Raw genomic sequence first — 114,653 nt, forward strand, 5'->3', positions numbered from 1 at the left:
TTTATAACAATGATCCGAAGCCCTTTGTGTGGCAAAAAACTGCTGACCAGATCATCGAGTCCATTGCTCGATTATCAGATAAGATAAATACCAAGTGAACTTTTGTTAAGGGACACTAGAGCCGCAAATAGCGGATTCCATGCCGACTTTATTTTTTTAAGGTATGAAAGTGCTGACTTTATTCTTTGGTCGTTTTCATTTAATCCTGATCTTATTCTAATTATTTCCCTTAATATTAGATCTTGATCTTTTGTTACTCCTAAAGGCATTGGTTCCACATGAAAGAATATTGATCTATTTAGCTCGTAGGATCTCTTACTATCAATCAGCCCCCACCTTTGGTCATCGAATAAAGGAGATTCAAACACATGGTCTAAAACAAGTACTCTGATCTTATGAGTTAAAGTATTTTTAGCTCTACCCGAAAACCGAGAAGTTAGGGTTTTAATAACTTCATCATGCGTATACATGTAGTCAACTACAATAACTGTTGGCCTATCAGGCAACCATTCGTTCCAGTGTGATGGATTTGCACGATCATGCTTTTCTAAGATATGAAAATTCCAGCCATTTAGTTTTTCTGAATGAAGAGCCCAATGGGCCATTAGCCGAGTTTTTCCTGAACCAGATGGGGCACAGATACCCCAGACACTAAAAATTTGCTCGGATGCAACGAAATCATTTAATTGATTAAGCTCGAATTCTCTTCCAATGAAAGGTATCGATTCATCATTGTAGGGGCTGAGCCAAGAATCTTCAGTGGATACTGTTGATATTCTTTCGTCATTATTTTCAATGTTTTTCAGGATGTCCTTGTTTTTTATAAGTTCAAATTCAGACTGTATGCTATCAATGTTATTGGTAATCTCAGAAAAATCGAAACTAGAAGGTCTTTTGTTGCTGTAGGAAAAGAATTCAAGTATGAATTCTTGGGTCGTTTTTTTGAGGTACTTATGGCTTATATATGCAGAGAAACAGAACGCCACTCTTGCATTTTTTTCGCCAAGTCCTTGCTTGCTAACCGCGTTAATTGTTTCGTAATTGCATTTTGTATATTGGTCAATTTCATTTCTAAATGCAGCGTTTTCATTACTACTTTTTCCATAGCTAGAAATGTAATCCCAATAGATTCGTCCGCCCCATTGTTTATCTGACGGACGGGATTTGTCTGAAAATTCTTTATGCGTTACGGATCGTGATATTTGTTTGATGACGGCTTGGCAATCAGCTGAAAGAGACTGCCAATAATCATCATATGAAAATTCATCCAATTTTATTCCCTAGGCATTTAGAAAATGCCAGTAATTTGGGGATATTTCATCATTTAGGTTTTAAGTCAGGAGCTTCTTCTATTGTTGGGACTTCATCGATGCTTTGATTCAAGATCTTTCGTATCTCTTTAGGCCCTATCCATCGCTCTGCCTCTTGCCATATCAGCTTGGAAAGAAACTCTCCCCCTGTTTCTCCCTCGCCGCGTGCCATGAGCTTACATAGCTCTCTGGCTCCGCGCTGCATCCTAGTTGTTGAGTAGTCAACTGGATCGTCTACTCGGGTTGCCTTTTCATTAAATTCCTCTTTCGCCATTCCATAATGCCTTTCCTTATCTGTTTTTCATAACAAATTCCTATCTCAAAGTGTCTCCTCATGTCAACAAAATAAAATCTGCCGACTCTGGCAGATTTATCTGCTGATCTCGGTACAGAGGAAAAATCTTCATAAAGGCTTAATCATTAATAGAGACAGGGTATGCACTGTCTCTCCAGATAATTGGGGAACTAAAAATGGTTAAGCCACGAATTCAAACACTAATGATAAGCCTTTTATCTTTCTGCGTAATGACAACTTCTATGCTAGGAGTCGTTCTATCCGTTGATACTGGAGATATTCCTTTTGCAATCGCATTTGGTGTCACGTTGTTTCAGACGCCACTTATGCTCCTTCTATCCAACAACCTAGAAGGAGGCCAGTAATGGCCTCTTTTCAGCATATCGCCCTTTGGCCAGCCGAATGGATCGTTCGGCTTGTCCTCATGCTCTTTGGCACAGAACTGGAGCAGCTGCCACATATCTGGCAAATCGTATCAGTTGGCGTGGTTGCCTTCATGTTCTGGGCGCACATCGCCAAATTGGTCATTGGCGCTATACAGCGCCGAATCTTCGGCCACTATGGGAATGGTGGCTGATATGACCACGTCATCATCTCTTATTCAGTCTATCCCTGAGTTGGCCGAACTCGTTGCGACATTGCGGTCAATGTCGCCTGAGGAGATTGTCGGCTTAGCCGCCATCGTGGTGCTAACCTACGTTTTTACCTGTTTTGCTGCGAAGGCAATGCTGCTGCGGCTGCTTCGCGCCTTTGGCCTCTACAGTCCCCCTGTCTATGCAGCACTGCCCAGTGCTTTGCCTTACTGGCGGTCTGTTTATCGCCTAAAAATGCAGGTTGCTCGCTGGAAAGAGACTGTTTTCCGGTTTGGTAAATATGCCACCGCCGGTTTTGCAGGCACGCTGGCCACCATGACTCAGCTTTATACGCCCTCGACGGTCTTGATTGGGCGTGTGTATTGGGCAGGATTTGGGCTGATACAGCCAGTAGGCGCGCGCATTCAGCGCCATATCATGGTGTACGCCATGACCGGCGCGGGTAAAACGACATGGATCATCACCATGCTGGCGCTCTGGCGTGGCAGTGCCTGCATTGTTGATCCTAAAGGGCAGATCACGAATGCCTTGGCGCAGGCTGATAAGCGTGAGTGGATTGTGTTTCGTCCGCACGAGCCTGAGCGTTCTGCTCAATGGAACCCACTGGATGACATCAAGGCCGCTATGCAGCGTGAAGGCCACGACAGCGCTGTTAAGTGGGCGCAACGCCTGTCTGAAAGCCTGATTGTGACGCCAGCTCAAACTAAAACTCCCTTCTTCGCGGATACAGCCCGCGGCTATCTGACAGGCTTAATTCTGCACGTGCTCTCTGCCCATGAAGACGATTGCCACTCGCTGCTGTTTGTTTACGAGCTGGCCGTACATGGCTATCGCGTCTTTAACAATGACGGAACCATAGAAAGCACGCCCAAAGAGGCGAGGCAGATTCTGGACAAAGAACTGCTGGAGAACCCTGCCTTTCAGGGGGCGGTAAGTTCCTCGACCAGCGCTTTTATCAATGCCAGTGGTGACACCAAAGGCTCTCTGGTTGCGACCTTGCTGGAGCAACTTAAATGGATGGCGCTGCCATCGGTGAAGTTTTTGCTGTCTGCGACCACAAGGCCTCTAAGTGATGCGAAATCACGAGATGATGTGGTGTTTGCGTTTGTCACGCCGGTACTATCATTGCGGGAAGAGCTGAAGCCACTGTTTCGCGTCTATACCAACTTTGTTTCTTATACCTTTGAATCCGTCCCTAAAAAGAAAGGCCAGTGCCTGTTTGTCATTGATGAAGTTCAGGCGATGGGTCACAACGCCACATTGGAAGTGGCGCTACCTGTAGCACGCTCATACGGCTTGTCTGTGGTGGCCATTGCACAGGATCGTGAAGGTATGAAGGCTGCTTACCCGAAAACCTACGGCAGCTTTGAGGGTAACGCCGATGTGGTGCTCTTCATGGCCACCAACCACCCCGACAATTACAACTATGTCAGCCAAGCATTAGGTAAGCGCACTCATATCGACATTGATCCCCGCTCAGGCAAGAAGTCATACCGCGAAAGTGATGTGATGACGCCGGATCAAGTGAAGCGTTTCTTATCACCGGATACAGGCAATCTTATTGCTATACGCGCGGGCGCACGCGCCTTGCGCTTAAAGATCGCGCCTTACTTCAGTGAGCTGCCCGTCACGTCCTATGCCCCAGACCCCGATCATCGTGAACCCATTTTCCGGCGTATTAGCCGCCTGATCTTCAATCCCAAATCACTTTTCAAGAGGTAGTCGCGAGGCATCTACGAGGCTTTAGCAACCGGATTTCAGGAAATAATGAATCCATACATGAATGAGGAGAACAGACTAATGCAAACCACTGATAACCCAAACACCAGCCAAGCACTGACGCATATTAAACAGGCCGTAGCCGCGCACCAGATTCCAGACCTGTCGCTGCTAAAGAGTCTGTATTTGGAGCGGCAGCGGGAAAAGAAAGAGCAGATCAACGCGCTGCTTGCCCAGCAAAAGCAATGCATCGCGCGCGGCGAAGCGGCGGCCAGCGCTATGTATCAGCGCCACCAGTATCAAGCCAATGCCAGCAGCAAGGCATTTGATATGTACGCCTATCAACACACCCTGCAACATCATGAGGAATAAGACTATGACCCATACCATCTTTAATCAGCCAGTGCAGACGACATTAGAAGCGCTGCGCCAACCGAGCATGGCCGAGGCGCAACAACTAACCTCGATCAAAGTAGGGCTGGCTGTCTGTGCCTTAATTGCACTGCTCGTGATCGCTTTTGAAGCCAAGATTGTCTACGCCACGTTTGATATGACCTTTGGCTCCAGCGATAGCGTGTGGAAGCCTTGGATCATGGCGTTTGCCAGTTTAATTCTGGTGCTGGCGGTGCATTTTATCGGCCATAAAAACGCTCAGCATCCGGTAATCCGCTTCGTAAACCGAGCCGCCGCCATTCTGATTCCAGTCTACCTGCTGGGCATTGGCGTTCTGATTGTCGTGACGCTTTACAACAACGGCTTGGGCGAAATGCTGATGTCTGCCAGTACAGAGATGTCGCTAGAGGCCATGCTCAACCCTGAACCGGACAGTGCATTGGATGAGGTCATGACCACGACCTTAACACCACTGGCAGGCATTCTGTTCTCCGTAGGCATTGGCTCGCTTGCCATCGTCTCTGTCTTTGTCGCGCATTTTGCATTGTCCAAAGTAGAAATTCTGGCTGAAAAATACCTGCGTATTTCTCAGGCGGCTAAGCTGGATAATCGTGATATGCAAGCCTATCAGCAAGCTTATGCAGACTACGATGCCCTACAAGAGCACATTGACAATCTGATTACTCAAGACGACGAAGAAATCCGCGAAGCCTTGGCTGATGAAGTGCTGATCAGCATTCAGGATGGCCTAGCCCCCACCGTTCAGCTCATCAATCAAAGCAAATACCAGCAACGGCCTGAAGGCCTATTGCCACCAAATCAGATCAACGTCACGGCGCTGGAGAGAGCCATCAAACCCATTCAATCCATTAAACGCAAAGATATTTTGAAGCACTTGGTTTAACAGGAGAATCCTTATGAATTACTTTCAGAAAGCAATAACTTTATTCATTTTAACTATGTCGGTCTGCACGCCCGTCGCGGCGAAAGACCTGCATATCTTAATCGATGCCAGTCTATCCAACCCCATGTTGATTGATACCGCCTTTAATAAACGTGCTGCGACCTTCGCGGTGCAGTTGATCAGTCAGTTAAAGCAACACGACACAGTAAAACTGCAAACCTTTGGCTCATTACAAAGCACCGATAACTTTGACGTGAAGGCGCTGCAAGTGAGCCGACACAACCAAAAAAAAGTTGCAGGGGCTGTTGCAGGTTATCTCATGTCTTTGCCTAAAACACTGAAACCCCAAGGCAGTACCAATGCGCTGGCGTGGTTTAACCGCAATTCCGTGGATTGCAGCAAAGACCAACACACCATCTTGATTGTTACCGATGGTATTGAGGCTTCCGAATACGTGAACCCCAATCACTTGCTGTCAGGTAAGCAGGCACTGCCTGCGCCCAGTGAGTTTGTGAACATCCGTGGCTGTGAGGTCTTTATGTTCGGCGTGGGAGCTGGCCGTTTGGATCAAGAAACGAGCCTCTTGCGCAAAGCATGGGGGCAATATTTTAAGCAGGCCGGAGCTAGCTTCTTAGCTGTGCCGCTATAGGAGTTGCCTTATGACAGTGACACGAGCCGAGCTGGACGCACTGCGAGCCAGCTTAGCCAAGCCAGAGCTGCAACTGACGTTCACGCCTGATAACGGCATAGCAACACAAGTGCATACGGAGCTGTTTCAAAAACAGCAGTCACACCTCAAACAAGGAGAACACTCACTGCGACAAGCACAGGAAAGCTTGCGAAATGAGCTTAAAAAACTGCGCAGTAACGCTCCAAACCGCGATGAGTTGAAGGCGGCAGACCATACGCACGTATTCAATCATAAATTGTAATTAGTGAATTTTTAACAATGCCTCCTTAGACAAGGAGGCCGCCAGTCAAGCTATTGATTATTAACACTTAATTTACAATTTCCACCCTCAAATAGAAGGGTAAACAACAACTTTTAGGAGAAATAAAGCATGTTTAATGATGACTACGAATTGCTCAAACCAAGAAAAGGCGATGACGAATACGGCGTGTATGAGCCGATTGATGTTGATGGTCAAACCATCGAGATTCCGGCAGGCCGTGTTCATATCGAGGGCATTCTGAAAGGGATTGTCTATCTCGAAATCGCCGACGGCAGCTATATCGTTCGCCGAAAGAGAAAGGATGATGCTGTGCCACTGCAAGCGTTTGCGAGCATGGCTAAGCCCGCTAATGGTAATGCACTGCACTGATAACGGAGATAGCACGTCAGGTTTTCGGGCTGGTGATGCCAGCCCGATACCGCCTCGAATAACGATTAAGGTAAAGGCGACAGTATGAATTTCGATTCAATTATGTCACTCCGGCTTACTGCATGGCAGCGTGCATTTGTTAAACAACAATCGCAGGCGGCAAAGATGAGTGAGTCTGATTGGGTACGTTACATATTATTTAACGATGCTGCGCTCATCACACCAAAACAAAAAGCAGCGGTTAAACGTGTCAGTGACCGCGACCTTAGTCAGATGATTTCTGTTCTGGGGGAATCTCGGATACCCAATAACCTGAACCAGCTTACCAAAAGCGTCAATATGGGAACGCTGATTGTTACTCCCGATACCGCGCACCGTATTAATGACACATATCACATGGTGCTGTGGATACGTCAGACATTGATACACCAGTTAGGGCTGAAAGCATGATTTTAAAGGCATCACAACGCAGCGGCGCAACCCAGCTTGCCTATCACTTGCTCAACGATGAAAACGAGCATGTGACCGTGCATGAGTTAAAGGGCTTTATCAGTGATGACGTGGTGGATGCCTTCAAAGAAATGCAGGCCATTGCCAAAGGCACACAGTGTAAAAAGTTCATGTTTTCACTGTCGCTCAATCCTCCGCAGCATGAAAGTGCCAGCATAGATGACTTTGAAGATGCGATTAGCCGCATTGAAGAAGAGCTGAACATCAAAGGCCAGCCGCGCTGCATAGTTTTTCATGAAAAAGAAGGGAGACGCCATTGCCATGCGGTCTGGTCACGGATTGATGGCCAAAAAATGAAGGCCATCAAACTGCCGTATTTTAAACAGCGCTTAAACGGCATCGCCAAAGAGCTTTACATCGAACATGGCTGGGATTTACCCAAAGGCTTTATCTCAAAAGAGCTGAGTGATCCGCGCAACTTCACGCTGGCTGAGTGGCAGCAAGCCAAGCGCCACAAGATTGATCCGCGTGAGATCAAAAACGCTATGCAGCAATGCTGGAAAGCATCAGACAACAAAGCCAGCTTTGAACACGCAATGATAGAAAAAGGGTTCTTCATCGCCAAGGGTGACAGGCGCGGCTATGTTGCACTGGATTGGCGCGGTGAAGTTTATTCACTGTCACGCTCGCTCAGCATCAAAACCAAGGAGTTAAAAGCAAAACTTGGCGATACCGAAGTTTTGCCATCGGTGGAGACCGTCAAAACCAAGATTGCCTCCAACCATATTGAACTACACCGTCAGTTTTCTGAGGAATTGCAGCTTACACATGAATTTGCTCGCAAGCCTTTATCCGATAAGCGTAAGGCTATGCAGCAAACTCACCGCGAAGCCAGACAAGCGCTAAAACAACAGCAAGAGGTTCGATCACAACAGGAACAACAGGCAAGACAAAGCAAAATTCGTAAAGGTCTATTGGGGCTGTGGGATTTTCTGAGTGGACGATCCAAAAAACAACATCAGCAAAACGAGCAGGAGGCGTACGCCGCAGAGTTGCGAAACAGGCAAGAAAAAGAAAAGCTCATCAAGGCGCAACTGGAGAGACGGCAAGCCTTACAAGCAGAACTTCAGGCGCTGCGCGAACAGCAACGGCAAGAACGGCAATCACTGGATGACAGCTTTACCGAGACCTTAGAAACACTGAATTACGAACCGTAAAGGAGGAAAACATGTTACCTGAGGAGCAAAAGAGACTTTTGCCTTATACCGAGCATATGGGGCTCACCATGAGTGAGCGAATTGAAGTGATCAACTTTGTGTGGCAGGCGATGGAATCTATAGCAGACCAAGAATGGGGCATCAATCCTACTCGGCATGGGCGCGGACAAGTCCAATTTTACGATTTACAGGATCAAAACTTACCCTTAGATTCAGAACTAACCCAGTTAACAAAAGAGTTTCGATTGCATTGAGAACGAATGAAGGGAGATTTTCATGACTCATATCCGTAATGCGGTTATTTATTGCCGTGTTTCTAGCGCCAGACAATTGAAGGAAGGTCATGGACTATCTTCACAAGAGAGTCGATGTCGGGAATATGCCAAGCACAAAAACTATTGTGTCGAGGCTGTCTTCTACGATGAAGGCGTGTCTGGTGGAATGGTTGAGCGTCCTGCAATGCTTGAGTTACTTGATTTCATTGCAGACAGAAAACCTGAAGAAACCATCGTTCTTATTGATGACATTAGCCGCTTAGCGAGAGGGCTGGAGGCGCATTTACAACTTCGAACTACTATTCAACAAGCTGGGGGTAAGCTTGAGTCCCCTAGCATTGAATTTGGCACAGACTCCGACTCTATGCTGGTCGAGAACCTTTTGGCATCCGTGTCCCAGCATCAGCGTGAAAAAAACAAGGAACAGGTGTTCAATCGCATGCAGGCTAGGGTAAAGAGTGGCTATTGGTGCTTCTGTCCCGTTCCGGGCTACAAGTACGACAAGCTTCCAGAACATGGGAAGATACTGGTCAAACAGGAACCCGTGGCCTCTATCATTCGAGAGGGGCTTGAGGGGTTCGCGTCTAATCGCTTCGAGACGCAGACCGACATTAAACGCTTCTTTGAGTCTTTCGAAGCGTTCCCGACAGATAAGAAAGGTCGGGTATCGCACCAGCGAGTCGCCGATATCTTAACCAAGCCTTTGTATGCCGGATATTTGAGTGTTCCTAAGTGGAATATCTACATGCACCCAGCTAAGCATGAGGCTCTGATTAGCTTTGAAACTCATCAAGCCATCATAGACAAGATCGAAAAGGCCGCTCGTAAACCACAGCAATCCTTTATCAGTGATGAGTTCACTCTGAGAGGCCATATCTCTTGCTCTTGCTGCAATCAGCCTATGACGGCGGGAATGGTGAAGGGACGCAGCAAAAAGTACCCGTACTATTGGTGTTCTCAGAAAGGCTGTGAGAAATACGGCAAAGTCATCAAAAGAGAGGCTATTGATCGCGATTTCAATGAACTGTTGCAATCTCTGAGAATGCCCAAGGACATTTTCTTCCTCGCTCAAGAGGCACTCAAGATGCTCTGGGAGAAGAAGCGCTCAAATAGCAGTATGGATCTGGGAATAGTTAATCAGGAAAAAACAAAGATTGATCAAAAACTGAACAGGTTGGTGGATCGGTTACTGGATACAGACAGTCCCACGCTCATCAAAACCTATGAAAAATCCATAAAACAGCTTGAGAAACAGAAAATTTTGCTCGATGAAAAACTCAAGATTGGTCGCAAAAGGCAACCTAGCTTTGAACGTGCATTTAAAACCGCTCTCGTCTGGTTAACAAACCCAGCTGTACTGTGGGATACAGGGTGTTTAGCAGACCGCAAATCGCTGCTAAAAGTGATGTTTACTGACAACTTAAGGTATGACAAAGAGAGTGGGTTTTTGAACCGCCCAATCGCCCAGCCCATAAGGCTTTGCGGGCTAGTGGGCGATGGTGGTACAAAAATGGTGGAGATGGCGGGATTTGAACCCGCGTCCGCCAATCCTCCACTAGGAGATCTACATGCTTAGCCGCCTCTATTAATTTAGTTCGTCACGGCCCGAGGGGCAGGGCGTTCAGAACGAGCTCGATTCGGTTTAGCTCTTCAACTCCGAGCGAAGCATCCAAGCGATCCTATAGGGCTTAGCCCTCGTCCCCCTGTTATAGGCACCGGGGTTCAGAGGTAAGCTGCAATTAAGCAGCTAGTGCGTAGTTTTCGTCGTTTGCGACTATATAAATGTAAAACGTTGATTTACGAGATCGTCTTACCCTCTCGGCATGCACCACTAGCTTTGTAATCAACGTCGAATCCAGATCATCCCCGAAATCGGTGTTGCTCAGGCTGTGAGCCCAGGGCTAATGCCCCTTCAGTCTGGAGATTGGATGCCGTTGTACCGGCTTGGTTCCCTTAACTTACCGGGGTTCCTCTTCAGACTGTTTTTTTACGGCGCGGTGTTCCGCGCAGCAAGAGCGGGACTATACGTCCTATGGGTCGATTTGCCAAGTCCGGATTTTTAACGGTTAGCGCACCGAGTGTTTCATGATGCGTTCTTTTTGTTTGGCCCAGTCTCGGTCTTTGCTGGTGGCGCGCTTGTCGTGGGATTGTTTGCCTTTGGCCAGGGCAATTTCTGCCTTGACCCGATGGCCTTTCCAGTAGAGGGCGGTGCATACGCAGGTGTAACCTTTGGCCAGCACTTTTTGCTCCAGTCTTTCGATTTCTCGAGCGTGGAGCAGCAGTTTGCGTTCGCGCCGGGGTTCCGCAACGACATGGGTGGATGCCTGATGCAAAGGGGTGATCAGGGCACCGGTGAGCCACACTTCGCCTTTATGAAAGGTGACGTATGAATCCAGCAGTTGGCACTTGCCTTCCCGTAGTGCTTTTATTTCCCAGCCACTAAGCACAAGGCCTGCTTCCTGTTTGTCTTCAAGAAAGTAGTCGTGGCGAGCCCGTTTGTTCAGGGCGATGGTTGGGCTGGAGGCTTTTGGCTTTTTTTTGGTACTCATACTGTCAACAAGGATGTCTCTGGGCGGTGTGGGGCTTGTCCGGTCGGACACTGTGGCGAAAGGGCCTGGCTCTTGCGGTTCTGCAACTTGAGGCAGGCGAATAAATCTTTAACAATACAGCCACGGATCAAGCAGAGAAGAATAACATGAATTCAGATAAAACCGGTATGCATGGCGTTTGGAGCAACCGCTGGACGTTTATTCTGGCGGCTACTGGCTCAGCAGTTGGTCTCGGTAACATCTGGAAGTTTCCCTATATCACGGGGGAAAATGGCGGTGGAGCGTTTGTTCTGGTGTACCTGGTGTGTATTCTTGCCGCCGGTATTCCGGTGATGATGGCGGAGGTACTACTGGGGCGTAAAGGACGGATGAGCCCTATCAATACCATGCGGCAGATGACTGATGAGCAAAATGCCCCGCGTTTTTTTCGCAGTATTGGTTGGATGGGAGCGGTTTCCGGTTTTTTTATTCTGTCGTTTTACAGCGTGATTGCGGGTTGGACGTTGGCCTACGTGGTGAAAATGGCAAGCGGTATCTTTGACGGTGCGGATGCTGAGCTGGCAGGTAATGAATTTGGCGGCATGCTGGGTAGCCCCGGACTGTTGCTGTTACTGCATACCCTGTTCATGATTCTGACGGGGATTGTGATTTCTCGCGGGGTACACAAGGGGCTGGAAAACGGTGTGCGATTGATGATGCCGCTGTTGTTCATGATGCTGATACTGCTGTTTGGCTACGCTTTAACAACACCGGGTTTTGGGGCGGCAATAGCTTTTCTGTTTACCCTGGATTTCAGCAAGTTAAGTACTACCAGTGTGGTGGTGGCATTGGGCCATTCGTTTTTTACCCTGAGCCTGGGGATGGGGGCGATCATGGCCTATGGTGCCTATATGCCGAAGCAGGCATCACTGGGGAGGACGGTACTGGCGGTTGGGTTCCTCGATACCCTGGTGGCTCTGGTTGCCGGTGTGGTGGTGTTTTCCGTGGTGTTTTCGAACGGTCTTGAACCTGGTGCCGGGCCGGGCTTGATGTTTCAGACGTTGCCGGTTGCGTTTGCTGCGTTACCTGCCGGGGACCTGATTGGTACGGTATTTTTTGTGCTGGTGGCGGTTGCGGCCTGGAGTTCGGCTATTTCCATTGCTGAGCCAGCGGTTGCCTGGTCGGTGGAAAAGGGGATTTCCCGTTTCAAGGGGACGCTGGTGGTGTGTGGTTTGTCCTGGCTGTTGGGGCTCGGTACGGTACTTTCTTTTAATGAATGGTCTGAGGTTACCCTGTTTGGCAAAACCTTCTTTGGCACGCTGGATTTTCTCACCTCTAACATTTTGCTGCCGCTCGGTGGTATCCTCATCGCCGTTTTTGTTGGCTGGTTTATGAGTCGCGAAGCGATTGGTACCGAGGCACGCATACAATCTCCCGTCCTGTTTGGTTTGTGGATGTTTATGTTGCGCTACGTGTCGCCGGTTGCTGTCGGGCTGATTTTTATCAATGGCTTGCTACCGTAGTCTCTGCGTGGTGGTCGTTGGGCCAGCCGTCCTGTTAATTCGTTTCAAGAGGTATCATGACCACCATTACGCGCAGTGCGCTGGTGATGTTCAGTGCAGAGCAAATGTTCGACCTGGTGAATGATGTCCGTCGTTATCCCGAGTTTCTGGATGGCTGTCGTCAGACCGAGGTGATTGACGAGGGTGAGGATTACATCAAGGCTCGCCTGACTATTGCCAAAGCCGGAATCAATCAGAGTTTCAGTACCCATAATCGTCTGGTAAAACCGGAACGCATGGAAATGGAGCTGCTGGATGGCCCTTTTACCCGTTTTCATGGTATTTGGCACTTTCAGAAGCTGTCCGAGGAGGCGTGTAAAGTGTCTTTGGATATGGAATTTGAAGTTGCCAACAAGCTGACCGGAGTGGCGTTAGGGGCCGTGTTCAAACAGGTGGCCAATATGATGGTCGATTCGTTCGTAAAACGGGCTCAGGTAGTTTATGGCTGAAACAATCGCAGTGGAAGTGGCGTACGCGTTGCCTGAAAAACAGCGCATTCTGGCAGTTGCTGTGCAGTCTGGAACCAGTGTGCTGGAGGCTGCACGGTTGTCTGGTATTACCCGTGAATTTCCGCAGCTGGAGCTGGAATCTGCCAAAATGGGCATTTTTGGCAAGACAGTAAGAAATCTGTCAGACCCTGTACAGGAGGGTGACCGTATCGAAATTTATCGACCGTTGATCATCGATCCGAAACAGGCGCGGGCCAATCGGGCTGCCAAAACACAAAAATAACTGCTCCGGCCCGCTGTGCTCGGGTCGATGTTGTACCTTCGTCGAGCTACTCCAACGGGATGGTGTTGATTGCAGGTTCTTCCTGCGGCAACGAGTCCAGTTGGCTTTGCTCTGAAAATTCTGCCTCTGGCAGGGTGCCTGTGTAGTTCAGGTAGTTGCCCTGATCATCAAAAAACACCTGTATGCGGTATTGTTTGGTGATTTTGTCGCGTTCTTCCAACGTGTACACGTAATCCCAGCGTTGGCTTTCAAACGGATTTTTCAGCACAGGCGTTCCCATCACGAACTCGACCTGATGTTCTGTCATGCCTGTATGTAGCTGATTTAGCATATCCTGGGTGACGATATTGCCCTGCTGAATGTTCAGCTTGTGCACACCAGGGAAAACGCAGCCGGAAAGGGTTGCAAAACCAAGTAAAAAAGTCAGAATTGTCGCTCGCATCATTCAGCTGTTGTCTCGTCCGGTGGTTTGCGTTTTTGCATTAGCGGACGATGATACCTGATGAACCAAGTCGCTGTGAAATATTCGAGGGTTGCAATGTCCGATCAAAATATGGAGTTGCGTAAAGCAGGTCTGAAAGTCACTCTGCCAAGAATTAAAATTCTGAGTATTCTGGAAAGTAACCCAGAGGCTCACCTGAGTGCTGAGGATGTCTATAAATCATTGATTGAGGCAGGTGAAGACGTTGGGCTGGCAACTGTATATCGGGTGCTGACCCAGTTTGAGAGTGCTGGACTGGTGACTCGTCATAACTTTGATGGTGGTCATTCGGTGTTTGAGCTGGATAAGGGCGACCACCATGATCATATGGTGGATGTCGACTCCGGCACCGTGATTGAATTTACCAATGAGGAAATTGAGCGGTTACAGCATGAAATTGCGGCGCAGCATGGTTATGATCTGGTTGATCACAGCCTGGTGCTCTATATCCGCAAAAAGAAGTAATGGCCAGGTTCTCGACGAGGCTCCCGGGCTTGGCGGGAACACGGTGAACAGATAACTGTTTTTTGCATCCATGATCCAGTTGCGGCCACTGGTTGCTGCAGGTTTGATGCGCACCATACTGATGTAACGCTTGGAGGGATGGTATCCCTGTCGGTTTTGCAATTTCCCCCATAGCTGCGGACGACCATCCTGCGTCGTCCCTGGCATTCCCGCATTGAAGCCAGCCAGTATCAGCTTGAAGCGCTGGTGCGGTTCCTTATATGGCTGTCTGCTTAACCAGTGCCAGCATTTCTTCGGCATGATTCATGGTGCTGAGGGTAATGTCGACGCCTCCCAGCATTCGCGCAACTTCCCGAGTACGTTGAGTATCTCCGAGCTCCTGAATCCGGGTATGGGTATACTCATCACCGGAAATCTTGCTGACCAGAAAGTGTTGATGGGCTTGCGCTGCCACCTGAGGTTGGTGAGTGACACACATAACTTGTCCTCGTTCACCCAGGGATCGCATCAGGCGGCCAACCCGTTCTGCCGTGCCGCCACCGATGCCGACGTCCACTTCGTCAAAAATCATACAAGATATATCACTGGTTGCGGCAGTAACCACTTGGATAGCCAGGCTGATACGTGACAGTTCCCCCCCTGATGCCACCTTTGCCAGTGGCCCCGCTGGCATGCCTGGGTTGGTCTGCACCATAAACTGGATCTGGTCGAGACCCTGTTTGCCGGATTCTGCAGCTGACAAGGGTTCTATACGGGTTTCGAAATGTGTCCGTCCCAACGCCATTGCATCAAATTGGCTACATACATCAGCATCCAGCCTGGTTGCTGCGTTGATTCGGGCCTTGCTGAGCGTTTGCGCTTCGGTGATGTAGCGGTTTTCAAAGGTAATTACTCGTGCTTGCAATTCCGCGAGATCTTCGTCTGACAGGCTTAATTCCGCGAGAGTGGCTTCCTGCTGCTGCCAGTGATCGTACAGGTGGATGGGTTGAATCTGGTGTTTGCGTGCCATGCTGAAAATATCGCTGAGACGCTGTTCAACTTGCTGCAGGCGGTGAGGGTTAATATCAACCTGATCCAGATAGTGGCGTAAGGAGTTGCCCGCTTCTTCCAGTAGTATTTGGGCCTGCTGCATCAGATCGCGTGCTTCAACCAGACTGCTGTGCTGATCGTCAATACGCGCCAGTTGCTGATAGGCGATCCAGGCCATTTGAGCCGCACCCTGACCATCGCTGTCATCTCCGGTACTGGCTGCCAGTGCTTGTTGTCCGCCTAATAACATCGATTCAGCATTGGCCAGGCGTTTGTGTTCCAGCTCAAGGTCGGCCAGTTCGGTCGCGCCGATGGCCAGTTCTCGCAGCTCTTCAACCTGATAGCTGAGCAGTTGTCGCTGGGCTTGGATTTCACTGCTTTCTTCCTGCAATTGGCGCAGTCGTTTATGCAGTTGCTGCCATTGCTGGAAATAGTCAGCCACGGTTGTCGCCAGGGGTTTTAGATTGCCGAAGGCGTCGAGAATCTGGCGCGGAGCGTCTTTTTCCAGTAAGCGCTGGTGCGCATGCTGGGAGTGAACTTCAATCAGGTGCTGCGACAATTCGCGTAAATCATTGGCGGAAGCCGGGCGGCCATTGATATAGCCACGGGAACGACCCTCAGCAGAGACCACCCGGCGCAGCAATATGAGATCTTCCTCGTCAGGTATATCCCGGCAAGTCAGCCAGTTGCGGGCATTGGGTGTGGGGCAGAAGCTGGCGCAGATTTCCGCTCGTTCAGCTCCATGTCTGACCATGCCTGCATCGGCCCGTTGGCCCAGTGCAAGGCCGAGCGCATCCAGTAGAATTGACTTGCCTGCACCGGTTTCACCAGTGATGACTGCCATGCCTCGCTGGAATTCCAGTTCGAGGTGATCGACCAGTGCAAACTGGTGAATAGACAGATGGGTGAGCATGGAATAACTCCTTTATCTGAACGTATAACCAGTGTTTTTATATACAGTAGTAATTACTGTCAAGTGACAGTTTGAATTCTCTGCAAGTTATGCCCTTGAATCCGACGAGCGGAACCCCATATAGCTGCGAGCGCCATTTTTCGACGAGAGGAATATTTCATGTCAGACGAGCAAAAGATTCAGGACGAAGCCCTGCAAAACGAAGATCTTCAGCCTGAAGTAGCGATCGAAACCGAAGCGAGTGCAGAACCTGCCGCTGCTGGCATTGCCGATACAGAAATGCAGTTGGCAGCTGCCCAGCAAGAAATCGCTGATCTGAAAGAGCAGGTATTGCGCATTCAGGCAGAGATGCAAAACGTGCGTCGTCGTGCGGAGCTGGATGTAGAAAAAGCTCATAAGTTTGGGTTGGAAAAATTTGCCAATGAAATGGTTGCCGTTGTGGATAACCTCGAACGAGGTCTGGCAGCAGCACCAGAGGAAGAAGCCACCAAGGCTATTCGTGAAGGTATCGAGATGACCCTGAGCGGGTTTTTGTCGGCACTGGCCAAGTTTAATGTTGATGTGGTGGATCCGGTTGGGCATCCGTTTAATCCCGAGCACCATCAAGCCATGACGATGATCGAAAGTGCCGACGCCGAACCCAATTCTGTGCTCGCGGTGATGCAGAAGGGTTACGTATTGAACGGTCGTTTACTGCGTCCGGCGATGGTTGTGGTCAGCAAGGCTGCTCCTGCTATTGATGAAAATGCCTGATTGCATTGACTGCAAAAAATTAACGCCATGCCTTGAAAGCGCCAGCTTCGGACACATATACAGGTCATAGGCAAATACATGGCAACGGTCTTCGTTGCAATTGGTTTAAAGACAAGCAAGCAGTGATCACTGCTCGAGTTTTGGAGAGATTTATCATGGGTAAGATTATTGGTATTGACCTGGGAACCACCAACTCCTGTGTGGCGATCCTGGATGGTGGCAAGACCAGAGTGATTGAAAACGCTGAAGGTGATCGTACCACGCCTTCCGTCGTCGCTTATGCCGACGACGAAGTGCTGGTTGGCCAGTCAGCCAAACGTCAGGCGGTCACCAACCCGCACAACACCCTGTTCGCGGTCAAGCGTTTGATCGGCCGTCGTTTCAAGGATGATGTGGTTCAGAAAGACATCAAAATGGTGCCGTACAAGATCGTTGAAGCCAGCAATGGTGATGCTTGGGTAGAAGTGCGTGGCGAACAGTTTGCACCGCCACAGGTTTCTGCTGAAATCCTCAAGAAAATGAAGAAAACCGCAGAGGATTACCTCGGCGAAAGCGTGACTGAAGCCGTTATTACCGTACCGGCTTACTTTAACGATTCCCAGCGTCAGGCGACCAAAGATGCCGGCAAAATTGCTGGTCTGGAAGTCAAACGTATCATCAACGAGCCAACCGCTGCGGCATTGGCTTACGGAATCGATAAAGAAAGTGGTGATCGTACCATCGCGGTTTACGACCTGGGTGGTGGTACGTTCGATATCTCCATTATTGAAGTCGCTGACGTTGATGGTGAAAAGCAGTTTGAAGTTTTGGCCACTAATGGTGACACCTTCCTCGGTGGTGAAGATTTCGACATGCGCCTGATTGAATATCTGGCAGCCGAGTTCAAGAAAGACAGCGGTATCGATCTGCACAATGACCCACTGGCACTGCAGCGTCTGAAAGAAGGTGCTGAAAAAGCCAAGGTTGAATTGTCCAGCAGCCAGCAGACGGATGTGAACCTGCCTTATATTACGGCGGATGCAAGTGGTCCCAAGCACCTTAACGTCAAGGTTACCCGTGCCAAGTTGGAAAGCCTGGTGGAAGAGCTGGTCAAGCGCTCCCTGGAACCTTGTAAAATGGCGCTGAAAGACTCTGGTCTGTCTACCTCCGAGATTGATGAAGTGATCCTGGTGGGCGGTCAGACTCGTATGCCACTGGTACAGAAGAGTGTTGCCGATTTCTTCGGTAAGGAACCACGTAAAGACGTGAATCCTGATGAAGCGGTAGCGGTTGGCGCAGCGATTCAGGGTGCCGTGCTGTCTGGTGATGTAAAAGACGTGCTGCTGCTGGATGTTACCCCGCTGACCCTGGGGATCGAAACCATGGGTGGTGTTGCGACGCCAGTGATTGACAAGAACACCACCATTCCGACCAAAAAATCGCAAGTGTTCTCAACCGCTGATGACAACCAGACGGCGGTCACCATTCACGTGGTACAGGGCGAGCGCAAGCAAGCGACGCAGAACAAGTCACTGGGTCGGTTTGACCTTGCGGACATTCCGCCAGCACCTCGTGGTATGCCACAGATTGAAGTAACCTTTGATATCGACGCTAACGGTATTCTGAATGTCAGCGCGAAAGACAAGGCAACCGGTAAAGAACAGTCCATCATCATCAAGGCCTCTTCTGGTCTGAGTGATGCTGAGATCGAGCAAATGGTTGCAGATGCTGAAGCCAATGCTGAAGCAGACAAGCATTTTGAAGAACTGATTCAGGCTCGGAATACTGCCGATGGCATGATCCACGCGACTAAAAAGACGCTGGAAGAAGCGGGTGACAAGGCGAGTGCAGAAGAGAAGGAAGCGATTGAAAAAGCAATTGCTGATCTTGAAGTGGCACTCAAGGGCGATGACAAGGCTGAAATTGAAGCCAAAACCAACGCACTGACAGAAGCCTCTGGCAAGCTGGCACAAAAACTGTATGCCGAGCAGGCTCAGCCAGCCGGTGCGGATGCGGATTCTTCTTCTGCGGATGACGATGTTGTCGACGCAGAGTTTGAAGAAGTAAAAGACAAGTAAGACGACAGATGGGAGACGGGAGTCAGCTTACCTCTGGTAGGCTGACTCCCGTCTTGCGTCTCACATGGCTGGATCAATAGCTCCCATCTGAGGCAAGAAAGACAATGTCCAAACGAGATTATTACGAGATCCTTGGCGTTTCCAAAGACGTTGATGGCAAGGAACTTAAAAAGGCCTATCGCAAGCTGGCCATGAAGTATCACCCGGATCGTAACCCGGATGACAAGGATGCCGAAGCCAAGTTCAAGGAGGCGACGGAAGCCTACGAAATCCTGAATGACAGCCAGAAACGTGCGGCGTACGATCAGTACGGCCATGCCGGTGTGGATTCCAATGCGGGTGGTGGCTACGGTGGTGGAGCCAATGGCGCTGGTTTCAGCGATATTTTTGGCGATGTTTTTGGTGACATATTTGGCGGTGCTGGTGGCGGCCGTGGCGGTTCCCAGCGCGGTTCTGATCTGCGTTATACGCTGGAACTGTCGTTAGAAGAAGCCGTTCGTGGTGTCGAAAAGAAAGTACGGATTCCGACGCTGGTCAGCTGTGAAACCTGTCATGGCAGTGGTGCCAAACCAGGTACCAGCCCGAAGCAATGTTCAACCTGTAATGGCGTTGGCCAGGTTCGTATGCAACAGGGATTCTTTTCTGTGCAACAAACCTGTCCTACTTGTCGTGGCCAGGGCACGATCATTGAGGATCCGTGTAACAGTTGTCACGGTCGTGGCGTAAAAGAAGAAACCAAAACCCTGTCGGTTAAAATTCCGCCGGGTGTGGATACTGGTGATCGTATTCGTTTGTCTGGTGAAGGCGAGGCGGGTGCTATGGGTGGTCCTGCTGGTGACTTGTATGTTCAGGTCAGTGTGCGTGAGCATGCGCTGTTTCATCGCGACGGGCGTAACCTGTATTGTGATGTTCCCATCAGTATTGTTGATGCGGCACTGGGTGGTGATCTGGAAGTACCAACACTGGATGGTCGGGTACGTCTTAAAATTCCGGCAGAAACCCAGAGTGGCAAGCTGTTTCGCCTGAAAGGTAAAGGCGTAGCGCCGGTTCGTGGCGGTGGCGCGGGTGATCTGCTCTGTCGGGTACAGGTTGAAACTCCGGTGAGCCTGAACGATGAGCAAAAAGCTTTGTTGATGAAGTTTCAAGAATCATTAACGGGCGAAAAACACGCACCGCAAAAAAAGAGCTGGTTTGAAGGTGTAAAAAAGTTCTTCGAAGACGTTTGAGACCGCGCTGAGCGCAGTTGAAAACCGACATTCAAATAACAGCCCGCGGTTGGATATTGTGCCAACCCGGGCTTTGTTTTATCAGGAATCCAACAATGACACGAATTGCCATTACCGGTGCCGCCGGACGTATGGGAAGGGTGCTGATTCAGGCAGTTGATGCCGCCGAGGGGGCCGAAGTCGGCGCTGCGATTGTGCGTCATGATGACCCGATGCTGGGTCTTGATGCCGGTGCAATTGCCGGTTTGGGGAAAGACTTGGGTATCAGGGCTGTTGCCAGTTTGAGCGAGGTGGCTGACCAGTTTGATGTACTGATTGATTTTACAACACCGGCAGTAACGCTGGCCAACCTGTCATTCTGCCAGCAGCATGGCAAATGTATCGTGATTGGCACGACCGGTTTCAGTGATGATGAAAAAATCAGCCTGGCAGACTGTGCCACACAGACGGGTGTCGTCTTCGCGCCGAATTATTCTGTGGGCGTGAATCTGTGCCTGAATTTGCTGCGTATGGCCGCCAGAGTGATGGGTGAAGACAGTGATATCGAAATCATCGAGATGCATCATCGCCACAAGGTGGATGCCCCTTCTGGTACAGCCTTGCGTATGGGTGAAGTGGTTGCAGAAACCATGGGATGGGATCTGAATGAAGTCGCTTGTTATGGTCGTGAAGGTCAGACCGGAGCTCGGCCGCACCAACAAATTGGCTTTGAGACCATTCGTGGTGGTGATGTTGTCGGCGATCACACCGTGATGTTTGCCAGCGATGGTGAACGAGTCGAAGTGACCCATAAAGCCCAGAGTCGCATGACGTTTGCTCGTGGTGCCGTACGTTCGGCCTTGTGGATAACCGACCAGAAGGCCGGACTGTATGATATGCAGGACGTGTTGGGCTTCTGACTCGGCCCTGGTAACAAGCGCTTGATGACCTGCTTGCGTGACGATTACTACGTTAAAAATGACCGAGAAATGCTATTTATCACCTGTAAATGCCATTTCTTTGGTCATTTTTGACCTTGTATTTTAACCTCAAAAACGCTTTCGGTGATCTGTCAGTTCTGGTCGATTCTGCTGGACTTGCGTTCGCCTGATGGCGGCTGTTTCACCAACAACAGATGATCGATAGCGCGATTGACAAGAGCATTCATATCATCCGGTTTGCCCATCGGGTCAAACATCATTCCGGTCAACATTTGACTATTGCCCAGTACCCAGCGTGCGCGTTCATTAGCTGATAATCCCTGGTCGAGTTCATCGAGATTGATGGCGTCTTCAATCTGGATCGTCAATCGTTCCAGTAGTTCTGCTTGTAGCGACAGATATTGTGGCCAGACTTCTTCGCGTGGTGAGGCACTCCATTCGAGCCAGACCTTGATGTAATCCGGCTGCTCTTCGCACGCTTGCAAAAAACGCTGGAAGTAGTTACGAACCCGGGCCAGTGGAGTGGGTGCTTCAGAAAAAGCGGTTTCTGCCATCTCGTGCATAAAACGGGCGATTTCACCCAGCACATCGGTAACCAGTGCATCACGGGTCTTGAAATAATTGAATACAGTTGCTACCGATACCCCGCCAATTTCGGCGATGTCGGTATGTCCTCCACGCCCAATACCACGGCGAGAAAAGACCTCAACAGCGTACAGCAATAGCAGCCGCTTGCGTTCCTCGGGGGCCAAGCGGCGGCGTCCATCAACAGCAACAGGCATGAAAATCCCTCATGTGTGTATTTTATATTTTGTATGCCTGAATCCAGAGCGTTGATACGTGTTCGACATCGACCAGTATTCGGTGAAAAATCGATAAACTAATCAGCAGCTGGCTCATCCATGGTTACTATGTAAAGAATTACCCCTACTTGTGGGAAGTAAAATACCGTTTAAAATTGTATGTAACGATGTGTAACTGATATGTCACACAAGAGTACGCAGTTCAAATTCCCGGGATTTAAAACGTAACCTGTTCCCGTCTTGCCTTCGACACCGTGGACAAAAAATCTCTTTTTGCGTATAATTCGCGGTTAATCAAAGCTCGGAGCTTCTCAAGCAGAAGTGACCGACCATTACATAATTTCTGAAATTAGCGGAATGCCGATGAGCGGATCAGCATTCCGCTTTTTTACGCATGGGGTACCCGCCTAGTACCTCGCTTCGCCTGTTTTTCTTTGCTCGGGGATACCGTTTTGTCTACGCCAGCCATTCTAGCTCTTGAAGACGGCAGCTTGTTTAAAGGCACCAGTATCGGTGCTTTGGGAACGTCTGTTGGAGAGGTTGTTTTCAACACGTCCATGACCGGTTATCAGGAAATCCTGACTGACCCGTCCTACACCAATCAAATCGTTACACTTACTTACCCACACATTGGCAGCTACGGTACCAACAGCGAAGACGTTGAGTCCGCTGGCATCGCCGCCAAAGGGCTGATTATTCGTGACTTGCCATTAACGGCGTCCAACTTTCGTAGCGAGCAGGCGCTTGATGAATACCTGCGAGCCAATAATGTGGTTGGGCTGGCGGATATCGATACCCGCCGCCTGACCCGTATTCTGCGTGAAAAGGGTTCCCTTAATGGTTGTCTGCTTGCCGCAGACGATGCCTGGAGTGATGCAAGTCAACAACAGGCACTGGCAGAAGCCGCCGCTTTTCCTGGCCTGAAAGGCATGGATCTGGCCAAGGAAGTTACAGTTAACGCACCTTACCGCTGGACCCAGACCGACTGGGCACTGGGCAAGGGCTATGGCGAACAGACCGAGACCCGATTCAAAGTTGTCGCCTACGATTTTGGTGTCAAGTACAACATTCTGCGCCTGCTGGCTGAACGAGGCTGTGAACTGACCGTTGTTCCGGCGCAAACATCGGCTACCGAGGTGCTGGCGATGAATCCAGATGGCATTTTTCTGTCGAATGGCCCCGGCGACCCGGAACCCTGCACCTATGCAATTGACGCCATCCGGCAAATTCTGGAGACCGAAATTCCGGTATTCGGCATTTGTCTGGGTCACCAGTTACTGGCACTGGCTTCGGGTGCGACAACGTTGAAGATGAATCTCGGCCATCACGGAGCCAACCACCCGGTACAGGATCTGGCCACTGGCAAGGTAATGATCACCAGTCAGAACCATGGCTTTGCGGTCGATGAAAGCTCGTTGCCAAACAACCTCAAGGCAACCCACAAGTCACTGTTCGACGGTACGCTGCAAGGTATCGCCCGTACTGACAAGCCAGCCTTCAGCTTTCAGGGACACCCTGAAGCCAGCCCTGGCCCTCGTGACGTAGCACCGCTGTTCGACCACTTTATTGATCTGATTGAAACCGCCAAAGCCAAAGCCAAGGCCAACGGATAACTACAGGACTGACTGAGTAATGCCAAAACGTACTGACATCAACAGCATTCTGATCATTGGCGCTGGCCCCATTGTTATCGGCCAGGCGTGTGAATTTGACTACTCCGGTGCCCAGGCCTGTAAAGCCCTGCGTGAGGAAGGCTATCGCGTCATTCTGGTCAACTCCAACCCCGCCACTATCATGACCGATCCATCGATGGCGGATGCGACCTATATCGAGCCGATTACCGTTGAAGCTGTTGCCAAAATTATTGAGAAAGAACGCCCCGACGCACTGTTGCCTACCATGGGTGGTCAGACGGCACTGAACTGCGCCCTGGGCCTGGAAAAGGCTGGCGTACTGGAACAATTCGGTGTGGAAATGATCGGCGCCAATGCCGATACCATCGACAAGGCAGAAGACCGTGATCGCTTTGACCAGGCGATGAAAAAAATTGGTCTGGCGTGCCCTCGTGCCGGGATTGCCCATACTCTGGAAGAAGCGCGTGAAGTGCAAAAAACGCTGGGTTTTCCCTGCATTATTCGCCCTTCTTTTACCATGGGTGGCACCGGTGGCGGTATCGCCTACAACAAGGAAGAGTTTGAAGAAATCTGTACTCGTGGTCTGGATTTGTCACCAACCAGCGAGTTGCTGATCGACGAGTCGCTGATTGGCTGGAAAGAGTACGAGATGGAAGTGGTGCGCGACAAGAACGACAACTGCATCATCGTTTGTGCCATCGAAAACTTTGATGCCATGGGCGTTCATACCGGTGATTCCATTACCGTTGCCCCGGCACAAACCCTGACCGACAAGGAATACCAGATCATGCGCGACGCCTCGCTGGCGGTACTGCGCGAGATCGGGGTGGAAACCGGTGGTTCCAACGTCCAGTTCGGTGTCGATCCAAAAACCGGCCGCATGGTCGTGATCGAGATGAACCCGCGGGTGTCGCGTTCTTCGGCACTGGCGTCCAAGGCAACCGGCTTTCCGATCGCCAAGGTGGCTGCCAAATTGGCGATTGGATACACTCTGGATGAGCTGCAAAACGATATTACCGGTGGTGCAACACCGGCATCGTTTGAGCCATCGATCGACTATGTTGTAACCAAGATCCCTCGTTTTACCTTCGAAAAATTCCCCCAGGCTGATGGCCGCCTGACGACCCAGATGAAATCCGTGGGTGAGGTGATGGCCATTGGCCGTACTCAACAGGAGTCGCTGCAAAAAGCCCTGCGTGGTCTTGAAGTTGGCTCCTCCGGATTTGATCCGAAAGTCAACCTGGCCGACGAAGGCGCGCGGGACAAGGTTGTCTCTGAACTGGTGACGCCGGGTGCCGAGCGTATCTGGTACGTCGGGGATGCCTTCCGCATGGGCCTGACGGTGGATGAAATTTACCAGTATTCAGGCATTGACCCCTGGTTCCTGGTACAGATCGAAGATTTGATCAAAGAAGAAGCCAGTGTTTCGGCCAGCAGCCTGACGGTACTGGATGCCAGCGCGGTCTTGCGACTGAAACGCAAGGGTTTTTCCGATCAGCGTCTGGCGACTTTGTTGGGAATTTCCGAAAAAGCGTTTCGCAAGCATCGTCAGAAGCTGAATATCCGCCCGGTCTACAAGCGTGTTGATACCTGCGCCGCTGAATTCTCGACCGATACTGCCTACATGTACTCGACCTACGAGGAAGAGTGCGAATCGAACCCGACCGACCGCGACAAGATTATTGTGCTCGGTGGTGGCCCGAACCGCATTGGTCAGGGTATCGAGTTTGACTATTGCTGCGTGCACGCAGCGTTGGCGGCGAAGGAAGAAGGGTACGAGGCCATCATGGTCAACTGTAACCCGGAAACGGTTTCGACCGATTACGACACCTCCGACCGCCTGTACTTTGAACCGGTGACGCTGGAAGACGTGCTGGAAATCGTCGAGAAAGAAAAACCCAAGGGCGTCATTGTACAGTACGGTGGTCAGACACCACTGAAGCTGGCCAACGAACTGGAAGCTTGTGGTGTACCCGTGATTGGTACGTCGCCTGAATCGATTGACCGTGCCGAAGATCGCGAGCGTTTCCAACAAATGATCCAGCGTTTGGGTCTCAAGCAACCAGTGAACGCCACCGTAACCTCTGCCGAAGAAGCAGTGGCTCGCGCTGCCGACATCGGTTATCCGCTGGTGGTTCGCCCGTCCTATGTTCTGGGCGGTCGGGCGATGGAGATTGTCAGTAACGAGAAGTCCTTGCGTCGCTACATGAACGAAGCAGTACGGGTTTCCAATGATTCGCCGGTGCTGCTCGACTACTTCCTGGATCGCGCGATCGAAGTGGACATTGACGCCGTTTGTGACGGCGAAGAAGTCGTGATTGGTGCCATCATGCAGCATATTGAGCAAGCCGGTATTCACTCGGGTGACTCGGCCTGTTCATTGCCACCTTACAGCCTGCCAGCGGATGTTCAGGATCTGATGCGTGAGCAAGTGAAAGCGATGGCGCTGGAGTTGGGTGTTGTTGGTCTGATGAATACCCAGCTGGCTTATCAGGACGGTGAAATCTACGTGATTGAGGTAAACCCTCGCGCATCCCGTACTGTGCCATTTGTATCCAAGTGTATCGGCGTTTCCCTGGCCGCTGTGGCGGCCAAAGTGATGATGGGCCGTTCACTGGCGGATCTGGGCTTTACCAAGGAAATCATTCCGTTGTATTTCTCTGTGAAAGAAGCGGTATTTCCATTTAACAAGTTCCAGGGTGTTGACCCGATTCTTGGCCCGGAAATGAAGTCTACCGGGGAAGTCATGGGTGCTGGAAAAACCTTCGGCGAAGCCTTTTTCAAGGCTCAGTTGGGGGCCGGTGCCGATTTACCCGTCGGTGGTACCGCTTTCCTGTCTGTCCGCGAAGCCGACAAGTCCGGTCTGGTGGCGGTTGCCAGAGGGCTGGTGGAATGTGGTTTTGAACTGGTGTGTACCGATGGCACCCGTCGTGTCCTGGAGGATGCCGGGGTGCAGTCCAGCCGCATCAACAAGGTAACTCAGGGCCGTCCACATATCGTGGACACAATTAAAAACGATGGTATTGATCTGATCGTCAATACTACCGACGGTGCCCAGGCTATCGCAGACTCGGCAGACATTCGTCGCAGCGCCTTGCAACACAAGGTGTATTACACCACCACATTGGCGGGTGCAGAGGCCATTGTTGAAGCGCTGCGTTCCGAAGGTCTGAAAGACGTTCATCGTCTGCAAGATCTGCATGCCAGTATCGGCCAATAAACCAAGCTATCAGGAGTCAATGCAAATGCAGAAGTTTCCTATGACCCTCGAAGGGGAAAAGGCATTGCGCGACGAGTTGCAGCGCCTGAAAAGTGTCGAACGTCCGACTGTTATCCAGGCAATTGCGGACGCGCGCGAGCACGGTGATCTCAAGGAGAACGCCGAGTATCACGCCGCCCGCGAGCAGCAGGGTTTTATTGAAGGTCGTATCCAGGAGATTGAAGGCAAGCTCTCCAATTGCCAGGTGATCGACATCAAGACCATTCCGCGGACTGGCAAGGTGCTGTTCGGTGTGACGGTGACCATTATCAATGTCGATACTGATGAAGAAGTGGAATACAAAATCGTCGGTGATGATGAAGCGGATATCAAAGCCAATCGTATTTCTGTTTCATCGCCGATTGCTCGTGCCCTGATTGGCAAGGAAGAGGGCGACACCGTGGTCGTCAAGATTCCCAGTGGCAGCGTGGAATATGAAATCGATCAGGTCAAACACCTCTGACCTGTGACCGCCGGATTGTCAAGTCGCCTCCTTCGGGAGGCGTTTTTGTATCCGGGAATTGTCGGCCTTAGATTCGGATCTTGAAATTGCTTTGTGGTAGCCTTTTCCTGCGAACACAACTTTTTCAAACAGGCCTGTTTTAAAACGGCCTTTTGAGCATGTAGACAAGAAGCAGGGAGGCAGGGATGAAATATCTGGTTGCAGGCATGATGCTGGTGGCACTGAGTGCGGACGCGCAGATATATAAATGGCTGGACGCTAACGGCAAGGTGCATTTTGGCAGCATGCCGCCGACTACGGCGAATGCCGAATCGTTGGATCTTTCCACGGCAACGACCAGCTCGTCCCCTGCGGCAACGATCCCCGCTATTAATCGTGATGAAGCACAAAAAGCCTACCTGGAAAGCGCCGCGGCAGAGCGTAAAAAACGTGAAGCAGAGCGTGAACACCAGCGTATTGTGGAACAGCAGACCAGGCGTACCTGTGGTGTCCTGAGTGGTATGAAAAAAGATCTGGAAGACAAAAAGGCGTTGTATCGTTACAACGATCAGGGTGAAAAAGTGTTTCTGAGTGATATCGAGAGCAAGGCCTTTCACCAGCAAGTTAACGATGAGTATGACAAAAATTGCCACTAATTAGTGGGGAATTGAAAAGTATCAAGGCAGGTAACATTACGATTGATCGTAGCGTTACCCAAACTATTCGTGCGTATTGTTTGGGCAATGAGCGTGTATTGCCACTGCCATAATCAGTGACGTATTTCGGGAGAATGACATGGGCAACCGTTTTGGCATTCTTGCCATCGATCAGGGAACAACCAGTACACGAGCCATCGTGTTTGACCCGCAGCTGCAAACCGTTGCCATGGCCCAGCAGGAGTTCCCCCAGCATTATCCGGATGATGGCTGGGTTGAGCACAATCCGGATGATCTCTGGCAAAGCACCTGCGCAGTGGTTCAGCAAGCCCTGGCAGAGGCGAGGGAGCAGGGCTGTGAGGTTTCTGCCATCGGCATTACCAATCAGCGCGAGACGACGCTGGTGTGGGATAAACACAGCGGCGCTGCTGTATATCCTGCCATTGTCTGGCAAGACCGTCGCACCGCCAGGCTCTGCGATCAACTGCGGTCAGAGGTTGGGGATGATTATGTACAGGCCCGCTCAGGCCTACGGCTTGACCCTTATTTTTCTGCCACCAAGGTGGCCTGGATTCTCGATAACGTTGACGGTGCTCGCCTGCGGGCAGAACGTGGTGAGCTGCTGTTTGGCACGGTCGATAGTTATCTGATCTGGAAACTGACCGGTGGCCAACGGCATGTGACCGACGCGACCAACGCCAGCCGTACCAATCTGTTTAATATTCATCGTGGTGAGTGGGATAACGAGCTGCTCGACCTGTTTCGTATCCCATCTGCCATGCTGCCTCAAGTACAGGATTGCTCTGGTCATTTTGGCACTGCGCTGGCCCGCTTTACCGGCGATCGGGATATTGCTATCACCGGGGTAGCCGGAGATCAGCAAGCGGCCAGCGTCGGCCAGTGCTGTTTTGAACCAGGACAGGTAAAAAGCACCTATGGCACCGGGTGTTTTGTACTGCTGAATACCGGTCAAAAACCGCTGTTTTCATCTCATGGACTGCTCACCACGATTGCCTTGCAACTGGATGGCCGGCGCACCTACGCCCTGGAAGGGGCGATCTTTGTTGCCGGTGCGACGGTGCAATGGTTACGGGACGAGCTAGGCATTATCGAACGGGCGTCCGATACGGAACGGTTAGCCAGCGGGCTGGACAGTAACAAGGGTGTCTACCTGGTGCCTGCGTTTACGGGGCTGGGTGTACCTTACTGGCGTGCCGACGCTCGGGCCGCGATTGTTGGCCTGACCCGTGGTGCTGGCAAGGCGGAACTGGCCAGGGCAGCGCTGGAAGCCGTCTGTTATCAGACCGCCGATCTGTTTGCAGTGATGGCGCAGGAAGGTCTGCGGCCAACGTCCTTGCGGGTTGATGGTGGCATGGTGTCCAACAACTGGATGCTGCAATTTCTTGCGGATGTGTTGAATACCGAGGTACTGCGTCCGGCACTGCTGGAAACCACCGCACTGGGAGCTGCCTATCTGGCCGGGCGAGCAGTGGGGCTTTACGGTGATACCTCGGAATTCACCCGCCTGTGGCAATGCCGGGCAACCTTTACACCCGCCATGAGCGAGGCCCAGCGTGCTACTTTGCTGGCCGGATGGCAAAAAGCCGTGCAGCGTGTGGTGCTGGAATGACTACGATTTTGTCAATAAGGAAACCAGTGTGACGCAGCGACAAGATACTCTGAAACAACTGGATGGTGAGTGCTTTGATGTGCTGATTGTCGGCGGTGGCATTAACGGTGCGGTGTCGGCAGCGGCGCTGTCCAGTCACGGTGCTCGGGTTGCCCTCATTGATCGTGATGATTTTGGCAGCGCGACCAGTGCCAACAGTTCCAATCTGGTCTGGGGTGGCATCAAATATCTGGAAAGTGGTGAAGTGGCGCTGGTGAATGAACTGTGCCGCAGTCGTAACCGGCTGATGCAGCGTTTTCCCAGTCGAATTCGCGAAATACGCTTTCTGACGACGGTACCCAAAGGTTTTCGCAAGCCCGCCTGGATGGTTTACATCGGTGCTTTGCTGTATTGGGGTTTTGGTCGCGGGGCAACCCGGATGCCGGAGTACCTGTCGCGACGGCGGCTGCAACAGCGTCAGCCATTGATCGACATCGCCGTTGCCCAGGGCGGATTGGAATATTCAGATGCCTGGCTGGTTGATAACGACGCCCGGCTGACGTTTGATTTTGTCCGTACGGCGATACGGCAGGGCGCGGTGGTGGCTAACTACGTCGCCTCTGAAGGATCACAGCAGGTCGATAATGAATGGCATACCCGTGTAGTTGACCAGCAAACAGGCGAACAGCAGCTGATTCGCTCCCAGGTATTACTGAATGCCACCGGCCCCTGGGTCGATGGCTACAACCAGTTAAGCCAGCAATCGGCTGGCCATCATCATGTGTATTCAAAAGGTATCCACCTGATTGTGCCCCGGTTGATCGAAGAAGAACGTGTGCTGGCATTTTTTGCCAACGATGGCCGGCTGTTTTTTGTGATTCCGATGGGCAGCAAGACCTGTCTGGGTACGACCGATACCCGTGTCACTCGGCCTGAGTCGGTGGTGACTGCCGCCGATCGCCAGTTTGTGCTGGATAATGTCAATCAGCGTCTGAAGCTGGACAAGCCGCTGACCGCTGCTGATGTGATCTCCGAGCGCTGTGGTGTGCGGCCGTTGGTGGTGGCCAGTGCGGCGGCAGAGAATCAAGCCGACTCTGTTAATCAAGACAACAAGGAAGCAACAGGCGAAGCAGGAAAGGAGCAGGGCGACTGGCTTAACCTGTCGCGCCGCCATGCGATTGATGCCAGTGCCGACCATCGTTACCTCAGTATTTTTGGTGGCAAGCTGACCGATTGTGTCAACGTCGGCGAAGAAATATATGACCAGGTCAGCGCGTTTGGTATTCCGCTGCAGCCGAGATCCGATCGCTGGTTTGGTGAGCCGGACGAGCGCCGCCGGGAAGGCTTCTGGCGTCAGGCAACGGAGCAAGGGCTGGATCAATACTGGTGTGAGCATCGCCGGGAGACCTTGTTGCAGCGTTGGTGGCGGCGTTATGGCACCGATGCTTTCGAGTTACTGGTTGATGTTGCGGATCACCCGGAATGGTTACGGCCGTTGCTGGAGGGTGACGACCTGCGCGAGGCCGAAGTCCGGCTGGCGGCGCGGCTGGAGATGGTCACCCGGCTGGAGGATTTTTTACGTCGTCGTACCATGCTGGAGCTGACCAGTGGCAAGGCGGCGCTGGCACAATCCCCGGTATTGGCGCACATCAGCGAATTGTTATTTGGCTCTGCTGGCGAACAACAATTGCGGGATTATCTGAGCACGGATGTTGCGGATCACTTGCCAGCGGCTGATGGTTGACCTGCGACTTCCTCTTATCGTCAGTAGCAGGTGAGCTTTCAGCCTGGCCACTGTCTGCCTATACTGCCGCGTTTGGTCGCCATAGGAACACTGCATGAAAACCGCTCTGATTATCGGCTACGTCTGGCCGGAGCCGGCATCGTCCGCAGCGGGTAGTCGCATGTTGCAGCTGATTGCCGCACTGCAATCGGGTGATTATCGGGTGGTGTTTGGTTCACCAGCCGACTGGAGTCCTCATGCGGTGGGACTGGCTGACCACGGAGTGGAAGCCGTCAAACTGCAGCTTAACAGCTCGACGTTTAACGACTATATCGCCGGGCTACAACCGGATCTGGTGATGTTCGACCGTTTTATGATGGAAGAGCAATTTGGCTGGCGGGTGGAAGAAACCTGCCCGAATGCGCTGCGGGTGCTGGATATGGAAGACGTCCACAGCCTGCGTCATGCTCGCCATCAGGCGCTCAAGGAAGGCGTAGAACCGGGCTTGAAGCATATTCATTCTGAATTGGCGATACGGGAAGTGGCGGCTGTTTTACGTTGCGACCTGACGCTGGTGATTTCGGAATTTGAATGGCACTGGTTGCAGCAACAATTCCAGATACCGGCAGCCCAGCTGATCTATCTGCCTTTTATGCTGCTGGCATCACAATGGCAGCGGCCGTTGACGGCGCTGTCTCAACGCCAGCATTTTGTCTGTATCGGTAATTTTCGCCACGAGCCGAACTGGGATGCCGTACGCTGGCTCAGAGAAGCCCTTTGGCCTGCCATTCGCCAGCAGCTGCCAACGGCGGAGCTGCACGTTTTTGGTGCTTATCCGCCTAAAAAAGCGACCAGCTTGCAGAATGAACAACTGGGTTTTTATGTCCCCGGCTGGGCAGACGATGCGCTTGAGGTGGTGGATTCTGCCCGTGTCATGCTGGCCCCGTTAAGGTTTGGTGCCGGGTTGAAGGGCAAATTGCTGGATGCAGCAATCACCGCCACCCCAGCTGTCACCACTCCGGTAGGGGCAGAAGGCATGTACGGTTCTGCCATGGGCAATCAGCGTGATCTGGGCATATTGGTGGCAGATTCGGCGACCGTTTTTGTTGATGCCGCCGTGCAGCTGTATCAGAACGACAGCCTGTGGGATACGTGTTCCGCTGCGGCGGTTCGGTTGGCACCAGACCGTTTTGCCTTTGCAGATCATGCACCGCGCTGGCTGGCACGACTGTCCGAGTTGGCCGGCAACCTTGAAAACCATCGGCTGAGCGGGTTTTACGGTGCCATGTTACGGCACCATACGCTCAAAAGTACTCGCTACATGTCGCAGTGGATCGAGGCCAAAAACCGGTTGTCGTAGTCTGTTCGCGTGGTTGAAGTGGTTAGGCGTCAGCCCGGCCAGCGCTTCCAGACATGGGTCGAGAGACCATGCAAAAAGATACTCAATAATACCGTCAGTACTGCGGTGCCAAACACGGTATCGTAAGACGCGATACGGTCGGCGTACCCCATTTGCTGAATAGCCAGCATCAGATACAGAATACTGGCAATGCCTCGAGGGCCAAACCAGGCGAGAAAAATCTTCTGTCCAAATGGCAAGCCACTGCCGGTCAGGGAAATCAGGACTGGAATCATCCGCACCAGCGTCAGGCTGAGCAGGGCATAAGCCAGCATGGGCCAGCTGAACAACGGCCAGGCTTCGGCGACAAATACCAGCCCGAAGAGGAAAAACATCAGCAAGCTCAGTACTTCACCTTCCGCCTCACCAAATTCACGTAAACGGGTCATCACGGTGACCCGGTGCGCTTCCAGAAACAGCCCCGCCAGAAAAGCAGCAATAAAGCCATTGCCCCCCAGTGATTCAGCCCCGGAGTAAGCCAGAAAGGCCAGCGATAACGACGACAAGCGTTGGAACAACGGCATCATTTGATGGGCGTCCGAGGCCCACTGCACCAGTCGGCCACCCCAACGGCCAACCACCACCCCTGTCAGGCCTCCGACGACAAACTGCTGGGTGACAAATACGGGCCATTGCATGGAGTCGAGAAAGGCATAGTCGCCAGCGTTCATCACGGCCAGTACAAATAACAGCACCGGCAAGGCCAGACCGTCGTTCAGGCCACTTTCAACGGTAATGGTATGCCGCAGCGGCAAACTGATACGATTGTCAGAAAAAATCGCCTGGGCCAGAGCCGCATCGGTAGGAGACAGCATGATGGCCAGCCAGGCCGCAGGCAGCCAGGCCAAGCCCAGTAGCGGTACTGCCAGTACCCAGCCTGCCAGCATGGTGAGTGGCAAGCCAATGGCGAGCAGACGAATAGGTAAAATTTCGTAGCACACCAGTTGTGAACGTTTGATCTGGCTGGCGTCGGTAAACAGGATCAGTGCCAGAGTGAGTTCAGCCAGCAGGGTCAGTTCGCTGGCTTGGATATCGGCGGGTACCCAGGCAAGTACTTGCGGCCCAACCAGAATCCCCATCAGGGTGACCAGCATGGGGGCACTGATGCCAGATTGATCAATACGTTTTGAGAAGGCACTGTAGAACAGCAGTGTTGCCGCCAGGGTCAGCAGCAGGGAATGGTTACTCATCGTTTGGCAGGTTGTTCATCTGGCTATCCATGGCAGGCTGGTACGGCAGGTGTTATTCCCAGACTATACGCAAGGGCTCACCAAAATCATCATAGATTATTTTTTTACGCGGACGACGGCGTGGCTGACTGGCAGCTGCCGCAGGGCGTTTGGGCTTGCGTTGGGAATCACGGCGCTGGTCAATGGCTTGTAGCACCTCGGGCACGGGGGTGCGTTCTTCCTTGGGTTTTTCGAACGCCATGCTGCGTTCGTCATAACGTCCGTTTTGCAGACCCGTAGCGCCTCTGGCGACCTCGTTGACTTCTCCGCCTTCTTGCAGATACTGTTCAACTTCGTCGTTCAGTTGCTGACGTATTTCCGTTTTGGTGGGTCGTTTCATGCGTAGCTCTTGCGCGCGTGGGCAATCAACGGATCAGAGTGCCAGACGGTGGGTTACAGTTCAATGTATTCGTCACGGTATTCTGCCGCAGTAATCAGATCATGCTGATCAGGTCAATAAACAGGCCGCTGAGAACTCTCTTATCCCCTTGCAATCGCTATAAAAACAGCTCTGCCAGTCGGACACTGGAACGTTTGCCGATAGCGCCCTGATGCTCTTGTAGCCAGAGCTCGGCACGGTGTCTGCCCATATCCCGTAATTGGTGTAATACGCGTTGGTCGGGCAGCGCTCTGGACGTCGAGGGTAACTGATCCATTTCGCCATTGGGGTCAATCAGATGGAACCGCAGCCGGTTGAGGGCTTTTTCCAGTCGACCAAAGGGCCGCCAGCTTTCCCGAGCAAAAGCGCGCGCCTGGGCCAGAATACGCATTTCGCGTAAAAATCCGGCATTAAAGGCAATATCCATGGCCCGGTTTTTAATCGCGGAGGCTGTTTTTGGGGTATCGCCATGGTGCATGGGTGCCAACAGCACCATCAGAATATCGGCACAATTGCAGTGATAATACAGCGGGAAAATCGCCGGGTTGGCGGAGTAACCACCGTCCCAGTAAGGCTCGCCTTCGATTTCGACGCTGTGATGTACCATTGGCAAACAGGCCGATGCCAGCAGGGCGTCGGCACTCATATCCTGATTACGGAAAATCCGTAAATGGCCGGTGTTGGCATTGGTGGCGGCGATAAACAGTTGTACCGGGTTGTGGCGACGCAGACGTTCAAAATCAAAGCTCTTTTCCACAATGGCACGCAGTGGATTGATGTCGAGGGGATTGAGCTGATAGGGCGAAAAGTAGTGGGTAAAACTCAGCATAAAATTAAGTGCCGGAGTCACCGACATATCCCCGGCAGTGCTCAGTCCACTGAGTTTGAAGGGTGCACTGGCAGCTACGGCTTCCCAGAAATCATTGAGTGCTTCGCGTGCACCGTCACGGCCTCCCACCATCATGCCATGGGCCAGCGCTACTGCATTCATGGCACCCGCACTGGTACCGCTGATGCCTTCAACGTGGATGTGTTTTGTTTCCAGTAATCGATCCAGTACGCCCCAGGTGAAGGCTCCGTGCGCTCCTCCTCCTTGTAACGCAAGGCTGAGAGGGTACTTGACGGGTGCGAACAGAACCATGGAAATACCTGGGTTGTCTGTGAAGTCGTCCAGCCTACCAAGCTCAGGCTCAATTGATATGGCTCGCTGGTGGACAAGAGCATTCAGTCAAATTGGCAGAGGATTGTCTGCCTTTATTCACAGTTATATATCCGGTGCAGAAACACTATACCCAAATCGTTATCCGGGAAAGAATGTCGTCATGGCATTCTTCCAAGTCTGCTCCAGTACGGTTTCGACCGGTAAGGCTTTTACCTCGGCAATTTTTTCGGCCACGAAGGGCAGGTACTTGGGGGCGTTTTCAATACCACGGTAGGGCATTGGCGTCAGATAGGGGGAATCGGTTTCGAGCAGCAGACGCTCGATTGGTGTCGCGGCCACTACTTCCCGAACGTTCGTGGCCTTGTTAAAGGTGACGATGCCATTAATGCCAAGGTTGAAGCCCAATGTGACCGCCAGTTGGCCCAGTTCCAGCCCGGAGGTGAAACTGTGGATCACCCCTTTGCGGTTCATTTGTGGTGCGTATTCTTGCAGAATCGCCATGGTGTCATCGTCGGCTTCGCGGGTGTGGATCACCACCGGCTGATCGAACTCGATCGCCAGCTCCAGTTGGCGGCAAAACACCTGGCGTTGAACCTGGTGATCACAATGGTCGTAGTAATAGTCAAGACCGATTTCACCCACGGCAACGACCTTGCCATGGCCCGAGTGTTCTCGCATATAGGCTTCGGTCGCAGCGTCAAACAGCGCGGCTTCGTGCGGGTGAACGCCCAGTGTGGCGTAGACGTCGTCGTGCGCCAGCGCCAGCGCCAGCGCGGTTGGCATGTTATCTGGCTGCACGCTGATGGTCATAAAACGTTCAACACCAATGGCACGGGCTTCGGCCAGAATGGTGTCGACAGGCGCCTCCTTGAGGTAGTCGAGATGAAAGTGTGTCTCTATGATAGGGCGTTGATAGTCGGGCACGGCGCGGCGGTTCTTTTTGCTCATGGATACTCCGGTTGTCTGACTGCAGTCGGTAAGTTCCGGGGCAGATCAATGAATGAGAGTGTCATTATAGAAATGTGGCCAACCTTATGGCCAGTCTGCTTTGCTGCAGTCTGACTGTGGTATAAGTGCCTCCTCTGATCCATTTTTTGTAAGGAACTCATCATGAGCATGATTCACTTTGTCGGCGGCGAGAAAGGCGGTGTCGGAAAATCCGTGGTTGCCCGTTTATTGTCACAGTATTGTCTGGACAAAGGACTGCATTACGCTGGTCTGGATGCTGACCAGTCGCATGCCACGACGACTCGTTATTACAAAGAATTTACCCAGGCGTTGACACTGGATCAGTTTGAAAGCACTGACGCTATCATGGAATGCGCACTGGAGGCCGATCAGCAAGTCGTGGTGGATTTGCCAGCCCAGAGCCAGCGTTTCCTGGATCGCTGGATCGACGATAACGGTGTGCTGGATATGTGTGAAGAGATGAATATTCCGATTGTCTTCTGGAACGTCGTCGACGACAGCCCGGACTCGCTTGAATTGCTGGAAAAGTTTCTCGCCAAGTACAAGTACTACATGAACTGCATCGTGGTCAAAAACGAAGGCCGTGGCACGGTATTCAAGGATGTTGATGCACTGCCGGCACTGACTGAACAGGATGACCTGGCCCGTATTCTCAGCATGACATTGCCTGCCCTGCATTCGCCCACCATGTTCAAGATCAACAAGCGCGAAATGTCCTTCTGGGCGGCGGTGAATCAGAGCGATGCCTCTGGTGCCAGCCTGAGCCTGATGGAGCGTCAGCGTACCAAGGTCTGGATGCGCAAGGCCTACGCCGAGTTTGACACCGTGTTTTCCCGTGTGACCAACTCCAACGCGGTTCCGCTGATTGATTAAACGATTTCATTAAATTGATGACAGTGGCGGACAGGCTACTGAACTGTCCTGGGTGCTGACAACGGGGTGATTGAACCACTGCGTGTCGGCATCCGGTATGACGCAATATCAGCAACCGGCCAGGTTATCCCGCTTATGAAACCTTCCGATAACACAACGAATACCACGGCGTTACAGGGCAGTATCTGGCTGCAAGGTCAGCAACGGCCCTTTGCACGTGAGCAGGTTGACCTGCTGCAGGCGATTGCCGATACCGGCTCGATCTCTGCTGCTGGCAAACAGGTGGGCATCAGCTACAAAACCGCCTGGGATCGTATTGATACAATGAATAATATGGCCGACCAGCCACTGGTTGCCCGAGCCGCAGGCGGTGCCCGTGGTGGTGGTACGGTACTGACCGGTTACGGTGAGCGGATGCTGGCCGGGTTTCTGATATTACAGGAAGCACATGACGTCTTTTTGCAACGTATTCGTCAGCGGGTACAGTCGCTGGGGGATGTGGCCGATGACATCAGTGATTTATTAAGGGCAGGGCAATTGAAAACCAGTGCACGTAACCAGTTCCGAGGCGTGGTTGAACAAGTGATTCCTGGTGCGGTGAACGCCGATATCCGCTTGCGGATAACGTCCGATCATCTTGTTACCGCCCAGATTACCGAAGAAAGTCTCAATAGCCTGGCAATTGAACCTGGCCACACCCTCATCGCCCTGATCAAGGCACCGGCAGTGATGCTGTCGAGTGATCTGGATATCAAGCTCAGTTCCAGCAACAAGCTGGTGGGCACTGTCTCCCGTATTACCCGAGGGGCCGTGAATGCCGATGTGGTACTGGCGCTGGCTGATGGCAAAACCATCAGCGCGATTATCTCCAACCGCAGTCTTGACGAGATGGAACTGCAAGAGCAGCAACAGGCTTGCGCCTTGTTTGAAGCCAGCAGTGTGGTGCTGGTGGTCGACGTCTGAGCACTGGCTACTGACTCACTGGGGCTGTTGGCTCTCTGTTCTGCGATGCCTTACTGCGGAATGTCATAACCATACTGGCGGATAATCAACCGTGCCGGTGCTGATTGCAGGTACTGCAACAGCGCCACTGCGGCCTTGTTGTTTTCTCCGCGTTGCAGCAGTACTGCGTCCTGACGGATGGGGTCGTGCTGCTCTAGCGGCACCACCCATGCCGTTCCCTTCGATATCTTGCCGTTGAGGCTGATCTGTGACAGCGCCACAAAACCGAGATCCGCGTTACCGGTACTGACAAATTGCCAAGCCTGGGCAATGCTGTCTCCTTGAACCAGTTTACTCTCGATAGGCTCGCTCAATCCCAACTGGGTGATGACCTGGGTGGCCGCCAGTCCATAAGGGGCCAGGCGTGGATTGGCAATGGCCAGCTTGTTGAACTGGCCATTACGCAGGGTTGCAAGCGGATCAATGTCTGGCTGGATTGTCCACAACGCCAAACGTCCCAGTGCATAGCTGAAGCGGCTGTTAGCAACTGCTGTTTCAGCGGCTTCCAGTACTTCAGGTTTTTGCTGATCAGCCGATAAAAACACATCAAAAGGAGCTCCATTCTGGATCTGGGCGACAAACTTGCCCGACGAGCCAAAGGACAGCTGCGCGACATGGCCGGTTTTTTCTTCAAATTCGGCGGCTATGTGTTTCATCGGAGCGGTGAAATTGGCCGCAACGGCAACAGCCACTGTATCGGCATGGGCTGCTGTCAGGCACAACAGCGTGCCCATGAACAGAGCAATGTCTCGAATGATTCGTGGGTTTGGGTGGCGGTACTGGTGCCTGTCTGTATCGGGATGAGGGAAAGTTGAAAAAGTCGTTGGTTGATCAATCATGCCAAATACTCCGGTAAAAAGTGTGGTTATAGAGTTCGCTATATAATACTTTATATAGCGATTGTGACAACCGGGAAATACCGGTGTACAAATAGACCCATATTCACTACATGACATTCAGGACGATTAAAAATGAAGACAACGAGACTGTATTTCACCGCAGGAGTCCTCCTGCTTGGCGCGACATGGCAGGCAACGGCGCTGGCGCTGGGAGACCATCCTCTGAACGTTTACGGCAGCTTGCATGCCTCGCTGGATTATCTGGATTCCGATATATCGGAGGCTGAAGCAGCTGCCAGTGCCAGCGACAAATTGTCGTCGGGGGATGTCAGCCTGTCCTTCAATTCTTCGAAAATAGGTCTGCGGGGAGAAATACCTACCGATGTCGCCGGGCTGACAGCCCTCTACCAGATAGAACAGAACATCACCCCGGATGGCAGTAGCAGTAATACCTGGACGACGCGTAACAGTTATTTGGGCTTGCGTTGGCAACCAAGTGATCAACGCACCGCAGAACTGCTGGCGGGTCGCTACGACAGCCTGGTGAAAGGCATCGCGCTGGATTACAGCTTGCTCAAGCATACCGTTGCCGACCGCGGTGCAATTCTGGGGGCCGGAGCCAATCGCGGCAATGCCCTCGACTTGCGGGTGGAAAACATGTTGTTGGGACGCTGGCAAACCCCGCTGGCTGGTGGAGCACTGCATCTGGCGCTGCAATATTCACCGGATGCAGTGAAGTCGTCCGGTTCCGTTGATAACAATCAGCGGCTCTACGTGGGTGCTCGGGCCGATTGGTCGCGTGCAAGCTGGACATTGGCAGCCGCCACAGAACACTGGCAGCAACTGGCCCTGGGATCCGCCAGCGGTGATTCTGACAGCTGGCGTATTTTGGCGCGTTATCGGGGGGCACAATGGACACTACAAGGTTTAATGGAAAACTTGCGTTACCAGCCCGACGACCACAGTATCACCGACCTCGACCGTAAAGCCTGGGCACTACAGAGCGCGTGGAAATCGGGCAAACTGACCTGGCTGGGCAGCATCATGAAAGCAGCCAGCTACCGTCACAGTGAGGACACTGGTGCTGTGATGTTGTCTGGCGGGGTAGAGCGCAAGTTGTCCAAATCGCTCAAAACCTATGGTGTTTATACCCGCACCAACAACGACAGCAACGCCAGCTTTCAGGGCGTTGACGGTACTCACGGTGATGAGCTGGCAACCTTGCCAGGCCGCTCGCCACAAGCGTTATCAGCAGGGTTGGTACTGTCGTTCTGAGGCATTCGTCGACACTGACGCCACAAGGCGTCAGAATTTCCCCTGTTATTCTTGCCGACAAGTCCTGTTATGACCCCAGTTTACTCCGTCCCCGTAACGCCAGAGCCTCATGTCCGCGAGCTGGAAATCAAGCGTAGCCAGTTTATAACCTTTGTGGGGCAGGCCAGCGACCGGGCAGCGGCAGAGGCCTTTATTCGCTCAATTCGGGAGTTGCATCCCCAGGCACGCCATGTGTGCTGGGCCTACATTGCCGGAGCACCGGATACCACAGTGATGTCCATGAGTGACGACGGCGAACCGGGCGGCACCGCCGGACGGCCAATGCTCAAGGTGCTGCAACACAGTGGTCTGGGAGAAATTGTAGTGGCCGTGGTGCGTTATTTTGGTGGTATCAAACTTGGTACCGGTGGACTACAGCGGGCGTACTCTGATGCCGTTATTCTCGGGCTGGCGGAATTGCCAACTGAACAGCGTATCCCGCAAACCCGGTTGACATTGGAGTACGACTATCCGATGGAAGCCGTTGTCCGGCATTTGCTGGATCAATACCCCACCACCATAGAACACTGCGATTTTCAGGCACGGGTCTGTATGAAGCTGCTGGTGGCCGATAGTGACCGAGAAAATTTTATCCTGGCTCTGACCAACCAGAGTGGTGGCGCTATCAGGGTGGTTAGCTCGATTCAGCAAGATTGTTCATAGCAGTCGTCGTTCTCTGCTGTCTTTATACGCAACATACGCAACGGGCCAAGTGTGGTTGTCCTGGCATGCTGATTGTCCAGAATTGGCATTTTAATCGGCAGCTACGATTGAGACAGATCAATTGTGGCGGTTAATGTTTGGCGTCGATTTGCAACCCGTGTGCTGTCCCGGTGCACGCTTCTGTGGTGATGCCGGGTACGGCTAGTACCGGCTGCACCAGTCTGATTCCCGCTTTTCCAAAATCGGTCACTGATCTTTTTATCAACGCTTTGGGTTACACCTGTAAGCACATTTTCAGCGCATTTAATCGTGACTGAAACCCTTGTTATGGGATGCAAGTATCACCGTCCACTTTGGCATGTAACAGATGCACCCTGTCGGTGCGCGGGCAAGATGGCATATGGATTGCCCATTAATCCGGTGATCTGTCACACCGCACTTTGTGGGGTTGGCCATGGCTGTGTCTGGGGGGAGATAGCCTGGCTGTCACAAGGTTGCTTTTTATCGCTATATAACAACGAGGATAATATATGCGCAGATTGGCCCTAGTATTCACCGGTTGTCTGATCGGGTTGCCAGCCCAGGCGGAGGAATCCGTCGTTTCCACGCTGGCAGCCGATACCATTTGGGTCGTGACTGCCGCTGCATTGGTGTTTTTTATGCAGGCAGGCTTTGCCTTACTGGAAGCCGGCATGTCGCGGGCAAAAAACTCCGTCAATGTGATGATGAAAAACTACATGGACGTGTGTCTGGGAACCCTGATGTTCTGGCTGGTCGGGTATGGTCTGATGTTTGGCAATAACGTCACCGGATATTTTGGCACCAGCCATTTCATGATGTCGGATGTGGAACCCTGGGATTACACCGTTTTGCTGTTCCAGACCATGTTTGCCGCAACCGCCGTCACGATTTGTAGTGGCTCGATGGCTGAACGTACCCGCTACGATGCTTATCTGGTGGCGTCGGCTGTGATTGCGGCCTTTATTTACCCCGTGTTTGGCAGCTGGGTCTGGGGTGGCCTGTACGGTGGCGCTGGCTGGTTGGCCAATATGGGCTTTATTGATTTTGCCGGTTCGACCGTCGTGCATTCAATCGGTGCCTGGTGCGCTCTGGCGGGCATTATTGTGTTAGGACCCCGTACCGGTCGTTTCTCCCGCGATACTGGCGAAGCCCGCAATATTCCGGGGCATAATCTGTCGCTGGTAGCTCTGGGCGGTTTTATTCTCTGGCTCGGCTGGTTTGGCTTTAATGGCGGCAGCACCCTGGCTGCGACGGCGGATATCGGTTTGATCGCGCTGAATACCCAGCTTGCCGCCGGTGCTGGTGCGCTCGGTGCTTTGCTGTTCAGCCGCGTATTCCGAGTTCCCATTTTGCTGACGGCAACCGTCAATGGCAGTATTGCCGGGCTGGTGGGTATTACCGCTGGATGTGCCAGCATGGAGCCTCAGTGGGCCATTCTGACAGGGTTGATTGCCGGTATGATCGCCGTCGCCGGGTCATTGATAATGGAACGGATGAAACTGGATGACGTTGTGGGTGCGGTACCTGTGCATGGTTTTGCTGGCGTCTGGGGGACGTTGGCCGCCGGTATGTTTGTGACAGGGGATCTGTTTAACACTCATCAGGTGATGGTGCAGTTGATTGGCATTGTGGCTGCATTCGTATGGGCTTTCCCGCTGTCACTGCTGACGTTTGGGCTGATCCGGATGACGATGGGATTACGGGTCACCACCGCTGAAGAGCAGCAGGGCCTTGATGTGTCTGAACACTATGAGGTGGCCTATCCCGAGTTCCACAAAGACATGACGTACTTTCGTCAGTAAGTATGGAGCGTACGGATGAATATCAATACCAAACGTCGTGCGGTGTATACCGTACTGAGTGAAGTACTGGATGGCGACGAACTCTGGGATGTGATGTGGCGCTGGGAAGAGGGCTACGCCCAGAAATCCCAGTATGAGTTGAACGGCTTCTTTAACGACTGTCGGGATTTGCATGCCATCGCCTCCAATCGATCACAGCTTTATCGTGATCTGATTGGCTTGCTGATGAGAGGAACGTCTGGTCTGAAGGCTGACCCGATCTCGCAAATGGAAGCCTATCGGCAACGTAATGGCATACTGGACAACCCGGTTCCGCTCAATACGCATGAATGGATGCCCTGTTTTAGCGCTGTGGTACAAGAATTAATGCTCCAGGTACCAGCTGCGCAAGTGCAGCAGGTACGGATGCAGGCTGAAGAACAGGCGCAACAACGCGGGGTGACGCCGGATCTGGTGTATGCGTTTTCCATGCTGGCCTTAGGCAAGTCGTCCACTAATTTGCTGTCGCCCGATTTTGGTGAATTAAAAACACTGTTGAATCTGGTTTATGTCGCCATGTGTGAGCAACTCGGGCCAGTGGCTACCGATCGCATGCTGTCACAAGCGATTGAACGTGCCAGAAAAAAGTTCAAAGGAGTGGACGCCCGTCTGCTATTGCAACATCGCACACGTTGAGTAAACAGGTTATACGGCAGGGGACATCTATTTAATCCTGCACGGCGGCAACCCGCGCCCTGCGGGGGCTGCTGGGTGATCTCGACTCTGTGTCGCCGACGTTTGACGTGACCCGTCAGGCCTGCAAGTCGGCTTCGTGATTCGACACCCTCCGGTAGCCCAGAGTGAGCACCGGATTAACTAGATGTCCCCGGCAGTTCGTGCCGTCGATTCAGGATGGGTCTACGGTGTCGCGAAACTGTTGCATATTGGGCAAAAGACAGATATTTGGGAAATGCGTATTCGAAATGCAAGTGAAAAGCTGGTCTGTGTTTCTCGCGTGACGATTGCCGTGCTTGAGACTCCGTCACAGTATAAGCCACAGGATAACAATATGGCTTAAATGCAGCCTTATATAGGCATTCGGATTCTTTCTGCAGGAGGTCGCAAGTATCCTGCATATCGTTATCGGCCGATGAGTTAATGGCATTACATCGCCAACGATTGCATCAAATCCAGGAATCCTTTCACCGACACAAGGCAAATAACTGCGCCCGCGAGCAAATACCGAGTTTGTCGTAGGCGCGTTTTTTGTAGGTCACTACGCTGCTGGGGGCAATGGTCAGGTCGTGGGCAATGGTTTCGGATTTTTTGCCTGCGAGTACGGCTTCACACACCTGGCGTTCGCGTTCCGATAAAAACGCCAGCGGCCCCTGATCGAGCAGTTGGTTGTTCAGCAGGTAATGTTTGCTGACCAGCAGGGCAAGCAGCCGTGCAATACCTTGCTCTTGTTGCTGGCTGTTGTTGAATAACGGTCTGAAATAGCCGCGACGGCTGTAGAGATTGATGTAGTAGTTGCCGCTGTCTGAGTGGCAAATCACGGACCATTTGTCGAGAAAACCTGGCTGTTCAAAAAAACGATTGCGGTAGTGCAGCCCCATGTTGCCACTGAGAACACCATAATGTTCGGTAATCAGTTGGTCTGGTTGGCAGTGGCGTAGCTTGTCGAAGTTTGGGTCGTGGAGGTACTGGCGCTCGGAAATATAGGCCATGGCCAGCTGGCGGGCTGAGGCGTCGTGGCTGAAGTCTTTGTACAGCAGCGTACTGACGTGTTCGCCATCGGGGCAGAAAAAGATCATGCATTGGTCGCTGAGTAGCTGGTGTTGTAGCCAGTTGAGGAAGTGGTCGAAGAACGCCGGGGTGCCCAGCGATTCCAGCAGCGTCAGTTGTTGCTCGGTGGGTGGCGTGACTATTGGCTGATCCATAGGGATGGATGCTCGTTGTTATTGTTGTGATGCAAATCTGATTGTTGTTCAGTGTAATCAATTTTGACTGGCTGGCTGTCGTTATTTTTGGGGGACAGGCAAGGGCAGGGCAAGCAAGAGTGGGAGCCGTATTTATATCGGCGACAAACCCTCCTGCGTGGATATATCCCGGTAGAAGGTGGCTTGCCGCCGATATGGGTGGGGATTGGTGGTCAGTGGTGTTGGTTACTGTACGGCGTCCAGCACTTTGCGGAAGGTGGCAACATCTTCGGCGCTGAACTGGCCAAATACATCAGTCTGACGGTCGTTAGCTACTTTCCATAAGGTTGCTGCCTGTTCGATACCGGCGCTGGTCAGGCTGAGAATGTCGTCGCTGGCGGCAATCCATTCTTTGCGTTTGAGGGTGTCCAGTGCGGCTTTCAAATCCTGATCTGGCATGCCAATACGTTGTTCCAGTTCACTGGCGGCGAGGCTGCCGAAGTCGTTCAGGGTCATGATCATGCGGGCTTCGATGGTGCGCAGGCCGGTGGCCAGTTGCAGCGGTTGGTAGCTGTCCTGGTAACGCTTCACTGCCTGAATCATCTGGTAGTAGAGGTTGTCGTGCAGACGCTGGGCGTTTTTCTCTTCGCCTTTGCTGGAGGCTTCAGAATCTTTCGGTTTGACTCCGGCGTGGGGAATAACGGCAGAGTAGGCACCGCCATGGTACAGCAGCGGAGCACGGCCAATATCGTCAAACGCCACCACCTTGCCAAGCAGAATCCAGTGATCGCCACCGTCGATACGCTGGTAGTTTTCGCACTGAAAACGGGCGGCACAGTCGGGTAACAGGGGGGCGTTACCCAGACCTTTTTCGTAGTCGATGCTGGCAAATTTGTCGTCGGACGGGCGGGCAAAGTGGTTCGACAGGTTGATCTGATCGGCGGCCAGCACGTTGACAGCAAAGTGGCTGGCTTGCTCGAAAATATCGACGCTGGCAGAGCTTTTCATGATGCTCCACAGCACCAGAGCCGGGTCGAGGGAGACCGAGTTAAAGCTGTTGGCGGTGACGCCGGTTTGCACGCCGTTCGGGGTGCAGGCGGTAATGACGGTGACGCCGGTGGCGAAGTTGCCAAGGGCGCGGCGGAAGGCTTTGGGGTCGAAGTCGGTGGCGGTTTGTGTGGCTGACATGGTGAGTATCCTGTGCTGGCGCAGTGGTGCGCAGTGCGCACCCTGCGGCGTCAATTTTGAGTGTTTCTCGTTCCCGCGTTCTTGTGAGGGAACGCGGCGGTGGGCCGGGATCTCTGGCGACCACGCCGGAGCGTGGAGCCTGGTGAGAGCCGCTTACAGCAGGCTGGGATCGGGTTCCATACCGAGCAGTTCGCGGCCAATGATCTGCGCACAAACGTCGTAGTCGGTGTAGGCGTGGGCGGCGGTCATGTTGGATTCGCGCCACAGCCGCTGGCCTTCGCGCTCGTTATACCAGTTGGAGCCGCCCATCACGGCCCAGAGGCGGTTAACGGCTTCGACACACATCTTGATGGCGTAGGCCTGGTTGGTGCGCCAATGGGCCAGGGTGTAGCGATCCGGGTATTGGTGACGCTCGCCGTATTCCTTGTGCTCGTTCCAGGTTTTTTCGAGGTAGGCGCGGGCGGCGCAGACTTGCTGGTAGGATTCGGCAATCCGCAGTACCGGCGCGACCGATCCGGCGACTTTGGCTCCGGTGTAGGCGCGGACGCGGTTTTGGGTGATGTCTTTGTATACGGCGATCATGCGTTCGGCTACGCCCAGGCTCATGGCGGCAAAACCACAGGCGAAGTATGGCCGGTATGGGGTGTGGTAGATGTTACTTTCTGGGTACAGGTCACGGCTAATATGACGGCCTTCCATCATGTCTTTGGCAGCCTGAATGCGGCGTTCCGGTACAAACACACCTTCGATGCGGGCGGTTTTGGTGCCGGAGCCACACATGCCAGCGGCGTACCAGTCGTCGATGATGGTGAATTCGGCTTTCGGAATAATCGCGAAGCTGTAGATTTTTTCGTCGTTGGCCATGCGGTTGAGGCCAACCAGTATCCAGTCGGCGTGGTCAACCCCCGAGCTCCATTTCATATCACCGGTAAAGACGATGCCGCCGTCGGTTTCTTCGTAACGGCCAAACGGTGCAATCGAAGACGATGCCACGACATTGGGGTTTTCACCCCAGATTTCATCCTGGGTCTCTTTGCTGAACATGGCAATCTGGTGATTGTGAGTGCACAACAGGCTGTAACCCCAGGCGGTGGAACAGCAGGCACCAGCCAGGGCAGCGATGCAGTCGGTGAATTCCGGCAGGCTCATTTCCAAACCGCCGTAGGCTTTCGGCAGAAATGCCCGGTTCAGGCCGATGCCGTGCAGCATGTCGACGTTTTCTTGCGGGATCATGCGTATCTCTTCTGCTTTTAACGCATTGGCGCGAATCGCAGGCAGGATTTCGTGCAGCTTTTCCAACATCGGGTTGTTTGTCGTCATGATATTCAGCCTTGGGTATTTTGTTGTTTTTAATCTCAGCAAGGTGTTGTCGGGCCCTGAGCAACACAGCGGAAGCTATTGCCGGAGCGTTTAGCTTCGATGGATTCATTATTGCGGCAGGCCATACTGGGGAACATGACGTTTTCTGGCTGGAAATGGGACTTTTCTGTTTGAATGGTTAGAGAAGATGGAACGTGGCGTGGTTGTGGAGTGGTTGTGGAGTGGTTGTGGCGTGGTTGTGGCGTGGGTGTGGGTGTTGGAAAAAGAAGGGGAAGATCAGAGCGCCGCCACTGACGACGGCCCTCTGCTAATAGCGCTTACTACTCTCCGATAAAGGCCAGACTTAATCCGGGCCAGAAGGTAATCACCAATACCGTTGCCAGCAGGATAAAGAAGAAGGGCAAGGTCGCGCGATACAACTCCATTACCGGTTTGTTAAAACGGAAGCTGGCAATAAACAGGTTCATACCGACCGGCGGAGTGAAGTATCCCAGCTGCATGTTGGCGAGGAATAAAATCCCCAAGTGAATCGGATGAATACCGTATTCCACCGCAATCGGCAGAATAATCGGAATCATGATTACAATGGCGGAGAAGATGTCCAGCATCATGCCCAGAATCAGCAGGAACACCGTGAGCAGCAGCAAGAAGGTAAAACTGTCGCTGACGTGTTGCTGAATAAAGCCGAAGATTTTTTCCGGTACTCCAGCATCAATCATGTAGTTGGTGGATGCCATGGACACCGCCAGAATCAGCAGAATCGCCCCGACCAGCTTCATTGAATCCCGCATGACGGTAATCAGCTGTTTAAACGGAATTTCACGGCGAATCAGCGTAGAAACGATGAGGACGTAAAACGCGGTAATGGCGGCTGCTTCCGATACCGCAAACCAGCCGCCATAAATGCCACCCAATACCAGGAATGGCAGGGGCATTTCCCATTTGGTATCTTTCAGCGCTGCCCAGGCTTCGGCCTTGTCGAAAGGATGATGATTGCGTTCGGTCTTGCGTGACACCCAGCCGCTGTAAAGCGACAGTGCGACCAGCATCAGCCCACCGGGAAGCAAACCGGCAAGGAACAGGTCATCGATACTGACCGCCACGTCCAGCGACATTTGCTGCGCCACCACGCCGTATAAAATCAGCGGCAGCGAAGGGGCAAACAGTAAACCAAGTGAGCCGGAGGTGGTGACCAGTCCGAGATTAAAACGCTCCGGGTAGCCGGATTTCTGCAGGGCCGGTACCAGCAGCGCACCCAATGCGACGATGGTGACGCCGGAAGCCCCGGTAAAGGCGGTGAACAGCGCACAGGTAACCAGTGCGACAATGGCCAGCCCGCCGGGCATCCAGCCGAGAAAGGCGTCGGTGATACGCACCAGCCGCTGCGGAGCCTTGCTTTCTCCCAGCAGGTAACCGGCAAAGGTAAACAGCGGAATGGCAATCAGCACCGGCATTTCGGCAATCCGGTAAATCTCGACCGCCATTACCATCAGGTCGACATCGGTCTGATAAAACCCCCAGATGGCACTGGCGGCAATCACCACAAACAGCGGCGTACCGGACAGTGCCAGCAATAACAGAATCAGTGGAACCAGTACGCTCATGAATGGGCCTCGGCTGCGGGGTGTTTGCCCAGCACTTTGATGACGGCTTCAAGACTTTGAATGGCAAAGCGTAATGCCATGACCGTAAAACTGAAGGGGATAATCAGCTGGAGCGGCCAAGCAGGAATCTTGCCGAAAGCGATATCGCCAAATTCTATCGCCAGTTCGATGTAGGCATAGCCGTTCCAGGCCACGATGGCACAGATAAAGGCCGCAAACGCGGAGGTGACGACGGAGATGGCTTCGGATACGGCCTTGGGTGCCAGCCGGTTCACCAGGTCGATGGCAATGTGTTCGCGCCCGCGAGTGGCAACCATGCCGCCCAGCAAGCCGAGCCATAACACCATCACCCGCAGCGCGGGAGGAATCCACATAACGCCGCCACCAAAGACACTGCGGGCGACAATATCAATGCCTGCCAGCAGTACCATAATCAGTAATACCAGTACCAGCAGGCCGTCTTCCAATGTGTGAATGGCGCTGAGCAGACGCCGCAAAGGGGAGTGTTTCAAGGTTATTGGCCTGTCCGAATCGCGGCAATACGCGCCTGTAATTTCTTGTACAGATCAACCGGATAGACCCCCTTGCTGGCCAGTTCGGTGAGGCTGTCGTCGGCCAGTTTCTGCCAGGTGGCTTTTTCGGCGTCGGTCAGCTGTACGAAGATCATGCCGCTGTCTTCCAGTGCCTTGCGAGCGCCGATTTCGTCTTCAGCGTTTTGCTTGTCCATCCGGGCGTAGGTTGTTTTCATGATGCGACGGACGATGGTCTGGTCTTCCGCTGACAGTTTGTCGAAGGCTTTCTGGTCGACCACCATCATGCCCAGCAGCGACAGCAGCGGCAGGTCGGTAACATGGCTCAGCTTGCTGTGCCATTGCAGCGCGATCGAGGCGGTGAGATTAACCCCGACAGTGTCGATCAGGCCGGTTTGCAGGCTGGTGTAAACGTCAGAAATCGGCAGTGAAATCGGCTCGATGCCGGCTTTCTGGAAGACGGTCTGGCTGACGATGTCGCCTTCTGGAGTCCAGACTTTCTGACCCTGGAAATCGTCAGTGGTTTTGAGTGGCTTGTTGCCCATGATGTAGGCGAAGCCGCCTTCGGTCAGACCTAGCACGACGTAGCCTCTGGCTTCCAGGGCATCAACAATATAGTGGTCGAATTCGGCTCGGACAGCGCTTAATTCCGCCGGATCTCGGAAGGTAAAAGGCAAGCTATAGAGCTGCACTTCGTTGGCAATATTGGTCAATGCGCCGGAAGACACTGCGCCACCTTGTAGCTGGCCGATTTGCATTTTGCGCAGCACGCTCTTGTCGCTGCCTTGTACCCCACCGGGGAAGTATTTGATTTTGACGCGGCCTGCGGTTTCTTGCTTGATCTCGTCGGCAGCGGCACGCATCTGTTTCATCCAGTTGGTACCGTCGGGGGCCAGGGTGGCGATTTTCAGCGTTGCTGCCTGGGATATAGGACTCAGGCACAGCAGCATCAGGCCCAGGGCAATCAGTTTGTTTGTCATGTGTGGTTACTCTTGGCTTGTGGTCAAAAGGCGATTATTCAAAAAAGTCGGCGGATTCTGCCAGTAGTTCAGCTGCCTGACGCTGGGCCAGGTAGTTGATCATGGTCAGACCTTCGGCTTCCGGGTCGGCGGCAATGGCTTCGTTGAGCAGGCGGTCGTGAAGTTCCTGGTCAAACATCAGCCGTGCGTACTGCTTGGCATATAAAACCTTGGCCATCAGGTGTTTGCCATCGCTGTATTGCAGCGCTTTTTCAAAATGTTCTCTGCCGACTTCCGGACGGCCACCCAGAGACGGCGGCAGCTGAGTTTCCATGACACCGAGGTAGACCTGAAGTGTGCCTTGGTCGTAATCCGGTTTGATATTGGCGACCCACTGCATCAGCGCCTTGGTTTTGCCCAGTTCGGCAATCGCGCCCCAGTCGCTGCTGTTGGCTTGAATCCAGCCTGCCTTGGCGGCAGCGTAGGCATAGAAGACATGAATATCGTCTTCGTCGAACTGGTGGTTAAGCGCATCCAGCATCTCGTCTTGTGGCAATTTGACGGCGGCGCAAGCATCGTCGTCGTATTCACACAGGCCACGGGTGGCGTATTCCAGTGCCTTGTCGGCCATGCGTTTGGTCTGGATCGGATCGCTGGAGAATACGCCGGAGTAAGCACCATAAAGCTTGGAGGCTGACAGCAGGAAATCTTCGTCATCCGGGTAGGTCAGTACCAGGGCATCCAGCAGCAGCAGATAGGCCGGTGCTCCGGCGGCAACTACTTCCGGGTTGTCGCTGTTCATCATCGAACGGGACAGGTTTTTCGGCAGGTTGCCAACTGAGCAGGCACTCAGCGCCAGGGCGGCCAGTGCAATAGTGAGTCGTTTCATAGTCACGGGTGCTTGTAAAAATTTGGCGCAATTGTACACACCTTGGTGCCTGTCTTTAATGAGCAATACTCACAAGCATTCTGAACCAGTCGTTATTACACCAGAATTCAGTGTTCCGCAGATGACGGTTTGTCTGCTGTTGCTGCATCGGGGCTGTCTTGCGGGTTGCTGCGGGCATTGGCCAACTTGCGATACAGGGTGCGCTCGCTGATGCCCAACTGTTTGGCCAGGCGGGCATTGTCGCCGCCAAACTGGTGGGCGATGGCCAGCAGGTAGCGGGCTTCGAGCTGATCCAGTGGCATGGCCTGGTCGATACCAGTGGTCAGGTTGACGGGCTGGATATTGTGGGAAGCTTGTGCGGTCGTTCGCAGTGAGTTGGGCAAGGTCAGATGGCGCGGTTCAATCTCGCGGTCATCACACAGAATAGTGGCCCGTTCCAGCCGGTTTCTCAGCTCGCGGATATTGCCAGGAAACTGCTGCTGTTCGAGCCAGTCGCAAGACGCGGCAGACAATACCCGTGGACGATCCTGGCTCAGCTGTTGCAACAGTCTGCGCGCCAGCGGGACGATGTCTGCCCGCCGTTCGGCCAGCGATGGCAGCAGAATCGGAAACGGTGATATGCGGTAGTACAGGTCTTGTCGAAAGGTGCCGGCCTCAACCATCTGGGTCAGTTGGCGATGGGTGGCACAGACCAACCGGAAGTCGGCCTGCTGCGGGGTGACGCTGCCAACCAGGCGATAGCTGCCGGTTTCGATCAGGCGCAGCAACTTGACCTGCATAGCGAGCGGAATATCACCGACTTCATCAAGAAACAGGGTGCCGCCGCGAGCGGCTTCGACCAGACCCGGCTTGCGCTGGGTGGCACCGGTAAACGCGCCTTTTTCATGGCCAAACAATTCGCTTTCGAACAGGCTTTCAGTCAGGCCGGAACATTCCACGGTAACAAAGGGTTTGTTGGCCCGTGCGCTGTGCTGGTGGATATGACGGGCGGCCAGTTCTTTGCCAGTACCGGATTCACCCAACAGCAGCACGCTGATGTCAGACGGTGCGGCCCGACCCAGCATGGCCAGCATCTCGGTATAAGCCTGACTGAACCCCAGCATTGGCCGCGACCCCGGCGTATCCGGGGTGCGTACCGGGGCCATTATTTCGACAAAGAATTCAATTTGGCCGTCGTCATTACGCACCGGACTCAGTTCGACATCGACATGTTCCTTGCCTTGGCAGGTGTTGTGAATGTGCAGGATGCGCTGGCGCTGACCGGTGCGCAGGCAGCCTTGTAGAGGGCAGGTTTCACCGGCCTGATCACAGGGTACCTGATAGCCATGGGAGACTTCGTAGCAATGACGTCCGAGCAGGGCTTCGTTACCTGAAAAATGCTCCCGGTAGGCCCGGTTGGCAGCGCAAATACGGTAGTCACGATCCATCAGGATGGCGGGTGCGGAGATGGCGTCGAGCAAGGAGGAGATGCCGGGCAGGCTGCTGTAACTGCGAGGGTCTGACATAGGTGTCACCAGTATGACAGTATTGGCAGAATGGTAGTCGATGATTGCGGTATCTCAAAGGTGTATTCGCCGTCAGTGCGCTTGCTTGGCTTCTTTTGCCAGGCTTGTATTTTATCGAAAGCCCAGTAGCTGCGCGCTTTTGAGCCGTTTTATGAGAATCTGGAAAATAAATGCCGCTGGGGCTTGGCAGGCTGGCCCGTGGTTTGCTGTCCCTATGGCATAGTCAGCGACCAATGTCAGCTGTGACGGATACGGGACAACCGGCAGGAAGGGTATGGCCAGAGTGAAACAATGGCGGATCAATCAACAACTCAGTTATTTACTGTTTGATCCGATCTCCCGTCGTGGTGCGGTGATTGATCCACAACCGGCACTGGCATCCTGCTATGTGCAGACGTTGGAGCAACTGGGGGTTGGTAATGCCTATGTGCTGTTCACCGGTGCGGTGGCCAGTGGCGTGAAGGTTCCCGGTCAGGTGTTAGGTGCGGATATGTTCTCCGCTGGGGCGCTGTCTGGCCCGGTAGCACCGGACGCGCTGGCATTGGGAGAGAGCCGTATCCGGATTATTGTTGATCCGGCAACCGCTCGGGTGGCTTATGCTTGTGACGGACTGGTCTTTACCGGTTTATGGTGGCTGGCTGGCGGTCTGCGACCTTTTGTCGCATCTGAGCCAGAGGCTGACGTTGATAAGCTGCCGCTCCTCCAACTTCCAGATGACTATGTGATCTACCCCGGACGGGTGTCCAGGGGGTTATGCATCAGTTCGGTAGCACAGGAAAAAGCCCTGTGTTGTGACCCGCTTCTTGCCGCTGTCGGAGCTCATTATGGCTAGTACATCCTCTCTTTGGTCGAAGCCGATCGTGCGTGATCTGGCGTTGATCCTGGTGCTCAAGCTGGCATTGATTTTTACCTTGCGAGCACTGTTTTTTTCTCAGCCTGTGGATCTGAGCGATCCACAGGCTGCCTTGTTACAGCAGCTGGGCAACGGTGAAGAACATGCCCGCCCGGCGACTGAGTTTTCGCTTCCTCAACACTCAACTGAACGTTCCACGGCCTTGCCTTTGGAGGATCAACCATGATCAGTGAAAGTCTGGTGGACTTGTCGCGGCTGCAATTTGCCATTACCGCGCTGTACCACTTTTTGTTTGTACCCCTGACACTGGGGTTATCGTTTATTCTCGCCATCATGGAATCTGCCTATGTGATGACGGGCAAGCAGGTGTATCAGGACATGGTCAAGTTCTGGGGCAAGCTGTTTGGTATCAACTTTGCCTTGGGTGTGACCACCGGGCTGACGATGGAATTCCAGTTTGGTACTAACTGGGCTTACTACTCCCATTATGTCGGCGATATTTTTGGTGCGCCGCTGGCGATTGAAGGCTTGATGGCCTTTTTCCTTGAAAGTACGTTTATCGGCCTGTTCTTTTTTGGCTGGGATCGCTTGACCCGCCTGCAGCATCTGATGGTGACCTGGCTGGTTGCGCTGGGTTCGAACCTGTCGGCGTTGTGGATTCTGATTGCCAATGGCTGGATGCAAAACCCGGTTGGGGCCGAGTTCAACTACAACACCATGCGGATGGAGATGACCAGCTTCGCCGACGTTATCTTTAATCCGGTTGCCCAGGTCAAGTTTGTCCACACGGTGTCGGCTGGTTATGTCACGGGGGCGATGTTTGTCCTGGGCGTGTCGTCCTATTATCTGCTGAAAAAGCGTGATCTGCCGTTCGCCCGTCGTTCTTTTGCCATTGCCTCCAGCTTTGGTATGGCGGCTATTCTGAGCGTGATTTTGCTGGGCGATGAGTCCGGTTATGAAATCGGCGATGTGCAAAAAACCAAGCTGGCGGCGATTGAAGCTGAGTGGGAAACTCATCCGGCACCGGCTGCCTTTACGCTGTTTGGTATTCCTAATGAGGAAACCATGGAAACCGACTATGCCGTGCGGATTCCCTGGGTTCTGGGCCTGATTGCTACTCGCTCGACCGATGAGGAAGTGGTGGGTATCAAGGATTTGCTGGTGGAACACGAAGAGCGGGTGCGTAATGGTATCGGGGCATACCAGCTATTTACGCAGTTGAAAGCCGGGGATGAATCTCCCGCAACCATGGCGGCGTTTGATGCGGTCAAGCACGATCTGGGCTATGGCTTGCTATTAAAAAAATACACACCGACCGTGACCAACGCGACGGAAGAGCAGATCAAGTCTGCGGCGCGTGACACCATTCCTGGAGTCGCACCGATGTTCTTTACCTTCCGCATTATGGTGGCCATTGGCTTCGCCATGTTCCTGCTGATTGCGCTGGCGTTCTGGCACTCCGCTCGCCAGACCATCGATAAGCAAACCTGGCTGCAAAAAGCGCTGTTGTGGGCGATTCCATTACCCTTCCTGGCCTGTGAAATGGGCTGGTTCGTGGCTGAGTTTGGCCGTCAGCCCTGGTCGATTGGTGAAGTGCTGCCAACTCATTTGTCCGCTTCCAGCCGTTCGGTTGAAGACTTGTGGATGAGTATTGGTGGCTTTGTCGTGTTCTATACCGGCTTGCTGATTGCCGAGATGTTCCTGATGTTCAAGTTTGCTCGCCTGGGGCCATCGGCCATTCATACCGGCCGCTATCACTTTGAGAAAGATGATGATCACACCACCGTGGGCGGTACAGCGGCTGGGCCACAGGCGCAACCGTTGCAAGCACGTAGCGAACAGGCGTAAGGGGGAGTTATGGATTACGAAGTATTAAAAATAGTGTGGTGGGTACTGATCGGGGTGTTGTTGATCGGGTTTGCGGTTACCGATGGCTTCGATATGGGGGTGGGGGCGCTGCTGCGTATTCTTGGCCGTACCGATACCGAACGACGGGTGATGCTGAATACCATTGGGCCGCACTGGGATGGCAATCAGGTGTGGTTTATTACCGCAGGCGGGGCCATTTTTGCGGCCTGGCCTGTGGTGTATGCAGTGGCGTTTTCCGGCTTTTACTGGGCCTTGTTGCTGGTGTTGTTTTCGATGTTTTTCCGTCCGGTCGGGTTTGAATATCGCTCGAAAGTGGATGACCCGCGCTGGCGTAATTTGTGGGACTGGGGCCTGACCATTGGCGGAGCGGTACCGGCGCTGGTGTTTGGTGTGGCCTTTGGCAACCTGATTCTGGGGGTGCCGTTTAATCTCGATGAATTTATGCGCTCAACCTATACCGGCTCATTCTGGGCGCTGCTGAATCCGTTTGGTCTGCTGGCCGGACTGGTGAGTCTGGGTATGTTGATGATGCACGGTTCGACCTGGCTGCAAATGCGTACTGATGGTGTCTTGCATGAACGCGCCCGCCGCATGGCGGTGGCGCTGGCGGTATTGGTGGCGGCGTTGTTTGCACTGGCCGGAGTCTGGATCTGGATGGGTATTGATGGCTACGTGATGGTGGATATCAAAAGCACCGCAGCGGCAGTCACGCCGCTGGATAAGCTGGTGATCACCCAGGAAGGTGCCTGGCTGGCCAATTACAGCAAGTCCCCCTGGATGCTGGCAGCACCGTTGCTGGGCTTCGCCGGACTGGCGCTGACGGCATTGATGTCGATGCTGAATCGCGGTGTGTGGGCGTTTGTATCCAGCTCGCTGGCAGTCACCGGGATTATTCTGACGGCTGGCTTCTCCTTATTCCCATTTGTGATGCCGTCCAGCCTGGAGCCGTCTCACAGCCTTACCGTGTGGGATGTCGTATCTAGCGAAATGACGCTGAATATCATGTTCTGGGTCGCGGTGATTTTTGTACCTATCGTGCTGAGCTACACCATCTGGGGTTACTACAAAATGTGGGGCCGGATGACCAATAAGTTTATTGAAGATAACAAATACAGCACGTATTGATGAACCGACGCTGGTTATTCTGCAATATCAAAACCCGGATGGGGTCAGACGCTGGGCGTCTGACTCAAACAACGAGGAAAATAGTATGTGGTATTTTGCCTGGATTCTCGGTGTATTACTGGCCTGCTCCTTTGGCCTGATTAACGCCATGTGGCTGGAGTTTTATGAAGACCTGGATCGGGACGCGGAGTAGTTTTATGGCGTCTTCAACCAATACTCCGGTAGATTATGCGGCCTATGGGCCGCTGTATGCGGGCTGGGCACGAGCGCTGTCCTTTCTGGGCGCGCTGGTGCTGTCCGGTTTGCTGTTGGCCATGCCGCAGCTGGTGGCCGTTGGTTTGCACGAGTTGGATCACGGCTCGTTGTCGGCGGGGTTATGGGGTATTTCCGCCGGGTTTGTCCACGGTGTCGGCTATGTACCGACAACCCGGCTCTGGCGGTATGCCTTCAGCCCTTATGTCGGCTGGCCATTGATGGGGCTGTGTGTGTACCTGTGGCTGCTCTGATCTGACAGCAGCGGGTGTCGGTAGTGAGTTGGGTGTCAGTTCAGTCACGGGTGTCTGTGGTCAGTCATGGGTGTAGGTATAGTGGTTGTGAGAGCAGATGGCTGTGGGGCCAGAGGTTGTACCGCCGGAGGATGACGGTTATATAGACTGTTGGGGACATCTATTTAATCCTGCACGGCTCTGCGCGAGTGTTGCCGGATGGTCTCGACTCGGTGTTGCCGACGTTTGACTTGACCCGTCAGGCCTGCAAGTCGGCTTCGTGATTCGACACCATCCGGTAGCCCAGAGTGAGCGCCGGATTAAATAGAAGTCTCCTATTTATTAACACGGATGTTGAGAACTCCCGATGGAAACTGATTCTTTTGCTGGCCGGATGGCCACCGCAGCCAATGGCCATGACGATGTGACACCGCCTCCACGACCGAGTGAGGGTGGTGCGAGAGACGTACGAGTACTGTTTTCTGGCCGCAATCTGGAATACCAGAAACTCTGGCTGGTCAATATGTTGTTGACCCTGCTGACGCTGGGCATTTACAGCGCCTGGGCCAAGGTACGTAATCACCGTTACCTGTATGGCCATACCTCGCTGGATGGCCATCGTTTCAGTTATCTGGCCAAACCGCTGCAAATCTTGCGAGGGCGCCTGATTGCCCTGCTGGTGTTGCTGCTGCTTTCAGGTGTTGCCTATGTCAGCCCGATAGCGGCGAGCTTGATGTATTTTCTGCTGATGTTTGCGGTGCCATGGCTGATTTGTCAGGGCATTCGCTTCACTTTGCGGATGACTTCCTACCGCCAAGTTCGTTTTGATTTTACCGGTGACTATGGCGGTATCATGGCGCATTTTATTTTTTTGCCGCTGATCGCCATGTTCACCTTTTACCTCGCACTGCCCTGGGTAATGAAGAAGATTGATCAGTACACCCATAACAACATCACCTATGGCGGCAAGGCCTTCAACGTGAGTAACCGGACGAGTGCGTATTATCACGCGGCACTGGTGTGTGTCGGCCTTGGCATACTCAGTATGGTGCTGCTGCTGCCGTTGTTTAGCCTGCTATCCGGTACTGGGGAGGGCGAGGGCGACGCTTCCCCGCGCTTCTGGTTGCCGGTGCTGCTGTTTGTGGCGATGTTTGTGATCAGTCAGCTAGTTGCCGCCATATGGAGTGCCATAATCCGCAATCATCTGCTGGCTAATCTGTCGCTGGATGGCATCGCCACTTTTCGATCGGATGTCACGCCTATCGGTTACGCCGGGCTGGCAATATCTAATGCCCTGCTGTTAATCGTAACCTTGGGGTTGGCGTATCCGGTTACCCAGGTCCGTATGCTGCGTTATTTGGCGGAACATACCGAGGTAACGATTCAGCCCGCGATGGATTCCATGATCAATACCGTGACGTCGCAGGATGGCGCTTTTGGTGAGGAAGCCGCAGGTTTGTTTGATGTTGATGTCTCGGTGCTGGGATGACAGCGGCTGTTGCCGGACAGTATCAGTTTGCCGATCGTGCTCTGGCCGTTGCGGCTGAGGCATTGCTGGATGACACCGGCGCGATTCATGTGAATCGCACGGACGTACAACAAGGGCTGAAATACGCAGCAGCGGGCCAGTTTGTAGTAGAAAGTGCGGTGCCTGGCTTACCCCAAGAAGTCGTGTTTGAAGATAACGCCCGCTTTATTCCCGCCGATGTACATTGGCGCTGGTTAGCGGCTGGCCGTCGGCAATGTATACCGGAGTGGCTGGAAAGCCGCTGGCTGGTGGTACTGGTCGCAGCTCTGGCGGTGCCGCTGTGTTTATGGTGGGTTACGTTTCGTGGCATTCCAGCGCTGGCGCAAACCACGGTGAAATGGCTGCCAGCGCAGGTATCGCAGCAGGTTGGCCAACACACCCTGCAGGTTCTCGACTCACTACATTTTGAGCCGTCATCACTGCCTTTGCCACAACAGCAGCAGTTGCGTGTGCACTGGCAGCAGGTGCTGGAACGGCTACAGCTTGAACCGGCGCAGTATCCTCTGATTTTCCGTACCGGGGATATGGGCGCGAATGCCTTTGCGTTGCCCGATAGCACCGTATTGGTGACAGACCAGATGGTGGATCTTACCGCGTCCGATGTGGATGCCCTGACCGCCGTTATGCTGCACGAAATTGGCCATGTGGAGTATCAGCATGGGATGCAGCTGATGGTGCGATCGGCCGCCACCTCAGTGTTGTTTGGCTTATTGTTTGGCGATATAGAGGGTAGCTCTGAGCTGTTGTTGGGGGCCGGAACCGGTTTGCTGGAAAATGCCTTCTCCAGGGAGATGGAGCGGCAAGCGGATGATTTTGCTATTGTCAGGCTGCAGCAACTTGGCCGGTCGCCGCTGGATTTTGCCCGTGCCATGCGGTTATTGATGGCGTCACATTCGGGTGCTCCGCTATCAACAGATCAACCGGGCTGGCAGCAGTATCTGAGTTCGCACCCTGCCACGCTTGAACGTATCGAGGCGGCTGAGCAAGCCGGAGCGGCAGCTGATGCGGCGGCGAGTTGCATCAATTGTGATTAAGCCGGTTGGTTTGTATGGCGTTTGGGTGCACACTAACAATATGCCTGTAGGGGCATGTTTTTTCGGTTCGTTGGTTTAAGAGGAAACCCGATGATACTCAAAAAAGAAGATTTGTTGGCCGAAGCACGGGTATCGGTTAATCCGGTTAACGTCGAAGAGGCAGAGTCCTTGTTGACCACCGGTGCTGTAGTACTGGACGTGCGGGAACCGGCCGAGTTCGAAATGGGGCATTTGCCAGGGGCCGTGAATGTGCCTCGTGGAGTGCTGGAGTTTCGGGTCGGTGAGCATCCGGCGTTGACGGATACAGCAGCTACGATTGTATTGTATTGCAAGAATGGTGGTCGCAGCACACTGGCAGCTCATACCCTCAAGCGTATGGGATTTGATCAGGTAAAAATGCTGGTGGGTGGTTTTGATGGCTGGAGCGGTGACGTCCACAAGGTGGAAGTTAATCCTAGCGTATACCAGTAAATATTCGGCAATAAGCCACTACAAACGGTAATTTACCGTTCGCTATTCGCGGCAGATGGACACCAAGACAGGAGCGGGTCGTGTTGATACACGTATCCGCTTTTTCAGAATAGAAATATTCCTTCGTGCGTATTTAGTTATTTATGGAGAGCATAACGATGAAAAAATTATTGACGCTGGTCTGTGTACTGGGTGGCTCATTCGGGTCGCTGACCAGTGCAACCGTCAAGGCTGAACAGCTTGATGACGCCAGCCTGCGTATTGCAGCCCGGCAGCAGGCCATGACGTTTGGCAAACAGCTGAAACAAACGGTACAGCAGGGGATGAAAGCGGGCGGCCCAACCGCAGCCATTCATCTGTGTAATACCCAGGCACCTGCAATTGCCGCTGCCAACAGCCAGGGCGACTGGACGGTGGGGCGTACCTCGTTGCAGTTGCGCAATCCGGCCAATGCCCCGGACGCCTGGGAACTGGCGACCTTAAAATCTTTCGACCAGCGTCTGGCGGCAGGCGAACCTCCGGCTGCGCTGGAAGCCAGCATGCTGGAGAACGGTGAATATCGTTATATGAAAGCGATTCCGACCGGAGCCTTATGTCTGAACTGCCATGGTTCGGCGTTGGCTGAGCCGGTTAAAACCCGTCTCAGTGAGCTGTACCCGGCTGACCAGGCGGTGGGTTATCAGGTGGGTCAATTACGGGGTGCCTTTACCCTGCGTAAAACACTGGCTGACTAACCCCGTCAATGGTATTGATTGGTGATCCCCTATCCCTGGAAGCACAACAAATGACAGCGAAGGTTTCAGAACACAGCATGGATTTACACTGGCAGCGTGAGGGTGAGTTCTCTCACTTGGGTTTTGAGCGCCGCCATCAACTTGACTTTGGCCATCAGGCACACATAGCAGCCGGAGGCGCCGGTAATGACTACGGCTGTGATCCTGAGCAGATGCTGGCAGCATCGATGGCCAGTTGCCATATGATGACCTTTTTGGCATTGGCAGCCAAAAAGCGGCTGACCGTGGTGTCGTACGATGACCGTGCTGTGGCAGAGCTGGCACAGCGAGACGATGGCCGTTTCCATGTCGCCTGCATCCGTTTGTCACCCCGGGTGGTGTTTGAGGGTGACAAGGTGCCCGACGCTGAAGCCATTATGGCCATGCATCACAAAGCTCATGAGCACTGTTTTATTGCCAACTCGGTACTGTGTGAGGTAGAGGTTAGCCCGCGTTAGCAGACGGTTGTGTCATATAACGTAGGGCCCGGCTCCGTCCGTGGCCGTTGTGCAATATGCGTGGCCGTTACCGGCTCCGTCCGTGGCCGTTGTGCAATATGCGTGGCCGTTACCGGCTCTGTCCGTGGCCGTTGTGTTGTCTGGCTCCCACGCTCCCGTATCAAAGGCGTGAGCAGGCCATCTTTGCCGTGAATGGGCTGATGGCCGGACTACAGGGCCTTGGCAAAAACCTGTACATCAATTTCAAATATGAATGGGCATATGGGGACATATATAGACGCTTCCCCAATATCAAGGATGACTTGACCCGTCAGGCCTGCAAGTCGGCTTCGTGATTTGAAACCCTCCGGTAGCCCAGAGTGAGCACCGGATTAAATAGATGTCCCCGTATGTGTGCCGAGAAAAAATGGATAAAGCTCTGAGGCTTCAAACGATTGGCTCAGGTCATTGAGGGAGTGATATTCAAGGATGAAGAAGGAGGTGAGCAACCAAGATCAGGACGCTGCATGATCAGGGTTGAACACCAGGTTTGACAATAACTCTCCTAAGTCTGGCAGATTCTTAGTAAGCCAGCTTTTCGTACATAATTGAGACAGCAGACATTTTGTTAAAGATAGACTCACTGGTGACCGAAATAACCGTTGGGACAAAATGGCCTTGTTCATCCAGCTTGAAACCGGAGTTCGAGAATTGCCATTGTGACTTTACCTTGGCCAGAGCCGCCGATATCTCGGTGGTATTGGAGCTGGAGGTCACCAGTAAGTTGAGAGAATCATCAAATTCTTTCACCGACTTGTCGAAATCCTGTTTCAGGGTTTTGCCGTCAACGTTCCAGTACAAGGCAAAATAATACTTGGCAATTTTCTGGGTCAGAGTAGTAACGTGCTCGGACACTTCAATCAACTGGGCAATGGGCGAGTTGGATTGACGCGCAATGAATGCCACTGCGCTGTCGCAAATCGACAACAATTCTTCACTTTCCTTGATGATGGAAATGGCTTTAGCCTGACTTGGCGGTGAGATAATGTTGTTACGATAGTACTCCCATGCTGTGCCGATGGCTCGGATCGACTTGTCAGAAGCATTATTCTCAGAATATTCCAGCAAGGTCTGAAAACGGACTTCAAAAGTCGCGATACTTTCGTCCAGATCTTTCAGCGCCTCGTCAGGGCGTATGCCTGCGCCAATCGCCATGTAATCCTTGGCCATCCGCTGTGACAGCATGCACAGGCTGCCGGTCAGATATTCGGCTTCAGGGATCGTCAGTGTTGCGGCTTGTGAGAATAGTGGGAGGAACAGGGCGAGCGTCAAAGCAAAAGGTGCCAGATATTTCATAGGGTAGTCAATTCGCGTTATTGAGTTATTAACAGGTACTTTGGGCAAGGTAGGGTTTCCTGACTTGCCGGGTAATCGTGCGTGATCATAGATTGAACAATTATACGTTAGTAATGTAATAGATGTGTTCGATTTTGTGATTTATTGGGTATTTTTTACAAAACAGGGTCTAAAAAACTTATTTTGTGACTTTTGTTATTTTATTTGAAAGTTATCGGGCTAAATAAAAATCCTCGAAGTTTTTTTGCAAATAAGAATTATTTTAATTTGTTTTGTTATTTTGATGTATTCCTGTGGCAATACTGGAGGTATTCATCACTGCCGCTAAATTTCTTGGTGTCAAAAATCAATCAGCTATAACGAATAAGAATGTTTTATTAACGCTTGTAAATAGATGTCCCAAATAGGCTCAGAGGCTCTGCCAGGCAGAGCCTCTATAATGAATGACAGCGAACTCCTGGTATAGGTGGTATCGACAACAGCGCTAACTACAAAGGCTCAGTGTCATTTTGCATTCGGCCAGAACCTGCTGAGAAAAATTAATGTAATCACGGGTGACCAGACTGCTGCCCGTTGATTCACGCAGCATCAGTACCAGAGTCCAGACACCTTCTGTTGGCATTTGCATCGGCAGAGTAGCGGAACAATTACGAAAACAGTGCTGGCCACTCAGGCTCCCCAAAGGCTGGCTGGCAATGAGGTAGCCGGAAAAGTTGCCGCCAGTATACGGTGCTTCCAGCGCCCAGATTTCGAGTGCCAGTTCACCACTGGCAGAATCGGCATTGCGGCGGCTGGCGACCTCGGCAACGTCCAGATACAGGGTTTCACCCTCAATGTGGTAACTGCACACACCGTTGAGCGCCAGTTCTTTTTGGGGAGAAGGCAGCGGGATTTGCATCGGAGTAGCCATGGAAAATATCCTGCGAGGAGAATAATTGGGTGCAACAGCATAACAGGGAAAACCGTGAGCGGTAGACGCCAGAGCGGATAAATACATTGCCCTCTGGCGCTGCGGCTAGCTGGCCTATTTGCTCTGTTCTTCATTCATATGTAACGCCATGGCCTCGGCGATTTTGATGCCGTCGATGGCTGCTGACATAATACCACCGGCATAGCCCGCGCCTTCTCCGGCCGGATATAGCCCCTGAGTATTGATGCTTTGCAGAGTGTTGTTGTCGCGCTTGATACTGATGGGCGCAGAGGTGCGGGTTTCAACACCAGTGAGCAGGGCACCATCAAACGAGAAGCCCTTGATCTTCTTGTTGAATTCCGGGATTGCTTCGCGAATGGCCTCAATACAGAAGTCGGGCAAGGCGTCAGATAAATCCGTCAGCTTGATACCGGGTTTGAACGATGGCTGCACCGTGCCCAATTGCTCAGATTTTTCGCCGCGCAGGAAAGCGCCAACGGTTTGCGCCGGGGCATCGTAGTTGCTGCCGCCCATAATATAGGCATGGCTCTCTAGCTGACGTTGCAACTCAATGCCTGCCAGCGGCCCACCGGGGTAATCCGACGGATCAATCCCGACCACGACTGCGCTGTTGGCGTTACGCTCGTTGCGTGAGTACTGGCTCATACCATTGGTGACCACGCGGTTTTCTTCCGAGGTGGCTGCGACCACCGTACCGCCAGGGCACATACAAAAGCTGTATACCGAGCGGCCATTCTTGCAGTGATGGACCAGCTTGTAGTCGGCGGCCCCTAATATCGGGTTGCCTGCGTTTGGACCAAAACGGGCCTGGTCGATGACAGACTGCTCGTGTTCGATACGAAAACCGATCGAAAACGGCTTGGCTTCTATATAGACGCCTTTGTTGAGCAACATCTCAAAGGTATCGCGGGCGCTATGGCCAACCGCCAGTGCGATGTGCCGGGATGCGATATGTTCACCATCGTCCCGCTCACTCTTGTTCAGAGTAACACCCGTTACCTGACCGTTTTTAATGTGCAGGTCATCGACGCGAGCACTGAAGCGTATTTCACCACCCAACTCAATGATGGTTGCCCGCATCTGCTCCACCATCGATACCAGCCTGAAAGTACCGATATGGGGCTTGCTGACATACAGAATTTCGTCGGGTGCGCCAGCTGCAACAAATTCTTCCAGCACTTTGCGGCTGTATTGTTTGGGGTCTTTTACCTGGCTATACAGTTTGCCATCGGAAAACGTCCCGGCACCGCCTTCGCCGAACTGCACGTTGGACTCGGTATTCAGTTCACGCTTGCGCCAAAAACCGAAGGTGTCTTTGGTGCGCTCGCGTACTTCCTTGCCGCGTTCCAGGATCAGTGGTTTGTAACCCATTTGTGCCAACACCAGCCCGGCGAGTAAACCGCAGGGGCCGAAACCGATGATGATCGGACGCTCGGTCAGCGCATCAGGTGCTTTGGCAACCGGATGATAGTTGAGGTCGGGAGTTGCTTTGATGTTCTGGTTGTCGGCACATTTTTCCAGCAAGCTGGACTCATTTTGTACTTCGACATCCAGCGTATAGATCAACAGAATTCTGGTTTTTTTTCTGGCATCGTAGCCACGTCGAAAAATATCAAAGCGCACCAGTTGCTCAGCGTTGATATCCAGCATGGATACAATGGCGTTTTCCAGAGCCGCGTCATTGTGATCAAGAGGAAGCTGGATATTGGTCAGTCGAATCATAGGAAGTATCAGTGCCCGGAGCGGTGGGGTTTGGATGATGTTGAATAAGCGAACGCAAATTTTACGGCAGTTTGGTTAAAAAATCTGCCCGTAGACGCGAGAGTCAGCGCGGATCTGAGTGCCGGGTAATCACTTCATCGATAGGCCAGGTAAGTCTTCTTAATGTCAGGAATCATCCGGCTTTTGTGTAGCGATGCAAATGTATGCAATACCCAGGGTACTGCCGTTTTCAGCTGCGGATTGTTCCTTATACTCGGCGCAACGCTGGTGATTTGATCCAACCAGCAACTGACCTCTGGTTCAAGGGGTGATGGGTGATTTACAGGAGAAAACCATGATTAATGCTTTTACCAACTCCCGCAAAGCGCTTGCGGGTCGTGTTTTGGCGATTCTGCTCAGCGCTGCATCGGTGGCTGCGGCAGCGGATGATGATCGGCCTGAGCGGGGTGACGGTATGAAGGGGCATGCCTGTTTCGATGGCAGGGATGGCGGCGGTCGTTATATGCGTCAGGGTCATAACGACGAGATGAGACCCGGCATGATGACAATGGGGCCAGGTATGATGCCAATGGGCCGGATGGGCGAAGGGCGCGAATTGGTCTGGCGCGATCTTGATCTGACCGATGAGCAACGGGCAGATATGACCGGTATTCGCGATAAAATGCGCAAGGATCACTGGGCTGTTACCGGTGCAATGATGGATATACACAACACAATCCGTGATTTGTACGCGGCTGAAAAGTTTGACGAAAAAGCCCTCAACAAGGCGTATGGCAAGCTGGCGGAACTGCAACAGCAAATGTTTCTGATCGGCACTCAGGCAAAAACCAAAATGATGGCTTTACTGTCGTCGGAACAACGTCAGCAACTGATGGATAAAAAACACGCGTTGCGGGACTGATTGGGGTCGTCGTTCCTGATGTCTGCTCTGACTCCATGCGTCTGCGTGGAGTCACGGCGGCCAAGTCTATGCTCAGCGATGGTTGTCTTGTCCTTTTCGTCATCGCTGGTGACACCTTTAAAGGTAAAGGCCAAACAAACAGAGCAAGGTATTTTATGGATGAATATTCTTCAGGGTTTACAGGCAGCTATTTTACTCGGATTGGCCATCGTTGATGGAATTTTTAGGCTGAAATGCCCGGTATATCAGGGATTTTTGATTGATGAGTCAGGCTGATTTTGAAACATTCATTGATTTTTAATTCAAATGCTTAGTTTTTCTCATGAATCTACTGAAAAAGGATCGCTTTTTAAAAGAGTGGCTCAGACTTAGTATGCTCGCATCAACCAGCCAATCACCCGGAGCGACTCTCATGAACAACAACGAAACCAATACCACTACCCAAGCTAACGACACTATTGAACGCAGCATTGCTGAAGCGCGTGAATTACGCACTGAATATCTGGCTGAAATCATGTCTGGCGCCGCCGCAAGTTTTGGCGTTATGTTCAGCATCAAGGATGTATTCAGCAAGGTAGCAAAAACCAAATTTAGCCACTAAGGGCAATGGCAGGGCAGCGTTAAGCTATGCCTTGCGATAAGCAGTAAAACAGGTGATTGGCCGACTGTGAGGATCACCCCACGGTCAGGCTCAAGCCTGAGATACCATTTTTGCCAGTTCTGTTGAACACTCCCTTCAAAGACCTTCTCCCTGATTCTGTTTGCCAGCCGTTGTGGCTGACTCTGCCATTGATTGTTTCTCGTTAGCCTAATGTGATCCAGGTTGTTTTCAGCTGGGTAAACTTGTCGATGGCATGCAGCGACAGGTCACGGCCGAAACCTGACTGTTTGTAGCCACCAAATGGCACACTGTAGTCAATCGCATCCATGGCGTTCACCGAGACGGTGCCGGCCCGCAAACGGCGAGAGACGCGATAAGCGCGATTGATATTCAGTGTCCAGACCGAAGCAGCCAGGCCATAAATAGAGTCGTTGGCGATGCTGATCGCTTCCTCCTCATTTTCAAAAGCCATAACGGCGGCGACTGGGCCAAAGACTTCGTCCTGGGCAATGGCGAGATCCGTTGACACCTTGCCAAAGACTGTTGGCTCAACCAGACAGGATGACTCATCTCCCAAGCCGCCGGTCAGCAGCTCCGCCCCTTGGTTGATGGCTGTGCGGATATGGGATCGAACATTGGCAGCGTGGTTGGCATCAACCAGAGCACCCACTTGCGTGGTCGGGTCGAGGGGATCACCGACTGCCATCGCTTTGGCCTTGGCAACAAATTTCTCAACGAACACATCGTAGATACTCTTTTCCACCAGAATGCGGGAGTTGGCGGAGCACACTTCACCCTGGTTAAAGAAAATACCCAGCGCGGCATGTTCGACAGCAGCCTCCAGATCACAATCGGCAAAAATCAGATTCGGGCTTTTACCGCCGGTTTCTGGCCATACCTGTTTCATATTGGACTGGGCTGAGTAACTCATAAACAGCTTGCCGACGGCGGTAGAACCGGTAAAGGCGACGCAGTCGACATCCATATGCAGACCGAGTGCCTTGCCGACGACGTCGCCGTAACCGGTCACCACGTTCAGTACGCCATCGGGCAAACCGGCTTCTTTGGCCAGTTCCGCCAGTTTCAGTGCGGTCATCGGGGATTGTTCGGCGGGTTTCAGGATCACGGAGTTACCGCTGATCAGCGCCGGAGCCAGTTTCCAGGCGGCGATATCGAGCGGGAAATTCCATGGCACAATGGCGGCCACTACACCCACCGGCTCACGGGTAATGGTGGCGATATTGGCACTGTTGGTGGGGGCGACTTCACCATAGAGTTTGTCGATGGCTTCGGCGTACCATTCAAAACATCCTGCGGCACCGGGGATATCAATGTTGTAGCAGTCCATCACCGGTTTGCCGACGTTGAGGGATTCCATCAAGGCAAAGGTTTCGCGCTGTTGCAGAATCAGCATCGCCAGTTTTTTCAGCACCGCTTTACGCTCTGCCGGTGACTGATCGGCCCATACGCCGGATGCAAAAGTAGCTTTGGCGGCCCCAACTGCGCGATCCACATCGTCGGTGCTACAGGCTGTTGTAGCGGTCAGTGTTGCGCCGGTGGCAGGGTTGATGGTGTCGTAGGTGGCACCGTCACTGGCGTCAACATATTCACCGTTAATCCATGCCTGTCTGGGCATGTTTAGCTGCTGTTGCTGCTCTATCCAGTACTGTTTGCTGAAGCGTGTCATAGTGCCCTCGGGTAATACGAACGGGCACATCCCCAAACCGCCGCGCTCGACAATAAAATATTAACCATCGTTCGCGGCGTTTTTGAATGCGCTCTGAAAATACGTGTAATCCAAACAGAGGCTAATCGAGTCATCGCGTCTTTAAAATACATTTTACCTGACCACTGCATTGTATTTTTCTATAAAGAAACCCTGACTGTTTATTGTTCAGCCTTGCGCCAGCGGCTGATTCACGGCAGATATTTCTGGATCAGTATTATCAATGCAGCTTTATAAATAAAAATATTTTAAGGCATTCCATTTTCTTCCTAGTCTCGGTCAATAGCTTCAGTCAGAGCGTTATCTGAAGGGGACATCTATTTAATCCGGTGCTCACTCTGGGCCACCGGATGGTTTCGAATCACGAAGCCGACTTGCAGGCCTGACGGGTCAAGTCAAACGTCGGCGACACCGAGTCGAGATCATCCGGCAGCCCCCGAAGGGCGCGGGTTGCCGCCGTCCAGTGCAGTGTTGACGAATTTGAAAAGGACGCGTCATTTCGCTGCATTCGTCGCCTTGCCCTGAACAACGGCAACACTCGCGCAGAGCCGTGCAGGATTAAATAGATGTCCCCTGAAGGTCAAACCGACACTCCAGCACCAGGCCCGTCACAGAATATGGGTTTGGTGTCGCTGTGGGGGGGCGGCCTGGTCTTTTAATGCTCTGCCTGACGAACAGAAATCCGCTGCGGACATCGCCGTCAGCGAGGCTGGCTGTAAGCGCGCTGTCTTTTCACGTAGCAGCGCTTCTGATTAATGATGAGACTGGCAGAGTTATGACAACCCATACCCTTGATATCGATACGCTAATTGTTGGCGCAGGTCAGGCGGGTATCGCCATCAGCGAACACCTGACCAAACTGGATATTCCCCACCTGATACTGGAACGCAACCGAATAGCCGAGCGCTGGCGCAGTCAGCGGTGGGATTCTTTGGTTGCCAATGGCCCCGTCTGGCACGACCGGTTTCCCGGTCTGCAATTTCAGGATATGGCACCCGATGAATTTGCCGCCAAAGAACGTGTCGCCGATTATTTTGTTGAGTACGTCAGAAAAATGAATGCACCGGTTCGAACCGGTGTTGAGGTGACACGAGTCACTCGTAATAGGAACCGTGCCGGGTTCACCATAGAGACATCCGATGGCGTCATCACGGCCAATCATGTCGTGGCGGCTACAGGGCCATTTCAGCAACCGCTGATCCCGGCTATTGCGCCTGCCGATGACTCGATATTACAAATCCATTCGGCTGAATACCGCAATCCACCGCAATTACCCGCAGGGAATGTGCTGGTGGTGGGTGCCGGTTCTTCCGGGGTGCAAATTGCCGATGAACTGCAACGCTCTGGCAAACAGGTCTATCTGTCTGTTGGTGCCCATGACCGTCCGCCACGCGCTTATCGTAACCGCGATTTTGTCTGGTGGCTGGGAGTTCTGGGGTTGTGGGACGCGGAGGAAGTTAGCCCCGGCAAAGAGCACGTTACCATTGCCGTCAGTGGTGCCCGAGGTGGCCATACCATTGATTTTCGTCGTCTGGCACAACAGGGCATGACACTGGTGGGGTTGACCAAAACATTTCATAACGGCCGCGCCATCTTTGCCAACAACCTGTGCGACAACATCCGTAACGGCGATGAAAACTACTTCTCGTTGCTGGATGCAGCGGATGCCTATATCGAACGTAATGGGCTGGATCTGCCGCCAGAGCCGGAAGCCAGAATCATGCTGCCAGATCCGCAATGCATGACCAATCCCTTGCTTGAGCTTGACCTGAAAGCGGCGGGCATTACCTCCATTATCTGGGCGACCGGTTTCAGCCAGGATTTTAGCTGGCTGCAGGTGGATGCGTTTGATGAGCAGGGCAAACCCCGCCACCAACGTGGCGTATCGAGTGAACCCGGTGTGTATTTTGTCGGCCTGCCATGGCTGTCGCGTCGAGGATCGACCTTTATCTGGGGTGTGTGGCATGACGCCAAACACATCGCTGATCACATTGAGACCCAGCGCAAGTACGCAGACTACAAGGATGCTGCACAGCGTTAACTGCATGCTCAACCCGGTGGCGCTGATGCCGCACGATCATCATCGCCATCGACTCTTGTTACCAGCCTGATTGCGCGGGTTATTTTCTTGTTTATTCGGAGCCGATAGATGCCGACACACACTCGTATACGTATGTTTAACACCCGAGAGACCTACCCGAACCAGAGTCTTGACAATGATCTCTGCCAGGCGGTGAAAGCGGGCAATACCGTGTATCTCCGCGGGCAGGTCGGGACGGACTTTAACGGCAAGCTGATTGGTCTGGGGGATCCTCGTGCCCAAGCGGAACAGGCGATGAAAAACGTCCAACAGTTACTGCAAGAGGCCGGATCTGATCTCTCTCATATCGTCAAAACCACCACCTATATTACCGACCCCCGGTTTCGTGAAGCGGTGTATCAGGAAACCGGCAAATGGCTGAAAGGCGTTTTTCCGATCTCAACCGGACTGGTGGTCGCCGGGTTGGGCCAGCCTGAATGGCTGATGGAAATTGATGTGATTGCTGTTATTCCCGATACGGTGGCAGGGGAAGCTCGATGACCTTTTCCGTTGCGGGGATCTGCCAGGACACCGGCATGGTCGGCTGTGCCATCACCTCATCCAGCATTTGCGTCGCCAGTCGTTGTGCCTACACCCGCTCAGGTGTCGGGGTGGCGTTGAGCCAGAATGTCACCAACCCTGATCTGGGGCCACTGGCCTTGCACTATATGGCACAGGGCTGTGCCCCGGATGAAGTGTTGAAGTATCTGCAGCAGGCCGACCGCTATCTCGACTGGCGCCAGGTGGGCGTGCTGGATGCGCAGGGTCGGGGCATTACCTTCAGTGGCAAAGAAGCATTAGGCATCAATGCGACTCGGGTCGGGCAACACTGTCTCGCCATGGGTAACCTGCTGGCCAGTACCCATGTGCCAGATGCCATGATCGATGCTTTTGAGCACTCAACCGGTCATTTGGCTGAACGTCTGCTGATCGCTTTGGAAGCGGGTCTGAAAGCTGGTGGCGAAATGGGGCCGGTATTTTCCGCCGGTCTACAAGTCAGTGCTGAGCCGGATTGGCCCGTGGTGGATTTACGCGTGGACTGGCACGTCAGCCCGATTCATGAGCTGCGAATGGTCTGGGAGCAGTATCAGCCGCAAATTGACGATTATGTGAAGCGGGCCAAACAACCGGCTGATGCCAGTGCGTTTGGTGTGCCGGGTAACGAATAAATCGGCTTTTCAGCCTGTCCTTTAGCCACCCGATGAGACTGCTATGGCAACAGCACTGACTCGCACTCTGTTAGAAACGCTAATCGGTTTTGACACCACCAGTGTTCATTCCAACCTGGCGCTGATGCATTTTATTCAGAACTACCTTCAACAGCATGGCGTCGACAGTACGCTGATTCATGATGAGAGCGGCGAGAAAGCCAACCTCTACACCACTATTGGGCCGCAAGACATCCCTGGCGTGATGTTATCTGGCCATACCGATACGGTGCCAGTGGCGGGTCAGCACTGGCATTTCCCGCCGTTTGAACTGACTGCACAGCAAGGCCGCTGGTATGGCCGTGGCACCACCGATATGAAAGGTTTTATCGCCGTGGTGCTGGCTGCCGTGCCTGACATGGTGAAGCAGTCGTTAGTTATGCCAATCCATCTGGCATTTTCTTACGACGAGGAAATTGGTTGCCTGGGTGTCCGAAGGCTGATAGACACCGTTCAAACGCTGCCGATCCAACCGGCTATGGCGATTATTGGCGAACCCACCAGCATGCAAATTGTTACTGCCCACAAGGGCAAGCTGGCTGGCAAGGTGACAGTGACGGGCAAAGCCTGCCATTCTGGTATGGCTCCGCTTGGTGTTAATGCCGTCAACTACGCTGCCCGGATGGTGGTCTGGCTGGAACAGCTGGCACGCGATAAACAACACAATGGCCCGTTTGCCGATGGCTATGAAATTCCTTTCACCACGGTGCATACCGGTACGATTCAAGGTGGCACGGCGTTGAATATCGTCCCTGACCACTGTGAGTTTGTGTTTGAATTCCGCAACATCGCCACAGAATCACCGCAGGATCTCCTGGCGTTATTCAAGCAATACGCCAACGAGTTGCAGCAAGAGATGCAAGCCCTTGATACTGGCTGTCGAATTGATTGCCGTATGACCAGTGAATATCCCGGCCTGACCACCGCCAGTGATGCCGACGTCATTCATTTTGTGCGGCAACTGACGGATCAACCGGGTTTGCACACCATTAACTTTGGTACTGAAGGCGGCTTGTTTTGTCAGGCGCTGGGGATTCCTACCGTGGTCTGCGGGCCGGGCAGTATGGATCAGGGCCACAAGCCGGACGAGTTTGTTGAAGCGGCCCAACTGGCACAGTGCGAAGTGATGATGCAGCGGCTGGTGGCGCTACTGGCAGAGCAACCGGTATCCAGCCAAGCGGACTCGTAATGCGTGCATGTGGAGCTGTGAGATATGAGATATGAGATATGAGATATGAGATGAAGGGCAGGTGCGTAGTCATCCTGCCCATCGGTTTTACTGCAACATCAGCTCCGCTGCCTTCTCACCAATCATGATGCAGGGAGCATTGGTGTTACCACTGACCAGTGTTGGCATGATGGAGGCATCTGCTATTCGCAACCCTTCGATGCCCCGAACTTTCAGCTCTGGGGTAACTACTGCCAAATCATCCATCCCCATCTTGCAGGTGCCCACCGGATGGAACACCGTGGCACCGTATTCACGAATATAGGCCAATAATTCTGCGTCGGTTTGCACGGCAGCACCGGGCAGCATTTCCTTGCCACGAACGTCATCGTAGGTGTTGTCTGCCAATACCCTACGGGCCAGCTTCAGACCTTCGATCAGCACCTTGGCGTCGTCCATGTTTGACAGAAAATTGTAATCCAGCGCCAGCGATTGATCTGCTGCCAGACGTAATTCACCGATGCTTTTTGGCCGTAACACACAGACGTGAATGGCGTAGCCGTGGCCCCATTCGAACAGTCGTCCACGGTGACTGCGGTAGCCCGGTACATAGTGAAACTGTACATCGGGAATATCGCCTGCCAGCGGTGTTTTGAAAAAACCACCGGCTTCCACATAATTGGTGGTCAGCCAGCCCTTGCGGTTGGCCAGATAACGTAATGGCGAGGTCAAAATGCTGGGCAAGGCACCGAAGGAAAAGCCCAGGGTGGTGGTGTTCTTCGAACGCACCGTTACCAGACCATCGAGATGATCTTGCAGGTTCTGGCCAACGCCGGGCAGATCAACCACTGGCTCAATACCGGCAGCCCGAAGCTGTTGCGCGGGGCCAATGCCGGACTTCATCAGAATATGCGGTGACCCGAGTGAACCGGCGCTGAGCACCACTTCCCGGCTGGCGTTCAAGGTCTTGCGCTGGCCGTTGTCGTTGACCACCATGCCGGTCACTCGCTTGCCTTCGAACGTCAGTTGTTCAACCTGACAGCCTGTTCGTACGGTCAAATTGATACGGGTGTCCAGTACCGGGGCGACAAAAGCCTGGTAGCTGGACAGCCGTTTGCCGTCTTTCTGGGTCAGGTTGTAGATGCCGCAGCCTGCCAGTGTGGCACCGTTGAAATCGGAGTTTTGCGGAACCCCCAGAGCGCTTTTGGCGGCTTGTAAAAAACGGTAGCTGAAGGGGTTAGGATCTTTGGGTTTATCAACCAGCAACTCGCCTTGTTGACCATGAAAGTCTGCGGACTGGGCCAGCAGGTTATGTTCGGATTTGCGGAACAAGGGCAGCACATCTTGCCAGCCCCAACCGGGGCAACCGGCCTGCTCCCATTGGTCGTAGTCACTGGCATGGCCACGAATGTAAATCATGCTGTTCATCGAGGCCGAGCCGCCCAGCGCCTTGCCTCGGGGGCAATGCAGCTGGCGGTTGTTCAACTCATGTTGCGGAACGGAAAAGTAGTTCCAGCTATACACCTGGCTTTTATAAAGCGTAATGGTGCCAGCTGGTATCTGCACGCGCAGGCTGTTGTCACTGCCGCCCGCTTCTAGCAGTAATACCTGAACATCCGGGTTGGCACTCAGGCGATTGGCAATCACCGAGCCAGCCGAACCCGCACCTACAATGATATAATCGAACGATTCTGTCGTTTGCATAACGCGTTACCTTTAGGGGACATCTATTTAATCCGGTGCTCACTCTGGGCCACCGGATGGTTTCGAATCACGAAGCCGACTTGCAGGCCTGACGGGTCAAGTCAAAAGTCGGCGACACCGAGTCGAGATCATCCGGCAGCCCCCGAAGGGCGCGGGTTGCCGCCGTCCAGTGCAGTGTTGACGAATTTGAAAAGGACTCGTCATTTCGCTGCATTCGTCGCCTTGCCCTGAACAACGGCAACACTCGCGCAGAGCCGTGCAGGATTAAATAGATGTCCCCTTTAATGCATTTCATCCAGATCATCATGCAACAGCGCCATAACGCGACGCTTGAGCGCGATAAATTCGGGTTCCATAGCCAGACTCAGAGTGCGGGGGTGGAGAATATCGACGTTTATGATTTCCCGAATATGACCCGGACGCGCACCCATGACGAACAGTCGATCGCCTAGCAAAATGGCTTCGTCGATATCGTGAGTTACAAACACCACGGTTTTTTTCTTGTGTTCCCATACCCGTAACAACAGTTGTTGCATTTGCAGCCGGGTCTGGCTGTCGAGTGCACCAAACGGTTCGTCCATCAGCAGGATTTTCGGGTCGTTGGCCAGTGCTCTGGCAATGGCCACGCGCTGTTTCATACCGCCAGACAGCTGTTTGGGGTAGTTATCGGCAAAGTTTTCCAGCCCCACTTCCTTCAGATAATGCGCAGCAATATCGCTGCGTTCTGGTGTTGGCACACGTTTGCGCTTCAATCCGAATTCAATGTTTTCCCTAACGGTGAGCCATGGGAACAGGGTGTAGCCCTGAAACACCATGCCCCGGTCAGGCCCTGGCTCGGTGACTGTTTCACCAGCTACCCGAATTTGCCCTTCAGTGGGATGACTCAAACCAGCCGTCAGAAATAACAGACTGGATTTGCCGCAGCCAGACGGCCCGACAATCACGGCAAACTCCTGATCACGAACTTCCATGCAGACGTTATCGAGTGCCGTAAATTCACCGCCGTCCGGCTTGGGGAAACGCAACGTGACGTTTTCAATCGACAACTGCACAGGATGATCAAGAGTGGTGTCATCGGTGTGGGTCGCGACGGCGTGTGTGGTGTTCAGCTGTCCCATGAACCTAACCTCTTGCGTAAAACCCGGAAAAACTGGTCGGTAATCAGACCCAGCAAACCAATAATCATGATGGCCAGAAAGATAATATCGACCTGGAAGCCACGCATGGCCTTGAGGCTGATATACCCCAGGCCACTGGATGCGGCGACCAGCTCGGCAACCACCAGATAGGTCCAGGCCCAACCAATGGTGACTCGCAAGGTGTCCAGAACGCCCGGCAGCGAGGCTGGCGCAATAACGTGGGTCATCACCTCACGACGGCTGGCACCAAGAGTGTAGGCCGCCTGCATCAAGTCTTTGGGAACGCCACGGGCAATGTCGGCAATCATCACCAGTTGCTGGAAAAACACCCCAAAAATAATCACCGTGACACGCTGCTCCAGACCAATACCAATCCACAGAATAAACAATGGCACGAACGAGGTGACTGGCAGGTAGCGCATAAAGTTGACCAGCGGTTCCAGAAACGCCTGCACAATGCGAAAACTGCCCATCATCAGTCCCAGCGGCACGGCGACGATCGAAGAAATAAAGAAACCAATAATAACGACCTGAAAACTGGCCCAGATATGCACCGCCAGAGAGCCGTTTTTAGCCATACGAACGCCAGCGTCAAAGACATCCAATGGTGATGGCAGGAACATTTTCGGAACGATTTCGGTGACTGAAAAAGTCACCCAGATCAATAACACCAGACTCCAGCCGATTAAACCTGTGCCGAGAACGAGCTGCTTTGGCAGCTCCTCCCGAGGAGTCAAACAGGTGTTCAGTACACCGCGTTTGCTTGACATCAAAAACTCCTCACTGCGCCACGAAGTCGCTGTTGATCAGCTGGTCGTAGGTCACATTGAGTTCGGTTTGTTGCAGCGCGCTCCAGGTGTCATTCGCCGTGGTAATCAGACTGGCGATATCGCCCGGCTTGGTGCTGGTGCCGAACAGTTTTTCATTCATGGCCTTGTCGTAGAAACGGACATTGGCAGCGGCAGCGGCAAACTCAGCTGGGTCAGACAGGTAACCACCTACACCCTTGGACATGATGGCATAGGCTTCCTGCGGGTGTTGCTTGATGTATTCGACCGCACGATAGAGGCCATCAACCAGGGCTTTGACATCGTCTGGCTGGTTCTTGATAACATTGCAGCTGAGCGCGACCACATCCACAATCACGCCAGGGGTTGTGCTGCTGTCGATCAGCACCTTGCCGGTTTTCTTGGCACGCACCATGGACAAATGAGGTTCCCAGGTAACGGCAGCAGGAATACGTCCGGCCATAAAGGCGCTGGCGGCATCGTCGGCGGTCATATTCTGGATTTTCAGATCTTTCAGGCTCATGCTGTTTTGTTTGAGTAAGTAAGATAACCAGAACTGGGAAACAGAGCCTTCGTTCACTGCAACCTGTTTACCTTTCAGGTCTTGCAACGAGTTCACATCGTCACCCACCAGAATGCCATCACCGCCGTAACTGTCGTCCAGTGCCACTACCGATTCAAAGCAGAATTTGGGGCGATATTTCAGAATCTCATCGACAGTCGAGGCTGAGCCATCGAGGTGACCCGACGCTTGTGCTGCCATGTACATGGATGACTCTTCGATGGTTTTAAGATCGACGGTCAAGCCTTTTTCCTCGAAGTAACCCAGGTCACGAGCCAGATACAAGGTGCCATAACCAACCCAGGTGGTGTGGCCAATGGATAACTCACCCGCACTCGCGGTGGTGGTTATCATGGTTGCTGTTGATAGCGCCAATACGGAACCCAGCGTTATCTTGCGAATACAGGAAATAATGCCGTTCGTTTTCATGTAAGTGCCCCACGTGAAGATTCAGAGTTTTCATATTCGGTTCTCCAAAAGTTAATCCTGTCGGGGTGGGGTTCATCAATTATCTTTTTCCTTAGGCCTGAATCATGTTTTATTATTCAGGCAAATAATGCTAATCCATAGTGCAAGATAAAAGAAAGCGCCTCATATAAGGGCGCTTGTTGGCAAGCTGTTTGCCGCCAGTAATGGCATGGTCACCGAGCTGACCTCTCCGAGTTGTATATCGCTGAACTCCGACATGTATTTTTTTATTTCCTTAATAAAGGCGCTGGCTGCGGGGGTTGGCACTGACTCCGACAGCTTCACGACACCCATGGTCAAAGACACCAGGTCGTCTTCAATAGGGATGGCGACCAGATTGTCTGTGTCACTGTCTTGAGACAGCGGCATATTCAGCAAGGAGTAACCAAAGCCATTGGCCACCATGCCCCGCGCCATACTCAGGGAGTGGGTTCGGTAGGCACAATTAGGGTTGAGGCCGAGGGAGATAAACAGCGACATAAAATATTGACGGCTGACTGGCCAATCCAGCATCACTAATGGCAATGGTGCCAATTCCGCTATGGATACCGACGTGCGCTGGCTCAAACCATGCTCACGATTGACAACGGCATACGGCGGCAGTGATACCAGTGGTTCAAAGGAGACACTGCTAGGCAATTCCATGTCGTAGGTGATACCGATTTCATAGGCACAATCCTGAATACCCTGAATCAGATCTTTTTGGTGTAACTCGCGGCAGTCCACATACACCGAGGGATACTGGTCGACAAAGCGCTTCAGAATGCTGGGTAACACCGCACCGGTAACGGTCGGAAAGCCCGCCACTTTCAAGGTGCCGGAAATCTCGGTGCCCAGGCTGCTGGCAAACTGGGCCAGGCTTTCTGCTTCTTTCAGCAGATTGCGGGTTTTGCGGTAAAACGCCAGCCCTTGTGGTGTCAGGCTCAGTCCTTGCGCGTGGTGACGAATAAACAGTTTGAGGCCGGTGACATCTTCCAGATGCAAAATAGCCGACGAAATCGACGGCTGCGAGACGTACAACAACTCAGCGGCTTTGGTGACACTTTGATGCTCACCGGCAACGGCAAAGTAACGTAACTGCTTCAGCGTGAAGTTCATGGGGTTCATGTCAATCTCCTCATTTTTTCTGGCGGCTGTTTTGCCACAGAAAAACAAATGCAAAACCTTATCTGGTATTGATATTCCTATGCAGACTCCTTGCCAGCTTTGCCACCAGCGTGATTAAGGAACGCAACCACTGCATTTTTGAGAGGGCCAGACCAGACTGCAGACACACCGGCGGGGGGGATTTTCAGCCATGTGCTGTATAACATTTTCAAATGCAACGATATGGAATATGTGATCAAGCATCTCCCTCGTCTTTGTTATGCTGAAAATCAATACAATGTCAGCGCCATAAACTATGGCAGATAAATGGTAAAAAACTGTTAAACGGCCAATAAATACCGGTCAATAATACCCATATATTCTTTGGCAACTCCGGCAGTGACGCCAACGATACCCAGTTGAAACTGCTGCGTTATTACTTCAACGCCATTGGCAAACCGGAAAGAAAAAGGTTATCGCCCGTGAGCGCTCCTACCACGGCATTCAAAACCCTGGAAATTTACCCGCGTGACAACACTTTCGGCAGCGCCATTGCCTTCTGCCCACTACTGATTATTACCAAAGATCAGATAGACGAACTGCTGGGGATGTTCGGCCGTGCTCTGGCCGAGACCGGACGGTACGTTGAAAAACAAGGGGGGGGGCTCAATGATTAAACCGAGCCCGCTGAGAGCCCGTTGGTTTCAGAACAAGGCATGAGGGGCGCGGTTTAGCGAGTTAAACAAGTGACGAATAACGTCGTGCTGGAAGCCACTGGCCTTAGCACGAAGGGTCAGGGTCATCAACATTCCGCCATGCGGTGTTATTGGACTTGAAAAGGACTTGCCATTCTCGGCGCCCAACACCTTGCCGGGCGGAATTTGTCCCCCTGACAGGGCCTGTTAAATAATTGAGAACGACCTTGGTCACTGATATCAACCTGAACCGTTGGCTGACTCAGGCAAAAAAGCGTTTAACCATCCGCCGAACGAAGTTGCCCTCCAGCGTCTTTTTGACATAGGGGACATAATGCTTGTCATCGCGTTGAATATGATTGGTTAACCACAAGCCAATATCCGAACGCACCTCCTTGGCGACCTTGATACTGTCTTCACCTGTTTCCAGCCGCTGGTCGTAACTGATCGCTCGTTGCCGAAAGGCCTCGTGAACCTTGGCATGAGCCGCCAATACCGGGTAATTGGCTTGCTCCATCAGGCTTTCTTCAAACGCGTTATGTGAAATGGAATAGTCAATCAAGGCCTTGGCCACTGCCCGAATTTTAAGGTCGTCCCGCTGCGTTATAGCAGCGTCGACCTCTTGTAAATAGTCAAAAATACGTTTGTGTTGAGTATCAATAATATCAATGCCGGTTTCAAACTCCGGGTTCCAATGAAATGGCTGCACAGGTTCCTTCCTAACTCAATGGGATCATAAAAATACGCGGGTTGAAATGCCCCCGACTCCGTGACAGCCGCCTGTTACCTGGCCACACTTAGAATGACTAACTGACCGACAACCAACAGCAACGCCAACACTACCAACAAGGCCTTGATCACAGCTGGATACCCCAGCTCATGCCTGGATAATACCCATATCGAGGTGGCTGCCATGGTGATAACAACCGCTGTCATCGTGACCGTCAGAGCGCTCCAGCTCATGCTCGTTAAGGATCAGGACAAAAGCTGCTCCAACCCAAGCGCATCAGGAATGATTCGGATAGAAAATATGGAAAAACAGGACATAGAACCTCCTGACCCAACCAGACTGCCGGGAAACAGGCAGTTCGTGGTAGGCTGTGAAATCAATTTCGATGGTGATCGGTGCTCCAACACCTTTTGCCTATATTAGGCATAAATACCCAATATGGGTAAATTGGAATTATAAATAGTGGGTGATGTAGTAGATAGATTAAATCTATTGCTGGATCTGGAACAAGTGAAGATGCCATGGCTGGAACAGCAAACGGGTATCAAGTCAGGGAAGTGGCACAAGGTGAAACGGCGCGAGAATGAAATGAAAGCATCCGAACTAGCAGTTCTCGGCACGGTGTGGCCTGAGTATGCTTACTGGCTAATGACTGGTCTGGAGCTCCCGGCAGCAGGGCAGATTAGCCCGATAACAAAAAGAGCCTCCGGCTAACCTGGATCCATCCAATCCTATCGATTGAACGATCCTTAAATAGCTGGCGCTACCGTTGTTGAGCAGCAAAATACAAGAATGTGATAGGGAAATGATAATTCGCCCAAGGTTTGGGCTTTTGCTGGTGGTTAGATTGGGGAGGCCGAATCACCAAATACGACTGGAGTGTGCCCCGCAAGATTCGCTACGCCGGTTTGGTCTGGGCTTTGCCTTGATCACGCCCCCTTTAATCGGCAGGTCGAAATACACGCCATTCCAGAAATTCGCCCCGAATTCCGCCGGTTGTTTGAACATAAACAGCAAATTATGGCACCGACAGCTTAGGTTATCTCGGCTGACGGTATGGGGTTGAGAATAGGGGCAGGCTAAATGGCACATTAACTCCGGGCCTTCCAGGCATTTCATATCCTTCATCGACAGCAAGAAATCCTTGAAACCGGTGGCTCAAACTCAGCTTATAACGGCTGGTATCACCGTCAGGGCTCAAACACCACTGTAGCGATTTCAAACGTATGGCCTTTCTTGTCGAGCAGAAAAACCGTCTTCTTACCTTCTAACGTCGCCGCTGTTGCTATGGCAGAACCGATTAAGGTCGAGAACATCAGCCGCCATGTCGCTACTGTTTGGAGTACCGGAATTATCAGCTAGCAGGCTGCTGACCTGCTAGCTGCGTTGCCACTACAGTGTCAAAAACAGGTTCAAATCGGTTGTTTATTAGCCATAAACTCCCTCTTTTCTCCTGTTTTTGCCTTGCGTTGACTGCCTCGAAAACAAACATCAACGGCCTGCCAGAAAATCAATCCTCGTAGTGTTCAATCGCCGGGCAGGAACAGATCAAATTCCGATCGCCATACACGTCATCAATACGACCCACGCTTGGCCAAAATTTGTGGGCACCGAGGTTTTTGGTGGGGTATACGGCTTGTTCACGGCTGTACGGCCGATCCCATTCACCAACGGTGACGACTTCGGCGGTGTGAGGGGCGTGTTTCAGCGGGTTGTTGTCGGCGTCGAGTTCGCCGCGTTGGACGGCGTCGATTTCGCCTTTGATGGCGATCATGGCGTCGGCGAAGCGGTCGATTTCGGCTTTGGATTCAGACTCGGTCGGTTCAATCATGAAGGTGCCCGCGACCGGGAACGACATGGTCGGGGCGTGGAAGCCGTAGTCCATCAAGCGCTTGGCAATGTCGACTTCGGTGATGCCGGTTTCGGCTTTGATTGGGCGCAGGTCGACGATGCATTCGTGTGCCACACGGCCGTTCTGGCCGGAGTACAGAATCGGGTAGTGGCCACTCAGGCGTTTGGCCAGGTAGTTGGCTTTCAGCAGGGCGTTCTGGGTGGCGAGGCGCAGACCGTTGCCGCCCATCAGGGTGATGTACATCCAGCTGATCGGCAAAATGCTGGCAGAGCCGTAGGGGGCGGAGGATACCGCGCCGTTGCCTTTGGCTTCGTTGGCTATCGGACGTACGGCGTGGTTGGCGACAAAGGGAGCCAGTGCAGCGGTGACGCCAATCGGACCCATGCCGGGGCCGCCGCCACCGTGGGGAATGGCGAAGGTTTTGTGCAGGTTCATGTGGGATACGTCAGCGCCGATAAAGGCGGGCTGGGTAATGCCGACCTGGGCGTTGAGGTTGGCACCGTCCATGTACACCATGCCGCCGTTGGCGTGAATCAGGTCGCAGATTTCTTTGACACCTTGTTCATAGATGCCGTGGGTCGATGGGTAGGTCAGCATCAGGCAGGAGAGCTGGTCTTTTAATTCTTCGGCCTTGGCTTTGAGGTCGTCGAAGTCAACGTTGCCCTGGTCGTCGCAGTTGGTGACGACCACGCGCATGGAGGCCATCTGGGCAGATGCCGGGTTGGTGCCGTGGGCGGAGCGCGGAATCAGGCAGACGTTGCGGTGACCTTCGCCACGGCTCTCGTGGTATTTCTTGATTGCCAGCAAACCGGCGTATTCGCCTTGTGCGCCGGAGTTCGGTTGCATACAGATGGCGTCGAAGCCGGTGATGGCGCGCAGGTAGCCGTCCAGTTCGCCGATCATTGCTTCGTAGCCCTGGGTCTGGGACTTGGGTGCGAATGGGTGGATGTTGGCGAATTCTGGCCAGGTCACCGGGATCATTTCGGTGGTGGCGTTGAGTTTCATGGTGCAGGAACCCAGCGTGATCATGCTGTGGTTCATGGCTAAATCCTTCGACTCCAGACGCTTCAGGTAGCGCAACATGTCGTGCTCGCTGTGGTACTGGTTGAAGGTTGGATGAGTCAGGAAGTTGCTGGTACGTACCAGTTCGGTGGGCACCGAGGTGGAACCTGTGGCAACGATACTGGCGTCGAGGGTGTATACGTCGAGTTTGTGGCTGTCTTTATTGGTACCCAGAATCACGTCGAACAGCTGTTGCACGTCGGCCGTGTTGGTTTTTTCACCCAGGGTGATACCGAGTGTGTCAGTGTCGATGCCTAACGCCTGATCGTCACGCAGGTTAATTTCAGCGGTTTCGGCGCGGGCCAGTACGGCGGCGCGGTCGTTTACTTTAATGGTCAGGGTATCGAACCAGCTGCTGGTGACCAGTTTAATACCGGCGGCTTTGCCAGCGTCTGAAGTCAGACCAGCCGCAAGAATATCGGTCAAACGGTGGATGCGAGCGGCAATGGTCTTCAGACCCGTCGGGCCGTGGTAAACGGCATAGAACGACGACAGGTTGGCCAGTAAAACCTGGGCGGTACAGATGTTGGAGTTGGCCTTCTCGCGGCGAATATGTTGTTCGCGGGTTTGCAGTGCCATGCGCAGGGCCGGTTTGCCCTGGGCGTCGATGGAGACACCGATAATACGGCCGGGAATCGAGCGTTTAAAGGCGTCGCGGGTGGCAAAGAAGGCGGCATGAGGGCCACCAAAGCCCATAGGTACACCAAAATGCTGGGCGTTGCCGAGGACAATGTCGGCACCCATCTCGCCGGGAGATTTCAGGGTTACCAGAGCCATCAGGTCGGTGGCGATGGCGACCAGGGCGTTGTTGTTGTGCAGGGCGTCGATGATGGCAGTGAAATCACGCACGTCACCGTTTTTACCCGGATATTGGAACAGTGCACCAAATACGTCGGCGCTGGCGGCGGCGTCAGCCGGGCCAACCAGAATGTCCCAACCAAACGCTTCGGCGCGGGTTTTGACCACGTCGATGGTTTGCGGCAGGCAGTTTTGATCAATAAAGAAGGTGTTGGATTTGTTCTTCTTGACCGAGCGTTTGGCCATCGCCATGGCTTCGGCGGCGGCGCTGCCTTCATCCAGCAGCGAGGCATTGGCCAGTTCCATGCCGGTCATGTCGATGACCATTTGCTGGAAGTTCAGCAGCGCTTCCAAACGACCTTGGGCGATTTCTGGCTGATATGGCGTGTAGGCGGTGTACCAGCCGGGGTTTTCCAGCACGTTGCGCAGAATGACCGGTGGAATAATGGTGTCGTGGTAGCCGAGGCCAATGTAGCTTTTGAAGACTTTGTTCCGGCTGGCTAAGGTACGCAGATAGTTCAATGCGTCAAATTCTGTCTTGCTGTCGGCAATAGCGAGGAATGGCGCTCGTAAAATATCGGCCGGGACGATTTCGGCCGTCAGCGCGTCGATGGAGTCGGCATTCACCGTAGCCAGCATGGCATCGGCTTCGACGTGGTCAATCCCTGTGCCGTTTGATGCAATGTGGCGGCCTACAAAGGCATCGCGTTGTTCCAGTTGTTGCAGTGACAGAGTGGGTGTCATTGAGAAGGTTACCCTCAGTTTAAAAGCAAAGAACCCCTGAGGAGTCAGAGGTTCGAATGTGTGCGGCTGTGCGGCTGTGCGGCTGTGCGGCTGTGCGGCTGCAGGGTTGCGCGCTGTTGCATCCCTTGTACTTGACTCGGGAGGGGAGAATCAGCCTTCGCAAGCCGCGCTATAGGCATCGGCAGCCATCAGGTTTTCCAGGTCGGCGGCATCGGCCAGTTCCATCTTGAAGAACCAGGCTTCGCCGTATGGGTCTTCGTTAACTTTTTCCGGCGCATCGACCAGGTCTTCGTTGACGGCGATGATCTTGCCAGCCAGTGGCGCATAGATATCGGAGGCGGCTTTTACTGATTCAACCACGGCGCATTCGGCGTCGGCTTCGAATTCGGCGTCGATTTCTGGCAGCTCAACGAAGACCACATCGCCGAGTGCTTCCTGGGCAAAATCGGTGATGCCGATGGTCACGGTGCCGTCGGCTTCGACACGAATCCATTCATGAGATGCGACGTATTTCAGATCTGCAGGTACATTGGCCATGTTCTTTCTCCAGGCTATTGATGTTGCGCTTGAGAGACCAGCAGCAGACAGGGCCGGGTAATGTCGGGGTATCTGTGTGCTGGTCGGCACGGCAACAGCAGTATGTTAATTCAGGGTTAGCGTTGTTGCTGCATTCTACGGCGTCCGGCAGTTGGCTGAAATGCCCCTGCGCGAACGCTACCTACTTAATTGGAACTATTTACTCGTAGACTTTTTTACCGTTACGCACAAAGGGCAACTTAACGACTTTGGCCGCTATCTGTTTGCCACGGATATCCACCAAGCAGCGATCACCAGTGGCTACCGGCACGCGCGCCATGGCGATAGAGCATTCCAGCGTTGGACTGAAAGTGCCAGAGGTAATCTCGCCGGTTGGTTGCTCGCCGTTACCCAGGTCAACGATCACCTTCTGGTGTGAACGCATAATGCCACGGCCTTCCAGTATCAGGCCAACCAGCTTGTTGGGCACGCCTGTGGCTTTTTCGGCTTCCAGCGCTGCCCGGCCAATAAAGTCGCGGCTGGCCGGTTCCCAGGCAATGGTCCAGCCCATGTTGGCTTGCAGCGGGCTAACGGTTTCGCTCATGTCGTTGCCGTACAAGTTCATGCCAGCTTCCAGTCGCAGGGTATCGCGCGCGCCCAGACCACAGGGTTGGACATCGGCTTCCAGCAAAGATTGCCAGAATGCAGCGATTTCTGTTTCTGGCACCATGATTTCCAGACCGTCTTCACCGGTGTAACCAGTACGGGCATAAAACCATTCGGCCTGCCCCCGACCCTGGAAAACTTTCAGGCCGTCAATGGCGCTGGCCGCTTCCGGCTTGACCAGTTTTACTTTGGCAATCGCTTGTGGGCCTTGCACGGCCACCATGGCCAGCTCTGGACGCTCGGTGAGGCTGAGGTTGGAAAAACCGCGCAGGTTTTTCTCCATCCATTCCAGGTCTTTGGATCGCGTCGCCGAGTTCACCACCAAACGGTAACCGCCGTCGGCCTTGTAGACGATCAGGTCGTCAATCACGCCGCCATCCTGGTTCAGCATGCCGCTATACAGCGCCTTGCCTTTTTCCGTCAAGCGGGCGACATCGTTGGCCAGCAATTTTTGCAGGTAATCCGTGGCGTCGGAGCCAGCCAGATCAACAATGGTCATGTGTGATACATCAAACATCCCGGCGTGTTCGCGCACCGCCTTGTGTTCAACAATCTGGGAACCATAGTGAATCGGCATTTCCCACCCGGCGAAGTCCACCATCTTGGCGTTGGCTTCCAGGTGTTTGGCATACAAAGCAGTACGTTTGGCCATGGAGCGTCCTGTGTCTGGGTTACCTGAAACGCACTCGGCAGCAGTTGCCGGGGGCGTGAAAAAAAGGGCGGTAAGTATACAGCTTTGTGGTGAGCAGGGCATCTGCTGCAGGGAATTTGTTACGGATTCCGTTTGGTGGGGCTGGTGGTGAGGTTGGTCGGTTCATTCGCTGATGACCGGGTATTCGGCAGGATCGCTCCAATCGTTCCAATCATGAGACTGCCCCTGAGTATGCGAGTCGGTTTTACGATGAGCGTGAGGGTCTGCCAAACTTCTTCGGCACAGCCCTTGCTTGAACCAGATATTGCGTCAATAAGCGGTCATTATGCTGGAATTTACCGATCTTGAAGTTGGTCACTGGATTAGCCGTTACGTTTATCCGTTTGCCCGCATCAGTGGCCTGTTTATGGTGATGCCGCTGCTGGGTACTCGTATGGTGCCGACCCAGATCCGGCTACTGTTAGCCGTGGCGACGACGCTGGTTATTGTGCCGGTCTTACCACCTTTGCCGAAGGTGGAGGCGATGTCGGTTGCTGCGTTTGTGATTATTTTGCATCAGCTGCTGATCGGTATTGCGCTTGGTTTTATCGTCGAGATGTTGACGCAGGTCTTTGTGTTGGCGGGTCAGCTGATTGCCATGCAAACCGGTCTGGGTATTGCGACCACGGTCGATCCGTCACAAGGTGCGTCGGTGGTGGTGATTTCGCAGTGGCTGCTGTTTATGGTCAGCCTGGTGTTTTTGTCATTGAATGGCCATCTGGTACTGATCGAGGTGCTGGTACAAAGTTTTTACTCGCTCCCCGTTGGTATGTCGAGTTGGTCGGCGGCTGATCTCGGTCGTATTGTGCACTGGAGTGGCTGGATGTTTGCTGCGGCACTGGTGATTGCCTTGCCAGCGCTGGCGGCGTTACTGGTGGTGAATCTGGCCTTCGGGGTGATGACCCGTGCCGCCCCGCAGTTGAATATTTTTGCCTTGGGTTTTCCGGTCACCATGGTGGTTGGTTTGTTTATCTTGTGGCTGACGATGACGGATATGGCGCTGTCGTTTCATCGTCATATGGAGGCCTTGTTCGCTTTTGCGCGCACACTGGTGGGAGGCTGAGGTATGGCTGAAGATACCGGTCAGGAGAAAAGCGAAGAACCCACGGCACGAAAGCTCGAAAAAGCTCGCGAGGAAGGCCAGGCGCCACGCTCGAAAGAGTTGAATACCACTGCGGTATTGGTGGTCGGGGCGCTGGGATTGCTGGCGTTGGGGCCGTATATGACCCGTCAGGTGGCCGCTATGGCCCGTTACAGCTTTGAAGTCGGGCGAGCGGATGTGTTTGACAGCAGCCGTATGGCGCATCATTTGATGGCATCGTTGGAAAGCGCGGCCATGGCATTGGCTCCCTGGCTGGCACTGATGCTGGTGGCTGCTATTGCTGGCCCTTTGGGGGTTGGTGGTTGGCTGTTTTCGAGCAAGTCGCTGGCTCCGAAGCTGAGTCGTATGAGTCCGCTGGCTGGATTGAAACGTATGTTTTCTGCCAATTCGCTGGTGGAGTTGTTCAAGGCTTGGGCCAAGGTGTTGGTGGTCGGCTTCTGTGCCTGGATGGTTTTGGGGTACTTCTTTGACGATGCCCTGAGCCTGTTGTCGATGCCGGTTGAAGGAGCGATTCCTGGTGCCGTTCATATTGTGCTTTGGTCGTTTATTTTGATGTGTATGTCCACGGCACTGATTGCGCTGGTCGATGTACCCTGGCAAATCCATAGCCATATCAAAAAGCTGAAGATGAGCCTTCAGGAAATCAAGGACGAATACAAGGACACCGAGGGCAAACCGGAAGTCAAAGGCCGGATTCGACAGCTGCAGCGTGAGGCGGCACAACGACGGATGTTGGCGGATGTGCCAAGTGCAGATGTGGTAATTACTAACCCGACTCACTTTTCGGTAGCGTTAAAATACCAGTCGGATTCGATGACGGCACCGGTTGTGGTGGCCAAGGGTGCAGACCAGGCGGCGCTAAAAATTCGGGAGATTGCGAAGGAGCATAATGTGCCCCGCATGCAGGCACCGCCTCTGGCTCGTGCGCTATATAGCCATGCGCGCATTGGTGATGAAATCCCGGAAGGCCTGTACGTCGCGGTGGCACAGGTGCTGGCGTATATTTATCAGATGGATATGTACGTCAAGGGTCGGGGGCCGAAGCCGGAGCGTCACCCGGACATGCCGATTCCACGGGACTTGCGGGTTGACCCGGAGCGTCCGCTTAACGATTGACCATCTCTACCGAGATAATCTGTTCGATGGGAAATACTGGCGGGCCGTACTGGTTATAAATGGCAACGTCGGTTGCGTCGCGGCCATAGCCGGTTGCAACGTAAGCGCCCTTGCGGCCGTATTGGGTAGCATCAAAGATGTACCAGCGGTCACCGACATAGGCTTCGAACCAGGCGTGCAAATCCATCGGTTGCAGGTCGTACAGATAACCCACCACCTGACGGGCAGGAATACTCAGTGCCCGGCATAGGGCAATACAGAGGTGAGACAGGTCGCGACAGACCCCGGATTGACGCCGGTTGATTTCAATCGCAGAAACTGGCAACGGGCTGGTGCCGGGTTCGTAACGAATGTTGCGGCGCACCCAGTCTTCGATGGCTGCCACCTGATCGTAACCGGGCAAATAGCCCTGGGTGATTTCACTGGCAAGCAGGTAAAAGCGGTCAGATTCACAATAGCGGCTGGGCAGCAGATAGGTGAGGACATCCGATGGCAGGTGCTGGATTTCGACGAAAGGCGCCCCGGGTGCTTCCTCGACATGTTCGAGCGTCATCACGTCGGCTGAACAATACAGCGCGAAGGGGCCAGGGGGGGCGATCAGGCGTTGGCAATCGTTGCCATAGAAGTCCTTGAACTCTATGACTGGCACACTGGGGAGCACTTCATACTCTTCCCGTGCAACCCATTGTTGGGAGCCTCGGCGGGCGCGCAACATAAGAATAAAAGGTGTGGGCACAGAAATTTCAAACGAAAATTCACAACTGGTGCTGATCCACATTCGCGCTTTTCCTGGCCGCTGATCGAAGGCGCAACTATAGGACCAGAAGCCGGATACGCCTAGCGCTATCCGCTGATTTTCTGGACGGAGTGGGTAATTGTAGGGTTTCAGTGCCTGAGTATCTTGACCTCAAATCCGGCTTCACTGAGGATATAGGCCGCTGCTTCTGCGCGACCTTCTCCCAGTACAACGTAAATAAAATCACGGTTGAAGTTATCCATCTGGCTACGCAGTTGCGCCAGTGGCACATTGCGTGCCCGTGCAACCGGTGCCATGGCGGCTTCCTGTTGGGTACGGACATCGAGCTGGATGACGCCGGTATCGCTGTTTTCGATCAGCTCGTCGAGCTGTTGGGGGTCGACGTATTCCAGTACCGGTGTTTTTAACAGGGTATCAAAATCGTTTTTGCTGAGTACCATGACGATGCCGTTACTGCTCATGGTAATCGTGGCACTGCGAGGCAGGCTGCTGATCAGGGAATCTTCGCCGAAGAGCGCGCCATTACTCAGTGCTGCCAGGGTTTCTTCCTGCTTGCCCTTGCCGTTGCGTCGTGTAACCACGGCTTTCCCCTGTTTGATGACATAGCATTCGTTGCCTTCATCGCCTTCCTGGATCAGCACGTCGCCCAGAGTGACTTCGCGCTCCTCAAAACGGGAGAGTAATTGCTGGATATTGCCTGGCGGAATGCGATTAAACAGCTCGGAGGTTAACAGGGCTTCAAGCCAGTCTGTTTCTTCATCGGACTCAAGCGAGCGGGCTACTTCGACCCAGGTACTGATCAGTTCAAGGTAGCGTCTGGGCAGGCTGGCAATCAGGCAGTCACTGACTGCAACAGCAGAATATTTGTGAATGAGATGGGTTGCATCCAGGGCGAGAAAGTTGCCTTCGTCCTCACCATTAAGCTGAGTCACTTCAAAATGATCGTTGACCAGGTCGATGGCACCCTCCAGCAAATAATGGCAGCGGTCATCTTGCTGCCCCCGTTTGAACAGCACGCCACGTTGAGCCAGACGAACCGGTGCAAAGTGCGGCAGCAATTCCTGGAGGGCATTTTCAGACAGATCTTCAAAGGGAATAAATTGCTGGAGTCGTGCTGCGTTGATCATGCCGTTCTGACCGGGTTGTGAATAGACTGGATGAGTGTTGTCATTATCGTGTCAGTACTTTCAGTGTTGGTGCGAGTATTGCTGCGACAATTAAAGTGCATGTAAAAGACTATAGCAAAGGGCCTGCCATGTTGCTTGAGATGTATCACATCTCTGTGGCTGCGCTGTCGTTTGTGGGCGGTCGCGACTTTGCCTGGTTCAGCGATTGGCTTTGGGATACACCGGCAGTAATGGCAAAACGCATGGCTTCCTCAAAAGACCAGTCGACTAGGGTCAGCTGTGCTTTGGGCAGGAACAGGGTATAACCACCCACCATGTAGCTCATGGGCAGATAAACAGCCACGAGAGGCTGTTCAGGGCGGGTTTGTTGTACTACGGCGGGGACGTTCTGATTGGTGATAAAGCCGACCAATGTCCCTTGTCCGGGCATATCAACCAATACCACTGGTTGGGGTTGTTTTTTCTGGCCATCAAACATCACGGTAAAATCCTTCACTGCACCGTACAGGGTTTTGACGACAGGGAAACGTAGCAGGGTGTCTTCGAGGTAGGTGTGTAACCAGTTGATAGGGTTGAACTGGATCAGCAATCCGACCACAAACAGACTGACCAGCATGACGATCAGACCGAAACCGGGAATACCGGAACTGGCACTGTCGATCTCCAGGCCGGTCCAGGACAGCAGTTCGAGACCGATATTGTCGAGCCATAGCAGTGTTGACCACAACAGCCAGGCAGTGATCACCAGCGGCAGGACGACGACAGATCCTTTTAACAGTACTCGGGCCAGATATGGCATGGGGCTTCCTTGATAGCAGAGCCGGATCAGCTGTCCGGTTTCAGGTTGTTGAGTTCTTTGCGCAGCGATCGGATTTCCAGTATCAGGTCATCCAGTGTGGCCTTGCCCTCTGCCTGATCCTGAGCTTCGCGTTCGCGTACATGCTCATCCTCCAGCACATTGACCACAATACCAATGACCATGTTCAAAAATGCGAAGGTGGTCAGAAAGATAAAGCTGAGGTAGTAGATCCATGACAGTGGGTAGACCGCCATGGTTTCGTACATAACGTCGGTCCAGTCTTCGAAGGTCATGACGCGGAACAAGGTCAGCATACCAATCGAAATATCACCCCACAGATCCGGGTTGATATGGGCAAAAAAGGTAGCTCCCACTGCTGCGTAGATGTAAAAAATAATAAACATCAGCAATACCACGTAGCCCAATTGCGGCATGGCCCGTAGCAGGGAATTCAGCAGCATGCGCAGTTCCGGAATGATCGATACCATCCGCAGTACCCGGAATATTCTTACCAGTCGTCCGACCAGAGCCAAATCACTGTTTTCAATCGGAATCAGGCTGACCACGACCACCAGGGTGTCGAATATATTCCAGCCGCTATAAAAAAAGCGTCGCTTGTTCGGGGCGGCAATAAAGCGAACGGTGATCTCAAACAGAAAGAGCAGGGTGATGCCGATGTCGAGCCACTGGATGAGCAAAACCAGCGTATCGGGGATTGGGTAGGTGCGGGCACCAATCAGCAGGGCTGAGATAATGATGACGGAGACAACCAGCCATTCAAAGGTCTTGTTGTCACGCAGTTGTTGGGAAGCCTGTTGAAGTTTCTGAATATTCATGACGATGGGTAATCAGCCAATGTGGGCATAGAAATGGGTTTGTTGTATCGATTAACCGTTGGGTACGCAGACGTGATCGGTGATCAGCTCTGCTGCGCGGTTATCTGTTCGCGACCGGACTCTGGAGGCGCATTCCGACAAACGGTCAAGTCGGTTAGGTTGGCTGGATAGTAGCGTTTTTTCAGCCATCTCCCTATCGACTTTTTTATCCGGAGTGGGCTTGGTTGGCGCATAACGGATGGGCTGTGTGAATAAATTCATATTGATCAAACTATTGGTTAGTTGGTGGTCACTTCTCATGCGAAAAAAGTCTAGGTTGTGTCAATATGTTACAGAACCTCAGAAGTTACTTTAAGTAATGACTGCACGGTTCGGTTCCTCTGAAATATTTTGATTATGACTTTTTCTCGTCCTGCCATAAAAGCCCCTAAGTGCTTGTGATTTAAAGCAAATTTCATCTTTCCACGTGATCTGCCAGCTTGCAATGACACCGGCCTGTTTTTATAGTGTCTCAAAGTGTCGAATTGTGGCGAATCGGGTCGCAAAAGTGGGAAATAGTAGGAAATAATTTATTCTGGAAGGCTATAGTCTGATTGCCCTGAGTTGACATTCATGATCACGAAATACACCGAGGCCCCTGTGCTGATCAACACCACTGAAATCTGCCAACCGTGATGGATTAACTTGTCATGTTTCGCGGAATGCACCACATCAATCTGGATGCCAAAGGTCGTCTGGCGATACCTGCAAAAGTGCGGGAGACGCTGGAGGAGGCGAGTGTGTCTGCGTTGGTGGTGACAGTGGACAGCCAGGATCGTTGCCTGATGGTTTACCCGCTTGAAGAGTGGATCAAGATTGAAGCCAAACTGAATCAGCTGCCCACACTGAATCCTGCCAGCAAACAACTGAAGCGCCTGCTGCAAGGCTATGCCACCGAGTGTGAAACCGATGGCAGTGGCCGGGTATTGATCAGTCCTGCCTGCCGCGAGTACGCCGGGCTGGTTAAAGAATGTGTGTTGATGGGTCAGGGCAACAAGCTGGAACTCTGGGACAAGGCTCGTTGGGATGGTCAGCTGGATGACTACCTGGAACAACCCATGTCGCTGGAAAATCTTCCCGACGAACTCAAGAGTCTGTCTATATGAATTTGCAAGAGCTGGCCCACGCAACCGTGTTGCTGGAACCGACCGTTACCGGTTGCCTGAATGATCCGTCCGGGGTCTATATCGATGGTACGTTTGGTCGTGGCGGACACAGTCGTTTGTTGTTGTCACAGCTGGCTGCTGATGGTCGTTTGTATGGTTTCGACAAGGATCCGCGCGCCATTGAAACCGGCGAGCAGCTGCATCAGGAAGACGCGCGCTTCGAAGTGGTTCAAGCGTCTTTTGCTGACATGAAGCAGGAAATGGCCGCCCGTGGCATTGCGCATATCAACGGTATCTTGCTGGATTTGGGTGTGTCGTCGCCACAGCTGGATGATCCAGAGCGCGGTTTCAGCTTTATGCGTGATGGCCCGCTGGATATGCGTATGAACCCGGATGCGGGCCTGTCGGCCGCTGAGTGGGTGGCGACCACCGATGAAAATGACATTGTCCGGGTGCTGAAAGAATACGGTGAAGAGCGTTTTGCCAAACGTATGGCTCGCGCCATCGTGACCACCCGTGCCACCACTCCGATTACCCGCACCTTGCAGCTGGCGGAGCTGATCAAGGAAGCCAATCCAGCTTGGGAGCGCCACAAGCATCCAGCGACCCGTGCTTTCCAGGCGATCCGGATTGCGGTGAATAATGAGCTGGGTGATCTGGAACGGGTGCTGAATGAGAGTGTGGATTTCCTGGTACCGGGGGGGCGGCTGGCGGTGATCAGCTTTCACTCGCTGGAAGATCGTATGGTAAAGCGGTTTATCCGAGCTCAGGAGAAGGGGCGCGATTTGCCTCCCGGTCTCCCTGTGCTGGAAGCGGATTTAGGCAAAACCATGAAACGTATCGGCAAGGCCATTATGCCGAACGATGATGAGATCCGTACTAATGCCCGTGCTCGCAGTGCGGTGTTGCGTATCGCCGAGCGCTTGCCATGAACCTGGCTGTCGTGCTGGTTTGGCTGGTAGTGGTGGTGTCGGCTCTGGTGCAAATCGGAGTCAGTCACGGTCATCGTCAGCTGGTTCAGCAATGGCAGACGCTCGAAAAACACAGTGACGCTTTGCAACAGGAGCAGACGCAACTGGTATTGGAGCTGGCGGCATTAACCAGCTACTCCCGGATCGATCAGCGTGCACGACGTGAACTTAATATGATTGAACCACAACAGGTCAGGATTCTTTCCCAATGACAGTCTCACGGCAGGATCATTCAACTCAGGGCATTACCCGCTGGCGCTTTGTACTGGTGCTGATGGTGATGGTTGCGCTGTTGTTGCTGATTCTGCTGCGGCTGGTCTCGTTGCATACGGTGGATCAGCCTTTTCTGTTTGAAGAAGGTGAAAAACGCATTGTCCGTGCTCAGGTTCAACCGGCGCGGCGCGGTATGATCACTGACCGCTTCGGCAAGCCGCTGGCCGTCAGTACGGCCGTGACGGACATCAGTCTTAATCCTCAGGTGTTTGACCTTGCACAGGTGGCACCATTGGCCAAGGTGTTGGGTATTTCTGCCAACCGGCTGACGCAGCAAATCACAGCTGCCCGCCAGCGGGGTCGTGGTTTCTTTTATGTCGATCGGCAGGTGCAACCGGCCCAGGCTGATCAGGTTGTGGCTCTGGGGCTGGAGGGTTTGCAGTTCGAAAGTCGTTTTCGACGTTATTATCCTGCCGCCGAGGTGACAGCGCATGTGGTCGGTATCGTGGATATTGATGGCAACGGCCAGGAGGGTCTGGAGCTGGCCTATAACGATTACCTGACGGGTACGGGTGGACGTCGCACCGTGATTCGTGATCGCTATGGCCGTGTGGTCAAGCAGCTGGCGGTGGAGTCCGTGGCCCAGCCGGGCAATGACTTGCGTCTGACCATTGACCTGCGTTTGCAATATCTGGCGTATCGCGAGCTGATGGCCGCTGTCCGCCAGCATCATGCGACTTCTGGCAGTGCGGTGTTGCTGGATGCTCATAATGGTGACGTTCTGGCGATGGTGAACCAGCCTTCGTACAACCCCAATAATCGGGCCGGATTGAAACCAGCGTATATGCGTAATCGGGCGCTGGCCGATGTACTGGAGCCTGGGTCGACCATGAAGCCCTTTACTGTGGCAGCAGCGCTGGATTCCGGGCGCTATACCCCGAGCACGTTGGTCGATACCAGTCCGGGCTATTTGCGGGTTAAAAACAAAACCATCCGCGATCATCGCGATTATGGCGTTCTGGATGTGACCGGTGTGATTACCAAATCCAGTAACGTGGGTGTGACCCTGATTTCGGCGGATCTCGGTGCGGAGACTGTGTTCAAAATAATGAGTGCCGCAGGTCTTGGGCAGGCTACTGGCCTGGGCTTTCCCGGTGAGAGTGTCGGTATTTTACCCTACCCCGAACAGATGGATGACCTGCGTCTGGCGACGGTGTCGTACGGTTACGGCATGGCGGTTTCGCCATTGCAGCTGGCACAGTCCTATACCAGTTTTACCCAGCATGGTTGCCGTTTGAACGCGACGTTGTTACTGGACAGTGAGTCACGTCCAGACTGTCAGCGGGTGATGTCCGACAAGGTCGCCCGCCAGGTGTTGGATATTCTCGAAACCGTCACCTCCGACCTCGGTACTGGACGACGCGCTCGTGTTGCCGGTTATCGGGTGGGTGGCAAAACCGGGACAGCGCACAAGGTTGGCGAAAATGGCTATGAAGATGCGACTTATAACGCAGTCTTTGCCGGTATCGCACCGCTCACCGATCCTGATCTGGTGCTGGTAGTGGCGATTGATGAACCACAAGGGCGTGAGTATTACGGGGGCGAAGTCGCTGCGCCGGTGTTTTCGCGCATTATGGAGCAGGCACTACGTTTACGTCAGATTGCACCGGACGATTCGACAGCGGCTGCCCTGATTGTTGCCGGAGGCCCGAAATGAAGCTTTCCCAATTGCTGCAGGATGATCTGTTTGTTCCGCCGGAGTGGGATCGTGAATTTGCCGAGGTGGTAACGGATAGCCGGGATGTGCAGCCAGGAGACCTGTTTGTCGCCCGCAGCGGTGCAGCCAGCCATGGTTCAGCGTATATCAATGCCGCCATCCAGAAAGGTGCGGTGGCTGTTTTGCAGGAAGCGGATAGCGGATTTCGCTGTGAATTCGGTCAGACCGCAGTGCCGGTATTTTCTGCTCCTGTGGTGTCTGCCCGCCTAGCAGCATGGCTTTATCGTCGTTATCAGCAGGTTTGTCATTTGCCTGTGTTCGCGGTGACGGGCACCAATGGCAAGAGTTCGTGCGTGTCGTATCTGGCACAGCTTTCCCATGCACTGGGCAAGCCTTGTGGTGTGTTGGGGACGCTGGGTAATGGGCTTTGGCCTGAATTGGCGTCAACTCGTAATACAACACCGGATTTGTCGGTGGTGTTGCGGACACTGGCTCAGGTGGCTGAACAGGGCGGCTGTCGTGCAGCGATGGAAGTGTCTTCTCACGGCCTGGATCAGGGGCGCGTGGCAGGGATGAGCTTTGAGGGCGCATTACTGACCAATATGACCCAGGATCATCTCGATTATCACGGTGATATGGAAAGCTACTACCAGGCCAAACGTCGACTGTTGCTGGATTACCATACCGGTTTTGTACTGATTAATCGTGATTGTTCTTATGGCCAGCGGTTGCTGGCAGACACCGAAATACAGGGGCAGCGGTACAGTTATGGCCTGGTGACGGACGAAGTCATTGCTGGCGATGCTGTGCAGGGTTACGCCGAGGGCAATGTTCAACATATCGGTTATCGCATACTGGCTCTGGACAGTACGGGCATCAGCGCAGAGTTGATTACCCCCTGGGGACAGTGCTGCTTGCAGTTACCGTTGCTGGGAGCATTCAATCTGGCGAATGCCGTCGCGGCGATTGCTATGTTGGCTGCTGCTGGAGAGTCATTGGCGTTGCTGGTCGACGCCGCCGCACAGTTGCAGCCGGTTGCCGGGCGGATGGAAGTATATCGGCCATCCAGCGGCGATGGCCCGACGGTCATTGTGGATTTTGCCCATACACCGGATGCGTTGGTGAGCGTGTTGTCATCCTTGTTGCCCTGGCAGCAGCCGTTGACGCTGGTGTTTGGTTGTGGCGGTGATCGAGATCGGGGCAAGCGCCCGCAGATGCTGGCGGCAGCGATGAAATATGCGGATTCAGTCTGGCTCACTGACGACAATCCACGTTCTGAAGACCCACAACAGATTTTTGCCGATACGATGACCGCTCCGGGTGCCCGCGAGGCTGGTATTCATCTCGAACACGATCGCGCTCTGGCAATTACACAAGCGATTCAACAGGCACTTGCGCAAGCATCCTCTCGTCGTGGCGGGCTGGTTAGGAGTGGTCTGGTAGTGATTGCGGGTAAAGGGCATGAAACCTGGCAGGAAATTGCCGGTGTCAAACATCCCTACAGCGATGCGGCGGTGCTGGCGACGCTGGGTTACGAGGCTCGTCGTGGATCTCATGGTGGCAGTCAGAGTGGAGGTCGTCATGCTGTTTGATTTTACCCTGAGTCAGGTGGCCTCTTTACTGGGGCTGGCGCAACCCTCGCGGGATGTACGTTGTACTGGCATCTCGACCGACACACGCCAGATTCAGCCAGGTGACTTGTATGTCGCACTTCGGGGCGAACACTTTAATGGTAACGATTTTGCCGCACCGGCGCTGGCCGCCGGAGCCGTTGCGGTATTACTGGATGAAGTGCCTGGCGTTGAGCCAGATGGCCCCATGCTGGTATGTGACGATGCCTTGTTGGCTTATGGCCTGATCGCTGGCTGGCAACGAGACGCTTTCGCTGGCCCGATCGTTGCGATTACCGGCAGTGCCGGAAAAACCACCACCAAGCAATTGATGGCAAAGGTGCTGGAGCAGCAATTTACTACCTGGATGACGCAGGGAAATCTGAACAATCATATCGGTGTGCCCAAAACCCTGTTGGCGCTGCAATCAGAGCATGAAGCTGCCGTTGTTGAGTTGGGAGCCAGCGGCCCCGGCGAAATTCGTTATACCGCCTGCCTGGTCAAGCCCGTGGTGGGGATTATTACCAATGCCAGCGCTGCGCATCTGGAAGGTTTTGGCTCGCTGGCTGGTGTTGTACAAACCAAGGGTGAATTGATTGATTGCGTTGACGCTGAGGGCATTGTGGTGTTGAACGCGGACGACCCGGCCTTTGACCAGTGGCGAGCACGAGCTGGACACAAGCAGGTGATTACGTTTGGCCTGTCGGCAACGGCGGATTTGTATGCAGAAGACTTGCAAGCCCGTGTTGATGGCAGCGATTTTACGGTGTGTTGCCGTGGTCAGAGTTGGTCTCAGCCGGTGCAGCTGGCCTTTCCAGGGCGCCACAATATTGCCAATGCGCTGGCGGTGTTTGCGGCAGCGCTGGGCCTTGGTATGTCCCCTGCTATTGTGGCCAAAGGTCTGGAGGCCGCAGCCCCTGTGGCCGGGCGTATGAAAACACTGGTTGGTGAAGGGGGAGCCCGGATTATTGACGACAGCTACAACGCCAACCCGGCTTCCATTCGGGCGGCGATTGATGTAATAAGCCTCGCGCCCTGTGCCTGGTTGGTATTGGGCGATATGGCGGAACTGGGCGAGGGAGCCGAACAAGCGCACAGCGACATGGGTCGTTATGCCAAACAACAAGGAGTCTCGGCACTGGTCGCGACCGGGCCGTTGAGCCGCGCCACTGTGACGGCATTTGGCGAGCAGGGGTATTGGTTGCCTGATCGTGATGCTGTGGTGGCGTTTATAAAACAAAAAATGCCCGATCAGGCGACGATTCTGATCAAGGGTTCGCGCAGCGCCGGGATGGATCAGGTGGTTCGGGCGTTGCAACTGCATTCAGGGGAATAGGGTTTATGTTGTTGTGGCTGGGTGAATGGCTGACGCAGTGGCACTCGGGTTTTGGTGTCGTGGGTTATTTGTCGTTAAGGAGCATCTTCGCAGTGATTACTGCGTTGGTGGTGTCCATGGTGCTCGGGCCGGTTGTTATTCGCAAATTACGCGAATACCAGATTGGTCAGGCGATCCGTGACGTGGGGCCGAAGTCGCATCTGAGCAAGGCGGGGACACCTACCATGGGCGGGGTGTTGATTCTGGTATCGATCGCGCTCAGTACGCTGTTATGGGGCAATCTGGAAAATCGTTTCGTCTGGGTCGTGTTGCTGCTGACTTTGACCTTTGGCGCTATTGGCTGGGTGGATGATTACCGCAAGGTGGTGGAAAAAAACTCCCGTGGTCTGCCTGGCCGCTGGAAATATTTCTGGCAATCGGTATTGGGTCTGCTGGCGGCGGCTTATCTGTATTACAGCGCCCAGAGCCCGCAGGAAACCCAGTTTGTGGTGCCCTTTTTCAAAGACATCATGCCGCAGCTGGGGTTGATGTTTGTGCTGCTGAGCTACTTTGTCATCGTTGGCTCCAGTAATGCCGTGAACCTGACGGATGGTCTGGATGGTTTGGCGATTATGCCGACGGTGATGGTCAGCGCCGCATTGGGTGTGTGTGCTTATCTCGCTGGCAACGTCAACTACGCCAACTATTTGCATATTCCCTATATCGCGGGTGCCGGTGAACTGGTGGTGTTTTGTGGTGCCATGGTGGGGGCCGGGATTGGTTTCCTCTGGTTTAACACCTATCCGGCACAAGTGTTCATGGGCGATGTCGGTTCTCTGGCACTGGGCGCTGCGCTCGGCATTGTGGCAGTGATTATCCGGATGGAAGTGGTGCTGTTTATTATGGGTGGCATTTTTGTTGCCGAAACCCTGTCGGTGATCCTGCAGGTAGCGTCGTTCAAAATGACGGGTAAACGCATTTTCCGCATGGCACCGCTGCATCACCATTTTGAATTGAAAGGTTGGCCAGAACCACGCGTGATTGTGCGCTTCTGGATTGTCACCATTATTCTTGTGCTGGCCGGGTTGGCCACACTGAAAATTCGTTAACGGGCTGTATTTATGACGCTGGCAAAGGCACACATCAAACGTATGATCGTCGGGCTGGGCGTTTCCGGTCAGGCGACGGCACGTTATTGCCAGCGTATGGGCTGGGCGTTTGATCTGTGCGACAGCCGTGATGCCTTGCCTGCTGTGGACAGTCTGAAAGCGCAATTCCCCAAGGCCAATATCCGTCTCGGGGCGTTGGATGGTGAGTTGTTGGCTGATTATCACCAGATTATTGTCAGCCCTGGGGTGGCACTGTCGGAACCGGCGTTACAACAGGCGCTGAGTGAACAGGTTGAAGTCATTGGTGATGTCGAGCTGTTTGCCCGCCATAACCATACGCCAGTCATCGCCATCACTGGCTCCAACGGTAAAAGTACCGTCACCACGCTGGTGCGGGATATTCTGGTGGATGCCGGTATGAGCGCTGTGATGGGCGGCAATATCGGTGTGCCGGTACTGGATTTGCTGGATGGGCCACAACCGGACGTTTATGTGCTGGAGTTGTCGAGTTTCCAGCTGGAAACCACTTCCAGTCTGAAGGCTCGGGTGGCCACCATTCTGAACCTGAGCGAAGACCATCTGGATCGTTATCAGGGTATGGCGGACTATGGGTTGGCCAAACAGCGTATTTTTATCGGCTGTGAGCTGGCGGTGGTCAATCGTGATGATGATGGCAGTAGCCCTCATGATGAAATCGCTGAAGAAGCCGGTTTTACCCTGAATGCCCCGGCCGGTGATGATTTTGGACTGCAGCCAGGTGAGCGTGACGGCATTACCGGTGATTGGGTGGTGCGTGCCGGTATGAAACTGGTGCACAGCTCGGAGTTGAAGATCCGTGGCCGCCACAATCTGGCCAATGTGATGGCTGCGCTGGCGCTGGTCGAAACCGTGGGTGTGAGTCCCGCTCAGGCTCGCACCACGCTGTGTCGCTTTGCCGGTCTGGCGCATCGCTGTGAATGGGTCGGAGAGCATAACGGTGTTGCGTTTATCAACGACTCTAAAGGCACTAATGTGGGTTCAACCCTGGCGGCTATTCAGGGATTGGCTGGCCAGAGCCGTGCTGGCGAAGCTGGATCACTCTGGTTATTGGCGGGTGGCGATGGCAAAGGACAGGATTTTCAACCTTTGACTAGCGCCTGTAAGACCGGTATCGCTGGCGTGTGTTGTTTTGGCAAAGATGGCGGATCACTGGCCACAGCGCTGGCCGCAACTTGCCCGACCTACCATTTTCCGGATCTGTTTGAAGCCTTTACGTTTGCTGCCCGTAATGCCAGTGCGGGAGACATTGTGCTGTTATCACCGGCCTGTGCCAGTCTGGATCAGTTTCCCAATTACCTGGAACGCGGTCGACGTTTCTGCGAGCTGGTCGGGAGGTTGGTGGATGTTTGAGAATCTGCGCTGGCAAGCTCGCGATCAGCATTTTATTCCCTGGTTGCTACTGATGGTACTGGGCTGGGTGATGGTGGCTTCAGCAGCGACTGGTATTGGTGAAAAGCTGACGGGTAATGCCGCGTATTTTGCTATTCGCCACGGTGTATATCTGATGCTGGGTGTTGCCGCGCTGTATATCGCCAGTCAGATCAGTCTGGAGCGCTGGCGTCAGTTCGAGTTGCCGATGCTGGCGCTGGGTTTTGTCGGACTGTGTCTGGTGCTGGTGCCGGGGGTTGGCCATGAGGTGAATGGCAGTCGTCGCTGGTTGAACTTTGTTTTGTTCAAGTTACAGGCATCGGAATTGGCCAAGCTGGCCGCCATTTTTTATGTGTCCGGCTATTTGGTGCGCCGCTTGCCGGAGGTGCGTGAACGTTTCTGGGGCTTTATCAAACCCTTGTTTGTACTGGTCATCATGGTGCTGTTGCTGCTGATGGAACCGGATTTTGGTGCCGCTGTTGTTTTGTTGGGCGCGGCGATGATTCAGCTGTTTCTGGGGGGCGTTAAGGCTGGACAGTATTTCTTGTTGATGATCGGTACCGGGGTTTTGTCGGTGATAGCGCTGACATCAGAAGAATGGCGAGTGGCACGGTTGATGGCATATCTTGACCCCTGGGCACCCGAACATGTGTACGGTACCGGATATCAGCTTACCCAGTCACTGATTGCATTTGGCCGTGGCGAGTGGTTCGGGGTGGGCTTGGGAGAAAGCGTGCAGAAACTGTTTTACCTGCCAGAAGCCCATACCGACTTTGTGTTCGCTATTTGGGCTGAAGAAACCGGATTATTTGGTGGTTTGATGGCGATTGCATTACTGACGTTTCTGGTAGCGCGGATCTGGCAAACCGTGTGGATTGCACAACAACGCGGCTTGCTTTATGGCGCCTATATTGCGGCGGGTATCGGATCGTTACTGGCGCTGCAAATTGTGATTAACCTGGGCGTAAATATCGGCTTGTTACCGACCAAGGGGCTGACCTTGCCATTTTTCAGCTACGGCGGCAGCAGCCTGGTGTTGGCCTGCGCCATGATCGGTATTGTGATGCGGGTGAAGCATGAAGCCATGCTGTTGCCTGAGCTGGAACAGCACGACGACGGAGGTGCACAATGAGTCCGTCAACGTCAACGTCAACGTCAACGTCAACGTCAACGTCAACGCCAACAGTCAAACCGACAACCAGAAAAGTCGCCCTGATTATGGCTGCCGGTACTGGTGGCCATGTTTTTCCGGCCCTGGCCGTTGCCCATGCGCTGGTGGCCCAAGGGTATGATATTCACTGGCTCGGGACACCGTATGGCATGGAACAAAATCTTGTTCCGGCGGCTGGCTATCCCCTGCATGCGGTGAATATTCGTGGGCTACGTGGCAAGGGAATCAAAGGCCTGATCTTGGCACCCTGGCGCATTGCTCTGGCGACCTGGCAATCGCTGGCGGTTATTCGGGCTATCAAGGCCGATATTGTGGTGGGGTTTGGTGGTTATATTGCTGGCCCAGGCGGGGTGGCGGCGCGCCTCGCGGGGGTGCCACTGCTGATTCACGAACAGAATGCCATTGCCGGCATGACCAATCGCTGGCTCAACCGGATTGCACACTTAAGCCTGCAGGCATTTCCTGGCGCTTTGTCTGGAGCTGTGACGGTGGGGAATCCGGTACGACGCGAACTGGCGGAATTACCGGTGCGAGCAGTGCCACCCTCTGACCCGTTAAATGTGCTGGTCGTGGGTGGCAGTCTCGGTGCTGCTGCGCTGAACGATGTGGTACTGACGTGTTGGCAAGGGCTGGCGGCGGATCAGCGACCAAATTTGCGCCATCAGGTGGGCAAACGGGATTACGAGCGGATGTTGGCGGCCTATGACGCCAGCAACGTGGTCGCCGAGGTTTCCGCATTTATTGATGATATGGCAGCAGCCTATGGTTGGGCAGATCTGATGATTTGCCGCTCTGGTGCACTGACCGTGTCCGAAATCGCCGCCGTAGGCAAGGCGGCCATCTTTGTACCATTCCCCTATGCGGTTGATGATCATCAAACGGTCAATGCCGGTTATCTGGCTGATGCCGGTGCCGCGCTGATTCGTCAACAAAAGGATCTGACGCCAGAGTGGCTGCAACACACACTTGGCCTGCTGAATCAGGATCGTAGCCGGTTACAGACTATGGCCGATCAGAGTCGTGCCCAGGCCCGACCGGATGCAACCGCTCTGGCCGTTGAACAGATTATGAGGAAAACACGTGATTGATGCGTCTGCAGAACCGACGCTGGCAAATGGTCAGCTGGCACATTTGATTCCCGAGATGCGACGTATTCGCTGCATCCATTTTGTCGGTATTGGTGGCACCGGGATGTGCGGTATTGCGGAGGTGCTGCTGAATCAGGGATATATGATTACCGGCTCGGATATTCGCGCATCGGCGGTTACCCGTCGTTTGCAGAACCTGGGTGTCACACTGTTTATCGGCCATGAGGCAGAAAATATTGCGATTGCCGATGTGGTAGTGGTGTCTTCTGCGATCGATACCCGCAATCCGGAAGTGGCTGCGGCGCTGGCACAGCGTAAACCGGTGGTGCGGCGGGCCGAAATGCTGGCGGAGCTGATGCGTTTTCGCCACGGCGTTGCGGTGGCCGGAACCCATGGCAAGACGACCACGACCAGTTTGTTGACCAGTATTTTTGCCGAAGCCGGGCTGGATCCGACGTTTGTCATTGGCGGCAAGTTGAACAGTGCCGGGGCCAACGCCCGTTTGGGTGCCAGTCGTTATCTGATTGCGGAAGCGGACGAAAGTGATGCCAGCTTCCTGCACTTGCAACCGATGGTCTCGATTGTTACCAATATTGATGCTGACCATATGTCGACCTACGGCGGTGACTTTGAACGGCTGAAGCAGACCTTTATCGAGTTCCTGCACAATTTGCCATTTTATGGTCTGGCAGTCGTCTGTATCGATGATGACACCGTGCGTTCAATTCTTCCTGAGATTTCACGGCAAACTGTGACCTATGGTTTTTCCGGCGATGCCGATTACCGCGCCATCAATGTTGTGCAACAGGGGATGTTCACCGAATTTACCCTGGTGCGTCCCGGAGATCGACTGCCGCTTAATATTCGCATGAGAATGCCGGGTCGACATAATGTACTGAATGCGCTGGCGACAGTTGCGGTCGCGGATGAAGAAGGTGTCGCGGATGACGCCATTCGCTCAGCGCTGGAAAAATTTGCCGGGGTTGGCCGGCGCTTTCAAGTGTGCGGAGAATTCCCATTGGCTGGTGGCAACGTGATGATGGTGGATGATTATGGCCACCATCCTCGTGAACTGGAAGTGACTATTGAAGCCATTCGCAAGGGCTTTCCCGAGCGCCGGCTGGTGATGTTGTTCCAGCCGCATCGTTTCAGTCGTACCCGCGACCTGTATGAAGATTTTGTCAAAGTGTTATCGACGGCCGATGTCCTGCTGCTGATGGATGTCTACCCGGCAGGAGAAAAAGCGATTGCCGGTGCTGATGGCCGCTCACTGTGCGGCAGTATTCGCCAGCGCGGCGAAGTAGACCCGGTATTTATCGAACGTGGCGAATCCCTCGAAGGTTTGTTGACCGGAGTACTCAAAGCCGGTGACCTGCTGCTGACTCAGGGGGCTGGCGATATTGGCTCATTGGCTGTTCAGCTGGCGGAGCAATTGCCAGGTTGGCTGCAGCCCCTCAATAGCATTATTGAAGAGGGGAGTCGCTGATGGCGGATGACATCGGTTTTGGTCGTGTTGCGGTACTAATGGGTGGGGTTTCTGCCGAACGGCCCGTATCGCTGCGCAGTGGTCAGGCGGTGTTGGAAGCCTTGATTGCAGAAGGAGTGGATGCCGTTGGGGTTGATGTACAAGACGATATCGCTGCTCGTCTGGCCCGCGAACATTTTGATATGGCTTTTATCGCCTTGCATGGTCGGGGTGGCGAGGATGGCACCATTCAGGGATTGCTGGAGTGGTTGAAAATACCCTACACCGGCAGCGGTGTGATGGCGTCAGCGCTCGGAATGGACAAATGGCGCACTAAACTGATCTGGCAGGCGGCTGGTTTGCCAACCCCCGCTGCGGTGTTGCTTGGCCAACAGTCCGATTGGCAGCAAGTCATGAATGAGCTGGGTACTGACGTTATCGTCAAGCCAGCTCATGAGGGATCCAGCATCGGAATGCGTAAAGTACACGATGCTCAGGCTTTGCAAGACAGTTATCAATTTGCCAGTCAATACGATGCATTAGTACTGGCAGAACGCTGGATCAGCGGGCGTGAGTACACCATAGCGGTGGTGAATGGCCAGGCGTTACCGGTTATTCAGCTGAGGACATCACATGAATTTTATGATTACGAAGCAAAATACGAATCGGCGGATACCCAGTATTTATTACCTTCCGGGCTGACTGCCGAAAAAGAGAACGAATTGCAGCAGCTATCGATGACTGCGTTTGAACTGATTGGCTGTCGAGGTTGGGGTCGGGTTGATGTGATGGCGGACGCTGAGGGTCGGTTCTGGTTGCTGGAAGTCAACACCAGTCCAGGCATGACCGATCATAGCCTGGTGCCCATGGCAGCCCGAGCAATAGGCATGTCGTTTTCACAACTGGTTATCCAGTTACTGAAAGAGGTGCAGAAGCGCTGATATGTCGGACAAGCAGCTGCCACGTGGTGCCACGCTGGTGCCACCTAGAAGAGAACCGCTTACCCGGAAATTAAAGTTCCGGGTACGTATTCCGGCTCAGGTTTGGGTTGGGTTGGGGATTGCGTTGCTGTTTGTGGGGGCTGGGGTCCTGGTACGTCAGGCCTATCACACCTGGCCGGTCAAGGATGTGGTGGTGATTGGCAGATTAAACGTTTTGCACGCAGAGGAAATAGCACGGCAAATATTGTGGGTGAGAAATGAAAGTTTTTTCACCCTTGATGTGACACGGGTTCAACGGCAGGTTGCTGCAATGCCATTGGTCAGTCGTGTCGCAGTTCGCAAGCGTTGGCCGGACAGTGTCGAATTACTGCTGTATGAGGAGTTGCCAGTGGCGTTATGGAATGACGAGCAGTTATTGACCGCCACTGGCCGCCTGTCGGATATACCGCCCGGCTTTACTACAACTGGGTTGATGCGCTTGTACGGGGCCGATCCGGTAAAAAATGAGTCCGTCAAATATTTCCGGCGCTTGCAGCAGGCACTGAATGACCGAGGTCTGACCGTGAACAGTATGAATGTCAATGCTGTGCAAGCTGTCGATGCGACACTATCGAACGGTTGGGTAGTACGGTTTGGGCGTAAATATTTTGAAGAACGATTACAGCGTCTGGTAGCCCTGTTAGGCAAACTTGACGCCAACGAGGTGCGTCAGGTGGATTTGAGATATGGCAAGGGTGCTGCTATTCGCTGGCAAACAACAGGAGTAACCGGGTAATGGCAAATGCGCAGGCAGGTCAAATGCTGGTAGGACTGGACATTGGAACGTCCAAAATCGTTGCGATTGTTGGTGAAGTGACATCGGAAGGCGGTATTGAAATTGTCGGACTTGGCAGTCACCCCAGTCGTGGTATGAAAAAAGGCGTGGTGGTTAATATTGAATCCACCGTTCAGTCTATTCGTCGTGCTGTTGAAGAAGCAGAATTAATGGCTGGTTGCACTATTCATTCGGTTTATGCCGGTATTGCTGGTAGTCATGTGCAATCACAAAACTCGAATGGTGTGGTTGCGGTACGTGGTGCCGAAATAACCGAAGCGGATGTGGAACGCGTTATTGACGCAGCCCAGGCTGTTGCTATTCCGCAAGACCGCCGCACAATTCATGTATTGCCGCAGGAATATTCGGTTGATCATCAGGAAGGTATTCGCGAACCGGTCGGTATGGCTGGAGTCCGTCTCGAAGCCAAGGTACACCTGGTTACTGCAGCGGTTAACGCAGCGCAGAATATTGAACGCTGTGTGCAGCGCTGTGACCTCAGTACGGATGATATTATTCTTGAACAACTGGCGTCCAGTTATGCGGTCTTGACCGATGATGAGCGGGAGCTGGGTGTGTGTATGGTGGATATTGGTGGTGGTACCACGGATATTGCTATTTTTACCGATGGGGCGATTCGTCATACGGCGGTTATTCCCATTGCTGGCGACCAGGTCACCAATGATATTGCAATGGCATTATTGACACCGACCCAGCATGCAGAAGCCATAAAAATCAAATACGCCTGTGCGTTGCGTCAGCTGGCGCACGAAGATGAGATGATTAACGTCCCCAGTGTCGGAGAGCGCCCGCCACGTCAGCTGTCACGGCAGTCTTTGGCGGAGGTTGTCGAACCTCGATATGATGAATTATTTTCCCTGATTCAGGCAGAATTGCGTAGAAGTGGCTATGATGAACTAATACCTGCTGGGGTTGTACTGACGGGTGGTACTTCAAAAATGGAAGGTGTTGTGGAATTGGCTGAAGAAATATTTCATATGCCTGTCCGGTTGGCTCGTCCACACGGGGTTTCGGGGTTAACGGATATAATTAATAACCCTATTTATAGTACTGCCGTGGGGTTGCTTCTTTATGCGGCCAAACAACCTAAAAATAAGCCAGCAGCCATAATTGAAGATAAGTCACATTCCGGGCTGTTTGCCCAGTTATCCGAATGGATAAAAGGTAATTTTTAGTATTTAATGTACAAGTGCGTAGCAGAGAGGGGGGTGCGTCATGTCATTTGGAAAAGAAGGCGATATGTTTGAATTAGCAGACGATGTGCTGGAAAACGCGATAATCAAGGTTATCGGTGTTGGTGGCGGCGGCGGTAATGCTGTTCAGCACATGGTAGAAAGCAATATTGACGGCGTAGAGTTTATTTGTGCCAATACGGATGCGCAGGCATTACGTAATGTGGGTGCTCGCTCTGTTATTCAGCTGGGTTCTGGTTTGACCAAGGGGTTGGGTGCTGGTGCCAATCCTGACGTTGGTCGTCAGGCTGCAATGGAAGACCGCGAGCGTATCGCAGAGGCGCTTAAAGGTGCTGATATGGTCTTTATCACTGCAGGTATGGGTGGCGGAACCGGTACTGGTGGTGCGCCTGTAGTGGCTGAAATTGCTCGCGAACTGGGAATCCTGACTGTTGCTGTGGTAACACGGCCATTCTCGTTCGAAGGCAAAAAACGCATGGCGATGGCTGAAATCGGATTGAAGCAGTTAAGCGAACATGTGGATTCGTTGATCACTATTCCGAACGAAAAGCTCCTGTCGGTACTGGGGAAGGGCACCACGCTGATGGATGCTTTCCGCACTGCGAATGATGTGTTGCATGGTGCTGTCAAGGGGATCGCCGATCTGATTACCCAGCAGGGTATGATTAACGTTGACTTTGCTGACGTGCGCACAGTGATGTCCGAAATGGGACAAGCCATGATGGGAAGCGGTTCTGCCAGTGGCGAAAATCGCGCTCGCAAGGCCGCAGAAGCTGCCGTTGGCAGTCCGTTACTGGAAGACGTTAATCTCAAGGGTGCGCGCGGTATTCTGGTCAATGTTACTGCAGGGTTTGATTTGTCTCTGGGTGAGTTTTCCGAAGTTGGCGATATTATTGGCGAATACGCTGCAGAAGATGCAACCGTCGTTGTGGGCACTGTCATCGACCCAGAAATGAGTGATGAGTTGCGCGTAACGGTGGTCGCTACTGGCCTGAATTACCATGCTTCTGCGTCAGCCTCTGTTGCTGCAGCAGAACCTCGCCCGAAAAAAGTGGTCGATAACGCACCGGCACCAAAACGTGCTGATGGCACTACCGACTACAACAAACTGGATCGCCCGGCGGTGAGTCGTCAGGCTGGAGCTGGAGCACAGGCGGCGACAAGAGCAGAGCCACAAACACGACAGGATATGGAATATCTGGATATACCTGCTTTTTTGCGTCGTCAGGCAGATTGAGTCAAAAAGAGCACGCCACTGGCGTGTTCTTTCATTCCTGCTATAATCTTTGGATCTATTTTTTTGTATAAAAAACGCCCGATAATGGCAGGATTGTCAGAATGATCCCTCAACGCACTCTAAAGAACACTATTCGCGCGTCAGGTGTAGGCCTTCACTCCGGTGAAAAGGTCTATCTGACTTTGAAGCCAGCCCCGGTCAACACAGGGATTGTGTTCCGTCGAACTGACCTTGACCCCGTTGTCGATATTCCTGCGCATGCGTTGAATGTTGGTGAAACGACCCTGTCTACAACTCTGGTTCGTGATCATGCCAAGGTCGATACTGTGGAGCATTTGCTGTCTGCAATGGCTGGCCTTGGTATCGATAACGCCGTTGTGGAAGTCAGTGCTCGCGAAGTACCTATTATGGACGGTAGCTCTGGCCCGTTTGTCTTTTTACTGCAATCGGCCGGCTTGATGGAACAGGGCGCACCAAAGCGGTTTATTCGTATCAAACGTCGTATTGAAGTCAAAGAACGCGACAAAACGGCTGCTTTTTTGCCTTACGATGGCTTCAAGGTGTCTTTTGAAATTGATTTTGATCACCCTGTGCTGAAACAGAGTGTGCAGAAGGCCAGCCTGGATTTCTCCTCGACCTCGTATGTCAAGGAAGTCAGTCGTGCTCGTACCTTTGGCTTTACCAAGGATCTGGAGTACATGCGCGCCAAGAACCTGGCACTGGGCGGTAGTGTCAAGAATGCGATTGTGGTGGATGATTATCGTGTCCTGAACGAAGACGGTCTGCGCTATGAAGATGAGTTCGTCAAACACAAGATTCTTGATGCCGTTGGTGATTTGTATTTACTCGGCCACAGTCTGATTGGTGAATACATTGGCTACAAGTCTGGTCATGGCCTGAACAATCGTTTGCTGCGCGAATTACTCGCTCATGAAGATGCGTGGGAATTTGTCGAGTTTAGTGAAGAAGCTGCACCGATTACTTATATGCGTCCAGCTGCCGCTGGTTAAGTGCTTCTGAAAAATGCTGTAGTAATATCTCAAGGCCATAGTAATATGGCCTTATTTTTGTCTGTCTGTTGGTGAATTGTAATGGGTTTGGCTGTTGTGAAAGCTCCGGTTGTGCTGCGGTCAGTAGGGCATGGGCCTGACAAGCAAGTCTGTACGTGTATCCGTCTGGTTCACTTACCTGGTTATTTATGAACATTATTGTTGTTGGTCAGCGTCACGGTGAGTCCCGGACTTACCGATTGACCACACCTGCGAGGACGTTGCTGTTTGGCTGTCTTGTGGCACTGCCTTTTGCGATGGGGGCGGCAGGCTTTTGGCTGGCTGATTGGCTGGCTGATGAAGATTTTTCTCTGGAGCCGATGGCAGCAGAGGCATGGGAAAATGATCTCAGCCTGCAGCGTCAGGAGCTGGAACAAATCCGTATTCAGACCGATCAGGAGCTACAAGCTCTGACGGTCAAATTGGCAGAATTGCAGTCGCGCTTGATGCGTCTTGACGCCCTCGGCGAACGTCTGGTTGATGTTGCCAACCTGGAAGCGGAAGAATTCGATTTCTCCATGGCACCTGCTCTGGGTGGGCCGGGATCGATAGGAGAAGCCTACGAGGCACCGGAAATCAGCGATGTACTGAATGACTTGGCAGATCGGATTGGCCATCGTGAGCAACAACTGGAAGTGCTGGACGACCTGATGTCTGCCCGGCGTCTGGATGAAGATACCTTTGTCACTGGACGGCCGATCAAGAAAGGCTGGATGTCTTCTCGCTATGGTCGCCGTGCGGATCCCTTTACCGGGCAACTGGCTTGGCATGCGGGGGTCGATTTTGCCGGTAAGCTGGGCTCTGATATTGTAGCGGTCGCGTCCGGTGTTGTGACCTGGGCGGGTGATCGTTATGGCTATGGACGGCTGGTTGAAATCAATCATGGCAACGGCTACAAAACGCGCTACGCACATTGCCTTGAGTTGAACGTCAAGGTTGGTGATATCGTTCGCAAGGGTGATGTTATTGCCGCGATGGGCAGTAGCGGACGCTCAACCGGGCCTCATGTGCATTTTGAAGTCTTCAAGAACGGGCGAACGGTAGACCCCTCGGCTTATATTCATCGCACTCTCCGATAGGCATTGATCAAATTGCTGTCACCATCTCGGGCCTGTAACGTAGGCGGCGTATAACTTGTCGTTTCGGTCTGTCCGGGCCTCACTGTATTTGCAAATTGGATAGTTAGAATCACATGATGGGTAATATTTTCCGCACGCTCTTCGGCAGTAAAAATAGCCGGGAACTGAAGCGCATGGGTAAGCTGGTTGAGCAGGTCAATAGCTACGAAGAAGCGCAACAAGCGCTTACTGATATAGAGCTGCAGGCAAAAACAGCCGAATTAAAACAACGCCTGAATCAGGGTGAAAAACTTGACGACTTGCTGCCTGAAGCGTTTGCAGTCTGTCGCGAAGCCAGTCGTCGGGTTATGGGCATGCGCCACTTTGATGTTCAGCTGATTGGTGGTATCACCCTGCATGAAGGACGTATTGCCGAAATGCGTACCGGTGAAGGTAAAACCCTGGTGGGTACCTTGCCGACGTATCTGAATGCATTAACTGGCAAGTGCGTTAATGTCGTCACGGTGAACGATTACCTTGCCCGTCGTGATGCCGAATGGATGCGCCCGTTGTATGAATTTTTGGGTTTGACGGTCGGTGTGGTTGTGCCTGGTCAACAAACAGCCGAAAAGCGCGAGCAATATCAAGCAGATATTGTATATGGAACGAACAACGAATTTGGCTTTGATTACTTGCGCGACAACATGGCCTTTTCCGTAGAGGACAAGGTTCAGCGTGATCTGTACTTTGCTATTGTCGATGAAGTGGACTCCATCCTGATTGACGAAGCCCGTACACCACTGATTATTTCCGGCCCCGCCCAGGATAACTCCGAACTTTACCGCAAAATAAATCTGCTGGCTCCCAAGTTGCAAAAGGGTGAGCTGGATGAAGAAGATAATCCTATTTCCGGTCACTTTATTATCGATGAAAAAAGTCGTTCAATTGAGATGACAGAAGAAGGTCACGAGTTTGTTGAAGAGATGCTGGTTGCTGAAGGTCTTCTCGAAGCGGGTGAAAGCCTCTACGCAACGCAAAATCTTAACCTGCTGCACCATGTCCATTCGGCTTTGCGGGCGCATGCGATTTATAGCAAAAATGTCGACTATATCGTTCAAAATGGTCAGATTGTGATCGTTGATGAACATACCGGGCGAACCATGCCCGGACGACGCTGGAGTGAAGGTCTGCACCAGGCCATCGAGGCAAAAGAAGGTGTGCGTATTCAGGCAGAAAGCCAGACGCTGGCTTCTACTACCTTCCAGAACTACTTTCGGTTGTACGAAAAGCTGGCTGGTATGACCGGGACTGCGGACACCGAAGCTTTCGAGTTCCACCAGATTTACGGCCTGGATGTTGTGGTTATTCCTACCAACAAGCAGGTACAGCGAACCGATTATAATGACGTGATCTACGCTACGGTGCCAGAGAAGTATGACGCTGTTGTTGAGGAGATTCGTGCCGTCATTGAATTGAAGCGGCCGGTTCTGGTTGGCACTGCATCCATTGAATCATCCGAATATGTTTCCGGTTTACTACAAAAAGCCGGTATTCCCCACAATGTTCTGAACGCCAAGGAAAATGCCCGTGAGGCGGAAATTATTGCCGATGCCGGTCGTCCCGGGGCCGTAACCATTGCTACCAATATGGCGGGTCGTGGTACTGACATCATGTTGGGTGGTAACTGGGAGTCCGAGATTTCGCGCCTGGATAATCCATCTGACGACGACATCGAGGCGATCAAGCTGGACTGGAAAACGCGTCACGATGCGGTTTTGGAAGCCGGTGGTTTACATATTGTCGGGACGGAGCGGCACGAGTCGCGCCGTATCGACAATCAGTTACGTGGCCGTGCGGGCCGTCAGGGGGATCCAGGTTCTACTCGCTTCTTCTTGTCGCTGGATGATAGCTTGATGCGCATGTTTATGTCTGAACGTATGCGCGGAATGATGCAGGCGTTAGGCATGAAGGATGGTGAATCGATCGAACACAAAATGGTCACCAATGCGGTCGAGAAGGCACAACGCAAGGTCGAAGGCCGCAACTTTGATATTCGTAAGCAGTTGCTGGAATACGACGATGTGGCCAACGACCAGCGCCGCGTTGTGTATGAACAGCGTAATGACCTGATGGCGATGGAGGATATCGGCGATATCATCACAACGATACGCAAGGATGTGATGGAAGACGCAGTCAGCGATTATATCGCGCCACAAAGTCTGGAAGAGCAGTGGGATATCGCTGGGCTGGAAGCGCATCTGAGTGCTGAATTTAATGTCGAATTGCCGATTCAGCAGTGGTTGGATGCCGAAGACAAACTGTATGAGGAAACCCTGCGTGAACGCATTGCGGATACCGTTGAGCAAGCCTACAAAGACAAGGAGGCCTCGGTTGGTCGTGAAACCCTGCGTATCTTCGAAAAACAGGTGATGCTACAGATTGTTGATAATCTCTGGAAAGAGCACCTGGCGACCATGGATCACCTGCGCCAGGGTATTCATCTGCGTGGTTATGGCCAGAAAAATCCGAAGCAAGAATATAAACGTGAATCGTTTAACCTGTTTCAGGAGCTGCTTGGCAATATCAAGCGCGAGACCATTCGGGTGCTGTCTCACGTCAAGGTTCGTGAAGAATCTGAAGTCCGTGAAATGGAAGAGAAGCGACGAGCCGAAGCGGAAGCCCAGGCGCAACTGGCCAAATACGAGCACGAAACCACCAGTGGTATGGTTGCAGACGAGCCAGTTGCGGCAGCTGGAGATGATCAGGTGCAACCGTTTGTCCGTGATGAGCGCAAAGTAGGACGTAATG

General features: G+C 53.1%; 109 protein-coding genes, 1 other RNA gene and 1 pseudogene (1 of these 111 running past the window's edge). 71 read left to right on the forward strand and 40 right to left on the reverse strand.

Annotated features, from left to right (window positions below; translation table 11 throughout):
* Positions 1–74 precede the first annotated feature (74 nt).
* Together WG929_RS11985 and WG929_RS11990 are read right to left on the reverse strand one after the other, a co-directional pair.
* Positions 75–1,271 carry a P-loop NTPase family protein gene (locus WG929_RS11985; protein WP_416206209.1) on the reverse strand — a complete coding sequence of 399 codons (1,197 nt, stop codon included), beginning with the start codon at positions 1,269–1,271 and terminating at the stop codon, positions 75–77.
* 49 nt (positions 1,272–1,320) lie between these two features.
* Positions 1,321–1,584: a hypothetical protein gene (locus WG929_RS11990; protein WP_416206210.1), complete on the reverse strand. Its 264-nt coding sequence runs from the start codon at positions 1,582–1,584 to the stop codon at positions 1,321–1,323.
* A gap of 385 nt (positions 1,585–1,969) precedes the next feature.
* Here WG929_RS11990 and WG929_RS11995 point away from each other — a divergent pair, with 385 nt between their 5' ends.
* The 11 genes and pseudogenes from WG929_RS11995 to WG929_RS12045 all read left to right on the forward strand — a co-directional run.
* Complete coding sequence (locus WG929_RS11995) at positions 1,970–2,182, forward strand: hypothetical protein (protein ID WP_416206211.1); 213 nt, start codon at positions 1,970–1,972, stop codon at positions 2,180–2,182.
* 1 nt (position 2,183) lies between these two features.
* Positions 2,184–3,920, forward strand: coding sequence for a type IV secretory system conjugative DNA transfer family protein (locus WG929_RS12000; protein ID WP_416206212.1), 1,737 nt, complete (start codon positions 2,184–2,186; stop codon positions 3,918–3,920).
* A 78-nt stretch (positions 3,921–3,998) separates the two neighbouring features.
* Positions 3,999–4,289, forward strand: coding sequence for a hypothetical protein (locus tag WG929_RS12005; protein ID WP_416206213.1), 291 nt, complete (start codon positions 3,999–4,001; stop codon positions 4,287–4,289).
* A 4-nt stretch (positions 4,290–4,293) separates the two neighbouring features.
* Positions 4,294–5,214: a hypothetical protein gene (locus WG929_RS12010; protein ID WP_416206214.1), complete on the forward strand. Its 921-nt coding sequence runs from the start codon at positions 4,294–4,296 to the stop codon at positions 5,212–5,214.
* Between the two features lie 13 nt (positions 5,215–5,227).
* Positions 5,228–5,863, forward strand: a complete 636-nt coding sequence (locus tag WG929_RS12015; RefSeq protein WP_416206215.1) for a hypothetical protein — start codon at positions 5,228–5,230, stop codon at positions 5,861–5,863.
* A 10-nt stretch (positions 5,864–5,873) separates the two neighbouring features.
* The gene (locus WG929_RS12020; protein ID WP_416206216.1) at positions 5,874–6,146 is read left to right on the forward strand and encodes a hypothetical protein; all 273 of its coding nucleotides are present in this window, start codon (positions 5,874–5,876) and stop codon (positions 6,144–6,146) included.
* 129 nt (positions 6,147–6,275) lie between these two features.
* Positions 6,276–6,536 (forward strand): hypothetical protein, encoded by a 261-nt coding sequence (locus WG929_RS12025; protein WP_416206217.1) that lies wholly within the window; start codon positions 6,276–6,278, stop codon positions 6,534–6,536.
* Between the two features lie 84 nt (positions 6,537–6,620).
* The gene (locus WG929_RS12030; protein WP_416206218.1) at positions 6,621–6,986 is read left to right on the forward strand and encodes a hypothetical protein; all 366 of its coding nucleotides are present in this window, start codon (positions 6,621–6,623) and stop codon (positions 6,984–6,986) included.
* Complete coding sequence (locus WG929_RS12035) at positions 6,983–8,203, forward strand: relaxase/mobilization nuclease domain-containing protein (RefSeq protein ID WP_416206219.1); 1,221 nt, start codon at positions 6,983–6,985, stop codon at positions 8,201–8,203. Before WG929_RS12030 ends, WG929_RS12035 begins: the two co-directional genes overlap by 4 nt.
* Before the next feature lie 11 nt (positions 8,204–8,214).
* Positions 8,215–8,457 (forward strand): hypothetical protein, encoded by a 243-nt coding sequence (locus WG929_RS12040; RefSeq protein ID WP_076513370.1) that lies wholly within the window; start codon positions 8,215–8,217, stop codon positions 8,455–8,457.
* 22 nt (positions 8,458–8,479) lie between these two features.
* A pseudogene (locus tag WG929_RS12045) lies at positions 8,480–9,235 on the forward strand (recombinase family protein); the annotation flags it as partial.
* Here WG929_RS12045 and WG929_RS12050 read toward each other — a convergent pair.
* The 3 genes from WG929_RS12050 to smpB all read right to left on the reverse strand — a co-directional run bounded on the left by WG929_RS12050 (position 9,170) and on the right by smpB (position 11,027).
* The gene (locus WG929_RS12050) at positions 9,170–9,550 is read right to left on the reverse strand and encodes a hypothetical protein (protein WP_416206220.1); all 381 of its coding nucleotides are present in this window, start codon (positions 9,548–9,550) and stop codon (positions 9,170–9,172) included. The pseudogene WG929_RS12045 and the gene WG929_RS12050 sit on opposite strands and share 66 nt — an antisense overlap.
* 439 nt (positions 9,551–9,989) lie before the next feature.
* Positions 9,990–10,346, reverse strand: a transfer-messenger RNA (tmRNA) gene (ssrA, locus tag WG929_RS12055).
* 198 nt (positions 10,347–10,544) lie between these two features.
* Positions 10,545–11,027 carry an SsrA-binding protein SmpB gene (gene smpB / locus WG929_RS12060; RefSeq protein ID WP_369855090.1) on the reverse strand — a complete coding sequence of 161 codons (483 nt, stop codon included), beginning with the start codon at positions 11,025–11,027 and terminating at the stop codon, positions 10,545–10,547.
* A gap of 146 nt (positions 11,028–11,173) precedes the next feature.
* Here smpB and WG929_RS12065 point away from each other — a divergent pair, with 146 nt between their 5' ends.
* From WG929_RS12065 to WG929_RS12075, 3 genes are read left to right on the forward strand one after another with little or no spacing between them, the layout of a single operon-like run.
* Positions 11,174–12,529 (forward strand): sodium-dependent transporter, encoded by a 1,356-nt coding sequence (locus WG929_RS12065; RefSeq protein WP_416206221.1) that lies wholly within the window; start codon positions 11,174–11,176, stop codon positions 12,527–12,529.
* 56 nt (positions 12,530–12,585) lie between these two features.
* Positions 12,586–13,017 (forward strand): type II toxin-antitoxin system RatA family toxin, encoded by a 432-nt coding sequence (locus WG929_RS12070; protein ID WP_369855088.1) that lies wholly within the window; start codon positions 12,586–12,588, stop codon positions 13,015–13,017.
* Complete coding sequence (locus WG929_RS12075) at positions 13,010–13,300, forward strand: RnfH family protein (protein WP_416206222.1); 291 nt, start codon at positions 13,010–13,012, stop codon at positions 13,298–13,300. The genes WG929_RS12070 and WG929_RS12075 overlap by 8 nt, the downstream gene beginning before the upstream one ends.
* Positions 13,301–13,346: 46 nt before the next feature.
* On the opposite strand, the gene WG929_RS12080 is transcribed toward WG929_RS12075, so the two are convergent.
* The gene (locus tag WG929_RS12080; protein WP_369855086.1) at positions 13,347–13,745 is read right to left on the reverse strand and encodes an outer membrane protein assembly factor BamE; all 399 of its coding nucleotides are present in this window, start codon (positions 13,743–13,745) and stop codon (positions 13,347–13,349) included.
* A gap of 93 nt (positions 13,746–13,838) precedes the next feature.
* Between WG929_RS12080 and fur the strand changes: the two genes are divergently transcribed.
* On the forward strand, positions 13,839–14,246 hold the full coding sequence (gene fur, locus WG929_RS12085) for a ferric iron uptake transcriptional regulator (protein WP_369855085.1): 408 nt from the start codon (positions 13,839–13,841) through the stop codon (positions 14,244–14,246).
* A gap of 256 nt (positions 14,247–14,502) precedes the next feature.
* Here fur and recN read toward each other — a convergent pair whose 3' ends face one another.
* Positions 14,503–16,188 (reverse strand): DNA repair protein RecN, encoded by a 1,686-nt coding sequence (recN, locus tag WG929_RS12090; protein WP_416206223.1) that lies wholly within the window; start codon positions 16,186–16,188, stop codon positions 14,503–14,505.
* Between the two features lie 159 nt (positions 16,189–16,347).
* Here recN and grpE point away from each other — a divergent pair, with 159 nt between their 5' ends.
* The 4 genes from grpE (at position 16,348) to dapB (ending at position 21,123) form a co-directional block, all read left to right on the forward strand.
* On the forward strand, positions 16,348–16,941 hold the full coding sequence (grpE, locus tag WG929_RS12095) for a nucleotide exchange factor GrpE (RefSeq protein WP_416206224.1): 594 nt from the start codon (positions 16,348–16,350) through the stop codon (positions 16,939–16,941).
* A gap of 155 nt (positions 16,942–17,096) precedes the next feature.
* The gene (dnaK, locus tag WG929_RS12100; RefSeq protein ID WP_416206225.1) at positions 17,097–18,998 is read left to right on the forward strand and encodes a molecular chaperone DnaK; all 1,902 of its coding nucleotides are present in this window, start codon (positions 17,097–17,099) and stop codon (positions 18,996–18,998) included.
* 104 nt (positions 18,999–19,102) lie between these two features.
* Complete coding sequence (dnaJ, locus tag WG929_RS12105; protein WP_416206226.1) at positions 19,103–20,224, forward strand: molecular chaperone DnaJ; 1,122 nt, start codon at positions 19,103–19,105, stop codon at positions 20,222–20,224.
* A 95-nt stretch (positions 20,225–20,319) separates the two neighbouring features.
* Positions 20,320–21,123, forward strand: coding sequence for a 4-hydroxy-tetrahydrodipicolinate reductase (gene dapB, locus WG929_RS12110; protein WP_416206227.1), 804 nt, complete (start codon positions 20,320–20,322; stop codon positions 21,121–21,123).
* A 152-nt stretch (positions 21,124–21,275) separates the two neighbouring features.
* Here the strand turns inward: dapB and WG929_RS12115 are convergent, their stop codons facing one another.
* The gene (locus WG929_RS12115) at positions 21,276–21,926 is read right to left on the reverse strand and encodes a TetR/AcrR family transcriptional regulator (protein WP_416206228.1); all 651 of its coding nucleotides are present in this window, start codon (positions 21,924–21,926) and stop codon (positions 21,276–21,278) included.
* 473 nt (positions 21,927–22,399) lie between these two features.
* Here WG929_RS12115 and carA point away from each other — a divergent pair, with 473 nt between their 5' ends.
* The 7 genes from carA (at position 22,400) to WG929_RS12150 (ending at position 32,630) form a co-directional block, all read left to right on the forward strand.
* Complete coding sequence (gene carA / locus WG929_RS12120) at positions 22,400–23,560, forward strand: glutamine-hydrolyzing carbamoyl-phosphate synthase small subunit (protein ID WP_416206229.1); 1,161 nt, start codon at positions 22,400–22,402, stop codon at positions 23,558–23,560.
* A gap of 19 nt (positions 23,561–23,579) precedes the next feature.
* A complete protein-coding gene (gene carB / locus WG929_RS12125) occupies positions 23,580–26,801 on the forward strand; it encodes a carbamoyl-phosphate synthase large subunit (RefSeq protein ID WP_416206230.1) in 3,222 nt (1,073 codons plus the stop codon).
* Between the two features lie 25 nt (positions 26,802–26,826).
* Positions 26,827–27,303, forward strand: a complete 477-nt coding sequence (gene greA / locus WG929_RS12130) for a transcription elongation factor GreA (RefSeq protein ID WP_369855076.1) — start codon at positions 26,827–26,829, stop codon at positions 27,301–27,303.
* Between the two features lie 185 nt (positions 27,304–27,488).
* Complete coding sequence (locus tag WG929_RS12135; protein ID WP_416206231.1) at positions 27,489–27,938, forward strand: DUF4124 domain-containing protein; 450 nt, start codon at positions 27,489–27,491, stop codon at positions 27,936–27,938.
* A gap of 139 nt (positions 27,939–28,077) precedes the next feature.
* A complete protein-coding gene (gene glpK, locus WG929_RS12140) occupies positions 28,078–29,568 on the forward strand; it encodes a glycerol kinase GlpK (RefSeq protein ID WP_416206232.1) in 1,491 nt (496 codons plus the stop codon).
* A gap of 28 nt (positions 29,569–29,596) precedes the next feature.
* Positions 29,597–31,291, forward strand: coding sequence for a glycerol-3-phosphate dehydrogenase/oxidase (locus tag WG929_RS12145; RefSeq protein WP_416206233.1), 1,695 nt, complete (start codon positions 29,597–29,599; stop codon positions 31,289–31,291).
* Positions 31,292–31,385: 94 nt separating this feature from the next.
* On the forward strand, positions 31,386–32,630 hold the full coding sequence (locus WG929_RS12150; RefSeq protein WP_416206234.1) for a glycosyltransferase: 1,245 nt from the start codon (positions 31,386–31,388) through the stop codon (positions 32,628–32,630).
* A gap of 29 nt (positions 32,631–32,659) precedes the next feature.
* Here the strand turns inward: WG929_RS12150 and WG929_RS12155 are convergent, their stop codons facing one another.
* From WG929_RS12155 to WG929_RS12170, 4 genes are all read right to left on the reverse strand, one after another.
* Positions 32,660–33,859, reverse strand: coding sequence for a cation:proton antiporter (locus tag WG929_RS12155; protein ID WP_416206235.1), 1,200 nt, complete (start codon positions 33,857–33,859; stop codon positions 32,660–32,662).
* 52 nt (positions 33,860–33,911) lie between these two features.
* The gene (locus WG929_RS12160; protein WP_416206236.1) at positions 33,912–34,238 is read right to left on the reverse strand and encodes a hypothetical protein; all 327 of its coding nucleotides are present in this window, start codon (positions 34,236–34,238) and stop codon (positions 33,912–33,914) included.
* Positions 34,239–34,395: 157 nt separating this feature from the next.
* Positions 34,396–35,418, reverse strand: coding sequence for a patatin-like phospholipase family protein (locus WG929_RS12165; protein WP_416206237.1), 1,023 nt, complete (start codon positions 35,416–35,418; stop codon positions 34,396–34,398).
* A gap of 159 nt (positions 35,419–35,577) precedes the next feature.
* On the reverse strand, positions 35,578–36,387 hold the full coding sequence (locus WG929_RS12170) for a TatD family hydrolase (RefSeq protein WP_416206238.1): 810 nt from the start codon (positions 36,385–36,387) through the stop codon (positions 35,578–35,580).
* Positions 36,388–36,549: 162 nt separating this feature from the next.
* Here WG929_RS12170 and WG929_RS12175 point away from each other — a divergent pair, with 162 nt between their 5' ends.
* Both WG929_RS12175 and WG929_RS12180 read left to right on the forward strand, forming a co-directional pair.
* The gene (locus WG929_RS12175) at positions 36,550–37,281 is read left to right on the forward strand and encodes a P-loop NTPase family protein (protein ID WP_369855067.1); all 732 of its coding nucleotides are present in this window, start codon (positions 36,550–36,552) and stop codon (positions 37,279–37,281) included.
* Between the two features lie 135 nt (positions 37,282–37,416).
* Positions 37,417–38,244, forward strand: coding sequence for a TOBE domain-containing protein (locus WG929_RS12180; RefSeq protein ID WP_369855066.1), 828 nt, complete (start codon positions 37,417–37,419; stop codon positions 38,242–38,244).
* Positions 38,245–38,294: 50 nt separating this feature from the next.
* Here WG929_RS12180 and modA read toward each other — a convergent pair whose 3' ends face one another.
* A complete protein-coding gene (gene modA / locus WG929_RS12185) occupies positions 38,295–39,122 on the reverse strand; it encodes a molybdate ABC transporter substrate-binding protein (RefSeq protein WP_416206239.1) in 828 nt (275 codons plus the stop codon).
* 132 nt (positions 39,123–39,254) lie between these two features.
* Here modA and WG929_RS12190 point away from each other — a divergent pair, with 132 nt between their 5' ends.
* The 4 genes from WG929_RS12190 (at position 39,255) to WG929_RS12205 (ending at position 43,597) form a co-directional block, all read left to right on the forward strand.
* Positions 39,255–40,397 carry a porin gene (locus WG929_RS12190; RefSeq protein ID WP_416206240.1) on the forward strand — a complete coding sequence of 381 codons (1,143 nt, stop codon included), beginning with the start codon at positions 39,255–39,257 and terminating at the stop codon, positions 40,395–40,397.
* Between the two features lie 69 nt (positions 40,398–40,466).
* A complete protein-coding gene (locus WG929_RS12195) occupies positions 40,467–41,099 on the forward strand; it encodes a YigZ family protein (protein ID WP_416206241.1) in 633 nt (210 codons plus the stop codon).
* 530 nt (positions 41,100–41,629) lie between these two features.
* Positions 41,630–42,922 carry an ammonium transporter gene (locus WG929_RS12200; protein WP_416206242.1) on the forward strand — a complete coding sequence of 431 codons (1,293 nt, stop codon included), beginning with the start codon at positions 41,630–41,632 and terminating at the stop codon, positions 42,920–42,922.
* A 15-nt stretch (positions 42,923–42,937) separates the two neighbouring features.
* Complete coding sequence (locus tag WG929_RS12205; RefSeq protein WP_416206243.1) at positions 42,938–43,597, forward strand: hypothetical protein; 660 nt, start codon at positions 42,938–42,940, stop codon at positions 43,595–43,597.
* A 506-nt stretch (positions 43,598–44,103) separates the two neighbouring features.
* Here WG929_RS12205 and WG929_RS12210 read toward each other — a convergent pair.
* The 8 genes from WG929_RS12210 to WG929_RS12245 all read right to left on the reverse strand — a co-directional run bounded on the left by WG929_RS12210 (position 44,104) and on the right by WG929_RS12245 (position 52,815).
* Positions 44,104–44,841 (reverse strand): helix-turn-helix transcriptional regulator, encoded by a 738-nt coding sequence (locus tag WG929_RS12210; RefSeq protein ID WP_416206244.1) that lies wholly within the window; start codon positions 44,839–44,841, stop codon positions 44,104–44,106.
* 225 nt (positions 44,842–45,066) lie between these two features.
* Positions 45,067–46,008 (reverse strand): p-hydroxyphenylacetate 3-hydroxylase reductase component, encoded by a 942-nt coding sequence (locus WG929_RS12215; protein ID WP_416206245.1) that lies wholly within the window; start codon positions 46,006–46,008, stop codon positions 45,067–45,069.
* A gap of 153 nt (positions 46,009–46,161) precedes the next feature.
* Entirely contained in the window at positions 46,162–47,328 is a 1,167-nt protein-coding gene (locus tag WG929_RS12220) for a p-hydroxyphenylacetate 3-hydroxylase oxygenase component (RefSeq protein ID WP_416206246.1), read from the reverse strand.
* A 320-nt stretch (positions 47,329–47,648) separates the two neighbouring features.
* A complete protein-coding gene (locus WG929_RS12225; RefSeq protein ID WP_416206247.1) occupies positions 47,649–48,932 on the reverse strand; it encodes a TRAP transporter large permease in 1,284 nt (427 codons plus the stop codon).
* On the reverse strand, positions 48,929–49,444 hold the full coding sequence (locus tag WG929_RS12230) for a TRAP transporter small permease (RefSeq protein WP_416206248.1): 516 nt from the start codon (positions 49,442–49,444) through the stop codon (positions 48,929–48,931). The genes WG929_RS12225 and WG929_RS12230 overlap by 4 nt, the downstream gene beginning before the upstream one ends.
* Before the next feature lie 2 nt (positions 49,445–49,446).
* Positions 49,447–50,442 (reverse strand): TRAP transporter substrate-binding protein, encoded by a 996-nt coding sequence (locus tag WG929_RS12235; RefSeq protein ID WP_416206249.1) that lies wholly within the window; start codon positions 50,440–50,442, stop codon positions 49,447–49,449.
* A 34-nt stretch (positions 50,443–50,476) separates the two neighbouring features.
* Complete coding sequence (locus tag WG929_RS12240) at positions 50,477–51,310, reverse strand: TRAP transporter TatT component family protein (protein ID WP_416206250.1); 834 nt, start codon at positions 51,308–51,310, stop codon at positions 50,477–50,479.
* Between the two features lie 107 nt (positions 51,311–51,417).
* Positions 51,418–52,815 carry a sigma-54 interaction domain-containing protein gene (locus WG929_RS12245; RefSeq protein WP_416206251.1) on the reverse strand — a complete coding sequence of 466 codons (1,398 nt, stop codon included), beginning with the start codon at positions 52,813–52,815 and terminating at the stop codon, positions 51,418–51,420.
* Positions 52,816–53,089: 274 nt separating this feature from the next.
* Here WG929_RS12245 and WG929_RS12250 point away from each other — a divergent pair, with 274 nt between their 5' ends.
* The 11 genes from WG929_RS12250 to WG929_RS12300 all read left to right on the forward strand — a co-directional run bounded on the left by WG929_RS12250 (position 53,090) and on the right by WG929_RS12300 (position 61,411).
* Positions 53,090–53,647 (forward strand): MBL fold metallo-hydrolase, encoded by a 558-nt coding sequence (locus tag WG929_RS12250; RefSeq protein ID WP_416206252.1) that lies wholly within the window; start codon positions 53,090–53,092, stop codon positions 53,645–53,647.
* A complete protein-coding gene (locus WG929_RS12255; RefSeq protein WP_416206253.1) occupies positions 53,640–53,894 on the forward strand; it encodes a hypothetical protein in 255 nt (84 codons plus the stop codon). The genes WG929_RS12250 and WG929_RS12255 overlap by 8 nt, the downstream gene beginning before the upstream one ends.
* Positions 53,891–55,516, forward strand: coding sequence for a cytochrome ubiquinol oxidase subunit I (locus tag WG929_RS12260; RefSeq protein ID WP_416206254.1), 1,626 nt, complete (start codon positions 53,891–53,893; stop codon positions 55,514–55,516). Before WG929_RS12255 ends, WG929_RS12260 begins: the two co-directional genes overlap by 4 nt.
* Positions 55,517–55,525: 9 nt before the next feature.
* Entirely contained in the window at positions 55,526–56,662 is a 1,137-nt protein-coding gene (gene cydB, locus WG929_RS12265) for a cytochrome d ubiquinol oxidase subunit II (protein WP_416206255.1), read from the forward strand.
* Positions 56,663–56,747: 85 nt separating this feature from the next.
* A complete protein-coding gene (cydX, locus tag WG929_RS12270) occupies positions 56,748–56,855 on the forward strand; it encodes a cytochrome bd-I oxidase subunit CydX (RefSeq protein WP_369856973.1) in 108 nt (35 codons plus the stop codon).
* Between the two features lie 4 nt (positions 56,856–56,859).
* Positions 56,860–57,168: a cyd operon YbgE family protein gene (locus tag WG929_RS12275; RefSeq protein WP_369856974.1), complete on the forward strand. Its 309-nt coding sequence runs from the start codon at positions 56,860–56,862 to the stop codon at positions 57,166–57,168.
* A gap of 346 nt (positions 57,169–57,514) precedes the next feature.
* The gene (locus tag WG929_RS12280) at positions 57,515–58,636 is read left to right on the forward strand and encodes a YjgN family protein (RefSeq protein ID WP_416206256.1); all 1,122 of its coding nucleotides are present in this window, start codon (positions 57,515–57,517) and stop codon (positions 58,634–58,636) included.
* Entirely contained in the window at positions 58,633–59,709 is a 1,077-nt protein-coding gene (locus WG929_RS12285) for a M48 family metallopeptidase (RefSeq protein WP_416206257.1), read from the forward strand. Before WG929_RS12280 ends, WG929_RS12285 begins: the two co-directional genes overlap by 4 nt.
* 90 nt (positions 59,710–59,799) lie before the next feature.
* Complete coding sequence (locus WG929_RS12290) at positions 59,800–60,180, forward strand: rhodanese-like domain-containing protein (protein ID WP_416206258.1); 381 nt, start codon at positions 59,800–59,802, stop codon at positions 60,178–60,180.
* A 158-nt stretch (positions 60,181–60,338) separates the two neighbouring features.
* Positions 60,339–60,914 (forward strand): Tll0287-like domain-containing protein, encoded by a 576-nt coding sequence (locus WG929_RS12295; RefSeq protein WP_416206259.1) that lies wholly within the window; start codon positions 60,339–60,341, stop codon positions 60,912–60,914.
* Between the two features lie 50 nt (positions 60,915–60,964).
* Complete coding sequence (locus WG929_RS12300) at positions 60,965–61,411, forward strand: OsmC family protein (RefSeq protein ID WP_416206260.1); 447 nt, start codon at positions 60,965–60,967, stop codon at positions 61,409–61,411.
* A gap of 561 nt (positions 61,412–61,972) precedes the next feature.
* Here the strand turns inward: WG929_RS12300 and WG929_RS12305 are convergent.
* The 3 genes from WG929_RS12305 to WG929_RS12315 all read right to left on the reverse strand — a co-directional run bounded on the left by WG929_RS12305 (position 61,973) and on the right by WG929_RS12315 (position 65,399).
* Complete coding sequence (locus WG929_RS12305) at positions 61,973–62,746, reverse strand: type IV pili methyl-accepting chemotaxis transducer N-terminal domain-containing protein (protein ID WP_416206261.1); 774 nt, start codon at positions 62,744–62,746, stop codon at positions 61,973–61,975.
* Positions 62,747–63,230: 484 nt separating this feature from the next.
* Complete coding sequence (locus WG929_RS12310) at positions 63,231–63,656, reverse strand: hypothetical protein (RefSeq protein WP_416206262.1); 426 nt, start codon at positions 63,654–63,656, stop codon at positions 63,231–63,233.
* A 114-nt stretch (positions 63,657–63,770) separates the two neighbouring features.
* Positions 63,771–65,399, reverse strand: coding sequence for an NAD(P)/FAD-dependent oxidoreductase (locus WG929_RS12315; RefSeq protein WP_416206263.1), 1,629 nt, complete (start codon positions 65,397–65,399; stop codon positions 63,771–63,773).
* A 334-nt stretch (positions 65,400–65,733) separates the two neighbouring features.
* On the opposite strand from WG929_RS12315, the gene WG929_RS12320 reads away from it, so the two are divergent.
* Both WG929_RS12320 and WG929_RS12325 read left to right on the forward strand, forming a co-directional pair.
* Positions 65,734–66,300, forward strand: a complete 567-nt coding sequence (locus tag WG929_RS12320) for a Spy/CpxP family protein refolding chaperone (RefSeq protein ID WP_416206264.1) — start codon at positions 65,734–65,736, stop codon at positions 66,298–66,300.
* A gap of 412 nt (positions 66,301–66,712) precedes the next feature.
* Positions 66,713–66,901 (forward strand): hypothetical protein, encoded by a 189-nt coding sequence (locus WG929_RS12325; RefSeq protein WP_369855042.1) that lies wholly within the window; start codon positions 66,713–66,715, stop codon positions 66,899–66,901.
* Between the two features lie 202 nt (positions 66,902–67,103).
* Here WG929_RS12325 and WG929_RS12330 read toward each other — a convergent pair whose 3' ends face one another.
* Positions 67,104–68,588: an aldehyde dehydrogenase gene (locus WG929_RS12330; protein WP_416206265.1), complete on the reverse strand. Its 1,485-nt coding sequence runs from the start codon at positions 68,586–68,588 to the stop codon at positions 67,104–67,106.
* Positions 68,589–68,988: 400 nt separating this feature from the next.
* Positions 68,989–69,135 (reverse strand): hypothetical protein, encoded by a 147-nt coding sequence (locus WG929_RS12335; protein WP_416206084.1) that lies wholly within the window; start codon positions 69,133–69,135, stop codon positions 68,989–68,991.
* Between the two features lie 267 nt (positions 69,136–69,402).
* Between WG929_RS12335 and WG929_RS12340 the strand changes: the two genes are divergently transcribed.
* The 4 genes from WG929_RS12340 (at position 69,403) to argE (ending at position 73,104) form a co-directional block, all read left to right on the forward strand.
* A complete protein-coding gene (locus WG929_RS12340; protein ID WP_416206266.1) occupies positions 69,403–70,668 on the forward strand; it encodes a flavin-containing monooxygenase in 1,266 nt (421 codons plus the stop codon).
* A gap of 108 nt (positions 70,669–70,776) precedes the next feature.
* A complete protein-coding gene (locus tag WG929_RS12345) occupies positions 70,777–71,208 on the forward strand; it encodes a RidA family protein (protein ID WP_369855039.1) in 432 nt (143 codons plus the stop codon).
* Positions 71,205–71,876, forward strand: a complete 672-nt coding sequence (locus tag WG929_RS12350) for a DUF1028 domain-containing protein (RefSeq protein WP_369855038.1) — start codon at positions 71,205–71,207, stop codon at positions 71,874–71,876. Before WG929_RS12345 ends, WG929_RS12350 begins: the two co-directional genes overlap by 4 nt.
* 43 nt (positions 71,877–71,919) lie before the next feature.
* On the forward strand, positions 71,920–73,104 hold the full coding sequence (gene argE, locus WG929_RS12355; protein WP_416206267.1) for an acetylornithine deacetylase: 1,185 nt from the start codon (positions 71,920–71,922) through the stop codon (positions 73,102–73,104).
* 87 nt (positions 73,105–73,191) lie between these two features.
* Here argE and WG929_RS12360 read toward each other — a convergent pair whose 3' ends face one another.
* The 6 genes from WG929_RS12360 to WG929_RS12385 form a co-directional block, all read right to left on the reverse strand.
* A complete protein-coding gene (locus WG929_RS12360) occupies positions 73,192–74,787 on the reverse strand; it encodes a GMC family oxidoreductase (RefSeq protein ID WP_416206268.1) in 1,596 nt (531 codons plus the stop codon).
* Positions 74,788–74,854: 67 nt separating this feature from the next.
* Complete coding sequence (locus tag WG929_RS12365; protein ID WP_416205927.1) at positions 74,855–75,001, reverse strand: hypothetical protein; 147 nt, start codon at positions 74,999–75,001, stop codon at positions 74,855–74,857.
* Between the two features lie 67 nt (positions 75,002–75,068).
* Positions 75,069–75,905: an ABC transporter ATP-binding protein gene (locus WG929_RS12370; RefSeq protein WP_416206269.1), complete on the reverse strand. Its 837-nt coding sequence runs from the start codon at positions 75,903–75,905 to the stop codon at positions 75,069–75,071.
* Entirely contained in the window at positions 75,893–76,696 is an 804-nt protein-coding gene (locus tag WG929_RS12375; RefSeq protein WP_369855033.1) for an ABC transporter permease, read from the reverse strand. The genes WG929_RS12370 and WG929_RS12375 overlap by 13 nt, the downstream gene beginning before the upstream one ends.
* A gap of 10 nt (positions 76,697–76,706) precedes the next feature.
* A complete protein-coding gene (locus WG929_RS12380) occupies positions 76,707–77,705 on the reverse strand; it encodes an ABC transporter substrate-binding protein (protein ID WP_416206270.1) in 999 nt (332 codons plus the stop codon).
* A gap of 162 nt (positions 77,706–77,867) precedes the next feature.
* Positions 77,868–78,851, reverse strand: coding sequence for a LysR family transcriptional regulator (locus tag WG929_RS12385; RefSeq protein ID WP_416206271.1), 984 nt, complete (start codon positions 78,849–78,851; stop codon positions 77,868–77,870).
* Between the two features lie 461 nt (positions 78,852–79,312).
* Between WG929_RS12385 and WG929_RS12390 the strand changes: the two genes are divergently transcribed.
* Entirely contained in the window at positions 79,313–79,507 is a 195-nt protein-coding gene (locus WG929_RS12390; RefSeq protein WP_416206272.1) for a hypothetical protein, read from the forward strand.
* A 280-nt stretch (positions 79,508–79,787) separates the two neighbouring features.
* On the opposite strand, the gene WG929_RS12395 is transcribed toward WG929_RS12390, so the two are convergent.
* Positions 79,788–80,234, reverse strand: a complete 447-nt coding sequence (locus WG929_RS12395) for a bacteriohemerythrin (protein ID WP_369855029.1) — start codon at positions 80,232–80,234, stop codon at positions 79,788–79,790.
* Between the two features lie 483 nt (positions 80,235–80,717).
* Here WG929_RS12395 and WG929_RS12400 point away from each other — a divergent pair, with 483 nt between their 5' ends.
* On the forward strand, positions 80,718–80,969 hold the full coding sequence (locus WG929_RS12400) for a hypothetical protein (RefSeq protein WP_416206273.1): 252 nt from the start codon (positions 80,718–80,720) through the stop codon (positions 80,967–80,969).
* Between the two features lie 796 nt (positions 80,970–81,765).
* Here the strand turns inward: WG929_RS12400 and gcvP are convergent.
* The 3 genes from gcvP to gcvT all read right to left on the reverse strand — a co-directional run bounded on the left by gcvP (position 81,766) and on the right by gcvT (position 86,545).
* Positions 81,766–84,711, reverse strand: coding sequence for an aminomethyl-transferring glycine dehydrogenase (gene gcvP / locus WG929_RS12405; RefSeq protein ID WP_416206274.1), 2,946 nt, complete (start codon positions 84,709–84,711; stop codon positions 81,766–81,768).
* Between the two features lie 150 nt (positions 84,712–84,861).
* Positions 84,862–85,248 carry a glycine cleavage system protein GcvH gene (gcvH, locus tag WG929_RS12410; protein ID WP_416206275.1) on the reverse strand — a complete coding sequence of 129 codons (387 nt, stop codon included), beginning with the start codon at positions 85,246–85,248 and terminating at the stop codon, positions 84,862–84,864.
* Between the two features lie 199 nt (positions 85,249–85,447).
* Positions 85,448–86,545: a glycine cleavage system aminomethyltransferase GcvT gene (gene gcvT / locus WG929_RS12415; RefSeq protein ID WP_416206276.1), complete on the reverse strand. Its 1,098-nt coding sequence runs from the start codon at positions 86,543–86,545 to the stop codon at positions 85,448–85,450.
* 325 nt (positions 86,546–86,870) lie between these two features.
* Here gcvT and fliR point away from each other — a divergent pair, with 325 nt between their 5' ends.
* Both fliR and flhB read left to right on the forward strand, forming a co-directional pair.
* A complete protein-coding gene (gene fliR, locus WG929_RS12420) occupies positions 86,871–87,647 on the forward strand; it encodes a flagellar biosynthetic protein FliR (RefSeq protein WP_416206277.1) in 777 nt (258 codons plus the stop codon).
* A 3-nt stretch (positions 87,648–87,650) separates the two neighbouring features.
* Positions 87,651–88,802, forward strand: coding sequence for a flagellar biosynthesis protein FlhB (flhB, locus tag WG929_RS12425; RefSeq protein WP_416206278.1), 1,152 nt, complete (start codon positions 87,651–87,653; stop codon positions 88,800–88,802).
* On the opposite strand, the gene WG929_RS12430 is transcribed toward flhB, so the two are convergent.
* The 4 genes from WG929_RS12430 to WG929_RS12445 form a co-directional block, all read right to left on the reverse strand.
* Entirely contained in the window at positions 88,792–89,580 is a 789-nt protein-coding gene (locus WG929_RS12430) for a transglutaminase-like domain-containing protein (protein ID WP_416206279.1), read from the reverse strand. The two genes, flhB and WG929_RS12430, sit on opposite strands and share 11 nt — an antisense overlap.
* A 107-nt stretch (positions 89,581–89,687) precedes the next feature.
* Positions 89,688–90,686, reverse strand: coding sequence for a cyclic nucleotide-binding domain-containing protein (locus tag WG929_RS12435; protein WP_416206280.1), 999 nt, complete (start codon positions 90,684–90,686; stop codon positions 89,688–89,690).
* 145 nt (positions 90,687–90,831) lie between these two features.
* The gene (locus tag WG929_RS12440; protein ID WP_416206281.1) at positions 90,832–91,485 is read right to left on the reverse strand and encodes a DUF502 domain-containing protein; all 654 of its coding nucleotides are present in this window, start codon (positions 91,483–91,485) and stop codon (positions 90,832–90,834) included.
* 26 nt (positions 91,486–91,511) lie between these two features.
* The gene (locus tag WG929_RS12445) at positions 91,512–92,321 is read right to left on the reverse strand and encodes an ion transporter (RefSeq protein WP_416206282.1); all 810 of its coding nucleotides are present in this window, start codon (positions 92,319–92,321) and stop codon (positions 91,512–91,514) included.
* Positions 92,322–93,010: 689 nt separating this feature from the next.
* Between WG929_RS12445 and mraZ the strand changes: the two genes are divergently transcribed.
* The 18 genes from mraZ to secA all read left to right on the forward strand — a co-directional run.
* Positions 93,011–93,466: a division/cell wall cluster transcriptional repressor MraZ gene (gene mraZ, locus WG929_RS12450; RefSeq protein WP_416206283.1), complete on the forward strand. Its 456-nt coding sequence runs from the start codon at positions 93,011–93,013 to the stop codon at positions 93,464–93,466.
* Positions 93,463–94,398: a 16S rRNA (cytosine(1402)-N(4))-methyltransferase RsmH gene (gene rsmH, locus WG929_RS12455; protein WP_416206284.1), complete on the forward strand. Its 936-nt coding sequence runs from the start codon at positions 93,463–93,465 to the stop codon at positions 94,396–94,398. The genes mraZ and rsmH overlap by 4 nt, the downstream gene beginning before the upstream one ends.
* Positions 94,395–94,649 carry a cell division protein FtsL gene (ftsL, locus tag WG929_RS12460; protein WP_369855015.1) on the forward strand — a complete coding sequence of 85 codons (255 nt, stop codon included), beginning with the start codon at positions 94,395–94,397 and terminating at the stop codon, positions 94,647–94,649. Before rsmH ends, ftsL begins: the two co-directional genes overlap by 4 nt.
* On the forward strand, positions 94,646–96,367 hold the full coding sequence (locus WG929_RS12465; protein WP_416206285.1) for a peptidoglycan D,D-transpeptidase FtsI family protein: 1,722 nt from the start codon (positions 94,646–94,648) through the stop codon (positions 96,365–96,367). The genes ftsL and WG929_RS12465 overlap by 4 nt, the downstream gene beginning before the upstream one ends.
* The gene (locus WG929_RS12470) at positions 96,364–97,959 is read left to right on the forward strand and encodes a UDP-N-acetylmuramoyl-L-alanyl-D-glutamate--2,6-diaminopimelate ligase (RefSeq protein WP_416206286.1); all 1,596 of its coding nucleotides are present in this window, start codon (positions 96,364–96,366) and stop codon (positions 97,957–97,959) included. The genes WG929_RS12465 and WG929_RS12470 overlap by 4 nt, the downstream gene beginning before the upstream one ends.
* A complete protein-coding gene (locus WG929_RS12475; RefSeq protein ID WP_416206287.1) occupies positions 97,949–99,313 on the forward strand; it encodes a UDP-N-acetylmuramoyl-tripeptide--D-alanyl-D-alanine ligase in 1,365 nt (454 codons plus the stop codon). The genes WG929_RS12470 and WG929_RS12475 overlap by 11 nt, the downstream gene beginning before the upstream one ends.
* Positions 99,314–99,318: 5 nt before the next feature.
* Positions 99,319–100,401, forward strand: coding sequence for a phospho-N-acetylmuramoyl-pentapeptide-transferase (gene mraY, locus WG929_RS12480; RefSeq protein WP_416206288.1), 1,083 nt, complete (start codon positions 99,319–99,321; stop codon positions 100,399–100,401).
* 12 nt (positions 100,402–100,413) lie between these two features.
* A complete protein-coding gene (gene murD, locus WG929_RS12485; protein WP_416206289.1) occupies positions 100,414–101,790 on the forward strand; it encodes a UDP-N-acetylmuramoyl-L-alanine--D-glutamate ligase in 1,377 nt (458 codons plus the stop codon).
* Complete coding sequence (ftsW, locus tag WG929_RS12490) at positions 101,783–102,940, forward strand: putative lipid II flippase FtsW (protein WP_416206290.1); 1,158 nt, start codon at positions 101,783–101,785, stop codon at positions 102,938–102,940. Before murD ends, ftsW begins: the two co-directional genes overlap by 8 nt.
* Positions 102,937–104,067 carry an undecaprenyldiphospho-muramoylpentapeptide beta-N-acetylglucosaminyltransferase gene (murG, locus tag WG929_RS12495; RefSeq protein WP_416206291.1) on the forward strand — a complete coding sequence of 377 codons (1,131 nt, stop codon included), beginning with the start codon at positions 102,937–102,939 and terminating at the stop codon, positions 104,065–104,067. Before ftsW ends, murG begins: the two co-directional genes overlap by 4 nt.
* A 55-nt stretch (positions 104,068–104,122) precedes the next feature.
* Entirely contained in the window at positions 104,123–105,553 is a 1,431-nt protein-coding gene (murC, locus tag WG929_RS12500) for a UDP-N-acetylmuramate--L-alanine ligase (protein ID WP_416206319.1), read from the forward strand.
* Positions 105,553–106,473: a D-alanine--D-alanine ligase gene (locus tag WG929_RS12505; RefSeq protein ID WP_416206292.1), complete on the forward strand. Its 921-nt coding sequence runs from the start codon at positions 105,553–105,555 to the stop codon at positions 106,471–106,473. Before murC ends, WG929_RS12505 begins: the two co-directional genes overlap by 1 nt.
* A gap of 1 nt (position 106,474) precedes the next feature.
* Complete coding sequence (locus tag WG929_RS12510) at positions 106,475–107,248, forward strand: cell division protein FtsQ/DivIB (RefSeq protein ID WP_416206293.1); 774 nt, start codon at positions 106,475–106,477, stop codon at positions 107,246–107,248.
* Entirely contained in the window at positions 107,248–108,483 is a 1,236-nt protein-coding gene (ftsA, locus tag WG929_RS12515) for a cell division protein FtsA (protein ID WP_369855005.1), read from the forward strand. The genes WG929_RS12510 and ftsA overlap by 1 nt, the downstream gene beginning before the upstream one ends.
* Positions 108,484–108,547: 64 nt before the next feature.
* Positions 108,548–109,738: a cell division protein FtsZ gene (gene ftsZ, locus WG929_RS12520; protein WP_416206294.1), complete on the forward strand. Its 1,191-nt coding sequence runs from the start codon at positions 108,548–108,550 to the stop codon at positions 109,736–109,738.
* Positions 109,739–109,839: 101 nt separating this feature from the next.
* Positions 109,840–110,748 carry a UDP-3-O-acyl-N-acetylglucosamine deacetylase gene (lpxC, locus tag WG929_RS12525; protein WP_416206295.1) on the forward strand — a complete coding sequence of 303 codons (909 nt, stop codon included), beginning with the start codon at positions 109,840–109,842 and terminating at the stop codon, positions 110,746–110,748.
* A 188-nt stretch (positions 110,749–110,936) separates the two neighbouring features.
* A complete protein-coding gene (locus WG929_RS12530; protein WP_416206296.1) occupies positions 110,937–111,866 on the forward strand; it encodes a M23 family metallopeptidase in 930 nt (309 codons plus the stop codon).
* Positions 111,867–111,979: 113 nt separating this feature from the next.
* A protein-coding gene (gene secA / locus WG929_RS12535; protein ID WP_416206297.1) for a preprotein translocase subunit SecA crosses the window boundary here: on the forward strand, positions 111,980–114,653 show its 5' portion. The gene runs 59 nt beyond the window's last position; only the first 2,674 of its 2,733 coding nucleotides appear in the window; the start codon lies at positions 111,980–111,982; the stop codon falls past the right edge of the window.

It is taken from the genome of Oceanobacter antarcticus (assembly GCF_044962685.1).
GTDB classification, from domain to species: domain Bacteria; phylum Pseudomonadota; class Gammaproteobacteria; order Pseudomonadales; family Oceanobacteraceae; genus Oceanobacter; species Oceanobacter antarcticus.

What these genes read in the sequence shown, in the direction of transcription:
- WG929_RS11990 (WP_416206210.1), bottom strand. Translation starts at nt 1,584, where the DNA reads ATGGCGAAAGAGGAATTTAATGAAAAGGCAACCCGAGTAGACGATCCA.
- WG929_RS11995 (WP_416206211.1), top strand. Translation starts at nt 1,970, where the DNA reads ATGGCCTCTTTTCAGCATATCGCCCTTTGGCCAGCCGAATGGATCGTT.
- WG929_RS12000 (WP_416206212.1), top strand. Translation starts at nt 2,184, where the DNA reads ATGACCACGTCATCATCTCTTATTCAGTCTATCCCTGAGTTGGCCGAA.
- WG929_RS12005 (WP_416206213.1), top strand. Translation starts at nt 3,999, where the DNA reads ATGCAAACCACTGATAACCCAAACACCAGCCAAGCACTGACGCATATT.
- WG929_RS12010 (WP_416206214.1), top strand. Translation starts at nt 4,294, where the DNA reads ATGACCCATACCATCTTTAATCAGCCAGTGCAGACGACATTAGAAGCG.
- WG929_RS12015 (WP_416206215.1), top strand. Translation starts at nt 5,228, where the DNA reads ATGAATTACTTTCAGAAAGCAATAACTTTATTCATTTTAACTATGTCG.
- WG929_RS12020 (WP_416206216.1), top strand. Translation starts at nt 5,874, where the DNA reads ATGACAGTGACACGAGCCGAGCTGGACGCACTGCGAGCCAGCTTAGCC.
- WG929_RS12025 (WP_416206217.1), top strand. Translation starts at nt 6,276, where the DNA reads ATGTTTAATGATGACTACGAATTGCTCAAACCAAGAAAAGGCGATGAC.
- WG929_RS12030 (WP_416206218.1), top strand. Translation starts at nt 6,621, where the DNA reads ATGAATTTCGATTCAATTATGTCACTCCGGCTTACTGCATGGCAGCGT.
- WG929_RS12035 (WP_416206219.1), top strand. Translation starts at nt 6,983, where the DNA reads ATGATTTTAAAGGCATCACAACGCAGCGGCGCAACCCAGCTTGCCTAT.
- WG929_RS12040 (WP_076513370.1), top strand. Translation starts at nt 8,215, where the DNA reads ATGTTACCTGAGGAGCAAAAGAGACTTTTGCCTTATACCGAGCATATG.
- smpB (WP_369855090.1), bottom strand. Translation starts at nt 11,027, where the DNA reads ATGAGTACCAAAAAAAAGCCAAAAGCCTCCAGCCCAACCATCGCCCTG.
- WG929_RS12065 (WP_416206221.1), top strand. Translation starts at nt 11,174, where the DNA reads ATGAATTCAGATAAAACCGGTATGCATGGCGTTTGGAGCAACCGCTGG.
- WG929_RS12070 (WP_369855088.1), top strand. Translation starts at nt 12,586, where the DNA reads ATGACCACCATTACGCGCAGTGCGCTGGTGATGTTCAGTGCAGAGCAA.
- WG929_RS12075 (WP_416206222.1), top strand. Translation starts at nt 13,010, where the DNA reads ATGGCTGAAACAATCGCAGTGGAAGTGGCGTACGCGTTGCCTGAAAAA.
- WG929_RS12080 (WP_369855086.1), bottom strand. Translation starts at nt 13,745, where the DNA reads ATGATGCGAGCGACAATTCTGACTTTTTTACTTGGTTTTGCAACCCTT.
- fur (WP_369855085.1), top strand. Translation starts at nt 13,839, where the DNA reads ATGTCCGATCAAAATATGGAGTTGCGTAAAGCAGGTCTGAAAGTCACT.
- recN (WP_416206223.1), bottom strand. Translation starts at nt 16,188, where the DNA reads ATGCTCACCCATCTGTCTATTCACCAGTTTGCACTGGTCGATCACCTC.
- grpE (WP_416206224.1), top strand. Translation starts at nt 16,348, where the DNA reads ATGTCAGACGAGCAAAAGATTCAGGACGAAGCCCTGCAAAACGAAGAT.
- dnaK (WP_416206225.1), top strand. Translation starts at nt 17,097, where the DNA reads ATGGGTAAGATTATTGGTATTGACCTGGGAACCACCAACTCCTGTGTG.
- dnaJ (WP_416206226.1), top strand. Translation starts at nt 19,103, where the DNA reads ATGTCCAAACGAGATTATTACGAGATCCTTGGCGTTTCCAAAGACGTT.
- dapB (WP_416206227.1), top strand. Translation starts at nt 20,320, where the DNA reads ATGACACGAATTGCCATTACCGGTGCCGCCGGACGTATGGGAAGGGTG.
- WG929_RS12115 (WP_416206228.1), bottom strand. Translation starts at nt 21,926, where the DNA reads ATGCCTGTTGCTGTTGATGGACGCCGCCGCTTGGCCCCCGAGGAACGC.
- carB (WP_416206230.1), top strand. Translation starts at nt 23,580, where the DNA reads ATGCCAAAACGTACTGACATCAACAGCATTCTGATCATTGGCGCTGGC.
- greA (WP_369855076.1), top strand. Translation starts at nt 26,827, where the DNA reads ATGCAGAAGTTTCCTATGACCCTCGAAGGGGAAAAGGCATTGCGCGAC.
- WG929_RS12135 (WP_416206231.1), top strand. Translation starts at nt 27,489, where the DNA reads ATGAAATATCTGGTTGCAGGCATGATGCTGGTGGCACTGAGTGCGGAC.
- glpK (WP_416206232.1), top strand. Translation starts at nt 28,078, where the DNA reads ATGGGCAACCGTTTTGGCATTCTTGCCATCGATCAGGGAACAACCAGT.
- WG929_RS12150 (WP_416206234.1), top strand. Translation starts at nt 31,386, where the DNA reads ATGAAAACCGCTCTGATTATCGGCTACGTCTGGCCGGAGCCGGCATCG.
- WG929_RS12155 (WP_416206235.1), bottom strand. Translation starts at nt 33,859, where the DNA reads ATGAGTAACCATTCCCTGCTGCTGACCCTGGCGGCAACACTGCTGTTC.
- WG929_RS12160 (WP_416206236.1), bottom strand. Translation starts at nt 34,238, where the DNA reads ATGAAACGACCCACCAAAACGGAAATACGTCAGCAACTGAACGACGAA.
- WG929_RS12165 (WP_416206237.1), bottom strand. Translation starts at nt 35,418, where the DNA reads ATGGTTCTGTTCGCACCCGTCAAGTACCCTCTCAGCCTTGCGTTACAA.
- WG929_RS12170 (WP_416206238.1), bottom strand. Translation starts at nt 36,387, where the DNA reads ATGAGCAAAAAGAACCGCCGCGCCGTGCCCGACTATCAACGCCCTATC.
- WG929_RS12175 (WP_369855067.1), top strand. Translation starts at nt 36,550, where the DNA reads ATGAGCATGATTCACTTTGTCGGCGGCGAGAAAGGCGGTGTCGGAAAA.
- WG929_RS12180 (WP_369855066.1), top strand. Translation starts at nt 37,417, where the DNA reads ATGAAACCTTCCGATAACACAACGAATACCACGGCGTTACAGGGCAGT.
- modA (WP_416206239.1), bottom strand. Translation starts at nt 39,122, where the DNA reads ATGATTGATCAACCAACGACTTTTTCAACTTTCCCTCATCCCGATACA.
- WG929_RS12190 (WP_416206240.1), top strand. Translation starts at nt 39,255, where the DNA reads ATGAAGACAACGAGACTGTATTTCACCGCAGGAGTCCTCCTGCTTGGC.
- WG929_RS12195 (WP_416206241.1), top strand. Translation starts at nt 40,467, where the DNA reads ATGACCCCAGTTTACTCCGTCCCCGTAACGCCAGAGCCTCATGTCCGC.
- WG929_RS12200 (WP_416206242.1), top strand. Translation starts at nt 41,630, where the DNA reads ATGCGCAGATTGGCCCTAGTATTCACCGGTTGTCTGATCGGGTTGCCA.
- WG929_RS12205 (WP_416206243.1), top strand. Translation starts at nt 42,938, where the DNA reads ATGAATATCAATACCAAACGTCGTGCGGTGTATACCGTACTGAGTGAA.
- WG929_RS12210 (WP_416206244.1), bottom strand. Translation starts at nt 44,841, where the DNA reads ATGGATCAGCCAATAGTCACGCCACCCACCGAGCAACAACTGACGCTG.
- WG929_RS12215 (WP_416206245.1), bottom strand. Translation starts at nt 46,008, where the DNA reads ATGTCAGCCACACAAACCGCCACCGACTTCGACCCCAAAGCCTTCCGC.
- WG929_RS12220 (WP_416206246.1), bottom strand. Translation starts at nt 47,328, where the DNA reads ATGACGACAAACAACCCGATGTTGGAAAAGCTGCACGAAATCCTGCCT.
- WG929_RS12225 (WP_416206247.1), bottom strand. Translation starts at nt 48,932, where the DNA reads ATGAGCGTACTGGTTCCACTGATTCTGTTATTGCTGGCACTGTCCGGT.
- WG929_RS12235 (WP_416206249.1), bottom strand. Translation starts at nt 50,442, where the DNA reads ATGACAAACAAACTGATTGCCCTGGGCCTGATGCTGCTGTGCCTGAGT.
- WG929_RS12240 (WP_416206250.1), bottom strand. Translation starts at nt 51,310, where the DNA reads ATGAAACGACTCACTATTGCACTGGCCGCCCTGGCGCTGAGTGCCTGC.
- WG929_RS12245 (WP_416206251.1), bottom strand. Translation starts at nt 52,815, where the DNA reads ATGTCAGACCCTCGCAGTTACAGCAGCCTGCCCGGCATCTCCTCCTTG.
- WG929_RS12250 (WP_416206252.1), top strand. Translation starts at nt 53,090, where the DNA reads ATGGCCAGAGTGAAACAATGGCGGATCAATCAACAACTCAGTTATTTA.
- WG929_RS12255 (WP_416206253.1), top strand. Translation starts at nt 53,640, where the DNA reads ATGGCTAGTACATCCTCTCTTTGGTCGAAGCCGATCGTGCGTGATCTG.
- WG929_RS12260 (WP_416206254.1), top strand. Translation starts at nt 53,891, where the DNA reads ATGATCAGTGAAAGTCTGGTGGACTTGTCGCGGCTGCAATTTGCCATT.
- cydB (WP_416206255.1), top strand. Translation starts at nt 55,526, where the DNA reads ATGGATTACGAAGTATTAAAAATAGTGTGGTGGGTACTGATCGGGGTG.
- cydX (WP_369856973.1), top strand. Translation starts at nt 56,748, where the DNA reads ATGTGGTATTTTGCCTGGATTCTCGGTGTATTACTGGCCTGCTCCTTT.
- WG929_RS12275 (WP_369856974.1), top strand. Translation starts at nt 56,860, where the DNA reads ATGGCGTCTTCAACCAATACTCCGGTAGATTATGCGGCCTATGGGCCG.
- WG929_RS12280 (WP_416206256.1), top strand. Translation starts at nt 57,515, where the DNA reads ATGGAAACTGATTCTTTTGCTGGCCGGATGGCCACCGCAGCCAATGGC.
- WG929_RS12285 (WP_416206257.1), top strand. Translation starts at nt 58,633, where the DNA reads ATGACAGCGGCTGTTGCCGGACAGTATCAGTTTGCCGATCGTGCTCTG.
- WG929_RS12290 (WP_416206258.1), top strand. Translation starts at nt 59,800, where the DNA reads ATGATACTCAAAAAAGAAGATTTGTTGGCCGAAGCACGGGTATCGGTT.
- WG929_RS12295 (WP_416206259.1), top strand. Translation starts at nt 60,339, where the DNA reads ATGAAAAAATTATTGACGCTGGTCTGTGTACTGGGTGGCTCATTCGGG.
- WG929_RS12300 (WP_416206260.1), top strand. Translation starts at nt 60,965, where the DNA reads ATGACAGCGAAGGTTTCAGAACACAGCATGGATTTACACTGGCAGCGT.
- WG929_RS12305 (WP_416206261.1), bottom strand. Translation starts at nt 62,746, where the DNA reads ATGAAATATCTGGCACCTTTTGCTTTGACGCTCGCCCTGTTCCTCCCA.
- WG929_RS12310 (WP_416206262.1), bottom strand. Translation starts at nt 63,656, where the DNA reads ATGGCTACTCCGATGCAAATCCCGCTGCCTTCTCCCCAAAAAGAACTG.
- WG929_RS12315 (WP_416206263.1), bottom strand. Translation starts at nt 65,399, where the DNA reads ATGATTCGACTGACCAATATCCAGCTTCCTCTTGATCACAATGACGCG.
- WG929_RS12320 (WP_416206264.1), top strand. Translation starts at nt 65,734, where the DNA reads ATGATTAATGCTTTTACCAACTCCCGCAAAGCGCTTGCGGGTCGTGTT.
- WG929_RS12325 (WP_369855042.1), top strand. Translation starts at nt 66,713, where the DNA reads ATGAACAACAACGAAACCAATACCACTACCCAAGCTAACGACACTATT.
- WG929_RS12330 (WP_416206265.1), bottom strand. Translation starts at nt 68,588, where the DNA reads ATGACACGCTTCAGCAAACAGTACTGGATAGAGCAGCAACAGCAGCTA.
- WG929_RS12335 (WP_416206084.1), bottom strand. Translation starts at nt 69,135, where the DNA reads ATGCAGCGAAATGACGCGTCCTTTTCAAATTCGTCAACACTGCACTGG.
- WG929_RS12340 (WP_416206266.1), top strand. Translation starts at nt 69,403, where the DNA reads ATGACAACCCATACCCTTGATATCGATACGCTAATTGTTGGCGCAGGT.
- WG929_RS12345 (WP_369855039.1), top strand. Translation starts at nt 70,777, where the DNA reads ATGCCGACACACACTCGTATACGTATGTTTAACACCCGAGAGACCTAC.
- WG929_RS12350 (WP_369855038.1), top strand. Translation starts at nt 71,205, where the DNA reads ATGACCTTTTCCGTTGCGGGGATCTGCCAGGACACCGGCATGGTCGGC.
- argE (WP_416206267.1), top strand. Translation starts at nt 71,920, where the DNA reads ATGGCAACAGCACTGACTCGCACTCTGTTAGAAACGCTAATCGGTTTT.
- WG929_RS12360 (WP_416206268.1), bottom strand. Translation starts at nt 74,787, where the DNA reads ATGCAAACGACAGAATCGTTCGATTATATCATTGTAGGTGCGGGTTCG.
- WG929_RS12365 (WP_416205927.1), bottom strand. Translation starts at nt 75,001, where the DNA reads ATGCAGCGAAATGACGAGTCCTTTTCAAATTCGTCAACACTGCACTGG.
- WG929_RS12370 (WP_416206269.1), bottom strand. Translation starts at nt 75,905, where the DNA reads ATGGGACAGCTGAACACCACACACGCCGTCGCGACCCACACCGATGAC.
- WG929_RS12375 (WP_369855033.1), bottom strand. Translation starts at nt 76,696, where the DNA reads ATGTCAAGCAAACGCGGTGTACTGAACACCTGTTTGACTCCTCGGGAG.
- WG929_RS12380 (WP_416206270.1), bottom strand. Translation starts at nt 77,705, where the DNA reads ATGAAAACGAACGGCATTATTTCCTGTATTCGCAAGATAACGCTGGGT.
- WG929_RS12385 (WP_416206271.1), bottom strand. Translation starts at nt 78,851, where the DNA reads ATGAACCCCATGAACTTCACGCTGAAGCAGTTACGTTACTTTGCCGTT.
- gcvP (WP_416206274.1), bottom strand. Translation starts at nt 84,711, where the DNA reads ATGACACCCACTCTGTCACTGCAACAACTGGAACAACGCGATGCCTTT.
- gcvH (WP_416206275.1), bottom strand. Translation starts at nt 85,248, where the DNA reads ATGGCCAATGTACCTGCAGATCTGAAATACGTCGCATCTCATGAATGG.
- gcvT (WP_416206276.1), bottom strand. Translation starts at nt 86,545, where the DNA reads ATGGCCAAACGTACTGCTTTGTATGCCAAACACCTGGAAGCCAACGCC.
- fliR (WP_416206277.1), top strand. Translation starts at nt 86,871, where the DNA reads ATGCTGGAATTTACCGATCTTGAAGTTGGTCACTGGATTAGCCGTTAC.
- flhB (WP_416206278.1), top strand. Translation starts at nt 87,651, where the DNA reads ATGGCTGAAGATACCGGTCAGGAGAAAAGCGAAGAACCCACGGCACGA.
- WG929_RS12430 (WP_416206279.1), bottom strand. Translation starts at nt 89,580, where the DNA reads ATGTGGATCAGCACCAGTTGTGAATTTTCGTTTGAAATTTCTGTGCCC.
- WG929_RS12435 (WP_416206280.1), bottom strand. Translation starts at nt 90,686, where the DNA reads ATGATCAACGCAGCACGACTCCAGCAATTTATTCCCTTTGAAGATCTG.
- WG929_RS12440 (WP_416206281.1), bottom strand. Translation starts at nt 91,485, where the DNA reads ATGCCATATCTGGCCCGAGTACTGTTAAAAGGATCTGTCGTCGTCCTG.
- WG929_RS12445 (WP_416206282.1), bottom strand. Translation starts at nt 92,321, where the DNA reads ATGAATATTCAGAAACTTCAACAGGCTTCCCAACAACTGCGTGACAAC.
- mraZ (WP_416206283.1), top strand. Translation starts at nt 93,011, where the DNA reads ATGTTTCGCGGAATGCACCACATCAATCTGGATGCCAAAGGTCGTCTG.
- rsmH (WP_416206284.1), top strand. Translation starts at nt 93,463, where the DNA reads ATGAATTTGCAAGAGCTGGCCCACGCAACCGTGTTGCTGGAACCGACC.
- ftsL (WP_369855015.1), top strand. Translation starts at nt 94,395, where the DNA reads ATGAACCTGGCTGTCGTGCTGGTTTGGCTGGTAGTGGTGGTGTCGGCT.
- WG929_RS12465 (WP_416206285.1), top strand. Translation starts at nt 94,646, where the DNA reads ATGACAGTCTCACGGCAGGATCATTCAACTCAGGGCATTACCCGCTGG.
- WG929_RS12470 (WP_416206286.1), top strand. Translation starts at nt 96,364, where the DNA reads ATGAAGCTTTCCCAATTGCTGCAGGATGATCTGTTTGTTCCGCCGGAG.
- WG929_RS12475 (WP_416206287.1), top strand. Translation starts at nt 97,949, where the DNA reads ATGCTGTTTGATTTTACCCTGAGTCAGGTGGCCTCTTTACTGGGGCTG.
- mraY (WP_416206288.1), top strand. Translation starts at nt 99,319, where the DNA reads ATGTTGTTGTGGCTGGGTGAATGGCTGACGCAGTGGCACTCGGGTTTT.
- murD (WP_416206289.1), top strand. Translation starts at nt 100,414, where the DNA reads ATGACGCTGGCAAAGGCACACATCAAACGTATGATCGTCGGGCTGGGC.
- ftsW (WP_416206290.1), top strand. Translation starts at nt 101,783, where the DNA reads ATGTTTGAGAATCTGCGCTGGCAAGCTCGCGATCAGCATTTTATTCCC.
- murG (WP_416206291.1), top strand. Translation starts at nt 102,937, where the DNA reads ATGAGTCCGTCAACGTCAACGTCAACGTCAACGTCAACGTCAACGTCA.
- murC (WP_416206319.1), top strand. Translation starts at nt 104,123, where the DNA reads ATGCGACGTATTCGCTGCATCCATTTTGTCGGTATTGGTGGCACCGGG.
- WG929_RS12505 (WP_416206292.1), top strand. Translation starts at nt 105,553, where the DNA reads ATGGCGGATGACATCGGTTTTGGTCGTGTTGCGGTACTAATGGGTGGG.
- WG929_RS12510 (WP_416206293.1), top strand. Translation starts at nt 106,475, where the DNA reads ATGTCGGACAAGCAGCTGCCACGTGGTGCCACGCTGGTGCCACCTAGA.
- ftsA (WP_369855005.1), top strand. Translation starts at nt 107,248, where the DNA reads ATGGCAAATGCGCAGGCAGGTCAAATGCTGGTAGGACTGGACATTGGA.
- ftsZ (WP_416206294.1), top strand. Translation starts at nt 108,548, where the DNA reads ATGTTTGAATTAGCAGACGATGTGCTGGAAAACGCGATAATCAAGGTT.
- lpxC (WP_416206295.1), top strand. Translation starts at nt 109,840, where the DNA reads ATGATCCCTCAACGCACTCTAAAGAACACTATTCGCGCGTCAGGTGTA.
- WG929_RS12530 (WP_416206296.1), top strand. Translation starts at nt 110,937, where the DNA reads ATGAACATTATTGTTGTTGGTCAGCGTCACGGTGAGTCCCGGACTTAC.